At 38.5% G+C, this 115,343-nt stretch carries 103 protein-coding genes, 2 tRNA genes, 2 other RNA genes, 7 pseudogenes and 1 other annotated feature (2 of these 115 running past the window's edge); of the genes and pseudogenes, 46 read left to right on the top strand and 68 right to left on the bottom strand.

Annotated features, from left to right (window positions below; all coding sequences use genetic code 11):
- The 3 genes and pseudogenes from tauC to tauA form a co-directional block, all read right to left on the bottom strand.
- On the bottom strand, window positions 1–402 hold the beginning of the coding sequence (gene tauC / locus Q9Q86_RS01975; protein WP_112986392.1) for a taurine ABC transporter permease TauC. Its footprint begins 480 nt before the window's first position; 402 of the gene's 882 nt are visible here — the first part of the coding sequence; the start codon lies at window positions 400–402; its stop codon lies off the left edge, out of view.
- Window positions 399–1,190 (bottom strand): annotated as a pseudogene (locus tag Q9Q86_RS01970) (taurine ABC transporter ATP-binding protein). The gene tauC and the pseudogene Q9Q86_RS01970 overlap by 4 nt, the downstream one beginning before the upstream one ends.
- A 9-nt stretch (window positions 1,191–1,199) precedes the next feature.
- Window positions 1,200–2,240: a taurine ABC transporter substrate-binding protein gene (gene tauA / locus Q9Q86_RS01965; RefSeq protein ID WP_171293794.1), complete on the bottom strand. Its 1,041-nt coding sequence runs from the start codon at window positions 2,238–2,240 to the stop codon at window positions 1,200–1,202.
- A gap of 259 nt (window positions 2,241–2,499) precedes the next feature.
- Between tauA and chrA the strand changes: the two genes are divergently transcribed.
- Window positions 2,500–3,843 (top strand): chromate efflux transporter, encoded by a 1,344-nt coding sequence (chrA, locus tag Q9Q86_RS01960; RefSeq protein ID WP_112986390.1) that lies wholly within the window; start codon window positions 2,500–2,502, stop codon window positions 3,841–3,843.
- Between the two features lie 51 nt (window positions 3,844–3,894).
- Here chrA and dmeF read toward each other — a convergent pair whose 3' ends face one another.
- Complete coding sequence (gene dmeF / locus Q9Q86_RS01955) at window positions 3,895–4,845, bottom strand: CDF family Co(II)/Ni(II) efflux transporter DmeF (RefSeq protein WP_112986389.1); 951 nt, start codon at window positions 4,843–4,845, stop codon at window positions 3,895–3,897.
- Between the two features lie 56 nt (window positions 4,846–4,901).
- On the opposite strand from dmeF, the gene Q9Q86_RS01950 reads away from it, so the two are divergent.
- On the top strand, window positions 4,902–5,168 hold the full coding sequence (locus tag Q9Q86_RS01950; protein WP_112986388.1) for a metal/formaldehyde-sensitive transcriptional repressor: 267 nt from the start codon (window positions 4,902–4,904) through the stop codon (window positions 5,166–5,168).
- Here the strand turns inward: Q9Q86_RS01950 and Q9Q86_RS01945 are convergent.
- The 3 genes from Q9Q86_RS01945 to modA are packed head-to-tail and all read right to left on the bottom strand — an operon-like array spanning window position 5,163 to window position 7,235.
- Entirely contained in the window at window positions 5,163–5,780 is a 618-nt protein-coding gene (locus tag Q9Q86_RS01945; RefSeq protein WP_112986387.1) for an ATP-binding cassette domain-containing protein, read from the bottom strand. The genes Q9Q86_RS01950 and Q9Q86_RS01945 overlap by 6 nt on opposite strands.
- A 2-nt stretch (window positions 5,781–5,782) precedes the next feature.
- Window positions 5,783–6,469: a molybdate ABC transporter permease subunit gene (gene modB, locus Q9Q86_RS01940; RefSeq protein WP_171293796.1), complete on the bottom strand. Its 687-nt coding sequence runs from the start codon at window positions 6,467–6,469 to the stop codon at window positions 5,783–5,785.
- 7 nt (window positions 6,470–6,476) lie between these two features.
- The gene (modA, locus tag Q9Q86_RS01935; RefSeq protein ID WP_112986386.1) at window positions 6,477–7,235 is read right to left on the bottom strand and encodes a molybdate ABC transporter substrate-binding protein; all 759 of its coding nucleotides are present in this window, start codon (window positions 7,233–7,235) and stop codon (window positions 6,477–6,479) included.
- 431 nt (window positions 7,236–7,666) lie between these two features.
- On the opposite strand from modA, the gene Q9Q86_RS01930 reads away from it, so the two are divergent.
- Together Q9Q86_RS01930 and Q9Q86_RS17450 are read left to right on the top strand one after the other, a co-directional pair.
- Complete coding sequence (locus Q9Q86_RS01930; RefSeq protein WP_112986385.1) at window positions 7,667–9,196, top strand: cryptochrome/photolyase family protein; 1,530 nt, start codon at window positions 7,667–7,669, stop codon at window positions 9,194–9,196.
- A gap of 2 nt (window positions 9,197–9,198) precedes the next feature.
- A complete protein-coding gene (locus Q9Q86_RS17450) occupies window positions 9,199–9,366 on the top strand; it encodes a DUF2256 domain-containing protein (RefSeq protein WP_005403050.1) in 168 nt (55 codons plus the stop codon).
- A 9-nt stretch (window positions 9,367–9,375) separates the two neighbouring features.
- On the opposite strand, the gene Q9Q86_RS01925 is transcribed toward Q9Q86_RS17450, so the two are convergent.
- From Q9Q86_RS01925 to Q9Q86_RS01890, 8 genes are all read right to left on the bottom strand, one after another.
- A complete protein-coding gene (locus tag Q9Q86_RS01925; RefSeq protein ID WP_004952799.1) occupies window positions 9,376–9,927 on the bottom strand; it encodes a lipocalin family protein in 552 nt (183 codons plus the stop codon).
- 144 nt (window positions 9,928–10,071) lie between these two features.
- A complete protein-coding gene (locus Q9Q86_RS01920) occupies window positions 10,072–11,565 on the bottom strand; it encodes an amino acid permease (RefSeq protein WP_112986384.1) in 1,494 nt (497 codons plus the stop codon).
- A gap of 173 nt (window positions 11,566–11,738) precedes the next feature.
- On the bottom strand, window positions 11,739–12,713 hold the full coding sequence (astE, locus tag Q9Q86_RS01915) for a succinylglutamate desuccinylase (RefSeq protein ID WP_112986383.1): 975 nt from the start codon (window positions 12,711–12,713) through the stop codon (window positions 11,739–11,741).
- A gap of 95 nt (window positions 12,714–12,808) precedes the next feature.
- Window positions 12,809–14,149, bottom strand: coding sequence for an N-succinylarginine dihydrolase (astB, locus tag Q9Q86_RS01910; protein ID WP_112986382.1), 1,341 nt, complete (start codon window positions 14,147–14,149; stop codon window positions 12,809–12,811).
- A gap of 33 nt (window positions 14,150–14,182) precedes the next feature.
- A complete protein-coding gene (gene astD, locus Q9Q86_RS01905) occupies window positions 14,183–15,652 on the bottom strand; it encodes a succinylglutamate-semialdehyde dehydrogenase (RefSeq protein ID WP_112986381.1) in 1,470 nt (489 codons plus the stop codon).
- The gene (gene astA / locus Q9Q86_RS01900) at window positions 15,652–16,695 is read right to left on the bottom strand and encodes an arginine N-succinyltransferase (protein ID WP_112986380.1); all 1,044 of its coding nucleotides are present in this window, start codon (window positions 16,693–16,695) and stop codon (window positions 15,652–15,654) included. Before astA ends, astD begins: the two co-directional genes overlap by 1 nt.
- Before the next feature lie 21 nt (window positions 16,696–16,716).
- The gene (locus Q9Q86_RS01895) at window positions 16,717–17,922 is read right to left on the bottom strand and encodes an aspartate aminotransferase family protein (RefSeq protein WP_112986379.1); all 1,206 of its coding nucleotides are present in this window, start codon (window positions 17,920–17,922) and stop codon (window positions 16,717–16,719) included.
- Window positions 17,923–18,004: 82 nt separating this feature from the next.
- Entirely contained in the window at window positions 18,005–19,279 is a 1,275-nt protein-coding gene (locus tag Q9Q86_RS01890) for a Glu/Leu/Phe/Val dehydrogenase (RefSeq protein ID WP_099948256.1), read from the bottom strand.
- 230 nt (window positions 19,280–19,509) lie between these two features.
- On the opposite strand from Q9Q86_RS01890, the gene Q9Q86_RS01885 reads away from it, so the two are divergent.
- A complete protein-coding gene (locus Q9Q86_RS01885; protein ID WP_004913839.1) occupies window positions 19,510–19,932 on the top strand; it encodes an Lrp/AsnC family transcriptional regulator in 423 nt (140 codons plus the stop codon).
- A gap of 170 nt (window positions 19,933–20,102) precedes the next feature.
- On the opposite strand, the gene Q9Q86_RS01880 is transcribed toward Q9Q86_RS01885, so the two are convergent.
- The 4 genes from Q9Q86_RS01880 to Q9Q86_RS01865 all read right to left on the bottom strand — a co-directional run bounded on the left by Q9Q86_RS01880 (window position 20,103) and on the right by Q9Q86_RS01865 (window position 23,545).
- The gene (locus Q9Q86_RS01880) at window positions 20,103–20,489 is read right to left on the bottom strand and encodes a roadblock/LC7 domain-containing protein (RefSeq protein ID WP_004913841.1); all 387 of its coding nucleotides are present in this window, start codon (window positions 20,487–20,489) and stop codon (window positions 20,103–20,105) included.
- A 76-nt stretch (window positions 20,490–20,565) separates the two neighbouring features.
- Entirely contained in the window at window positions 20,566–21,669 is a 1,104-nt protein-coding gene (locus tag Q9Q86_RS01875; protein ID WP_112986378.1) for a 2Fe-2S iron-sulfur cluster-binding protein, read from the bottom strand.
- Between the two features lie 88 nt (window positions 21,670–21,757).
- Window positions 21,758–22,165: a hypothetical protein gene (locus Q9Q86_RS01870; RefSeq protein WP_004913846.1), complete on the bottom strand. Its 408-nt coding sequence runs from the start codon at window positions 22,163–22,165 to the stop codon at window positions 21,758–21,760.
- Between the two features lie 24 nt (window positions 22,166–22,189).
- Complete coding sequence (locus tag Q9Q86_RS01865) at window positions 22,190–23,545, bottom strand: ATP-binding cassette domain-containing protein (RefSeq protein ID WP_235655793.1); 1,356 nt, start codon at window positions 23,543–23,545, stop codon at window positions 22,190–22,192.
- 476 nt (window positions 23,546–24,021) lie between these two features.
- Between Q9Q86_RS01865 and ssrA the strand changes: the two genes are divergently transcribed.
- The 8 genes from ssrA to cueR all read left to right on the top strand — a co-directional run bounded on the left by ssrA (window position 24,022) and on the right by cueR (window position 33,198).
- Window positions 24,022–24,381, top strand: a transfer-messenger RNA (tmRNA) gene (ssrA, locus tag Q9Q86_RS01860).
- Between the two features lie 178 nt (window positions 24,382–24,559).
- The gene (locus Q9Q86_RS01855; protein ID WP_112986376.1) at window positions 24,560–25,804 is read left to right on the top strand and encodes a tyrosine-type recombinase/integrase; all 1,245 of its coding nucleotides are present in this window, start codon (window positions 24,560–24,562) and stop codon (window positions 25,802–25,804) included.
- Window positions 25,805–26,225: 421 nt separating this feature from the next.
- The gene (locus tag Q9Q86_RS01850) at window positions 26,226–27,188 is read left to right on the top strand and encodes a phage/plasmid replication protein, II/X family (RefSeq protein WP_227540277.1); all 963 of its coding nucleotides are present in this window, start codon (window positions 26,226–26,228) and stop codon (window positions 27,186–27,188) included.
- 54 nt (window positions 27,189–27,242) lie between these two features.
- On the top strand, window positions 27,243–27,443 hold the full coding sequence (locus Q9Q86_RS01845; RefSeq protein ID WP_018676911.1) for an AlpA family transcriptional regulator: 201 nt from the start codon (window positions 27,243–27,245) through the stop codon (window positions 27,441–27,443).
- 86 nt (window positions 27,444–27,529) lie between these two features.
- Window positions 27,530–28,006 (top strand): hypothetical protein, encoded by a 477-nt coding sequence (locus Q9Q86_RS01840; RefSeq protein ID WP_112986375.1) that lies wholly within the window; start codon window positions 27,530–27,532, stop codon window positions 28,004–28,006.
- Window positions 27,996–29,867 (top strand): ATP-dependent helicase, encoded by a 1,872-nt coding sequence (locus tag Q9Q86_RS01835; protein WP_112986374.1) that lies wholly within the window; start codon window positions 27,996–27,998, stop codon window positions 29,865–29,867. The genes Q9Q86_RS01840 and Q9Q86_RS01835 overlap by 11 nt, the downstream gene beginning before the upstream one ends.
- Before the next feature lie 390 nt (window positions 29,868–30,257).
- Entirely contained in the window at window positions 30,258–32,729 is a 2,472-nt protein-coding gene (locus Q9Q86_RS01830) for a heavy metal translocating P-type ATPase (protein ID WP_112986373.1), read from the top strand.
- A 10-nt stretch (window positions 32,730–32,739) separates the two neighbouring features.
- Window positions 32,740–33,198 (top strand): Cu(I)-responsive transcriptional regulator, encoded by a 459-nt coding sequence (gene cueR / locus Q9Q86_RS01825; RefSeq protein WP_087539991.1) that lies wholly within the window; start codon window positions 32,740–32,742, stop codon window positions 33,196–33,198.
- A 52-nt stretch (window positions 33,199–33,250) separates the two neighbouring features.
- Here cueR and Q9Q86_RS01820 read toward each other — a convergent pair whose 3' ends face one another.
- The 4 genes and pseudogenes from Q9Q86_RS01820 to Q9Q86_RS01805 form a co-directional block, all read right to left on the bottom strand.
- A complete protein-coding gene (locus Q9Q86_RS01820) occupies window positions 33,251–33,439 on the bottom strand; it encodes a heavy-metal-associated domain-containing protein (protein ID WP_004913856.1) in 189 nt (62 codons plus the stop codon).
- A 172-nt stretch (window positions 33,440–33,611) separates the two neighbouring features.
- Window positions 33,612–35,138, bottom strand: a complete 1,527-nt coding sequence (locus Q9Q86_RS01815) for a DHA2 family efflux MFS transporter permease subunit (protein WP_112986372.1) — start codon at window positions 35,136–35,138, stop codon at window positions 33,612–33,614.
- A 6-nt stretch (window positions 35,139–35,144) separates the two neighbouring features.
- Window positions 35,145–36,280 (bottom strand): annotated as a pseudogene (locus Q9Q86_RS01810) (HlyD family efflux transporter periplasmic adaptor subunit).
- Window positions 36,281–36,546: 266 nt separating this feature from the next.
- The gene (locus Q9Q86_RS01805) at window positions 36,547–37,044 is read right to left on the bottom strand and encodes a thioesterase family protein (RefSeq protein WP_112986371.1); all 498 of its coding nucleotides are present in this window, start codon (window positions 37,042–37,044) and stop codon (window positions 36,547–36,549) included.
- A 257-nt stretch (window positions 37,045–37,301) separates the two neighbouring features.
- On the opposite strand from Q9Q86_RS01805, the gene hemB reads away from it, so the two are divergent.
- Both hemB and Q9Q86_RS01795 read left to right on the top strand, forming a co-directional pair.
- On the top strand, window positions 37,302–38,315 hold the full coding sequence (gene hemB, locus Q9Q86_RS01800; protein WP_112986370.1) for a porphobilinogen synthase: 1,014 nt from the start codon (window positions 37,302–37,304) through the stop codon (window positions 38,313–38,315).
- 72 nt (window positions 38,316–38,387) lie between these two features.
- Entirely contained in the window at window positions 38,388–39,509 is a 1,122-nt protein-coding gene (locus tag Q9Q86_RS01795; protein WP_112986369.1) for an FAD-binding oxidoreductase, read from the top strand.
- On the opposite strand, the gene Q9Q86_RS01790 is transcribed toward Q9Q86_RS01795, so the two are convergent.
- Entirely contained in the window at window positions 39,495–40,403 is a 909-nt protein-coding gene (locus Q9Q86_RS01790) for a TIGR01777 family oxidoreductase (protein ID WP_112986368.1), read from the bottom strand. The genes Q9Q86_RS01795 and Q9Q86_RS01790 overlap by 15 nt on opposite strands.
- Before the next feature lie 76 nt (window positions 40,404–40,479).
- Window positions 40,480–40,926, bottom strand: a complete 447-nt coding sequence (locus Q9Q86_RS01785) for an ABZJ_00895 family protein (RefSeq protein WP_004952749.1) — start codon at window positions 40,924–40,926, stop codon at window positions 40,480–40,482.
- 307 nt (window positions 40,927–41,233) lie between these two features.
- Between Q9Q86_RS01785 and Q9Q86_RS01780 the strand changes: the two genes are divergently transcribed.
- From Q9Q86_RS01780 to Q9Q86_RS01770, 3 genes are read left to right on the top strand one after another with little or no spacing between them, the layout of a single operon-like run.
- Window positions 41,234–41,611 carry a VOC family protein gene (locus tag Q9Q86_RS01780; protein WP_042891303.1) on the top strand — a complete coding sequence of 126 codons (378 nt, stop codon included), beginning with the start codon at window positions 41,234–41,236 and terminating at the stop codon, window positions 41,609–41,611.
- Window positions 41,612–41,661: 50 nt separating this feature from the next.
- The gene (locus Q9Q86_RS01775) at window positions 41,662–42,318 is read left to right on the top strand and encodes a hypothetical protein (protein ID WP_112986367.1); all 657 of its coding nucleotides are present in this window, start codon (window positions 41,662–41,664) and stop codon (window positions 42,316–42,318) included.
- A 3-nt stretch (window positions 42,319–42,321) separates the two neighbouring features.
- Window positions 42,322–42,717, top strand: coding sequence for an SMI1/KNR4 family protein (locus Q9Q86_RS01770; RefSeq protein ID WP_112986366.1), 396 nt, complete (start codon window positions 42,322–42,324; stop codon window positions 42,715–42,717).
- A gap of 67 nt (window positions 42,718–42,784) precedes the next feature.
- On the opposite strand, the gene Q9Q86_RS01765 is transcribed toward Q9Q86_RS01770, so the two are convergent.
- Entirely contained in the window at window positions 42,785–43,567 is a 783-nt protein-coding gene (locus Q9Q86_RS01765; RefSeq protein ID WP_112986365.1) for a crotonase/enoyl-CoA hydratase family protein, read from the bottom strand.
- A gap of 158 nt (window positions 43,568–43,725) precedes the next feature.
- Here Q9Q86_RS01765 and Q9Q86_RS01760 point away from each other — a divergent pair, with 158 nt between their 5' ends.
- Window positions 43,726–44,976 (top strand): exonuclease SbcCD subunit D, encoded by a 1,251-nt coding sequence (locus tag Q9Q86_RS01760; RefSeq protein ID WP_112986364.1) that lies wholly within the window; start codon window positions 43,726–43,728, stop codon window positions 44,974–44,976.
- A 9-nt stretch (window positions 44,977–44,985) separates the two neighbouring features.
- The gene (locus Q9Q86_RS01755; RefSeq protein WP_112986363.1) at window positions 44,986–48,582 is read left to right on the top strand and encodes an AAA family ATPase; all 3,597 of its coding nucleotides are present in this window, start codon (window positions 44,986–44,988) and stop codon (window positions 48,580–48,582) included.
- On the opposite strand, the gene Q9Q86_RS01750 is transcribed toward Q9Q86_RS01755, so the two are convergent.
- On the bottom strand, window positions 48,579–49,265 hold the full coding sequence (locus Q9Q86_RS01750; RefSeq protein ID WP_112986362.1) for a YggS family pyridoxal phosphate-dependent enzyme: 687 nt from the start codon (window positions 49,263–49,265) through the stop codon (window positions 48,579–48,581). The two genes, Q9Q86_RS01755 and Q9Q86_RS01750, sit on opposite strands and share 4 nt — an antisense overlap.
- 127 nt (window positions 49,266–49,392) lie before the next feature.
- On the opposite strand from Q9Q86_RS01750, the gene Q9Q86_RS01745 reads away from it, so the two are divergent.
- Together Q9Q86_RS01745 and Q9Q86_RS01740 are read left to right on the top strand one after the other, a co-directional pair.
- Window positions 49,393–50,430 carry a type IV pilus twitching motility protein PilT gene (locus Q9Q86_RS01745; RefSeq protein WP_004960020.1) on the top strand — a complete coding sequence of 346 codons (1,038 nt, stop codon included), beginning with the start codon at window positions 49,393–49,395 and terminating at the stop codon, window positions 50,428–50,430.
- A gap of 25 nt (window positions 50,431–50,455) precedes the next feature.
- Window positions 50,456–51,574, top strand: coding sequence for a PilT/PilU family type 4a pilus ATPase (locus Q9Q86_RS01740; protein ID WP_004913902.1), 1,119 nt, complete (start codon window positions 50,456–50,458; stop codon window positions 51,572–51,574).
- 96 nt (window positions 51,575–51,670) lie between these two features.
- Here Q9Q86_RS01740 and fur read toward each other — a convergent pair whose 3' ends face one another.
- On the bottom strand, window positions 51,671–52,108 hold the full coding sequence (gene fur / locus Q9Q86_RS01735) for a ferric iron uptake transcriptional regulator (RefSeq protein ID WP_004952725.1): 438 nt from the start codon (window positions 52,106–52,108) through the stop codon (window positions 51,671–51,673).
- Window positions 52,109–52,219: 111 nt separating this feature from the next.
- Between fur and Q9Q86_RS01730 the strand changes: the two genes are divergently transcribed.
- On the top strand, window positions 52,220–52,618 hold the full coding sequence (locus Q9Q86_RS01730; RefSeq protein ID WP_112986361.1) for an outer membrane protein assembly factor BamE: 399 nt from the start codon (window positions 52,220–52,222) through the stop codon (window positions 52,616–52,618).
- Between the two features lie 55 nt (window positions 52,619–52,673).
- On the opposite strand, the gene Q9Q86_RS01725 is transcribed toward Q9Q86_RS01730, so the two are convergent.
- From Q9Q86_RS01725 to Q9Q86_RS01680, 10 genes are all read right to left on the bottom strand, one after another.
- Window positions 52,674–52,997, bottom strand: a complete 324-nt coding sequence (locus Q9Q86_RS01725) for an RnfH family protein (RefSeq protein WP_112986360.1) — start codon at window positions 52,995–52,997, stop codon at window positions 52,674–52,676.
- The gene (locus tag Q9Q86_RS01720) at window positions 52,997–54,076 is read right to left on the bottom strand and encodes a hypothetical protein (RefSeq protein WP_112986359.1); all 1,080 of its coding nucleotides are present in this window, start codon (window positions 54,074–54,076) and stop codon (window positions 52,997–52,999) included. Before Q9Q86_RS01720 ends, Q9Q86_RS01725 begins: the two co-directional genes overlap by 1 nt.
- 238 nt (window positions 54,077–54,314) lie before the next feature.
- Window positions 54,315–54,770, bottom strand: a complete 456-nt coding sequence (locus Q9Q86_RS01715; protein ID WP_004913914.1) for a bacteriohemerythrin — start codon at window positions 54,768–54,770, stop codon at window positions 54,315–54,317.
- Between the two features lie 282 nt (window positions 54,771–55,052).
- Entirely contained in the window at window positions 55,053–55,901 is an 849-nt protein-coding gene (locus Q9Q86_RS01710; RefSeq protein ID WP_112986358.1) for a class II glutamine amidotransferase, read from the bottom strand.
- A 101-nt stretch (window positions 55,902–56,002) separates the two neighbouring features.
- On the bottom strand, window positions 56,003–56,779 hold the full coding sequence (locus tag Q9Q86_RS01705; protein ID WP_112986357.1) for a GNAT family N-acetyltransferase: 777 nt from the start codon (window positions 56,777–56,779) through the stop codon (window positions 56,003–56,005).
- A 203-nt stretch (window positions 56,780–56,982) separates the two neighbouring features.
- Complete coding sequence (gene argB / locus Q9Q86_RS01700) at window positions 56,983–57,882, bottom strand: acetylglutamate kinase (protein ID WP_004913920.1); 900 nt, start codon at window positions 57,880–57,882, stop codon at window positions 56,983–56,985.
- A 12-nt stretch (window positions 57,883–57,894) separates the two neighbouring features.
- Window positions 57,895–59,316, bottom strand: coding sequence for a phosphomannomutase/phosphoglucomutase (locus tag Q9Q86_RS01695; RefSeq protein ID WP_112986356.1), 1,422 nt, complete (start codon window positions 59,314–59,316; stop codon window positions 57,895–57,897).
- Window positions 59,317–59,508: 192 nt separating this feature from the next.
- Window positions 59,509–59,961: a dUTP diphosphatase gene (dut, locus tag Q9Q86_RS01690; protein WP_112986355.1), complete on the bottom strand. Its 453-nt coding sequence runs from the start codon at window positions 59,959–59,961 to the stop codon at window positions 59,509–59,511.
- A gap of 22 nt (window positions 59,962–59,983) precedes the next feature.
- On the bottom strand, window positions 59,984–62,023 hold the full coding sequence (gene rep / locus Q9Q86_RS01685) for a DNA helicase Rep (RefSeq protein WP_004960037.1): 2,040 nt from the start codon (window positions 62,021–62,023) through the stop codon (window positions 59,984–59,986).
- A 184-nt stretch (window positions 62,024–62,207) separates the two neighbouring features.
- Entirely contained in the window at window positions 62,208–62,870 is a 663-nt protein-coding gene (locus Q9Q86_RS01680) for an OmpA family protein (RefSeq protein WP_112986354.1), read from the bottom strand.
- Window positions 62,871–63,257: 387 nt separating this feature from the next.
- On the opposite strand from Q9Q86_RS01680, the gene Q9Q86_RS01675 reads away from it, so the two are divergent.
- The 6 genes from Q9Q86_RS01675 to Q9Q86_RS01650 all read left to right on the top strand — a co-directional run bounded on the left by Q9Q86_RS01675 (window position 63,258) and on the right by Q9Q86_RS01650 (window position 67,717).
- Entirely contained in the window at window positions 63,258–64,175 is a 918-nt protein-coding gene (locus Q9Q86_RS01675; RefSeq protein ID WP_112986353.1) for an acyltransferase, read from the top strand.
- Window positions 64,176–64,199: 24 nt separating this feature from the next.
- Window positions 64,200–65,258: a preprotein translocase subunit SecA gene (locus tag Q9Q86_RS01670; RefSeq protein ID WP_112986352.1), complete on the top strand. Its 1,059-nt coding sequence runs from the start codon at window positions 64,200–64,202 to the stop codon at window positions 65,256–65,258.
- Between the two features lie 117 nt (window positions 65,259–65,375).
- Entirely contained in the window at window positions 65,376–66,095 is a 720-nt protein-coding gene (gene minC / locus Q9Q86_RS01665; protein WP_112986351.1) for a septum site-determining protein MinC, read from the top strand.
- Between the two features lie 65 nt (window positions 66,096–66,160).
- Entirely contained in the window at window positions 66,161–66,973 is an 813-nt protein-coding gene (minD, locus tag Q9Q86_RS01660) for a septum site-determining protein MinD (RefSeq protein WP_004913932.1), read from the top strand.
- A 2-nt stretch (window positions 66,974–66,975) separates the two neighbouring features.
- On the top strand, window positions 66,976–67,248 hold the full coding sequence (gene minE, locus Q9Q86_RS01655) for a cell division topological specificity factor MinE (RefSeq protein WP_004663449.1): 273 nt from the start codon (window positions 66,976–66,978) through the stop codon (window positions 67,246–67,248).
- A gap of 181 nt (window positions 67,249–67,429) precedes the next feature.
- Window positions 67,430–67,717: a PA4642 family protein gene (locus tag Q9Q86_RS01650; RefSeq protein WP_004952694.1), complete on the top strand. Its 288-nt coding sequence runs from the start codon at window positions 67,430–67,432 to the stop codon at window positions 67,715–67,717.
- Window positions 67,718–67,754: 37 nt separating this feature from the next.
- Here Q9Q86_RS01650 and Q9Q86_RS01645 read toward each other — a convergent pair.
- The 6 genes and pseudogenes from Q9Q86_RS01645 to Q9Q86_RS01620 form a co-directional block, all read right to left on the bottom strand.
- A pseudogene (locus Q9Q86_RS01645) lies at window positions 67,755–67,940 on the bottom strand (LysE family transporter); the annotation flags it as partial.
- A 35-nt stretch (window positions 67,941–67,975) separates the two neighbouring features.
- Window positions 67,976–69,601, bottom strand: a complete 1,626-nt coding sequence (locus tag Q9Q86_RS01640) for an IS66 family transposase (RefSeq protein WP_157938044.1) — start codon at window positions 69,599–69,601, stop codon at window positions 67,976–67,978.
- A 74-nt stretch (window positions 69,602–69,675) separates the two neighbouring features.
- A complete protein-coding gene (gene tnpB, locus Q9Q86_RS01635; protein WP_157938043.1) occupies window positions 69,676–70,011 on the bottom strand; it encodes an IS66 family insertion sequence element accessory protein TnpB in 336 nt (111 codons plus the stop codon).
- The gene (locus Q9Q86_RS01630) at window positions 70,008–70,391 is read right to left on the bottom strand and encodes a transposase (RefSeq protein WP_004762545.1); all 384 of its coding nucleotides are present in this window, start codon (window positions 70,389–70,391) and stop codon (window positions 70,008–70,010) included. The genes tnpB and Q9Q86_RS01630 overlap by 4 nt, the downstream gene beginning before the upstream one ends.
- An 84-nt stretch (window positions 70,392–70,475) precedes the next feature.
- Window positions 70,476–70,913: pseudogene (locus Q9Q86_RS01625) on the bottom strand (LysE family transporter); the annotation flags it as partial.
- A gap of 128 nt (window positions 70,914–71,041) precedes the next feature.
- Complete coding sequence (locus tag Q9Q86_RS01620) at window positions 71,042–74,128, bottom strand: DNA translocase FtsK 4TM domain-containing protein (RefSeq protein WP_112987438.1); 3,087 nt, start codon at window positions 74,126–74,128, stop codon at window positions 71,042–71,044.
- Window positions 74,129–74,383: 255 nt separating this feature from the next.
- Here Q9Q86_RS01620 and trxB point away from each other — a divergent pair, with 255 nt between their 5' ends.
- The 4 genes from trxB (at window position 74,384) to Q9Q86_RS01600 (ending at window position 78,668) form a co-directional block, all read left to right on the top strand.
- Window positions 74,384–75,334, top strand: coding sequence for a thioredoxin-disulfide reductase (trxB, locus tag Q9Q86_RS01615; protein ID WP_004952686.1), 951 nt, complete (start codon window positions 74,384–74,386; stop codon window positions 75,332–75,334).
- 111 nt (window positions 75,335–75,445) lie between these two features.
- A complete protein-coding gene (locus tag Q9Q86_RS01610; RefSeq protein WP_112987439.1) occupies window positions 75,446–77,002 on the top strand; it encodes a class I SAM-dependent methyltransferase in 1,557 nt (518 codons plus the stop codon).
- A 90-nt stretch (window positions 77,003–77,092) separates the two neighbouring features.
- Window positions 77,093–77,824 carry a leucyl/phenylalanyl-tRNA--protein transferase gene (gene aat, locus Q9Q86_RS01605; RefSeq protein WP_112987440.1) on the top strand — a complete coding sequence of 244 codons (732 nt, stop codon included), beginning with the start codon at window positions 77,093–77,095 and terminating at the stop codon, window positions 77,822–77,824.
- A gap of 28 nt (window positions 77,825–77,852) precedes the next feature.
- Window positions 77,853–78,668: an arginyltransferase gene (locus Q9Q86_RS01600; RefSeq protein WP_004913944.1), complete on the top strand. Its 816-nt coding sequence runs from the start codon at window positions 77,853–77,855 to the stop codon at window positions 78,666–78,668.
- Window position 78,669: 1 nt separating this feature from the next.
- Here Q9Q86_RS01600 and rimI read toward each other — a convergent pair whose 3' ends face one another.
- The 8 genes from rimI to Q9Q86_RS01560 form a co-directional block, all read right to left on the bottom strand.
- A complete protein-coding gene (gene rimI / locus Q9Q86_RS01595; protein WP_004913946.1) occupies window positions 78,670–79,131 on the bottom strand; it encodes a ribosomal protein S18-alanine N-acetyltransferase in 462 nt (153 codons plus the stop codon).
- A 97-nt stretch (window positions 79,132–79,228) separates the two neighbouring features.
- Window positions 79,229–80,113, bottom strand: a complete 885-nt coding sequence (locus Q9Q86_RS01590; protein ID WP_039048152.1) for a metal-dependent hydrolase — start codon at window positions 80,111–80,113, stop codon at window positions 79,229–79,231.
- Between the two features lie 204 nt (window positions 80,114–80,317).
- Complete coding sequence (locus Q9Q86_RS01585) at window positions 80,318–81,199, bottom strand: metal-dependent hydrolase (RefSeq protein WP_004952673.1); 882 nt, start codon at window positions 81,197–81,199, stop codon at window positions 80,318–80,320.
- A 203-nt stretch (window positions 81,200–81,402) separates the two neighbouring features.
- A complete protein-coding gene (gene tuf, locus Q9Q86_RS01580) occupies window positions 81,403–82,593 on the bottom strand; it encodes an elongation factor Tu (RefSeq protein WP_004913952.1) in 1,191 nt (396 codons plus the stop codon).
- Window positions 82,594–82,685: 92 nt separating this feature from the next.
- A complete protein-coding gene (gene fusA, locus Q9Q86_RS01575) occupies window positions 82,686–84,824 on the bottom strand; it encodes an elongation factor G (RefSeq protein ID WP_004913954.1) in 2,139 nt (712 codons plus the stop codon).
- A 178-nt stretch (window positions 84,825–85,002) separates the two neighbouring features.
- A complete protein-coding gene (rpsG, locus tag Q9Q86_RS01570; protein WP_004638185.1) occupies window positions 85,003–85,473 on the bottom strand; it encodes a 30S ribosomal protein S7 in 471 nt (156 codons plus the stop codon).
- A gap of 160 nt (window positions 85,474–85,633) precedes the next feature.
- On the bottom strand, window positions 85,634–86,008 hold the full coding sequence (rpsL, locus tag Q9Q86_RS01565; protein WP_004638184.1) for a 30S ribosomal protein S12: 375 nt from the start codon (window positions 86,006–86,008) through the stop codon (window positions 85,634–85,636).
- 169 nt (window positions 86,009–86,177) lie between these two features.
- Window positions 86,178–87,530 carry an EcsC family protein gene (locus Q9Q86_RS01560; protein WP_112987592.1) on the bottom strand — a complete coding sequence of 451 codons (1,353 nt, stop codon included), beginning with the start codon at window positions 87,528–87,530 and terminating at the stop codon, window positions 86,178–86,180.
- Window positions 87,531–87,819: 289 nt separating this feature from the next.
- On the opposite strand from Q9Q86_RS01560, the gene Q9Q86_RS01555 reads away from it, so the two are divergent.
- From Q9Q86_RS01555 to Q9Q86_RS01545, 3 genes and pseudogenes are all read left to right on the top strand, one after another.
- Window positions 87,820–89,049, top strand: coding sequence for a beta-ketoacyl synthase N-terminal-like domain-containing protein (locus Q9Q86_RS01555; RefSeq protein ID WP_087540700.1), 1,230 nt, complete (start codon window positions 87,820–87,822; stop codon window positions 89,047–89,049).
- Window positions 89,050–89,067: 18 nt separating this feature from the next.
- On the top strand, window positions 89,068–89,520 hold the full coding sequence (locus tag Q9Q86_RS01550) for a CopD family protein (protein ID WP_004952667.1): 453 nt from the start codon (window positions 89,068–89,070) through the stop codon (window positions 89,518–89,520).
- Between the two features lie 61 nt (window positions 89,521–89,581).
- Window positions 89,582–90,106 (top strand): annotated as a pseudogene (locus Q9Q86_RS01545) (hypothetical protein).
- A 56-nt stretch (window positions 90,107–90,162) separates the two neighbouring features.
- Here the strand turns inward: Q9Q86_RS01545 and Q9Q86_RS01540 are convergent.
- Window positions 90,163–90,327 (bottom strand): hypothetical protein, encoded by a 165-nt coding sequence (locus Q9Q86_RS01540; RefSeq protein WP_171293778.1) that lies wholly within the window; start codon window positions 90,325–90,327, stop codon window positions 90,163–90,165.
- Window positions 90,328–91,162: 835 nt separating this feature from the next.
- On the opposite strand from Q9Q86_RS01540, the gene Q9Q86_RS01535 reads away from it, so the two are divergent.
- Window positions 91,163–92,788: an NAD+ synthase gene (locus Q9Q86_RS01535; protein ID WP_112987590.1), complete on the top strand. Its 1,626-nt coding sequence runs from the start codon at window positions 91,163–91,165 to the stop codon at window positions 92,786–92,788.
- Complete coding sequence (locus Q9Q86_RS01530) at window positions 92,781–93,812, top strand: hypothetical protein (protein ID WP_112987589.1); 1,032 nt, start codon at window positions 92,781–92,783, stop codon at window positions 93,810–93,812. Before Q9Q86_RS01535 ends, Q9Q86_RS01530 begins: the two co-directional genes overlap by 8 nt.
- Before the next feature lie 75 nt (window positions 93,813–93,887).
- On the opposite strand, the gene Q9Q86_RS01525 is transcribed toward Q9Q86_RS01530, so the two are convergent.
- From Q9Q86_RS01525 to coaD, 5 genes are all read right to left on the bottom strand, one after another.
- Window positions 93,888–93,964: transfer RNA gene (locus Q9Q86_RS01525), tRNA-Met, on the bottom strand.
- 236 nt (window positions 93,965–94,200) lie between these two features.
- Window positions 94,201–94,277, bottom strand: a tRNA-Met gene (locus Q9Q86_RS01520).
- A 62-nt stretch (window positions 94,278–94,339) separates the two neighbouring features.
- Window positions 94,340–94,695: RNase P RNA component class A (rnpB, locus tag Q9Q86_RS01515), an RNA gene on the bottom strand.
- A gap of 26 nt (window positions 94,696–94,721) precedes the next feature.
- Window positions 94,722–94,985: a YfhL family 4Fe-4S dicluster ferredoxin gene (locus Q9Q86_RS01510; RefSeq protein ID WP_112987588.1), complete on the bottom strand. Its 264-nt coding sequence runs from the start codon at window positions 94,983–94,985 to the stop codon at window positions 94,722–94,724.
- Window position 94,986: 1 nt separating this feature from the next.
- Window positions 94,987–95,478, bottom strand: coding sequence for a pantetheine-phosphate adenylyltransferase (coaD, locus tag Q9Q86_RS01505; RefSeq protein ID WP_004913971.1), 492 nt, complete (start codon window positions 95,476–95,478; stop codon window positions 94,987–94,989).
- A 317-nt stretch (window positions 95,479–95,795) separates the two neighbouring features.
- Between coaD and Q9Q86_RS01500 the strand changes: the two genes are divergently transcribed.
- Window positions 95,796–97,043, top strand: a complete 1,248-nt coding sequence (locus Q9Q86_RS01500) for an integrase arm-type DNA-binding domain-containing protein (RefSeq protein WP_112987587.1) — start codon at window positions 95,796–95,798, stop codon at window positions 97,041–97,043.
- A gap of 74 nt (window positions 97,044–97,117) precedes the next feature.
- A pseudogene (locus tag Q9Q86_RS01495) lies at window positions 97,118–97,408 on the top strand (integrase); the annotation flags it as partial.
- Between the two features lie 112 nt (window positions 97,409–97,520).
- Here the strand turns inward: Q9Q86_RS01495 and Q9Q86_RS01490 are convergent.
- From Q9Q86_RS01490 to Q9Q86_RS01455, 8 genes are all read right to left on the bottom strand, one after another.
- Entirely contained in the window at window positions 97,521–97,886 is a 366-nt protein-coding gene (locus tag Q9Q86_RS01490; RefSeq protein ID WP_112987586.1) for a copper-binding protein, read from the bottom strand.
- A gap of 33 nt (window positions 97,887–97,919) precedes the next feature.
- Window positions 97,920–101,066, bottom strand: coding sequence for an efflux RND transporter permease subunit (locus Q9Q86_RS01485; protein WP_112987585.1), 3,147 nt, complete (start codon window positions 101,064–101,066; stop codon window positions 97,920–97,922).
- Between the two features lie 14 nt (window positions 101,067–101,080).
- On the bottom strand, window positions 101,081–102,580 hold the full coding sequence (locus Q9Q86_RS01480) for an efflux RND transporter periplasmic adaptor subunit (protein ID WP_004880415.1): 1,500 nt from the start codon (window positions 102,578–102,580) through the stop codon (window positions 101,081–101,083).
- Window positions 102,580–103,884 carry a TolC family protein gene (locus tag Q9Q86_RS01475; protein ID WP_039908975.1) on the bottom strand — a complete coding sequence of 435 codons (1,305 nt, stop codon included), beginning with the start codon at window positions 103,882–103,884 and terminating at the stop codon, window positions 102,580–102,582. The genes Q9Q86_RS01480 and Q9Q86_RS01475 overlap by 1 nt, the downstream gene beginning before the upstream one ends.
- 79 nt (window positions 103,885–103,963) lie before the next feature.
- On the bottom strand, window positions 103,964–104,359 hold the full coding sequence (locus tag Q9Q86_RS01470) for a hypothetical protein (RefSeq protein WP_039908973.1): 396 nt from the start codon (window positions 104,357–104,359) through the stop codon (window positions 103,964–103,966).
- Window positions 104,360–104,471: 112 nt separating this feature from the next.
- Window positions 104,472–105,302 carry a copper resistance protein B gene (locus tag Q9Q86_RS01465; protein ID WP_005403764.1) on the bottom strand — a complete coding sequence of 277 codons (831 nt, stop codon included), beginning with the start codon at window positions 105,300–105,302 and terminating at the stop codon, window positions 104,472–104,474.
- On the bottom strand, window positions 105,289–107,226 hold the full coding sequence (locus Q9Q86_RS01460) for a multicopper oxidase domain-containing protein (protein ID WP_151708171.1): 1,938 nt from the start codon (window positions 107,224–107,226) through the stop codon (window positions 105,289–105,291). The genes Q9Q86_RS01465 and Q9Q86_RS01460 overlap by 14 nt, the downstream gene beginning before the upstream one ends.
- Window positions 107,227–107,343: 117 nt before the next feature.
- Window positions 107,344–107,658 (bottom strand): hypothetical protein, encoded by a 315-nt coding sequence (locus Q9Q86_RS01455; RefSeq protein ID WP_305156068.1) that lies wholly within the window; start codon window positions 107,656–107,658, stop codon window positions 107,344–107,346.
- Window positions 107,659–107,808: 150 nt separating this feature from the next.
- On the opposite strand from Q9Q86_RS01455, the gene Q9Q86_RS01450 reads away from it, so the two are divergent.
- Together Q9Q86_RS01450 and Q9Q86_RS01445 are read left to right on the top strand one after the other, a co-directional pair.
- Window positions 107,809–108,492: a heavy metal response regulator transcription factor gene (locus Q9Q86_RS01450; protein WP_002058525.1), complete on the top strand. Its 684-nt coding sequence runs from the start codon at window positions 107,809–107,811 to the stop codon at window positions 108,490–108,492.
- Complete coding sequence (locus Q9Q86_RS01445; protein WP_005159416.1) at window positions 108,482–109,858, top strand: heavy metal sensor histidine kinase; 1,377 nt, start codon at window positions 108,482–108,484, stop codon at window positions 109,856–109,858. Before Q9Q86_RS01450 ends, Q9Q86_RS01445 begins: the two co-directional genes overlap by 11 nt.
- 73 nt (window positions 109,859–109,931) lie before the next feature.
- On the opposite strand, the pseudogene Q9Q86_RS01440 reads toward Q9Q86_RS01445, so the two are convergent.
- Window positions 109,932–111,221, bottom strand: a pseudogene (locus Q9Q86_RS01440) (heavy metal translocating P-type ATPase); the annotation flags it as partial.
- Between the two features lie 49 nt (window positions 111,222–111,270).
- On the opposite strand from Q9Q86_RS01440, the gene Q9Q86_RS01435 reads away from it, so the two are divergent.
- A protein-coding gene (locus Q9Q86_RS01435; RefSeq protein WP_100833221.1) for an IS3 family transposase occupies window positions 111,271–112,490 on the top strand; the annotation gives its coding sequence in 2 pieces (ribosomal slippage) (window positions 111,271–111,547 and window positions 111,547–112,490; 1,221 coding nt in all).
- Window positions 111,546–111,662 (top strand) — a sequence feature (AL1L pseudoknot). Its footprint overlaps the gene before it by 117 nt.
- Window position 112,491: 1 nt before the next feature.
- Here Q9Q86_RS01435 and Q9Q86_RS01430 read toward each other — a convergent pair.
- Entirely contained in the window at window positions 112,492–113,607 is a 1,116-nt protein-coding gene (locus Q9Q86_RS01430) for an HAD-IC family P-type ATPase (RefSeq protein ID WP_374050026.1), read from the bottom strand.
- Between the two features lie 281 nt (window positions 113,608–113,888).
- On the opposite strand from Q9Q86_RS01430, the gene Q9Q86_RS01425 reads away from it, so the two are divergent.
- From Q9Q86_RS01425 to Q9Q86_RS01415, 3 genes are all read left to right on the top strand, one after another.
- Complete coding sequence (locus Q9Q86_RS01425; RefSeq protein ID WP_112986851.1) at window positions 113,889–114,269, top strand: copper resistance protein CopC; 381 nt, start codon at window positions 113,889–113,891, stop codon at window positions 114,267–114,269.
- A gap of 68 nt (window positions 114,270–114,337) precedes the next feature.
- Window positions 114,338–115,219, top strand: coding sequence for a copper resistance D family protein (locus tag Q9Q86_RS01420; protein ID WP_112986852.1), 882 nt, complete (start codon window positions 114,338–114,340; stop codon window positions 115,217–115,219).
- Window positions 115,220–115,233: 14 nt separating this feature from the next.
- Window positions 115,234–115,343 carry the 5' end (the start) of a hypothetical protein gene (locus tag Q9Q86_RS01415; RefSeq protein ID WP_004880446.1) on the top strand. The gene runs 163 nt beyond the window's last position, so only the first 110 of its 273 coding nucleotides appear in the window; the start codon lies at window positions 115,234–115,236; the stop codon falls past the right edge of the window.

Raw genomic sequence — 115,343 nt, 5'->3', positions numbered from 1 at the left:
ATCAAGTACCGCACGCACCCATTTGTTCAAACCCATCCATAAACCTAAAGGCACACCAATCGCAATTGCAGCAACTAAAGCCAATAAGACACGCGAAATACTGGCGGCTAAATGTTGCCATAAAGTCGCTTTCATAAAGCCTTGTTGACTGACTTCAAGAAACTTCTGCCATACCGCTTGTGGGCTTGGCAAAAACAAACTTGGAACAATTTTTAAAGCAGTGATCAAATACCAGATCACCAGCACACTGATAACGCTCGATAAACTCAGCACCAAACTACGATGACGAGCGAGAAAATCACCTACAGCATTTCGTCTTGAAGCTGATTTTTTCGGGTCAATTTGTGCAAACTCTGCTGTGTTACTTAGCTCAAAGGCTGTATTTTTTGCTTGTCCCGTCATACAGTCACCTCATACCCTGCTTGTTTCTGTACACGCAAACGCTCAAACAATTGCTCACGTAATTGAATAAATTTTGGATCGGATTTAATTGTTCGAATCGATTCGCCTTGCTTATAGCGCTCTGCAAAGTCTAGTTTTAAAGTTTCAACAATCTTACCTGGACGAGCTGTCATCAATACCAGTTGATTGCTTAGCAATAACGCTTCTTCAATGTCATGGGTAATGAGGAAAAAAGATTTATTTTGTTGAATCCATAAATCCAACACCAACTGCTGCATGGTTTCACGGGTAAATGCATCCAGCGCAGCAAAAGGTTCATCTAATAAAATAAAGGCTGCATGGCTGATCAGGGCACGTGCAATACCAACGCGCTGTTTCATACCACCTGACAGTTCCCAAATATTGGCTTGTGCAACATGGCTCAAACCTACTATCTTCAGGATGGATTCTACTTGCTGATGAATATGTTGTTCTTTTAAACCTTTAAGTTGTAAAGCAAAACCGATATTTTCAGAGACATTTAACCAAGGTAATAGCGCATGATCTTGGAACACCACTGCACGGCGAGCATCAGGTGTCGTTAATACTTCAGCATCAAGTTTGATCTGTCCTGAACTTGGTTTTTGAAAACCAGCTAAAATATTCAGTAATGTGGTTTTTCCACAACCGGACTCACCCAAAATTACCGTCAAAGTGCTCTCTTCAATTTAGAGATTAATATCTTGCAATACAGGCACGGTCTGGTTTGGAAAAGTTAAATGAAGATGCTCAGCAGCTAATACGCTCATTTCGATCTCCTATGGTTGTAAGAATTGAGTGGTGACATTGGCTTGATAGTCAGGTTTTACTTGATCCACCTTGCCTTGGCTTTTTAAGAAAGTAGCTGTATCGAAAATGTTCTCTGCAAATTCACCCGATAAAGTGGCTTGTTGCTGCTGACGATCAAGGTATATATTTCCTGAAAGAAGCAATGGAATATCTTTGGCATCTGAACCAGTCAGTTGGGCAATTTTCTGGATGTTGTCTGCATTTTGCTCAAATGCTTTAGGATCTTGGTTATAGCTTTCAATCTGCTTTAAGCTGGTTCTCACGAAGGCTTTTAAGAACTCAGGATTTTTTTCAGCAAAATCTTTACGAACCACCCATAAATCATAGGTTGGTGCGCCCCACTCACCGACTTGTTTCGAGTCTGTTAAGACATAACCAGTCGCTTTAACTTTGCTTAAGGCAGGTTCCCAAACATAGGTCGCATCAATATCACCACGCTCCCAAGCGGCTGTGATTTCTGGTGGACGTAAGTTAATAATCTTGACTTGGTTATCCGCAATATTCCAATGCTTGAGTGCTGACAATAAGCTGTAATGCGTGGTTGAAACGAATGGCACAGCAATGGTTTTACCAATCAAATCTTGCGGGTTGTTAATGCCTGATTTGTTGCTGACCACTAGTGCCTCAGAACCGCCTAATTTTGCTGTCACCAAAAATACTTCTATCGGTAAATCACGACTTGCAGCAGCAGCCAAAGGACTAGAACCAATGTTGCCGATCACTACATCACCCGAAGCCAATGCATTAACTACATCTGAACCAGCATCAAATTTACGCCATTGAATTGCTTGATTAGTATCACGTTCATATTCTCCATTTGCCTGTGCAACCTTGGTCGGATCAACACCTGTTTGATAAGCTATCACAACAGCTTTGTTGTTTTTATACTGAACAGGTGAAGCATCTTTTTGATTTTGATAGACAATAAAAGCAACAATCGCCACAAGGACGATCGCTGTTACAATCAATGGCTTGGTGTTCTTGATGCCCATAATTAGATGATCTTTCAATAATATAGGCTTATGGTATGCGTCACACTTTATGATTAAAAATAAGAAAAAATGCGTTGTTTATGCAATTTAAAGATATATAAGCTAGATTCTTTGATCTTTAGACGTGAAATAAATTTAGGAAAAGTCATCAATTTGAATTATCAAATCAATAAAATATATAAAGAATTAAATTGGATTCATCTAGAATCATCACCTTCATATGATGTGCCATAAACTCGCGATATTCAAAAAATAAACGCTCTATTTGAGAATGATTATGCAGCAATCTGATGCAACAACAGCACCTGACCACGTTCCTTTTTGGCAAGCCTTTTTATTTTGGCTAAAACTTGGATTTATTAGTTTTGGTGGACCCGCAGGTCAAATTGCAGTGATGCATCAGGAGCTAGTTGAACAAAAGCGCTGGATCTCTGAAAAACGATTTTTACATGCACTTAATTATTGTATGTTGTTGCCTGGACCTGAAGCTCAGCAACTTGCCATCTACATCGGCTGGTTAATGCACCGTACTTTAGGTGGTTTAGTGGCAGGCATTCTATTTGTGCTGCCTTCGTTGTTTATCCTGATTGCCTTGTCATGGATTTATGTACAGTTTGGAGATGTCCCAATTATTGCAGGTTTATTTTATGGAATTAAACCAGCAGTCACGGCAATTGTCTTTCATGCAACTTATCGTATAGGTAGTCGTTCACTGAAGAATAAATTCTTATGGCTCATTGCAGCTGCTGCATTTATCGCAATATTTTTCTTTAATATCCCATTTCCATTGATTGTATTCAGTGCCGCAATACTTGGATATTTACTCAGTAAAAAGCAGCCACATTTATTTAGTCAGCAAGCATCTCATCAAAGTAATCAAAAAAATTATGGTGCAGCACTGATTGATGACAATACACCACCACCTGCCCATGCTATTTTTCGCTGGGCGAATCTCGCTAAAATTGTTCTTATCGCAGCATTTTTATGGTGTATTCCGATCTTACTGTTGACCTTCAGCCTAGGCTGGCAACACGCTTATACTCAGATGGCATGGTTCTTTACTAAAGCAGCCTTGCTTACCTTTGGCGGAGCATATGCTGTGTTGCCTTATGTCTACCAAGGTGCAGTGAATTACTACGGATGGTTAAACCCCACTCAAATGATTGATGGATTGGCTCTCGGAGAAAGTACACCTGGCCCATTAATTATGGTTGTCGCATTTGTAGGATTCTTGGGTGGTTTTAATCATGCTTTACTCGGAACTGAACATCTGTTTCTTGCAGGTGCCGTGGGTGCAGTAATTGTTACTTGGTTTACCTTTCTCTTTTCCTTCGTTTTTATTTTCGCTGGCGCACCACTAATTGAATCTACACATAACGAACTTAGGTTTACCGCACCACTCACTGCGATCAGCGCTGCTGTTGTAGGTGTCATTCTTAATCTTGCTCTATTCTTTAGCTATCACGTGCTATGGCCAAATGGTTTTGATCATGCATTTAATTACGAAGCGGCAATCATTACCGTTGCAGCGATGATCGCACTCTTTAAATTTCAGATTAATGTTCTTTACGTGATCTTTGCTTCAGCACTTTGTGGTTTGATCCTATATCTCTTTGTTTAAACTGTTAAGCTAGAGTTGAGTTATTCGACTCTAGCTTCAGCCTCAGAAATATTAAATATGATGAATTTCAACTGAGGCATGCACAATTTCTTCATGTATGGATAGCTCATGTTTGACTTGATCAGGAGTCAAATCAGCTATCGATGTTTCCAATCCTAAAATACAAGAGAATTTGCCTTTCCCAACTTTCCATACATGTAGGTCTGTGATTTCTACCTGTGGAAGTTGGGCAATTACATCCTTTATTTCTTGTACCACGGGGTGTCCCATTTCAGCATCTAATAAGGTTTTACCTGTTTCTTGAATTAATCCCCAAGACCATTTGGCAACCAGTAATGCACCAATAATTCCAAGCAAGGCATCTAGAAAATTCCAGCTAAAATATTTTGCAGCAAATAAAGCAATAATTGCGAGCACTGAAGTCACTGCATCTGCCACTACATGCAAAAATGCGGCTTTTTGATTTAAATCATGGTGATGATGGTGATCGTGTGTATGCTGATGATCATCGTGATGGTGATCATGTGAATGATGATGGTGATGCTCATGTCCACCATCATGTAACAACCATGCACAGACCAAGTTTATAACTAAACCTACAACCGCGATTGGAATCGCTTCATTGAAATGAATCGTAACGGGATTAAATAATCGTTCAATCGACTGAATCCCCATCAGTAGCGCAACGACCATCAATAAAATAGCACTGCTATAGCCTGCTAAAATTTCTATTTTCCATGTTCCAAAACTAAATCGGGAGTCACTTGCATACTGTCGAGCCATTCTATAAGCAAAGTAAGCCAAACCTAGTGCTAGCATGTGGGAACTCATATGCCAACCATCAGCCAGTAATGCCATCGAATTAAAAATCCATCCACCTAAGATTTCTAAGATCATCATTACAGCGGTTAAAATTGTGGCGATCAAAATCTTTTTCTGGGCTAAAGGATTTCCCTGATCAAATTGATGAGAATGGCGTCTTTCTAGGTTAGTATGCTGCATTTGCTTTAACTTTAAAATATACTCCCCCTCAGTATATATTTTTTCAGGAAAAATGTATGTCTCATCTACACCATGACAAAAAAATTCTAAATCGAGTGAAGCGCATTCAAGGACAAATTACCGCGGTTGAAAAATCATTAACCGATCAAGAGAGTTCATGTATCGAAGTTTTACAGCAAGTCGCCGCGGTTAAAGGTGCTGTAAATGGTTTAATGAATCAATTAATTGAACAACACTTAAAAGAACACGTACTAAAAGATGCTGAACATATTAATGAAGAAGAAATACAAAAGTTTCTTGCTTTATTACAACGTTATTTATAGATACCAAATCTCGTGAGTGAGTTGTTCGATTTCAGACTTATCATGACTCACATACAGCATCGGAATTTTTATCTCTGCTTTGATTTTTTGAAAGAAAGGAATAATCTCTTTTTTGTGCGCGGAATCAAGAGCAGAAAGTGGTTCATCTAATAATAATAATTGTGGTGAGTACAGCAAGGCACGCCCAAGTGCAACACGTTGTTTTTCCCCTCCTGAGAGCTTAATCGGCATCCTTTCAGTTAAATGCTCCAATTTAAGCAATTCAACAATATAGTCGAGTTCAAATTGTCGCTGCTCGGGGCGAATATGTTTGAAGCCAAACAGTAGATTCTGCATTACATTTTTATGAGGAAATAACTGTGCATCCTGAAATACCAAACCAATCCGACGCTGTTGTGTACTCAGGTTAATGTTCTGTGCCCGATCAAACCATGTTTGATTCTGTATTTTAATCCAACCTGATTGGGGTTTAATCAACCCAGCAATACTATGCAAAATCGTAGTTTTTCCTGAACCTGAAGCCCCAAATAAACCAATCACAGACTGATCAGATTGAAAGCGTTGATCTAGAGAAAATTGTCCCTGGATAAGTTGGATATGACAATCAATCATGCTTAACGACCACGTTTATTTTTCTGATAACGATTGAACCATTGCGCAAACCATAGTGCAAAGAAAGCTACGGATAAGGATAAGATTATTAAACGCCAAACTGCTGCTTCAGTATCAGGTTGCTGCATCAAACTATACATGGCTAAAGGCAAAGTACGAGTTTCACTGGCAATATTCCCCACGAAAGTAATCGTTGCGCCAAACTCCCCTAAACTTCGGCAAAAACATAAAATACTTCCCACCAAAATTCCGCTGCTTGCAAGTGGCAAAGTTACCTGCATAAACGTGCCGAACGCAGAAGCGCCTAAAGTTTTTGCAGCCATTTCTAAACGCTGATCCACCAGTTCAATCGCCAATCGAATTGATTGTACGAGTAAAGGAAAGCCCATTACCGCAGATGCCAATACTGCTCCTTTCCAATTAAACGCAAACTCCAATCCTAGTGGTGCTAGGTATTGCCCTAAGATGCCTCGATTGCCAAAAATTTGAAGTAACAAATAACCAGGTACAACTGGTGGTAACACTAAAGGTAAGAAAACCAGTGTTTCAAATAGTGATTTACCCCAGAACTCTTTCCTAGCTAGAATCAAAGCAATCAAAATTGCTGGAATTAAACTCACAATCAGACATGTTGCTGCCACTTTAGATGACAGTAGCAACACCTCAAGTTCTTCAGGAGTCAGAATCATAATTTAATTACTTAAGTACGCTAAAACCATATTTTTTAAATACTTTTGTTGCCTGACTGCTTTGTAAAAACTTATAGAAATTCATTGACTCTATATTCTTCTTTACTAAACCTATTGGATAAATAATAGCTTGGTGTGTTTTTTCTGGAAATGTTCCAACGATGATGACATTTTTGCTGATCGCTGCATCAGTAGCGTAAACAATCCCTAACTGACATTCACCATGTGCCACAAAGTTTAAGGCTGCACGTACATCTTCTGTTTCCACTAGACGAGTTGAAACCTTATCCCACCAGCCGATCGACGTCAAAGCCTGCTTTGCATATTTCCCAACAGGTACACTCTTAGTATCACCTGTACACCATTTACCTTGAACAACCCTAGTGAAATCAAAACTTTTATCCATTTTTAATTTGATTGGACGAGCTTTGGGAGCAATCACTACCAAACGATTACCCAATAAATTCACGCGATCATTTGCCGATACCAACTGTTTTTTTTGCAAATAATCCATCCATTGAACATCTGCTGATATAAAAATATCAGCTGGCGCACCTGCTTCAATTTGTTTGGCTAAAGTTGATGAACCGGCATAAGATGTTTGGATTTGAACTTTATTTTTCTGCTCATAGATCACATCTAATTCATTGATCGCATTGGTTAAACTTGCAGCTGCATATACTGTAACTTTATCCACCGCAAATGCTTGTGTGTGGCTAAATAAGCCAACGCATATGGCCAAAGCATATCGGTATTTTTGTATCATCACCAATGGAACGACCTCATCCTTAGAATTCGATATATTCTTGCGAACATATCGCTTAATAAAGATACACTAAAAAAGAAAGATTGAGTAATCCCTAATTTTCTAATAGTTATATAAATTAAATACAAAATTGAATTGATTTATAAGGATTAGATTTCCATATAAAGTTAAGTAGCCGAAAAAAAACCACATCGTGAGATGTGGCCAAAGGTGTAGCCATGCTTGAACTGTCATGCTGCATTTTTAGAATAAGCGAGAAAACTTAATTTAATATTAAGTCAAAAAATAATTTATTTAGCTTTATTCCGAATGTTGAAAATTCGATTGTTTGAATGAATCATTTTTAAACAACAAGTCATTCAAGGATCTTATATTCACAAGGATTTTACAGTACTGCACCTATATTAAAATTTTGTACTGGTGACAAGCTTATGCGGTACGGCTTAATCTTAGGAGATCAGCTTTCAGAGCAAATTGCCACACTCAAAATGCTTGATAAAGATCAAGATCTCATTTTGATGGCAGAGTTGGTTGAAGAAGCTACCTATGTACAGCACCACCCTCAAAAAATCGCATTTATTTTCAGTGCAATGCGCCATTTTGCAAAATCATTAAAAGCACAAGGTTGGAAGATTCGTTATCAAACATTTGACCGTACACAAGCTGCTCAAGGATTTATTGATTTTATCCAAGCACAATTAGAAAAAAATCCAGCTGATGCATTGATCATCACAGAAAGTGGTGAATTTCGATTACAACAAGCGATTGCAACCACATGGTCTAAGCAACTTCGAATTCCAATACAAATCCTTAATGACGATCGTTTTTTTTCCTCTCCCCAAGCTTTTCGCAACTGGGCTTCAAATACCAAAACCTTACGCATGGAATTTTTCTATCGAAAGCTAAGACAACAAACCGGTTACTTAATGAATGGTAATGAGCCAATCGGTGGGAGATGGAATTATGATACCGAAAATAGACAAGCTTGGAATAAGAATGATCCAATCCCCTCAGCTCTACAATTTGATCGAGACCAAATTGACTTAGATGTCATTGAATTAGTTAAAACAGAATTTAAAGAACATATCGGTCAGATTAATCATTTCAACTGGGCAACGACTCGACAACAAGCCCTAGAAGCACTCCAATATTTTATTGATTATCAATTAATTCATTTTGGCCAATATCAAGATGCAATGGTTAGTGGAAAGGATTATCTCTTTCACAGTCTGCTTTCTCCTTATCTAAATTGTGGCTTACTTTCTCCAAAAGAAGTCTGTGATGCTGCGCAACAAGCATACTTTGATCATCATGTTCCGCTAAACGCTGCTGAAGGTTTCATCCGTCAAATCTTAGGTTGGCGTGAATTTATTCGAGGAATATATTGGTTAAAAATGCCAACTTATCCTGATTTAAATGAGTTACAGGCAGATCGTAACCTTCCTGATTATTTCTGGACAGCTGAAACTAAAATGCTATGTTTGCGTGAAGCTTTAAGAAATTCTTTGGAAAATGCTTATGCCCATCACATACAACGATTAATGGTGATTGGGAACTTTACTTTATTAAATGGTATTTCACCTAAACAAGTGAATGATTGGTATCTCAGTGTTTATGCAGATGCTTTTGAATGGGTGCAGCTACCTAATACTCACGGTATGGTTTTGTTTGCAGATGGTGGTCTCGTGGCTAGTAAACCTTATGCAGCTTCAGGGAACTATATTCATCGTATGTCTAACTACTGTCAGAACTGCCACTACAATGTCAAAACCAAAACTGAACAAGATAGCTGTCCTTTCAATAGCTTATACTGGAATTTCTTAGCCAAACACCGTGTTTTCTTTAGCTCCAATCACAGAATGTCAATGATGTATAAACAATGGGATAAGCTTAGCCAAGATGATCAAAATACAATTTTGACTCATGCGGATGGTCTACAAAAACGTATCGAAGAACTCTAATCATGCATAAGAAACTTCATTTACCTGAAAAAATTTGTGCTTATTGCTTACGCCCTTTCACATGGCGAAAAAAATGGGAAAGAAGCTGGGGTGATGTGAACTTCTGTTCCCAAAAATGTAAACAGCTTGCTAAGCGAAAAGCGAAGTCAGATGTGAACAATCACACCTGACTGAATCGATTATGGTGAAGTATGAGTTGTTTTAATTAAATTACTTAAATCATAACCTTGCTGTTTGGCGGTTTGTAAATAGGATTGATAAGTAGCTTCATCGATTGTTGGAGTTTTTGAAAGTATCCATAAATATTTTGTTGATGGTCCGCCAACTAAAGCAACTTTATAATCTGGATCAACTCTCAATACCCAGTAATCGCCTTTGGTAAATGGTAACCAACGTAATCCTTTTGGCAAAAAGCTCACTTTCAACTGACTTTTTCCCTGATTTTGTGGATAGGCTACGCCCTCTGAACTTTTCATTTCTCCAGAGGCAGTACGACAACTATTAAGTACCGATATTGTATTGTCAGCTTTGATTGCATATTTAGCGCTAGTATCACTTACACATTGACGTTGAAAATACATCGGTAAATGTGCAATTTCATACCATTTACCTACATATTGATTTATATCAATTTTATCAACTGCTTTTGGTGTGTTTGCAAAGGTGGGAAAGCTTAAAGTGCTTAATGAAATAGACAATACAGATAGACTTAATAGCGTTTTTACTTTCATTTTATCCTCTTCATCGAAAACTATACTTTTCAACTATAAGTAGCTCAGCGTGAATAAAATGTGAGTCATCTCTAAAAGTAAGTTTTATTCTTTTTTATATAAAAAGAAAGTTGGAGATGTCACTCCAACTTTCCGATTAAGAAATTAATTTACCTGTTTATCTTTATAGAAAATCGCATAACTTGCATAACAAGCGATGATAAACAAAACACAACATACAAATCCAACTTGCATCGATGGATCAGTCACCATACTAATACATGTAATGACGCAGAATACCCCACCTAAAATAGGAGTTAATGGGAATAACGGCGCAGCAAATTTGAGATCTTTAACGGTGTTACCAGATTTAATCCATTGTCTACGGAAGTTAAATTGAGAGACACAGATCGAAATCCACACTACAACCATAGTGAATGCAGCAACACCTAATAAATTTTTGAAAATTGTTTCAGGTGCAAAGTGCTCAGACAATAAACCAGGTATTGCACCAAACATCGTCACGATAATTGCAATAATCGGTGTACCTGAACGTGTCAATTTTGCGAAAACTTTAGGTAACTGATTTTTAGTCGATAGTGACCACATCATACGTGAAGCAGCAAATAATCCAGAATTCGCAGCAGATAACAATGAAGTGATAATCACAAAACGAATAATATCTTCAGCATATGGAATACCGATGTAATTGAATACAGTTACAAAAGGACTATTACTTACCGAATTTGCATTTAAACCCGCCATGTCATATGGCAATAAGGCACAGATCACGATAATCGTACCAACAAAGAAAATCAGGAGTCGCCAAATCGCGGCATTGATTGCTTTAGGAACCGTTTTAGCAGGTTCTTCTGCTTCACCCGCAGCAACACCAATCAACTCAGTACCTGAGAATGCAAAATTCACAATTAACATGGTCGCAAAAATAGGAAATATTCCATTTGGAAACCAACCGTGCTCTGTTAATTTACTAAATAAAGGCGCTGATTCATGCCCATGATAGGAAATAGCTCCGAAAATAGCGGCTAGCCCCAAACCAATAAAGCAAATGATGGTTAAAACTTTAACCAATGATAACCAAAATTCAGATTCTGCAAATAAACGCGTTGAACTGACATTGAGTGAAAAAATTAATCCTGCAAATAACAGCGTCCATGTCCACATGGAAATGGATGGAAACCACTCCTGCATCAATAATGCTGCCGCAGTAAACTCCGTCCCCAATGTTGCGGTCCAAGTTAACCAATACAACCACGTAATCATGTAACCTGTACCAGGTCCAATATAAGTTCTGGCATATTCACCGAACGAACCTGATACGGGCATATGCACGGCTAACTCGCCTAAGCACAGCATGACCATGTAAGCAATTACGCCCCCAAGGAGATAAGATAAAATTGCTCCAATTGGGCCAGCTTGAGAAATAACATCTCCTGAACCAAGAAACAGTCCTGTTCCAATCGCACCACCTAAAGAAATCATGACCAAATGACGTTTTGTCATTGCACGTTTCAAAGGTTTAGTGACATCTACTTCTGACAACGAAGTATTTAAATGGCTTGATGTGTCTTGTTGCGGCACATATTGCTCACTCAGGAGTTCACCTGAAGGAAATGTTTTTTCATTATTGTTACTCATACACGATCACTCCAACGATATTCTTATGACAACCTGTCCTTGCTGTTTCACTTTCATAACAATCAATATCCAACGGATATCTTTTTTCTGTGTATTTTTCTACTGAACATCCATATTCAAACTCCATATACATCATTTCCTTGAACCGCTTAAAATCTTTCGAATGGCGTTATCTACATTATTTCTTTGAGAATTAGCCCTGCTCTTAATCCTACTTTGACGTTCGGATTTGGAAATAAAATCCAAACTTGCTGATCGCTTGCAATATAATTTCCCGTCTCTTGAGTAGCGATCACATCGCCTTTTTCAAAGGTCGAAAAATTAGGTGCATTCGCATCTAATCGCAGTTGAAAATCCTCACTTTGTTTAACAATTGAATCTACAACCTTGAATTGACGAAGCGATTCTTTTTGTCTTCGAGGTAAAGCTTCACCTGTAATTACGGCACGAAGTACTTGATCAATTGCAGAAAATTCAGCTAAATCATTTTGACCAAATGGCTTTGCTTTACCTAACTCCAAAGTGCTGCTGGCTGCCTGAAAATACTCTGTTGTAAAATGAGTAAAAGTTTTACCAACAGCGTTGTGATACACCAAAGCATCAAGATCAGCAGCGTTGAGGCTATCTATGAGAAAATCATCGTAGGATTGCTTCTGATAAGGGAATAAGGCAAATACAGCTAATAGTGATGTGCGTATAGCCGTATGCAAATCATAATGATAACGTTGAGCATCACTAGGGCTTTGCTGGAAGAACTCTGCGGTAATTTGCTCTAAAAGCTTGGCACGTTTTGTTTCTTCATCAGAATTTAATTGTTGATAAACTCCACAAAACATGCGGTTCATATCATTTTCTAGATAACGTACACCTTTGCGAATAGCTTGAGGATTACCGAAAACAAAAAGGACTCGCTCCGTCAAACGTAAACGAGACGCGAACAGGTCTTGAACCATCTTTGCGAGTAATTCAATCGGTGCCGTTTCATTTCCATGGATACCCGCAGAAAATATGATGGCCTTGTTATAGCTTGTTTTAGGCGTGCATACCAATAACCCTTCACCTAGCCATTGCCAAGTAAATTCAGTTGTTTCACCTTGAGTTTGATTAGGTGCTTGCTGTGTAAGAGTTAATTCGAGTAGATCAACCATATGCCATCATTCCCTTGTTTAACCACCTCAAATCCGATGCCATTGTGAGCATTCGGATTTGAGGAAAATCCATATCAATCTTTTAACTACGATGATTAGCGTTGAAAGTGATAAACAGAACCTAAACCTAAAATTTTGGTTAATTCATCTAGCGCTGTACGACTCTCAATCAACAAACTTGGATCAGCTAAATCATCCTGAGTTAATTCATCACGATAGTGTTGATCAACCCATTGGTTGAGGGTCTTAAACAAACCGTCATTCATAAATAAATTTGGATTAACTGCTGCTAACTCTTTTTCATTGACCGCGACACGTAAGCGCAAACATGCTGGTCCACCGCCATTACGCATACTTTCACGCAGATCAAACACCTTAATCTCATCAATTGGAGTGCCCATCTGAATCATGTCATTCAAATAGCTCCAAACCGCTTTATTTTGACGAGACTCTTCAGGTACAACGATACTCATCCCACCATCTGCTCGTGTCAAAATTTGGCTATTGAATAAATATGTCGCAACAGCATCTTCAACACTCACACGGTTTTCAGGCACTTCGATTGAAATAAATTCTTGCTCAATCCCTGCCATTTTCTGACGAATTTCATTCAAGGCTTGTGTTTGATTCAAAAACGCATGTTGATGATGAAAAAGTACCTGTTGGTTACTTACCGCAATTACATCGTTATGAAATACACCTTGATCAATCACGTCAGGATTCTGTTGAATAAATACCGTCCGTTTTGCATCTAAACGATGTAAACGTGCAATCGCCTCACTCGCTTCACGGGTTTGACGTGCAGGGAATTTCTTCGGCGCAACCGTACCACCGAGCTGTTGCTGTCCGTAAACAAAAACTTGTACGCCAGCTTGCTCGTATCCACCGCCTAGACGGTTATGATTGGCTGCACCCTCATCACCAAATAGTGCTGCGTCAGGTAAGGCTTCATGATGCGCGAAATATACATCATTATCGAACATCGCTTTAAGGATTCGCGTTGTCGTATGATGCTCAATTGAGCGATGGAACTTATTATTTAGATTTGCGGCTGTAAAATGTACACGTCCATCCGCACTATCAGCCGATGGTGACACGGTGCATGAGTTTGCAGTCCACATTGAAGATGCTGAACTGAGTGAAGATAACAAGGCAGGTGCAGTTCGCATTGCCTGTGCAATGACATCAATATCACTACCTGTAAAACCTAAACGGCGTAAGGTCGGAAGATGTGGACGCTCTTGTGGAGCAAACACCCCTTGTTTAAGCCCTAAATCCGCAAGGGCTTTCATCTTCATTAAGCCCTGTTTGGCTGCTAATTTAGGATTGGACGCATTATTACGGTTTTTTGTTGAAGCAACATTACCAAAAGAAAGACCTGCATAATGGTGAGTTGGTCCAACCAAGCCATCAAAATTGATTTCATAACCTGACATTTTTTTCTCCATATCGTCACGGCACGATTTAACTTAGAGCACAATGCCCGGTGATAATTTTGACGGCAGTGTAACGCTATCACTTTCCAGTGAAGCCATCGGCCACGCACTATAATCTGCTGCATAAAACGCACTTGCACGATGATTACCCGATGCACCCACACCACCAAATGGAGCAGCACTCGATGCGCCAGTTAATGGTTTATTCCAGTTCACAATGCCAGCTCGTGCTTCGATCAATACTCGATCAAATAATTCACGATCAGGAGAAACCAAACCTACAGCTAAACCAAAACGTGTGTTGTTGACTATTTTGAGCGCTTCATCAAAATCGTGATAACGATAGATCGTCGTCAAAGGACCAAAGTATTCATCATCTGGGATTGCATTCACTTCACTCACATCTAAAATGCCTGCACTGAGTAATGAACTGTCAGCTTGAGGACGAGTCATTGCTAACAATGGTTTTGCGCCTAGTGCGATCAATTTGCTTTGTGCAGCCATCATCTGATCTGCCGCATGAGATGAAATCACCCCGCCCATAAATGGTTGTGGTTCAGCATCCCAAGCACCGATCACTAAGTTCTTCGCGACTTCAACAAAACGTTGAATGAGTGCATCACCATTAACGCCATGTTTTACAATGATACGGCGTGCACATGTACAACGTTGTCCCGCAGACACGAAAGCGGATTGAATAGCTAGATTCACCACTGCATCAATATCAGTTGCTTCATCAATGATTAAAGCGTTGTTACCCCCCATTTCAAGGGCTAGGATTTTTTCAGGTGCGCCTGCCATTTGTTTATGCAGGTGATAGCCAGTGTTGGCACTTCCCGTAAACAGTAAACCGTCAATTTGTTCAGCAGTAGCTAAAGCCTCTCCTGTCGTACGACCACCTTGCACAAGGTTGAGCACACCATTTGGTAACCCTGCCTGTTGCCACAATTTTGCAGTTTCTTCGGCTGTCCAAGGCGTTAATTCGCTTGGCTTGAACACAACCGTATTACCTGCAATTAATGCAGGAACAATGTGTCCATTAGGTAGATGTCCTGGGAAATTATACGGTCCGAAAACTGCAAGTACCCCATGAGGACGATGACGTAAAGATGCGATGCCATCTGGCATTTCAGTTTCACTAAAACCTGTACGTTGGTGATATGCACGGATTGAAATCGCGATTTTTCCAATCATCGATTGTACTTCTGTGAGTGTTTCCCACAGTGGTTTACTGGTTTCTTGACTGATGACTTGTGCAAGTTGATTTTTATTTTGTTCAAGTAAACTTGCAAAGCGTTCAATAATAGCTAAACGTTGCTCTAAACCTAAGCGTGCCCATGCGGGGAAAGCTGTTCTAGCAGCATTACAAGCTGCCTCAACATCAGCAACACTAGCTTCATGACCAGACCAAATCTGTTGATTGCTCACAGGGTTGGTTTTAATAAAGCTTGTACCCTTTCCCTGTACCCAAGCACCATTAATTAATAATTCACCTTGCGACATTAGTGATTCTCCATTTTATCTAATGCTAAAACTCGTACTTCATCCTGTTCGTTAACTTGGAGAGCCTGAGCTTGTGCAGATGTGATCATTAAGGTATCGCCATCACAGACTTTGTTATTGATCAACAGCACGCAGTAATTTTTGTATTGGTCATTTGCGACCAAATAGTATGTATCAGTCGTTTCGATTTGCTCAGTGATTTTGACTTTCACTGTTCGACTTTCTTTGACCGCTCGCAAATCCGCAGTATTCGCTTCTAAAGTAGGTCCAGCATCAAAGATGTCGACATAACCTTGATATTTAAGTCCTTCTGACATCAAAACTTTTGCTGCAGGCAAGGTATGCGGATGTACTTCTGCAATTACTGCTCTAGCCTCAGCTGGTAATAGATTGACGTAGACAGGAAATCTTGGCATTAGTTCAGCGATAAAGACTTTTTGACCGATACCACTTAAATAATCGGCGGTCGCGAAATCCATATTGAAGAAGTGGTATCCCAACGCATCCCAAAATGGTGAATGACCATTTTGATCTGAGAAACCTCGCATTTCTGCGATTAAGCGATCTTCAAAATACGAGCGAAATGCAGCAATAAATAGAAAACGAACCTTAGAAAGAAACTTACCGTTTTGATTTTTTCGATATTCAGGATCAAGGAATAAGGTACATAACTCGCTACAACCCGTATGATCATTACTCAAAAACAAGGTGTCTAAAGCATTGTAAACATTGAGTGCTTTAGAAGCATGTACCTGTTTCGCCACACGAAAGTTATAGAATGGCTCTTTCAATCCAACCGAAACCTCGATGGCACTTACACCAACGATTGTCTGAGATAAGGTGTCTTCTAGAACAAACAAATAGCTTGCATCACACTGCTCAGTCGTACCTTCTAAAGTTCCTATCGTGCGTGCAATTCGCGCTGCCAAGATTTCTTTATTTTGCGGCAAGGAAGTCAGGCCGATACCTGACTCACCTGCTCGTTGCGCTAAACGATAAATGTCATCTAAGTCCCGATGCGCTGCATGTCTAACAATCATCATGGTTAGATGCTCACTGCAGATTTAGAGACGTGCTAATGCACGAGAAAAACGATTTAAACCTTCATCAATATCTTCTATTGGAATAATCAGTGAAGGCGTAAAGCGCACGACATCTGCACCCGCAACTAGAGCTAATAAACCCTCTTCACCCGCAAGTGTGACGATATTTTTAGCTTTACCTGCATGTTCATCTTTCAGTACACAACCAATCAACAAACCTTGACCACGAATTTCTTTGAATAATCCATACTGCGCATTGATTTTATTTAATGCATCTACGAAATATTGATGGCGTTGTTTCACACCCTCTAAAACTTCAGGCGTATTAATAAACTCAAAAACTGCACCCGCTACTGCGCATGCCAGTGGATTACCACCATAAGTCGTACCGTGATCGCCTACGGCATACATGTTGGCATAATAGTCTGTCGTAATCATCGCACCAATTGGGAAACCACCACCTAATGCTTTAGCAGTCGTTAAGATGTCTGGAGTAATACCTGTATTCATATAGGCATACAAAGAGCCTGTACGACCAACACCTGTTTGTACTTCATCAAAAATTAATACCGCACCATTGGCATCACATAAGGCACGTAGACCTTTTAAAAACTCAAGATCCGCTGGAACTACACCACCCTCACCTTGAATCGGCTCGACAATTACGGCACATGTATTTTCATTAATTACAGCTTTCGCTGCTTCTAAATCATTAAATGCCGTATGTTCAATGCCTTCAGGTAATGGTGCAAAGTCTTGAGAATACTTTGGTTGGCCGCCAGCAGTAACGGTAAATAAGGTACGACCATGGAAGGCATTTTTAAATGCAACGATATGATTTTTGTTTGGATTACCACTGAGCAAACCAATTTTTCGAGCTAATTTCAAAGCAGCTTCATTCGCTTCTGCACCTGAGTTACAGAAAAATACTTTGTCTGCAAATGTGCTATCCACTAATTGTTTGGCAAGGCGTAAAACTGGTTCATTGGTATAACCATTGCCAATATGCCAAAGCTTCTGTGCTTGTTCAGTTAAAGCATTGACTGCAACAGGATGCGCATGACCCAAAGCATTCACCGCAATTCCACCCGCAAAATCAATATATTCTTTATCGTTCTGATCCCAAAGACGAGAACCCTCGCCACGGACTAAAATAAAGTTTGCTGGGGCAAAGACGGGAACCATCCAGTCATTAAAATGACTACGTGTAATAGCGACATCATTCATTTTATATACTCACTTCCTGTTTAATCTTTGGGCTTGTGTCAATACCACAAGCCCGAGGCCGAAGCCTGTTCTATACCCTTTATTAACCAGGGAAAATACCGCGTTCTTTACGTGCTTTTAAGATACGTTCACATGCCAAGATATAAGCAGCAGTCCGCAAACTGCATCCTTTAAGCTCAGCCGTATTCCAAACATCAGCAATTGCCTGAATCATTAACTTATCAAGGCGCTCATTGATTTCATCTTCGCTCCAGAAGTAGCTCGCCATATCTTGAACCCATTCAAAATAACTGACGGTTACACCACCTGCGTTGCAGATAACATCTGGAACAACGGTAATATTGCGTTGAACAAATACATCGTCTGCTTCTGGATATGTCGGACCATTGGCACCTTCAAGCACAATTTTTGCTTTTAGATTTTGTGCACGCTCGACTGTAATTTGTCCTTCCAATGCTGCTGGGATGAGAATGTCCATCTCAACATTCCAGAACTCCTCATCAGCAATCACCGTTGCATCTGCAAAGCCCATTACTCCACCGTGTTCAGTGACATGTTTTTGTAATGCTTTAACATTCATGCCTTCAGCATTAAAAATCGTGCCTGTATGGTCTTGTACACAGACAACTTTTGCACCAGCGTGGCTAAACAAGTAAGCGGCTTCATTACCAACATTACCGAAACCTTGTACAGCAACTTTACTGCCTTCAACCGCTAAACCAATACGTTTCGCGACTTCCAAACCAGTCACGTATACACCACGACCTGTCGCACGTACACGACCCAATGAACCACCTAAATGCACAGGTTTACCAGTGACTACACCCGTAACTGTATGACCTTTGATACTTGAGTACGTGTCCATCATCCAACCCATAATGTTGGCATTGGTACCCACATCTGGTGCTGGAATATCAATTTGAGGACCGATAATTGGACTGATTTCACTGGTAAAGCGACGAGTTAAACGCTCTAACTCACGCGGAGATAACTCTTTTGGATTAACACGGATACCACCTTTCGCACCACCAAATGGGAGATTAAGTACTGCAGTTTTAATGGTCATCCATGCAGATAGCGCCATGACTTCATTTAATTCAACGTCTTGGTGGTAACGAATACCGCCTTTACCTGGACCACGTGATAAATTGTGTTGTACACGGTAACCTTCAAAATGACGGATAGAACCATCATCCATCACGATTGGAACATCAACGATTAATGTACGCTTTGGCGTTTTAAGGGTATTAATAAAATTACTTAAATCAGCATCAAGATAAGGTGCCACTCGATCAATTTGAGTGAGATAAGTTTGCCAAGCACCGCCATGTTGACCCGTATATGATAAAGACATCATCTATTCCTTAATTAATCAGTTTTCCCTGTTATCTATAGATTCCCTTTGATTCAAAAGAGAATCCTTTCACTCCATCGTTCCATGACTACATTAGTGACTTGCGCTGACAACGTTAAAAATGTTTGGAGCTTCTATTAGCACTATTATTAATAATCAAAATGATTCACAAAATTCTTTAAAATAATTAAAATGAGATAATTTTTATCAATTTGCTAATAGAAAACATCAAAATGAATAATGTTGATCATATTATCTTAGGATTGCTTAAAGATAATGCACGGATGTCGATCACGGACTTAGCTGCGAAAGCACGCGTTTCACGTGCCACAGTTCAAAAGAGAATTGAGTACATGGAAAGCACAGGCATCATTACAGGCTATACGGTTCGTTATCGCCCAAATGTTGAAAAAAATATCATTCGTGCATGGATGAATGTCATGGTCGAAGGCACTAAGGCACAAGCAGTGATACGAGAACTCCGCTTAGAATCGGCAGTTGAACGTGTACATACCACCAATGGTAAATGGGATATTTTGGTCGAATTACAGTCCGATAGCTTAGAAAATTTCGACAAAGCATTGGAAAGAATTCGTAATATTTCAGGAATTTACAATAGTGAAACCAGTATTTTATTATCGACTTATAAAACTTAAACTTGATCTAGCTTTGTTTGGTTTTGACTAATCAGTTGAAGTAACCTTTAGAGCAAATCTAATCCAAAATCGTGCTTGTTCCCTCCTTTAAAAAGCGGGAACAAACAAGGACTATTTACTCATTCAAAATGATCATGAACAGTTAAATCTTCTAGCATGCTAAAGTTTGTTTAACCCATTATGCTTAAAGCGTTATCCAATTTTTTTGATGTTTCTAAACTAAATTTAAGCACTGCATTAAAATTATTTTTTTCAGTGGATGTCACAAAGAAAATACTGCCATTTTTAAGCAAGTGCAAAGCCAACAATTTATTTGCAGTCCATAGCAACATCATACGTGGCTCGGACTCTCCGATATAACTTAAAGCAGTTTCTGACTCTACAAACAAACTAGATGCACATGCTGCGGCTTCATCACCCGAGATTTGTCCATGCATCGCCAGAACCAAACCATCAGGGCTAGACAGAGCAGCTCCCGAAAAACCTATACATTGTTCACATTCACGTAAGGTTTTTTCAATAAACACCATTGCTGTTCTTGAAAATTGACCAATCATTTTTTTTCTCTCCTATTCGACCATTCATCAAGTAAATTTTTACTGGATAATTGCTAAAGCTTTATCCATCGCCACATTATTTTGAACATGCTTTACAAGCCAATTTTCCAAGACGCATATGAAATCTCACCACGGTGCCTTGCTCAATTTCCGCCTCACAATAATCACAAACTGTTGCTTCATCTAACTGACATTCTTCATATTTTTCAGTGTCTACTAATAAATCACCGACTTGTTTTAACCAAGCTTGGGATTTGACAATATCGTTTTTAAATTGCAGCTCATAACGTTCAAATTGTTCAATCAAATCAGCCGATAGTTTGTGTTCTAATAAAGTTTGATGCATCAGCAACATACGGTGCTCAAATAACTCATCTGAGATCACCATCCAATGATGTGAGTTTCTTGGTTGCTCACCAAAGAAAGTCGCCTCACCTGTAATTAACTGTTTTAAAAATGCAAATTGTTTTCCAATAATTCGATCTATAGTTACTCTTTCAAAAAATGGAGCAAGTTGCTGATCGGCATATACTTTCTTATAGAATTCGGTCAAAATTTTTCTGACTGTATGATCCCCGCCCAACGCTTCCCATAAGGCTGGATTGATCGCTACATCGTTTTCGATTATGACTTGAGGTGCGCTAATTGGGCCTTTCAGGTAGAACTCATTTCCTAACTGATCCAAGCCTTGCTCTTTAACCCACTCCATATCCTTTTTAGCAATTTCAATGCTCAGTGATGTTTCTTGCTCAGGATCACTCACTAATTTTGCTAAAATTGAATGCTGTTTTGAGATGTCAGTTAGATAAACATGCTGACCTTTTTGATAAGTCAGTTCTCTATAAGACTCTGCTTGAATCAGACTATGATCTGCTTGTGAAATTGATGACAAAACCATACATTGCGTTATGCTGTCTTCGTCTGACTTCGCAACTAATTTCATATCCGTTGTTGGAACACACTGACACGCGAGTAAATAGTTTTGCCCTTGATGCGTGGTGGGTAGCCTACGACTTGCCTGTTCAGGAATGTCACCAGAAATACATTTCAACATGCAACGATGGCATACACCGCTTTTACATGAAAAATCGATTTCTATACCTGAACGCTGAAAGCATGCTAAAACCGTTTCGTCAGCTTTACTTTCAATCGTATATCCTGCAAATTCAAGATGCGGCATCACGCTCACCTTTTTGAAAATTCATCATGAAGTTCATCGTTGTTTTAAGCAAAGTTAGACTTTGCTTAAAACATACGCATCGACTGAATTATGCGTGGAACGCGCGTTCAATCGTTGGTAAAGCAATACGAGCCTTAGTCAACACCATGCCTAAGTTCGCACCTTTACGGCAAACAAAACATACGATCTCGTTTTGATCTTTGGTACGAATAAATACGTGGATCAAATTTTCACTATTCACGATAATTTCTTGGAAGTAGTGATAATTATCTTCATCCATCAAACCACGTGATTTTTTAAAGATTTTCTCAATTGCGACAACATTCGGCCCCTGAAAAAGATCAGCTGTAGCGGCAGCTAAAAAATCAAACACTTCCGAAGGATGTGAATCAACCGTTTTAATACTTAAAATCATTCCTGAATTTAAATCTACAAAACCAGCTGCGAGACAGTCTGGTACGCTGGTCATTGCACGTTGTAAAGCATCATCTAACATCTTATTTTCCCCTTGTATGGCGAGTTACACCTTGCTAACCAACACATTAGAATCAATGTGTTTTTCTAAAAAAATTGAAAAATCATACAAAAAATCAATCTGTTGCTCAGATTGAATCATCAAGTAATTCAGAGAACGTATATATTCGATTGCCTCAAGTGCGGTCTTTTGAAGCCTTGCTTTCCATAAAAAGTAAACAGCCAACATGGTTCCTGTTCGCCCCAAACCCGCTTTACAGTGCAACGCAATGGATTTGCGATGAGATATTTTTTGGTCAATACATAGACAAAACTGATAAGCATCCTGCAAAGATGGAACAGACATATCGTCAATCGGGAAATGTGAAACTGTTATGCCAAATTCAGCGGCTAGATCAGGGTTAAAACTTTCCTCGGTTAGTGATACCAAATCAGTAATTCCAACATCCTGTAAATACTTCAAATCAAGTGCCGTCTCTCGAACTACTCCAGGACACGGACAACCAGCAAGCCGTCCGCGAATTAGCCAAACAAACCCCAAAGGGCCTCTAGCTTGGTTTTTTGCATCCGCTTCGTGTTCTAAAAAATCAACGTGTTGCAGATTGGTGTCTGTATCTTCACGACTTTGGATTTTCTGCGAGCAGTCTAAAATTGGTTCATTTGATATTTGATCAACGTCTACTAAAGGTTTAGCTAAACTCAAATGTTTTGAAGTCGCTACTTGGAGATTCATCAACGATTGCTCTTGTCGATCTAACTCTTCAGCAGAAAGCTCCGCACAGGACCCGGTTCTCAGAAATTGTTTCGTCATCTCGTGTTGAGGATGTTCAAAAAAAGCTTCTGCTGAGCTAATTTCTTGTATGCAACCATTTGCTAATAAACCAACGTAATTGGCTAATTTTTTAGATCGCTGAATATGGTGAGATACAATCAGAATCGGGATTTTTTTGGCAATTTTTCGGATTAAATCATGCACAAAAATCGCATCGGAATCAGATAACCCCACCGTTGGTTCATCAATCATCAACAGTGCTGGCTCTGACAACAAGGTATATAAAATTGCTAAATTCTTTGCTTCATGGCGTTCTAAAGTTGCCGTCGATTGGTGAAGCTTTGCCAGAATCCAAGTTTGATCATACTGATCGCATAACTGCTGGATTAGACTGAGTTGTTGTTGTAAATCTAGGCTCGAACGATTAGGTAAATGTGAAAGAATATTTTCTTTAACAGTCTGTGTAATATGAATTAATTTTTGCTGAACTAAGGCAGGTTTTTTATCAGACTCAAATAATGAATAGCCATTAAAAGTGATCTCACCACTGAACTTGAGTTGAGGATTTCCTTGATTCAGACCCGCAAGTGTACGCAGTAAAGTCGATTTACCTGTTCCGGAAGGTCCCATTAAAATAGTAATCCCTTGGCTTAAAACCTTTAAATTTAAAGATCTTAAAATTTTCTTCCCTGAGATTTCTAAATTAAAATTTTTTATCGAAAGTGTTGAATCCTCATCCACTTATCAACCCCAATAACCATCAAAAAGCAAATGCAAAAAATAAAAACAATTAAGATACAATTTATAACATAAATAACATAATTTATCACGGTAATAATTAGTCTAATTTTCAAAACATTTTTTCTCAATTTTATTCTTTGATTCGACCCCGCTCTTCATAGTAAATTTTTTCTCCCAAATAACAATATGATGTATTTTCAATCAAATTCTTTGTTTTATTTCAATTTAAGTAAATGACTTGATTGCTGTAGCGAGTTTATTGTCCGTTGGATTAATTGAAATGCAAGAATCTATTAATCGATCAAATTACATAGAAATTAACGTTCAAATCCATAATATTTGTGCTATGATGCTCGTTCATATATGGGGGTGTTATTGGCTTCGACGCTGGTGATGAAGCTCATAGATGCATGCCGAGAGCGCATTTTCTCTCGTAAATAAAATTTGCATTTAAATAGTCGCAAACGACGAAACTTACGCTCTAGCTGCCTAAGGGCAGCTTGTCCGCTTCCTAGAATACTTGTGGTTTAGGAACCCGACCGAAGCGCACGCACACAAGTCCGTATAGAGCCAAGCCTCGGGGCTTTATACCAAACTTAGAGGATCGCACCTTGTACCCTGTTCGTCGGGTCACATGGTGTTAAAACAATAGACGATATCTAAGCATGTAGTATTCTCGAGTGTAGTGCTGGCGGACGCGGGTTCAACTCCCGCCACCTCCACCAAATTCTTAAATTTGTATGTCGTAACATTACGGTATATGAGTAAATAAAGCTTAAATCTTAATGGTTTAGGCTTTTTTTATGCCTATTTATGCCGTTATATGAACTTTCTTATAGCTTGCTGCTGTGTATGGTAGCGTGTATATTATGAGTTAGAAAAAAGCCACCATACAAGAAACTCATGAAAAAAGCTGATGTAAAGAAGTTCCCTATGAAAGACACTACACTCAGTGCATTAGAGCCTGAGTCGAAAGAGTATCGAATCAATGATGGTGAAAATTTACATTTTGTGGTTACTGCTAAGGGCAATAAGCGTTGGGAATTAAGATATAAAAAACCAAGTACAGGTAAATGGTCATGGCTAGGGCTTGGCACTTATCCCGAGGTTGGTGGAAAATGGGCAAGACAGAAAGCGAACGAAGCAAGAAAGCTACTTTCTCAAGGTATAGACCCAGTATTACAAAAAGCAGAAGAGAGACAAGCTGAAATAGAGCAAACGTCATGCACTCTACAACAGCTTGCAGAGGATTACTACACAACGAAAACATGGACAGCTGCAACCAAAACAAGAAACATTGGCGCACTGAATAACCATGTATTCCCCATCATGGGCAAGCGTGATTATCGAAAAATCACCAAACAGGAATGGCATTCATTATTTCAAGATATTCAGAACAAGCTCAATCCTCGTACAGGCGAACCTATTATTGAGATGGGGCAACGTGTTAGAGCATTGATTAGAGAAATATATGACTATGCGGAAGTGATGGGTAAAATAGAATCTAATCCTATTGCAAACCTACATAAATACTTAAAGAAGCATGAAAGCAATAGCATGAAGCATGTTGATGAAGATGCTTTACCATCGTTATTAAGAGCAATTAACCTCTATCCAACCACTGACACATGCATTGCGCTTAAATTACTAACAATGTTATTTTGTAGACCAACTGAGCTACGTGAAGCTAGATGGGAAGAGTTTGACTTAGATAAAGGTACATGGTTAATTCCTGCAACGAGAATGAAGACTAAAAAAGAACATAAAGTCCCTTTGCCAAAACAGGCGATTGAGTTATTGAAAGAATTACAACAATTAAACGCTCATTCATCTTTTCTGATGCCTAGTCGAAGCAATAAAAATAAAACAAAATCAAATACAGTTTTTATTATGGCACTCAGAAGAATAGGCTATGGTGAAATACAAAATCCTCATGGGTTTCGTCACATTGCGAGTACAATTCTCAATAACCAATTCAGCGACAAGTCACAAGTTGTGGAAGCGTGTTTAGCACACAGTAAAAAAGGCGTGAAAGCTGCTTATGATAAAGCTACTCACTATGAAGAGCGCAAAATTATGATGCAATGGTATGCTGATCATTTAGAGCGATTGGCAGATAATACAGTGCTACAATTTAAAAGCGCATAGGATATTTTAATATTATAAAACTTGAACAAACAGGGAGTGTCTAGCTTGTTAAGCACTCCATCTAACAATACTGCAAAGTTAAACAAACTCCCCTCCCACCCCAAGAAACTATGAAATAGTATTTTTGTGGATACTTTTCTCATTTGATAAGGTTTTAACAATAGAATTAAATGATCAAAAAACAATCAAATAGCAATAAAAATTATTGCATTCTGAGTTAAATGTATCGTATTATAGAAAATTAATGTGTTATGTTAATACAACATAGCGGAACGATTGTATAAGTTATACAAGCAAAACCGAAACCTAACCTATTAAGGTAAATGAAAACTTAAAGTCTTGACTCTCTACATCTAGTTTAAAAATGGACTATCGATGTTTGAGGGTTTTTTGCGTTCTAAATTTTATGTGAGGAAAATATATGGTATTGAATAATGTTTTAAATCAACAAATTAACAATGAAGAGGTGCTGGAAGCTAAACATATATTTGCTATTGATTACTTAAAAGTAAAAGTAGAAATAACAAATAATCCACTAGAATTATCTCAAAATATGGTTATCCCCCTAACCAAGTTTGATGGTGAATTTCAGCCATTACAAGAATCTTATAGCAAGCAATGGGTATGTGGTTCTTATAACGATCATATTCAAATTAAAGCAATTAACAAAAATGAGATATTAATTCACGGTAATTTGTTTAAGTGGTTGAATGGTCAAAATGTTACAGGTACAACTGACTTGATTCAGTTAGTCCTCGATACTGTGAATAGACTCAGTCAAATATTCAATACAATCACTCCAGATACAATCACTCCAACTGATACCGAGATTGAGAATATTAAATTAGGTTTATTCCGCATCTATCGAATTGACGTGAATAAAGCATTATTGTTTGATGATAAGCAAAAAGCTCAACAATATTTAAGTTCAATCAAAGAGCATGGAACTTATCCACGGCGTGATAGAGAAGTCGAAAAGAATGGTATCTACTTTGGTAAAGGTAGTAAGCGGACTACATTGCTTTACTATTTTAAAGGTCAAGAAATTCGCTCTCATAACAAGCAACAGACAACGCTTACAACTGAGTTGAGAGAATATGCTGATCGTATGATTAGATGTGAAGTACGTTTATTTAATCAGCAGTTAAGAGATAGCGAGCTACATTATGGTTATTGTTGGAATGAAGAGTTAGTTAAGCATTTAGTTGAGGATGCCCATAGCAAACTGAATCTACCCGAACCTGTGTCAGAAATAGAGTTACCTGCTAAGTATATTCGATTCTTAGCGACACAGAAGCAAGGTGCATTACATATAGGTTATACAGCATCTACTACAGCTCGTTATAAGCGTGATTTAGCTAGAGATTATGGTTTGATGGTATGACTTGTTATGGGGTTAATACAGCGATTTAATGTGAATTGAGGGGGGAATAAAAAGATGCAGAAGTTACGCTTAACAATGAATGAAGTTTGTCACTTTTTATCAGTACAACGTGATAAATTAAATAAGATGGTTAAGGATGATCCTACTTTTCCAAGACCAATCAAAGAAGGTTCGACTAGACAATCCGCCGTGTATTTTGATCATAATGAGTTGATTGAATGGTGGGAAGTCAAAAAGCAGACTCGTTATAGTTAGTCACTACATTCTAAAGAGGGTAATCAATATAATTACCCTCTATTTATGTTCAGTGCAAAAATATTTACTAGATAGGATTGAGATGTATGGAGATTGAGCAGCAAATAAGAAATACGATTATACAGGGGGTTTTAACTTATGATGAGAATATATTTGTAGTTGAAGACTTAGATGGTAATTTACAACCTGATTTAGATTGTTATGTAAGAGTTGATGTAAGTTTGTCTGAGGCAACGGGGAGTTATGCGAATAGTGTTCTGGATCAAGGACAGTTTACTATAGGTGATAAAGGTGTATATGCACGTATAAAGATTGATAAAGTTTTTATAAATAAAAATGATGATGCTGAGACTTCAAATAAACTTTTTTGGATCGCTATTAGATTTAAAACAAAGATAAGATTAGAATTATTAAATTTATTGAATAAGATAAAAGAAAATATAGAGCAACAGTATAATATTAATTATTATGGAGTTTCATTACAACCAAAGACTACACAAAATAAAAAGTTTTGTGATTTATTTTTAGCTCTCTCTCTGAAGGAAATGCAAGATGGACTTTAATAACATACGATTAAATGATGAGCAAAAAATGGCTACCGAGTCCACAAGTATGAATACCATTGTAATTGCAGGAGCAGGTACAGGGAAAACCTCTACAATCATTGGTAGGGTTAATTATCTATTAGAGCATGATGTAAATCCTGAAAGTATTCTAATTCTATCATTTACAAAAAAATCTGCAAAAGAAATACAAGGGCGAATTGGTAATAAAAAAATTCATGCTACAACTTTCCATGGTTGGAGTCTTTCGCTGTTAAAGTCATTTGATCATTCTAAAATATCGATATTAGATAGAGATGATCAATTAGATTTAATGGCAATTGCTAGAGGGAAAAGGGATAAGCAGTTTCCGAAAAAAGATATTTTAGTAAAAATTTATTCATATTGTCGTAATACGAATATGAAGCTTCAAGATTATTTAAATGAATTTTATTTAAAGCTTTCTCCATTGTTTGATGAAATTTTAGTTGTTTTTAAAAGTTATGAAGCTTTGAAAAAAGAAAGAAGATATTTAGATTATGATGATTTATTAAACGTTGCAGCCAAAATTATGTCTTTTCCAAAGTATAGGGAGATAGTTTTGGATAAAATAAAATATATTCTGATAGATGAGATGCAAGATACTAATTTTACTCAATGGGAAATAATTAAACCTTTATTGAATAAAGTAAATCTTTATTGTGTTGGTGATGATGCTCAGTCTATTTATGCATTTAGAGGTTCAAATTATAAGTTTGTTAATGAATTTGTAGATATTGTTCCAAATTCTAAATCATATTTTTTGACTCAAAATTATAGATCAACAGATCAAATTTTGGATGTTTCTAATTGGATTTTACAAGAAAGTAATATTAATTATAATAAAAAATTAAAGTCGGGAAGAAATGGTAATTTACCAGAACTACATATAGTTGAATCCGAATCACAGGAAGCAGAATTTATTGTTGATAAGATAATAGAGTCAAAAGAAAATGGTGAGTCTTATCGTGATAATATGATTTTGACTAGGTCTGCTTATGCCTCTAGACATATTGAAGCTATGCTAATACAAAAGAAAATTCCATATAATTTGTATGGTGGGTATAGTTTTACAAATGCATCACACATAAAAGATATATTGTCATTGTTAAAAATATTATCAAACGATAGAGATACTATAGCATGGTTAAGATATTTAACACTATTTCCTAATATAGGAGAGAGGGGGGCAATTACCTTTATTGAAAATTTCATTATGAAAGAAGAGAATCTTTCTAATTTAGATGTGGATGAAAAATTTAAAGAACCCATAAAAATTTATAATAAATTAATGAATCATGATTTAGAATTCATTATTGAAAATGCAAAAAAATTATTAAGCCCATTTTTAAGTACTAAATGGAAAAATGAGTGGGAAGCAAGATCAAAAGATATTGAATTATTATCGATTCTTATAACAAAAGATATGACTTTAAATGATTTGTTAGAGTCTGTAATTTTTAACGAAATTGGAGAGGGAACGAAAGGTTTGAGCCCTGATGATTTTGTTATTCTTTCTACTATTCATAGTGCAAAAGGATTAGAAGCAAAAAATTGTTTTATTTTTGGTGCTAATCCAGGAAATTATCCATCAATATATTGCAGAAGCAAAGAGGAAATAGAGGAAGAAAGAAGGGTTTTGTATGTTGCATTAACTCGAGCTAAAGAAAATCTGTATATAACGAAATTGTTGAATAAAATGAATGAATATAGTGGAGAGTATTTTTTTAAAAATATACCGTCGGAGTTATTTGAAATTGTAAATCATGTGAAAGAAGAACCTTTAATAGATACTTCGGAATATTTAAGTGATGATTTAATATTTTTAGGTGGAATTGAGTAATTAGTTATAGTGATTTGTATGGTATTTTGTATGGTATTTTAATATGTTAAAATTAAATTCATAAATTACAGTTATTTAATTAAATAGTTCAATTGACGCCACCCCAAATACCTTTAATAAAAAAGCCACTTACATAAGTGGCTTTTTTATTGACAAGATTTTTATATTTTTTTAAATTCTCAAGAATATCAATAATTTACAAAACAAAAAAGATTCATTATTTGAGTAAATATAGAATAAAACCCTCAAGCAACTGATTTAAATATCAATTTCATCATGTTTATTTTAAAAATAGATTTCACTTCGATATTTACATAGTGAGTACTTGACCTTCCTATAATGGTAAGGTCTATGCTTTAAGCAATCAAAGAATATTTATAGGTAAATCCCATGGGAACCGAAATAAATCAAAGATTAAGCTTACAAATTGAAGGTATGACTTGTGCAAGCTGTGTAAGTCGTGTTGAAAATGCTATTAAAAAAGTTGATGGTGTGCGATCAGCCTCAGTAAATTTAGCCACTGAGCGTGCAGACATTACACTTAATAAGCCTTTAGATCGTCAATTATTAATTCATGCAATTGAACAAGCAGGCTATGATGTTCCCCAAAACAGAATTGAATTATCAATAAAAGGTATGACCTGTGCCTCATGTGTTGGTCGTGTCGAGAAAGCACTCAAAGCCATCTCTGGTGTAACTGAAGCAAATGTCAATCTTGCAACTGAACGAGCAACAGTAAGTGGTTCGGCAAGTGTAGAGGCATTGATCGCAGCAATAGATAAAGCTGGATATGATGCTGTAGAAATTCAAGCTTCAATTGCCGATCCATCTGAGCAGCTTCAGAAAAAAGATCAAGAACGCGCTGAACTTAAACGTGATTTAATTCTTGCCACGCTTTTTGCTATGCCTGTGTTTATTCTTGAAATGGGCTCTCATCTAATTCCAAGCTTTCATCATCTGATTGCTCAAACCATTGGGATGCAAAATAGTTGGTACATACAATTCGTACTGACTACCCTTGTATTAACGATTCCAGGTAGAAGATTTTATTTAAAAGGCATCCCCGCTTTATTTCGTCTCGCACCAGATATGAATTCTTTGGTAGCCGTTGGAACATTAGCTGCATATCTATTTTCTATAGTGGCTACCTTCATTCCAGACACACTCCCTTCGGGAACAGTCAATGTTTATTATGAAGCTGCTGCGGTTATTGTTGCTTTAATCTTACTTGGTCGTTTTCTTGAAGCAAAAGCAAAAGGACGTACTTCAGAAGCGATTCAACGTTTAGTCAGTTTACAAGCTAAAACAGCTCATGTTCACCGTGATGGACAAATGCTTGAGATTGCAATTGATCAAGTTATTGCTGGTGACACGGTGATTGTAAAACCTGGCGAAAGAATACCTGTTGATGGAAAAGTGACTGATGGAAATAGTTTTGTCGATGAATCCATGATTACAGGTGAACCGATACCTGTTGAGAAAGTGGTTGGTAGCGATGTGGTAGGAGGTACGATTAATCAAAATGGAACTCTCACTTTTACAGCATTAGCTGTTGGTGGTGAAACCATGCTGGCGCAAATAATTCGCTTAGTTGAGCAAGCACAAGGCTCTAAAATGCCGATTCAAGCGGTAGTCGATAAAATTACCTTATGGTTCGTACCAGCAGTAATGTTTTCAGCAGTGCTGACATTCTTAGTTTGGTTAATTTTCGGCCCATCTCCTGCCCTAACTTTTGCCTTAGTAAATGCAGTCGCAGTACTGATTATCGCTTGTCCATGTGCTATGGGTTTGGCAACACCTACATCGATCATGGTGGGTACAGGTCGTGGTGCAGAATTAGGCGTGTTGTTCCGTAAAGGCGAAGCTTTACAGCTATTAAAAGATGCAAAAATTGTAGCTGTTGATAAAACAGGTACTTTAACTGAGGGACATCCAGAATTAACTGATTTTGAAGTCACATCTCAGTTTGAACGAGATCAAGTTTTGGCTGCTGTAGCTGCTGTTGAATCCCGATCAGAACATCCTATCGCAAAAGCGATTGTTGATCAGGCCAAGCTAGAGAACTTGGTTCTTCCTAAAGTTAATCACTTTAATTCGGTTACGGGTATGGGTGTATCTGCAGTGATCAATGATGATATTCAAATTAATATCGGTGCTGATCGTTATATGCAGCAGCTCGGTATTGAAGTACAACCCTTCGCAACAACTGCTTTACGTTTAGGTGATGAAGGTAAATCACCACTTTATGTTGCGATGAATGGTCAACTAGCAGGAATTATAGCGGTTGCAGATCCAATTAAATCCACGACTCCCGCAGCGATTCAAGCTTTACACCAATTAGGGCTGAAAGTCGCAATGATCACTGGAGATAATGCACGTACTGCTCAGGCAATTGCAAAACAATTAGGAATTGATGAGGTAATCGCTGAAGTCTTACCTGAAGGAAAAGTTAATGCAGTCAAAGAGCTAAAATCCCAATATGGTCATATTGTCTTTGTTGGTGATGGCATTAATGATGCCCCTGCATTAGCTGAAGCCGATGTAGGTGTAGCGATAGGTACAGGTACAGATGTTGCAATTGAATCGGCAGATGTCGTGCTCATGTCTGGTAATATGCAAGGTGTAACAAATGCAATCGCCTTATCCAAAGCCACAATCGGCAACATTCATCAAAACCTGTTTTGGGCTTTTGCTTATAACACCATGCTAATTCCTGTTGCCGCTGGAATATTATATCCAAACTATGGAATTTTAATGTCACCCATCTTTGCTGCAGGAGCTATGGCATTATCTAGCGTCTTTGTATTAGGAAATGCATTACGTCTACGTCGTTTTCAACCACCCTCAGTACATCTAGGTTGAGGAGAATAAGATGAATATTGGTAAAGTCTCTCAAGCTTCAGGGGTCTCAACCAAAATGATTCGATACTATGAACAGATTGGTTTGATCCCGACTGCGGGGCGTAATAATGCAGGTTATCGCTCCTACTCATCGACTGATGTTGAACGTTTAAAGTTTATCAAGCGAAGTCGAGAATTGGGATTTTCAGTTGTGGAAATCTCAGATTTGCTTGATCTGTGGAATGATCGCAATCGACAAAGTGCTGATGTAAAACGCTTAGCACTCGGACATATTGAGAAATTAGAACAACGCATAAACGACTTACAGCAAATGGCGAATACGCTGAAAGATTTAATCAATTGCTGCGCAGGTGATGATCGACCTGAATGTCCGATTCTTGAGGGTCTCAAAGAACCGAGCAATGAAAATAAGGAACAGCATCACCATAATGATCTGCTATCAATTTCACCATTAGCGAAGAAAAAATAAGGTATTAAAAAGGGCTACGAAAATGTAGCCCTTAAACTTTGTCTAAATGATTTTAGCGCGGTGGGAAACCTGCTTCAGTCAATGCTTCAGCAACCTGCTCTTGTGTTGCTGTTGTTTCAACTGTCACTTTACGACTTGGTGGATCAGCAATCACTTTAGCATTTGCATCCAAAGCTTGAATTGCTCGAGTAACACCGCGAGCACAACCACCACACGTCATATTCTCTACATGAAATTCCATGATATCTCTCCAATAAAATAGATGGTTAATAGAATATATTCCTTCCCATCATTGTAAGGTCAAGCGATTTTTTACTTGATCTTCTTTAGAGTTAGGTTACACCTTAGCTACTAGAAAAAACTCGGAGAACAACTCCAAGTTTAATTCAATGATTTCCACCTAAATCATGCGGTTAATGTGGTGCAGGGCCACCTACTATCGGCTTAGGTTTAGGACTTAACCAAATTAATAGACTCGCAAACACAAACACCAAAGCCAAAATCATAAAGACATGATTTGCTGAAATCGTAATTGCTTCTTTATCGACAAGATTGGCGATCGTTGCCAAAGTAGCATCAGAAGAAAACCCATTTTGCAGCAATGTATTTTGAACCTCTTGTGGATGCAATGAATTAACCATTTCACTACGCGCCACTTTGGTGTGATCATCCCAAATCGTAACTGCAATCGAAGCACCGATTGCCCCTGCCATGGTTCTTAGAAAATTCATCAAACCTGCAGCAGATGCCATTTCTTGGGGAAGAACCGAGCCCATTGCAATATTAGACAACGGAATAAAGAAAAATGGGACAGCAAAACCCTGCAATATCTGAGGCCAAGCCAATGCCATAAAATCTGCATCAGTTACCCAAAATGCACGCATTAAGGTTACAACACCCAGCAAAGCCAAACCAAAACTCGCTAAAGCACGTGGATCATATTTGGTTGATAATTTGGCTACAATTGGAGACATAGTCAAACTACCAAAGCCCATAGTTGCCGTTAGATAACCAGCCCATGTTGCGGTATATCCTAGATTGATTTGCAACCACTGTGGGATCAATACAATACTGCCAAAAAATGCCCCAAACCCAAATGCTAAGGCAGTGACAGAAACTGCAAAACCTCGATGCCTAAAAACATATAAATTTACAACAGGGTGTTTTTCGGTTAACTCCCAAATCATAAAAACAATAAAACCAATCACGGCAATTAAAGCTAAAACGATAATACTACAACTGTTGAACCAGTCTTTTTCATGCCCAAGATCAAGCATGAGTTGTAACGCACCAATCCAAAGTACAAGCAATCCCAGCCCAATCGCATCTATGCGTAATTTTTCTGTTTTGGTTTCAGCTACCGACAACAAACGCATCGCAGCGAGAACACAAAATATTCCGACAGGTATATTGATAAAAAATATCCAATGCCATGATAAATTATCGCTAATCAAACCGCCTAAAATAGGACCTAGAATAGGTCCAATCACCGTTGTCATTGCCCATAGCCCCATCGCTTGAGCATGTTTTTCAGGTGGAAAAATACGCATCAATAATGTTTGACTCAGTGGCATTAACGGTCCACCACAAAGCCCTTGTCCGATACGAAAAAAGACCAACATTTCTAATGAAGTCGCTAGACCGCATAAAAAAGAAAAGACCGTAAAGCCAATCAAACCAAAGACAAAGACACGAACCGTACCAAATCGCCCTGCCAACCATCCAGTTAAAGGAACACAGATGGCTTCAGCCACTGCATAAGACGTAATCACCCAAGTTCCTTGAGAACTTGAAACGGCGAGGTTACCAGTGATATGAGGAACAGAAACGTTAGCAATCGTCGTGTCTAACACCACCATAAAGTTAGAAAGTGCAATTACAAAAGCTGCAAGCAATAATCGCCCACCACTGAGTTCTGCAAAAGGATTCTGAGTCTTCATGATGAATTACTTCGATGCGAGATCAATATCTACTTGCATTGAAAGACCTACTCGCAGAGGATGCTCAGCCAACTCTTTAGGATCTAAGGTAATGCGCACAGGTAAGCGCTGAACCACTTTAATCCAATTTCCAGTCGCATTTTGTGCAGGAATCAATGCAAAAGCAGCACCTGTTCCACCTGAGAAACCTTGAACTTTGCCGTGATAAACGACTTCATCCCCATATAAATCAGATGTTAATGTCACAGTTTGACCTGCTTTCACTTTTGCCAATTGGCTTTCTTTGAAGTTGGCATCTACATACAACGCTGAAACTGGTACGACAGACATCATGACTGTTCCAGGTGCAACACGCTGTCCAATTTGAATATTCTTACGTGTTACAACACCATCTACAGGGGCACGTATAACCGTTCTTTCCAAATCTAATAATGCTTGATCAACATGTGCTTTTGCCACTAAAACATCTGGGGTTGAAGCCTCATTGAAACCTTGAATCAAAGCATCGTTTGCTGCCAAAGTACTTACCGCAGCATTACGACTCGACATAGCTTGAGAAAGTCCCGCTGAGCAAGCTCTAAACTGGCTTTTGCAGTCGAAACAGCACTTTGTGATTTACTTAATTCTTCTTTAGAAATTGCACCTGAAGCAGCTAGTTCGTTACGACGTTTTAACTCTAAACTCACTCGATCGTATTCAGCTTGGGCTTTATTGACTTGAGCTTGAGCACTTGTGATTTCATCTTTAGTTACGATCACCTGTGAATTCAGAGAACTGCTATTTGCTTGGCTTTGTTTGTATTGACGTTGTGCTTTTGCAAGCTCCGCTTGAGCCTGTGCAAGTTAAATTTGTGCATCTCGTTGGTCGATTTTAACTAAGATATCGCCACGTTTAACCTGCTGTGTATCCTTCACTAAAACTTCAGCAACCTGTCCACCGATCATAGACGTCACTTGTGCTGTTTCAGCACCAACATAGGCATTATCAGTGCTTACAGAATGATGAAAAAATAATGCCCAAATCCCATACAAAATTGCAGCTATGATAAGAATCAGGGCAAATAGTCCTAAAAACTTTTTACGCTTTGCTTTCATTGCATCATCAGATAAAGCTTGCTGTTCGTTGGTTTGGGAGTCAGTCATAAATTATTCCTGAAAATTAAATAGATCATTGACTTCTGTTTTAATCAGCCGATCAGTCTATGTATCGAAACTTAACCGAAAGTTAAAAACAAAAGATAAATATGAACAAAAATTTCAGAGCATTCTACCAACAAATAATCATATTACGAGAATAAAGAAAATAACTGATGCGTTCAGTTCTAGTATTTTGATAATAATTAAAACTACTTGTTTTCAGAAATAAAAAAAAAGCGCCGAATGGCGCTTTTTTGAAATTTTTCAAAAAATTAGAAAGCATATGAGGCGATTGCAGTCGCTATTGGCTTATCGTCATCATTGACCATCGTCATGCGCATCGTGCATCCCTTACGCCCTAAGCGCAAAGTTTCTGCACGAGCGATAAAATATTTACCACGACCAGGTGCAAGATAATCTACACGTATATCAACAGTAGCCAAACGAGAAACTTTTTTAATAGTATCGGGTAAATCCTCAGGCGTTGCACGGCGATATAGCTGTTCCATTGCAACCACTCCACCAATACTATCCAACATCGTTGCAGCAACACCACCATGCAAAATCTGGAACGCAACATTACCAATCAACTCTGGTTGCATCTCAATGTAGCCTTCAATTTGATCATCAACTACACGCATGACCATGCCACAGTGCTTAAAAAATGGTGAAGAATTAAATGCTTTACAAAGCTGTTTTAATACCACGCCATGATCGGCTTTAGCACCTAACTGAATATTACCTGTCCAGTTTTTCTTTACATCATTCATACGCTGCCTGAATCCATAGATCGAAGCTGATGAGCGTTGATAAATGCCTGCAAAAGCCCATGACTTATCATGAACACTGCATCACATGATCAAAATTTCAACAGCCCTTTTGAAACATCCCATAATTTTTACAAAACCAAAATTATAGGGCTACAATAGTGAGGACATCGAATTGACCTAAGCCGCTAAGTTCTCCCCTAGCATGACTTAAATGATTCAATTATTCCTATAGTGTAATACTGAACATCGAGATTGTTATGACTTATACGTTCAATCGTCCTGCTTTCCCTGCGACTCGCATGCGCCGTATCCGTAAAAATGACCAATTACGAGCGATGGTAAGCGAAACACAATTGACAGCTAATCACTTGATTTATCCAGTTTTTGTACTACCAGGACAACAAAAAGTTCAAGACATTCCGAGCATGCCAAATATACAGCGTTTATCTGCTGATTTATTGCTCAAAAAAGCAGAACAACTTCTTGAGTTAGGTGTTTCAAAGCTTGCATTATTTCCCGTTACCCCACAAGAAGACAAAAGTTTAACTGCTGAAGCAGCATGGCATGAAGATGGATTAGTACAAACCACTTGCCAATTACTAAAAAAAGAATTACCTGAAATGGTACTCATCACTGATGGTGCACTTGATCCTTATACCACTCATGGTCAAGATGGCATTATCGATGAAACAGGCTATGTGTTGAACGATGAAACTGTTGAATGCTTAATTAAACAAGCATTGAGTCATGCTGCGGCAGGTGCAGATGTTGTTGCCCCAAGTGACATGATGGATGGTCGTATCGGAGCAATCCGTCAAGCACTTGAACAAAACGGTTTTATTTATACCAATATCATGGCGTACTCTGCTAAATATGCATCAAGTTTCTATGGTCCATTCCGTGATGCAGTTGGTTCTGCTAGCAATCTAAAAGGTGGCAATAAATATAATTATCAAATGGATATCGGCAACCGTGCAGAAGCATTACATGAGATTGCTTTAGACATCCAAGAAGGTGCGGATATGGTCATCGTTAAACCAGGAATGCCATATCTAGACGTTGTTCGCGAAGTAAAAGATACTTTTGGCGTACCAACCTTTGTCTATCAAGTTAGCGGTGAATACGCGATGCTTGCAGGAGCTATACAAAATGGCTGGTTATCGGACAGTGTTATCTTAGAATCATTAATGTGCTGTCGTCGTGCAGGTGCAGATGGTATCTGGACTTATTTTGCTGAAGAAGCCGCTCGTAAACTCAAAGAGATGAAATAACTCTCCGAAGCTACAACACTCCTCACCTCTTTAATAAGGAGGGAGGAATCTTTAAATTGGTTTGACGTTAATATGCATATTGCCATCATTGGTGCAGGGATCAGCGGCTTAATGACAGCTCTGGAACTTGCTGAACAAGGCTATTTTGTTGATATTTTTGATCAACAGCAAGCAGGTCAAGCTGCATCTTGGGCTGGTGGTGGTATTTTATCGCCTATGTATCCGTGGCGATATGCACCTGAAGTTAACCAATTAGCTCAGTTTGGAAAACCGCTCTATCAAATGTGGAATGAAAAACTCTACCCAATCACAGGGATTGATTTTCAGATTCACGATACAGGCATGCTAATTTTCGATCAGGATGATTTTGATATTGGGTTGAGCTATGCAGCAAAGTTCAATGAGCCGATGCAACAATCAGAATATTTAAATCAGAATCAACTCAATCAGATTAATCCACGTGTTTCAGCAAAATTCCGAGAAGCCATTTATTTTCCTCATCTATCCAATGTGCGGAATCCTCGCCTACTTCAATCTCTGATTAGTTATTTGAAACAACATCCTTTGGTTCGTTTTTTTGAACATAGTCCAATCGAAAAGTTAATCATTCAAAAACATAAAATTAAGGGCTTCCAAAGCGAAGATGGTCACCAACACTTTGCTGATCATGTAGTTTTAACTTCAGGTGCGTGGACAAAGCATTGGGAAGAACAGTTACAACTGAATATTCCTGTTCGTCCTATCCAAGGTCAAATGTTGTTATTCAAAACACCTGAAAATTGGCTTCCAACGATGTGCATGAATCAAGTGATGTATCTGATTCCACGTCAGGATGGTCATATCGTCTGTGGTTCAAGTATGGCGGACTGCGGTTTTAATACCACTGTAGATGATCAAACTCAGCAAGACATTTTGACAGCGTGCCTAGAAATGGTTCCTGAGCTAGCTCAATTTCCAATCGTAAAACGTTGGGCAGGCTTGCGCCCTAGCTCACCACATGGCATCCCATACATTGGGGCGATTCCAGAGGTTGAAAATTTGTGGGCAAACTTTGGACATTTCCGCAATGGATTATGTATGGGAGCAGGTTCAGCACAACTGCTGCGTCAGCTCATTCTAGAGCAACCGACATGTGTTGAACCAAACGCGTACTCTCCAACCCAACTACAAAAGCAACTCTTAGTCGTCGAGTAAAATTTCACCTAATGCCATATCTAAAGTTGGATATTTAAACTCAAAACCAAGAGCTTGTAAGGCTTTTGGCTGTACATATTGACCATTTAAAATCAATTGTGATTGTTCGCCTAGAGCAAGCTCAAATACAAACTTTGGCAATGAGATAAAGGGTTTCCGCTTTAAGATTTTGCTAGCAATCTTAACGAATTGCTGTTGATTTGTTTGCTCAGGTGCAACGAGATTGTAAACCTTCTGCGCACTATTGGAGTCAAGTAAGAACACTATTGCACTTAACACATCTTGGATATGTATCCACACTACTGGTTGTTGCCCTGAACCAATCTTACCCGCGGCATTTAATCGAATCGGCAACAACATTTGCGGCAAAATTCCACCACCTTGACCAAATACAATCCCCAAACGAATAATCTTCGTATTCTGTTGGGAAAACTTTAAAGCCGTTTGCTCCCAAGCTTGGCAAAGCTCAGACATAAAAATTGCCTGCGCTGGGGTGTTTTCATCACAACTGGTATTCCATTGCTCTTGTGGATCAATACCATAGTAGCCAATCGCTGAGCCAGAAATAATGCATTTAGGAAAAATCTGTTGCTGTTGCAACCACTCATAAAGTCGTTGGGTGGTATTGACACGACTATTAATTAATTGCTGTTTACGCTCACTACTCCAGCGTTTCTGACCAATATTTTCGCCCGCAAGATTGATGACATAATCAATTTGTTGGGTTTGAATCTGCTCAAATGAAGCCACCCATTTCAAGTCAGGATGTTGTGAAGATTTATTCGTTTGTCGTGTTAGCGCAATGACCTTGTACTGTCTTTTCAACAAAAAAGGTAAAAGATGAGAACCAATAAATCCACTCGCCCCTGTTACCAATACAGTCAATTTTTGCATCGCACTACCTATCAAAAATCATGTGTATAGATAGTCTTAACAGAACAAGGGTGAATTACAAGTGAACTTTATTAACCTAGTTAAACATCTTGTTCGCCATTCGTTGTGCTTGTGCGCCATAGAACCACAATGTGATCAAATATAGAGGTATTGCAAGCATCAACCACATTACTACAACGATCATGAGAAAATTTGGCTGCTGTAAATACGCAATAAAGTTCTGCCAAACTTCAGGATCATTGCGACTAAAAATGAATAAACCGAGTAATAATCCAAATAAGTTGTACCCCCAAAAAATTAAACTAAACATGAAAGTGAGTTTATTTTTTTCAGTTGCAGTTGGGGCACGGCGTTGCTGTTTTAAAAATTTGAATAAAACAAAAATAATAGCAATCAAATACGGAATTGCTGTGAGTACACCTGCAATATTATTTGGTAAAATAGCAGCCAGCACGCCTGCTACCAAAGTTGAAACCAAACAAATAATAAAAAACCATAAATAATATAAACGAAGTGAAATCATGTAGTTAAACCCAATTTGAGTGGTTTCATTAATTAATTATAAATTTTTTTCACTTTTTTTTCATTTTTATGTCAACCGATCAACATTCTTTAGCGTTATATAGGGTACAAGGTCGCAGCAACCGAATCTAAATTGCACGGCATCCGCAACGATTTTCGGTGACCTTTCATTATGACTCTCCATCTTTAGCATTTGTTTTGTTAGCAGCCAAAACTTTTGATAAAGATTTTGACCGACGATTTATCATCACTCGAATCGTCGGTTTTTATTTTTCTAATGATACAAAAATAAAAATATAGGATTAGCCATGAACTCGATTATCTATTTTGAAATTCAATCCTCCAATCCCAAACGCGATACTCAATTTTATCAAGGTGTCTTTGGTTGGCATTTCAAGCATGTTGATGGCTTACCCATCGAATATTATCGTATCGAAACGGAAGGGATTCATGGTGGATTACTTCAACGTCCAGTCGCAATCCCCTCAACTGAATGCGGTACCAATGCTTTTACCTGTACGATTGAAGTAGACAATTTTGATGAAACCGCAGCCAAAATTTTAAGCTTGGGCGGTCTTATAGCGATGGATAAATTTGCGATTCCTCATCGTTGTTGGCAAGGCTATTTTCTCGACCTAGACAATAATGTCTTTGGTATATGCGAAATAGATGAGAATGCAAAATGACAGTGTTATACTAAATTTTCATAAAATTAAGATAGTTAATTCAAATAAAAATGAAATGTCCAAACTGTCAAAACGAAGTTGTGAATGAGAATATCAATATCCAAACGGATACGGGGAAATGTCAAAACTGCAATCATCTATTCAGAGTGTCTGAAAATTTTGATTCATCGCCCCAATTCGCTTTTGATATTAATCAACCACCCAAAGGTGCTTGGTATAAAAATGACATGCAAGAAATTAAACTTGGTGCAACCTTAAGAAGTCCAATCGCCTTTTTCTTGGTTCCATTTATGCTGATATGGTCAGGTGGTTCATTGGGTGGGATTTATGGTACCCAAATAGCAAACCAAGAATTTAGTCTTTTACAAAGTTTATTTGGTATCCCATTTATCATCGGTACATTAATCTTTGGTTTTTTTACTTTACTCGTCCTGTTTGGAAAAGTTGAACTCACCATAAATCGTCAAGGTGGAAAGGTTTTTACAGGCATTGGGAAACTAGGTAAATCCAAATCTTTTTTGTGGAATGAAGTGAGTCGAATCAGAGAAAATCATATTCAAAATGCTTCCAACAAACAACAAGGACAAATCTTTATAGATGCCGCGCAACCCATTCGCTTTGGTTTGGGCTTATCTCCAGAACGTCAACATTATATATTTCATGCATTAAAACGAATACAAATGCAGTATAAACCTGAAAGAAGATAATTCATGGCTTTTCCAATTGAGCAACAATATATTTTAGACGCTGAGAAAGAACTCAACCTTGTATTTCCATCATCTTTTAAAAATAAAATGATGATCGAAAATGGTGGCAATATTTTTGTTGAAGATGATGATTGGCAAATTTTCCCATTTTTCGATCAATCCAATCAAAAAAGAAAAATACGTACATGCAACCATATCTTGCATGAAACAAAAATTGCGAAACAATGGACTGGCTTTCCATTACATGCCATTGCGATCGCCCGTAATGGATGCGGAGATTATTTAATTTTTCTTCCGCAGAAACACGACCCACATACGCTTTCAGATCTAGTCCATATTTGGTTTCATGGCACCAATGAAATTCAACTCGTTGATTTAGATTTTAAAACGTTGGTATAGAGCCTATCTTAAAACGCTAAATCAACTTATCGCATCAGTGTTTGATGATTAAAATAAAAATTTGGAATTATTTACCCTGAAACTGTGGCAAACGTCTTTCCAGCATGGCTCGAACACCCTCTTGAGCATCCTCAGATTCAAATAGTGGTTTAAGGTAGTTATCCATTTTATCAAACGCAACTGTATGCCCTAAAGTCACTCCATCGGTTGCAGAAGCTAATAGAGCCTGCACAGCAAGTGGCGCAGCAATACAAATCTCTTTAGCAACTTCGATTGCACGCTCAAGTTGCTTACCTTTTTCTACAACCTCAGAAACAAGATTCAACTCATTCGCTTTTTGAGTATCAAAGGTTTTACCTGTAAGCAAATAAGGCATGGCTTTTTGCCAACCTGCCGCCTGTACAAAACGAACCGTTGCACCGCCAAAAGGCATAATTCCCCGTAGTACTTCGAGTTGCCCAAACACAGTATCTTCACTGGCTATTACCACATCTGCATTGAGCATGAGTTCCACTCCAGCGGTATAACAAATACCCTGCACTGCAACCACAACAGGTTTAGTTCTATGTCTTCCTCCAACGCCCCAAGGATTAATTTGAGCATCGGCAAAATTAAAAATCCCATGCGGAATTTTCGGTTGTAATTCCACTAGGTCTAGACCAGCGGTAAAATGATCTCCATGCGCAAAAATGACAGCACAACGTAATTCAGGATTATTTTCATATTCTGTTAATGCTAAAGATAAATCATCAATCATATGGCTATCAAAGGCATTGCGTTTTGCCACACGATCTAAACCGATCAACATAATATGATCAATCATTTCACGGCTTACTTTTCCTAAGCTCATTTTCTATTTCCTATTATTTAGTTTTTCGATACCAAACTAGTTGATCGTTTTAAAATGATCAAGCGATATCTTGTAGCTACTTTCTGCTTGGCTAAGCTCTACTTTTTTCTTGAATACGTGCTACCTTATTCGCATTCATTTCATTATTAGATTCACTTATGACCGTGCGTTTTTTTCATACTTCTGACTGGCATCTGGGACAGTTTTTCTACAACCATTCCCGCCACTATGAACATGAACAATTTCTTGCATGGTTACTTGAGCAAATCAAAATTAAACAGCCGCATGCTTTACTCATTGCAGGTGATATTTTTGATGTGATCAATCCGAGCTCACAGGCACAAAAACAGCTTTATCAATTCCTTGCCGATGCGCATGATCTTGCACCACAGATGCAAACATTGATGATTGCGGGAAATCATGATTCAGGCTATCGGATTGAACAAGTTGAACCCTTACTTGAAAAATATAATGCCAAAACAGTCGGAGTAATTCGCTGGAATGAAGATAAAAGCTTAGATTTAGATCGTTTAATTTTGCCGATTTATGATGAGCAAAAACAGATTGTCGCATGGTGTATTGCCCTGCCTTTCTTACGTTCAGCCGAAATCACAGGTTTCAATGAAAACACCACAAACAGTCAAAATGCGATTGCCTATCTGCATCAACATTTAATCGCTGAAGCAAAACGCCGTAAAACCGATGATCAAGCTTTAATTCTGATGTCACATGCACATATGCAAGGTGGTGAAACTTCAGATTCTGAACGTCCAATTATTATTGGTAAGGAAGAAGCACTTTCAACTACGCTGTTTGATGATGAGATTAACTATGTGGCTTTAGGGCATCTGCATAAACCACAAAAAGTCGGACATGATCACATTCGTTATAGTGGCTCTCCGATCCCTTTATCATTTAGTGAAATTAACTATAAACACCAAGTGGTTGAAGTCACGATCGATCCCAATGCAACTGACAATCAAGTTGAGTTTGAAGCAATTGCCATTCCACGAGCGATTCAATTACACAAAATTAAAGGTGAACTCAATGACGTCATACAGCGACTCAAAAATCTGCCACAGGGTGTTATTGAATGTATAGATCATCGTGAATATGTTGATATTGAATATCACACAGCCACGCCTCCTCAACCGAATCTCAGACAACAATTTGAAGATGCCCTGCCTAAAGATCGTTACCGTTTAGTGCGGATTTCACGACAATATTTATCCAATCAAACCAATGCAGAAATTGAATCAAAAATTAATTTAGAGCCACCAACACCCGAAAAACTGTTTCAACAAATTTGGGAGAAAAAAGGCTATAGCGCTGATGATGAAGTCACCAAAGACTTTTTAAGCTTAGTTGCTGAAGCACAGAAAAAACTTGAAGATGATCAAACAGTTTAAGGATTTGCCATGAAAATTTTATCCATTCGACTAAAAAATCTGGCATCTCTTGCAGGTGAGCATTTTATTGATTTTGAAAGTGAACCTTTAGCACATGCTGGATTGATTGCGATTATAGGAAAAACAGGTGCAGGTAAATCCACGATTTTAGATGCGATGTGCCTTGCCCTATTTAATCAAATCCCACGACTAAAAGGCAGTGATGGCAAACTAATCGATGTAGATGGATCAGAATTGCTGACAAACTCTCCTCTCACTGTATTACGTCGTGGTACTGGACATGGTTTTGCCGAGCTGTGTTTTGTCGCACAGGATCAAAAACATTATTTAGCGCGTTGGGAAATTAAACGTGCCCGTGAAAATGCCAATGGTAAATTACAAAGTGTACAACGCTCATTGAAATGCCTCACCGATGGCGTAGTTGTCGCAGATAAAACCAAAGCCGTCGAAACGCATATTCAACAAATTACACAGCTCAGTTTTGAACAATTCACTCGTGCGGTGCTTTTGGCACAATCCGAAGTCACCGCCTTTTTAAAAGCACGGGATAATGAACGTGGTGAATTATTGGAATATCTGACCAACTCCAGTATTTTTGCCAAGATTGGACAGTTGGCTTTTGAAAAAACCAAAGAAGTTCGCTTACAACGAGAAAAATTAGAAAGTGTTTTAGGACACATTGAAATTCGTTCTGATGAAGAAATCGCTGAGTTACAACAGCGATTCAAACAGCTACAGCAACACGTGCAACAACTTGAAAATGAAAAAAATCAATTCAGACAACAACAACAGTGGTTTGAACAACGCGATAAAATTAATAAAGACATAGCGTTAAAAAAACAAGACTATGATCTGCAACTTAAAACCCAAGAAAACATTGCCAAAGATCGGTATTTACTGAGTCAATTAGAGACATTCGCTGAGATACGCCCAATCGTATTTCAACAACAACAATTGCAAAAAACATTGCAACAACTCGCGCCACAAATTCAACAAAAACATAATGAATTTAGCACTTTAACCACTCAATTTGAGCAGCAAAAAACGCTTTATACACAAGTAGAAACAACACTCAATCAATTTCAAGATTACGAGCAAAAGCATCAAACTGAACTGACACAAGTACGCAAGTTTGTGCAAGAACGTGATTATATTGCTGAAGAATATAAGAAAACCAAAATTCGACTGACTCAACTGGAAAATCAGCAGCAACCACTCATCGAGCAACAACAACAGCTTCAACAAAGCATCCAAAACTTGAGTGCGCAACATACGGCTTGCTTAGAACAGTTAAAACACAGTGCCCAATACGCTCCTTTGGATAAAGGCTTACATGCCCATATTCAACAACTTAAGCAATTTATTCAGCAATATCAAAAAGTAGAAAACACACTAGGCTCTATTCAACAAGCACAGACCCAACTTAAACAAGATCAAAACACATTCAACAGTTTAATCACGCAATTTGGCACGACCCAACAAATTGAACAGCGTATTGAGCAACAGTCGAAACTAAAAGAAACCCAACAAATTCGCCTCAATCAATTGGATTCAATTCAACAAAAACTTCAGCATTATTTTGAATTAAAAAATGAAGTCCTTACGCAGCAAAAAAAATTTGAAGATGTACAAAAGCAAGCTCAACAGCTAGAACAACACAGCAAAAAAGCTGAGCAAGATTATCAAGCTGCTAAAACTGAACGTGAGAAACTACAACAGGTTTTGCAACAACAACGCCTGTTGCATGCTGAAAATATTGAACATCTAAGAGCTGGACTCAAGCACGGCGAAGCTTGTTTGGTTTGTGGCAGTAGCGAGCATCCTTATCGTGATGACGAGAGCCAAATCTCTAAAGCTCTATATGCCTTGCAACAACAACAAGAATTACAAGCGATTCAACAGGAACAACAACTTTTCCAACTTTGGCAAAAAGCTCAACAACAATTCACTCAAAGCTATACTGAACAAAATCAATTGCAACAGCAATTGCAACAATTGAATGAAAAAGTAAAAACACATGATCAGGTGTTACAACAGCATGTATCACAGACGAATATTCAACTTGATTTCAGTCTCACTGAGCATGACATCACGACTAAGATGCAATCATTGGTTTTACAAGCGTCACAAACTCAACAGCAGCTTGAAAAGGAATTGTTACAACTTAATCAAGCCAATAAAGATCAGCATGTGCTCAATCAAAACATTCAGAATATTCTTCATCAACTTCAGACCGTAGAGAATTTACATCAACAGATTCAACATATCGTGGATTGTCTCAATGCAGACGATAAAATGGCTTGGTCTAAACATGACATGTCAATCTCACAACACATATTGCAAGCATTGCAGCAACGTAGCCAACAACTAGAGCATGCAGAATCGCTCATCAAACAGAAAGAACAAATTAATCAGCAGTTGAATGTTTTAAAGACCAATTTGACGGGACTCACTACGCAACAAACTGAATGCGCACAACAATTAAAAGACATCGAAATTAAAGGTAAACAGAATACGGATACTGCTAATCAACTGATTATCACCATGACAGGTTCAACTGAAATCAAAGCCAATGAATGGTTGCAACATCATGATCAACAACGCCAGCAATTGCAGAGTAAATATCAGCAAGTGAAGCAAAGTTTTGAACAAGCTCGTCAACATTTTGAGCAGCAGAAAAATGTGCTCGAACAACTCAAAGCACAGCAGCAACAAAATCATGATTCTCTTGAACTATGTAAAACTGAAATCACTAATTGGTTAGCCCAGCATCAAAATTTTGCAGAAGATCAACTCAGTGAATTACTTGCGTTTTCATCAACTCAGGAACAGCAGATTCGAAATGCAATACAACAAGCGGACCGTGCTTTGAGTGAAGCAAATTCTGCATTGAAAACTATGCAAGAACAGTTGAATGTACATCTTCAATCTGAACCCAACATTCAGGTTGAACAACTGACTGAATTGATAAATGCCAATCAAGAAATTTTGCAACAGACAACAGATCAACGAGATCAACTTAAACTGCAATTGGAAGTGCATCAGCAAAATTTAGCCAAACAAAAGAAATTTGCTGATCAGATTCAACAGATCCAGCAACAAGAGCACCGCTGGAATAAGATTTCTAGTTTAATTGGTGATTCAAAAGGTAAAGAATTCCGTGATTTAGCCCAACAGTACAATCTCGATATTTTACTTGAATATGCTAATCAACAATTGGCGATGCTGTCTCAGCGCTATACCCTAAAACGTTTGGATAATTCACTCAGTCTTGCGATTATTGATCATGATATGGATGGCGAAACCCGTTCAGTTGCTTCACTGTCTGGTGGGGAATCATTCCTCACTGCCCTTGCCATTTCATTGGCGATTGCCAATATGGCATCAGGTTCGATGAAAATCGAATCGCTGTTTATTGATGAGGGCTTTGGCACCTTGGATGCATCTTCTCTGCATATGGTGATGAATGCGCTGGATCAGTTACAGAGCCAAGGGCGTAAAGTCATTTTAATTTCACACATTCAGGAAATGCATGAACGCATTCCTGTTCAGATTCAGGTACAACCGATGGGTTCAGGATCAAGTCGGATTGAAGTGGTGGGTTAAAGTGAATAATCCCTTGCCCCAAACAATGCTGTCCCGACTCTAACCATGGTTGAACCCGCAGCAATTGCTGCATCCAAATCAGCAGACATACCCATACTCAAAGTATCCCAATCTTGAGGCTGTGCATGTAATGATTTCACTTGATCAAATAAATTTTTAGCATCAGCAAACGCAGCAACATTATTAGGCGCTGGAATCACCATCAAACCACGTAAACGTAAATTAGGTAGTCGGCTGATTTGCTCTACTAATTCTGCGACCTCATTGGGTTCACAACCATCTTTAGAGTCTTGTCCGTCAATATTGACTTGTAAACATATATTTAATGGCTTTTGAGTTTCTAAACGTTGGCTAGATAGGCGCTCTGCGATAATTAAGCGATCAACACCATGTACCCAATCAAACTTTTCAGCTAAATGTTTGGTTTTATTACGTTGTACATGACCAATAAAATGCCATTCAATATCTAAATCTTGTAACTCTTCAATTTTTGCCAACGCTTCTTGTAAATAGTTTTCACCAAAACTCCGTTGACCAACCGCATACATTTCGCGCAAGCTTAAACTAGGATGTGTCTTCGATACAGCCAACAATTGCACAGTATTAGGATCGCGTTGTACACGCAGACACGCCTGCTCAATTTGACTTAATACTTGTAAGCGTGATTGTTCTGATTGATTCATTGACACAGTTCTCATTTACGAAATGTTTTTTTGCTTTCACATTCTATAATGTGTTGGTAACACAGAGTGAAAGCCGTATATTATTCTACAAAATAATGAGACATTTTTTGATTGTTTCGGGGAAATTATGGATATTACAGAATTACTCGCGTTTTCAGTAAAAAACGGTGCTTCGGACTTACACCTTTCAGCGGGTATGCCACCAATGATTCGCGTGGATGGTGAAGTTCGCCGTATCAATTTACCAGCATTAGAACATAAAGATGTACACCGTTTAGTGTACGACATTATGAATGACAAACAACGTCGTGATTACGAAGAAGATCTAGAAACGGACTTTTCATTTGAAGTACCAAACATTGCCCGTTTCCGTGTAAACGCATTTAACCAAAACCGTGGTGCGGGTGCTGTATTCCGTACCATTCCATCTAAAGTCTTAACCATGGAAGACTTGGGTTTAGGAACAATTTTCAAAGATATTTGTGACTACCCGCGTGGTATTGTTCTGGTCACTGGTCCAACGGGTTCAGGTAAATCAACGACATTGGCTGCAATGATTGATTATATTAATGAGCATCGTTATGACCATATTTTAACGGTTGAAGACCCAATCGAATTTGTACATCAATCAAAGAAATGTTTGATTAACCAGCGTGAAGTGCATCGTGATACACATGGCTTTAACGAAGCACTTCGTTCAGCCCTTCGTGAAGACCCTGATATTATCCTAGTCGGTGAGATGCGTGACCTAGAGACAATTCGTCTTGCTCTAACCGCAGCAGAAACAGGTCACTTAGTATTTGGTACTCTGCATACCACCTCAGCAGCAAAAACCATTGACCGTGTGATCGACGTATTCCCTGCCGAAGAAAAGGATATGGTTCGTGCGATGTTATCCGAATCATTACAAGCAGTAATTTCACAAACATTGTTGAAAAAGAATGGTGGTGGTCGTGTTGCAGCGCATGAGATCATGATCGGTATTCCTGCGATTCGTAACCTTGTTCGTGAAAACAAAGTTGCACAGATGTACTCTGCGATTCAGACAGGAGCTAACTACGGCATGACCACACTCGATCAAAGTCTTAAAAACTTAGTTTCGAGAGGCATCATTAGCCCTCAAACAGCTCGTACTGTTGCTAAACAACCTGAATCATTCCTATAAAAACTAAAATTAATGGGGAAAGTATATGGATTTTAATGATTTACTCAATCTAATGATTGAACAAAGTGCTTCGGATTTATTTGTTACCGCTGATGTTGAACCTTCAATGAAAATCAACGGTCAGATTGTTCCTGTGGCTAAAGCAAAACTTTCAGGCGAAATTGTAGGTCAGTTATTACACTCAATCATGAGTGATAAACAACGTAAAGAATTTGAAGATACTCGCGAGTGTAACTTCGCAATTATGAACCGTGAGAAAACAGCACGTTTTCGTGTGAGTGCATTCCAACAACGTGATATGCCAGGTATGGTATTACGTCGTATCGAAACGGTTATTCCAACAATGGATGAATTAAAACTACCTGCAATCCTCAAAGATTTAGCGATGACCAAACGTGGCATCATTATCTTTGTTGGTGCAACAGGTACAGGTAAATCAACCTCGCTCGCGTCAATGATCGGATATCGTAATCAAAACTCTAAAGGTCATATCATCACCATTGAAGACCCGATCGAGTTTGTACACCAACACGCGGGTTGTATTGTGACTCAACGCGAAGTCGGTATTGATACAGACTCTTTTGAAGTAGCTTTGAAAAATACACTTCGTCAAGCACCCGATGTGATCTTGATTGGTGAGATTCGCTCTCGTGAAACAATGGACTATGCGATTGCTTTCGCAGAAACAGGTCACTTAGTACTTGCTACACTTCACGCGAATAACGCTAACCAAGCATTAGACCGTATTATTCACTTCTTTGAAGCTGACCGTCATGCTCAACTACATATGGATTTATCGCTCAATCTAAGAGCAATGGTCGCTCAACAGTTAATTCCAACACCTGATGGAAATTCACGCCGAGCAGCTATCGAAATTCTAATTAATACACCGTTACTATCAGATTATATCCGTAAAGGTGAAATTCATGAGATTAAAGACCTCATGAAACGCTCGCGCGAATTAGGCATGCAAACATTTGACCAAGCGCTTTATGATTTATATAAAGCTGGTGAAATCACGTATAAAGATGCGCTTAAACATGCAGACTCACCAAACGATTTACGTCTCACCATTAAACTTTCTGAAGAAGGTGCAGATCAATTGTTAAGTGCAAGTCGCAACATTACATTTGATGGTCAATAAGCTCTCTTAAATCATTAAAAAAAGGAAGGTTTTTGTAACCTTCCTTTTTTATTTGTTTTATTTCAGTGAAAATTTCTATCTTTACTGAAACAACACTTATTTCTTACGATAAGCATCTTTGCATTCTTGATTACTACAATACCCATATAAATTTAATGAGTGTCCTGTCAAAGTAAAACCATGCTGATCAGCTACAGAATGTTGTTCTTTTTCAATAACATCATTAGTAAATTCAATAACTTTGTTACAGTTTAAACATACTAAGTGATCATGATGATCTTCTTGCATGATTTCAAAAACTGAATGATTATTTTCAAAATGATGACGTTGGATAATTCCTGCAGCTTCGAATTGTGTTAATACACGGTAAACTGTCGCTAAACCAACATCTTCACCTTGTTCAAGCAAAGTTTTATAAATATCTTCTGCACTTAAATGATGTTGTTTCGAATTTTCTAATAATTCCAAAATCTTAATACGAGGAAGGGTAACTTTAAGTCCAGCTTTGCGTAAGTCTTGGTTGGAAATAGGCATGAAAAAAGGTCTCTCAACAAATCTTAAGTTGGAATAGGCAATAGAGTTTAGATGCAGTATGATCTATCCTTGAATCAAATGCATCATCATTTATCAGGATAGTGTAGCAAAATGCAAAAAATCATGCTGGCGTTATTCGTCACTTCAGTACTTAGCGGTTGTTCAGTCTTTGGTATTTATAAAGTTGATATTCCACAAGGAACACCGTTAACCAAAGCACAAGCATCTCAAGTACAAGTAGGCATGAGCTTTCAGCAAGTTCGCTTCTTGTTGGGTAGTCCAACGGTTACTGATCCACTGAATCCATTACGTTGGGACTATATTTACAACTATATCCCTGGTACATATGCCAAAAAAGCAAAAATACCTGCAGCACATGGACAACATTTAAAAATTTACTTTGATGCAAATGGTAATGTTGAACGCATTGAAGGTTTAGATACAATTCCAGAGTCACAACCTGGTTTACCAGCATCTAAAGAAGCGATCTTAACAGCGCCGCCACTATAACGGCTTTAGGTTATAAAAATAAATCCCTCATGGATTGATCCTTGAGGGGTTTTATTTATGAACTTGATGGTCTAAATCGATTACCTTTCGCAAAACGCCCAACTGGATTCTTTGCAGCACGTTTGCGACGGATGTCTTTAGGATTAATTGTTAAAGAACGATAGATTTCAACCCGATCTCCGATCTGAAGCTGAGTGTCTGGCTGTATTTTGATACCAAACACGCCCAAATGAAGTTTCTCAGGTAAAGTCACCTGCTCGGCTAATCCGCTAGCAATAATCGCTTGTTCAGCCGTCATTCCTTCTAGGAAATCAACTTCTAAATGAAATTGTTGCTCAGGTGTCGCATAAGCGACCCATACACATGCAGTAGATTTCATTAGATCCATTGTCCAATTACAGCAACAATAGCAATTACAATCGACAGTGGTAGAACTAAACGAACGGCGATACGCCATAAGTTATAGAATAGCTCATTACTGAATCCCATAGATTTACGCAAATGGCTGATTTTCATAATCCAACCAGCAAAAATTGCATAAACCAAACAAACAATTAATCCCCAAACAATCAATAGAATATTGAAAATTGAACTTAGCTGAGGTGCAGCCCAAACTGCAATTGCAGCAACGATGATCACCCATTGAATTGCTGGAGCCAGTTGACGTTGAGCCAGTTGTTCTTTTGCAAGTTGAATTAATAAAGCAGCAGATACCAATGCAGCAAATAACCATGCAAAAGCGGGGATTTCAACTTGAAGAGAAAAGAATCCAAACGCTACAACTGCAAGTAATTGAGCTAACCAGATCGGTAATACAACTGAAGTCGCGGCTTCTTGTTGACGAACTGTGGCAAGGCTGTTTTGCCAATACAATCCTAACCCTAATCCACTCGCCACAAGCGCAAGAACAGTTGCATTGCCCCACTCTTTAAATTCAATACCAGTCCAATGCCACGCTTGTAATTGAGTTCCAAATACATTTGCCAACACTAGAGATGCAATTACACCCAAAGTCGTTAAAGCAATTAGGAATTGACGTGGAATAAAAGATAACCCGAGTGCAATCACGGCAAGCACAGCGAAAATGATCTGATTAGATACGCCAAATTGTTTTTGGACTAAAATATCAGATGCTGAAAATAAAATACTACCAGCAAAAAATGGCACTAATACTACAGCCAACCAACCAACTACACGCCATTTTGGAGATGCATCAGCCTCACGTGTTAGATTTGATAAAGCCTGCAAAGCGGTAACTTTAGAACGTTTTGCTAAAGCAATTTCAAGATAACCAATCGGTAGTGCCAATAAAATCATCGTTCCCAACCAAAGCAACCAAAAATCAAATTGGCGCTCAATTTGAATACCTAGAGTTGGTGCTAGTGTTGTGATCATGACAAAAGATAAGCAAAACGCCATCACTGGTGCAAACCAGCGTGACAGAGTTGTGTCCTGCATAATGCATTCCTTGAAAAATCTTTGAACTCATTGCGTTTTATGGAGTTTGCAATGAAATATTCAATCTATTTTGCCTTTCTCCTGTCTGAAAATCAAAACAAAAGATGTCGAAATAAAAAGGCAAATCACCATCTCAGATGATTTGCCGCGCACGAGTTGTTATTGTTTTTATAAGACTCTCTATTTTCACTCATATTTGCCTTATTGTTTTTATCATATAGAGAGTCGTTTTTTATTATTATGAGAAAAATCTAGAAAACCAGTTTTTTCCCTTTTTCTTTTCATTTTCCTTAATAATTCCCATCATATTTTCTTTGACAGCACCTACATAATCCGCATCATCATGACGAATATGATTAATTAACCATTTTGACAAAGCCTCATGTAATTCTTTATCAATTTCATGCCCTAATTCAAAACGTTCACGATAAGTTTCTATTTTTTTGATAAATAAATCATGAACTCGTTTATGCGGAACACGATATTTGTAGTTTGCTTCTTCTTGTAAACTTTCTTCAAAAGTAAAATGAGATTGCGTATAGTCAATAATATTGTCCAAAACTTCTTTCATTTTCACTCGATCATGAGAGTGTTTTAAATCAGCGATTTCATTAATATAATCTAGAATACGGCGATGCTGATCATCAATAACATCTATTCCTGTATTATATTCGACAGACCATTTCAAACCCATATCGAACCCCAAACTCAAGCATATTTATTGAATAAGAACATAATATCGGTAAAAAAAATAAATAAAAACACAGCATTTTTGTCAGATTTTTATTTTTTTCAAATAAATAATTTAACTCATTGTTTTACATTTAATTTAATATTTTCACCCATTAAAACACTCAAGTATTTTTTAACCAAAGTATATAAATTAGCTAAAAACCTGATTAAAATTATCGACTTTAAAAGCCTTAAATATTATATAAATAAATTAAATACAACTATTTATTATAAGCATATTATTCTAATATTGATCTGCCTTGGTTATTCTTTTTAAGCTCGGATCATTCGCTTCACGGATTAGACGATCTACGCGAGTCAAAGCATGTTTAATTGGCTTACCTTCTTTAAATAAAACCATTTCCCCTGCTTGATACGCCGTCCATGTTTCATTATGTGTTAATGGTTCAGTAGTAATTACCGCAACACGATCTTCTAGTGTAGTGACTTGACTAAAATCAACTTCTACATCCAAATCAATCAGATGAGCATGTTGGAAAGGATATTCTCGAACTAACCAATGTAACTTTGTCGTGGCATAAGTATATAACGCCTGTCCATTAGACAAACAAAAGTTAAATGTACCGTGTTCAGCGATCTGAGGAGATAAGCGTTCTAATAATGCAAACAAATCATCAAGTGAAGGTTCAACATATCCAAATGTCTCTACCATTTGATCGAGCAAATAACAAAAAGCTCTTTCACTATCCGTATTTCCAACAGGTTCAAAGCGTCCACTTAATCTAGGGGAAAAATCATGCAAATCACCATTGTGGGCAAAAATCCAATGTCTGCCCCACAGCTCTCTTAAAAAAGGATGAGAGTTCTCTAACGTAATTTTACCTTGGGTGGCTTTGCGAATGTGCGCAATCACATTTCGAGATTTGATTGGATAATTACGAACAAGATCTGCGATAGGTGACTCAACTGCCGACTGATTATCGACGAATAAACGACAAGCTTTATCTTCAAAAAAAGCAATACCAAAACCATCACAATGGTCTGATGTCACACCTGCTCGTTGGGAAAAACCACGAAAAGAGAAAGTGATATCAGTGGGTGTAGCGCAATTCATTCCTAATAGCTGGCACATATCTTTGAACTATTTAACATCTATGCCTATTGTGCATGAGGTACGGATGTATTGTAAATCTCAATATGTGCTCACTATTCGAAGATGAATGCTAAATCTAGTTAGCGCTGAACCATTTTATTCATGACAAATGAGGTTGCGATCTTATTTACTTCAAGAAAAACAAAGTAATCTAAGCACTTAAATTCCTCATCAAAAAATGCTTCTTTTGACAACTTTGATTGCATCCCTAAATAAGTCTGAAATAATTTCGGCATGCGTTCATCTTGCGGAAAACTATAATCAGGACGCTCAGGTTCAAACGCTCGCTTTGAGCGAATGTCGATAGTTTGATGATCCGCAAGCTGTTGAATCTGACGGTGCGTGTAATAAGTACGGGCCAAGTTATCTTCGAGATGAATACTTACGCAACCCATCAAATATTTTGCACGCATCGACCAAAGAATTTTGGGTGCCATATTTAACCAAAGCATCGACAGAGCTTTACCAGAGCGGAATTGTGGATGCACGCAAGTACGTCCGATTTCAACAATACTCGGTAAGTGTGATAAATGAGGAACGATCTTGAACTCTTGAGCACTATAACTCTGTCCAATCTCATGTCCTTGAAATAATTTAAGTCGTGTATAGGCAACAATTTCACCCGACCATTTATCTTTCAATACTGCATGTTCGCAACCAAAATCATAAAGATCCTGATCAAGATCATCTTCAAAAGTTAAGCCAAATTGATGTGAAAATTGTTTTGCTCTGAAACGTTGTACATCTTGTAATTCTTTTAAAGTGTCAACCCATTCAAAGCGATACTGATTTTGTGATTGTTTTTGACGTAAAGGTGACGTTAATGTCTGACGATAATGATTTAATTTTTCTAGCATAATGAAAGCTCCTTATGACTAGAATCACCTTAAATCCTATTAATGACATTTTAGTGAATGAAAAATGAAGAGATGATGACGGTCATTTACGCTGACCTTTTTAAAAGAGTTTTTGAGATGCAGTACAAAATTTGAATTGAAGAACTATAAATAAAATCCTCCCTTCTATACGACTAAAAGGGAGGATAAGAAAGATTTAAAACTTAATGCTTCGCACGATTGGTAATTAAGGTACCTACCCCATGATCAGTAAAAATTTCTAACAAAGTTGCATGCGGTACACGACCATCAACAATATGTGCACTAACCACACCACCTTTTACTGCATCTAGTGCACAACCTACTTTCGGAATCATACCGCCATAGATCACACCTGTTTCAATGAGACGATCAACTTCTTGAGTGGTCAAACCTGTCAATAAGTTTTTATTTTCGTCTAAAACACCAGTGATGTTTGTTAATAAAATTAGCTTCTCCGCACCTAAAGCTTCAGCAACCTTACCTGCGACCAAATCGGCATTAATGTTATAAGTATTACCTTCTTCATCGACACCTAATGGTGCAATCACAGGAATAAAATCACCTTGCGTAAACATTTCTAGAACATCTGTTTTAACGCCAGTGACTTCACCCACCATACCTAAATCAATTTGTGAAACCGAACCATCAGCTTCTTGTTTTTCCATGAGCAGTTTACGCGCACGAAGTAAATTACCATCTTTACCGGTTAAACCAATTGCACGTCCGCCATGTTGATTGATCAAATTCACGATTGATTTGTTTACACTACCGCCTAAAACCATTTCAACAACTTCCATCGTTGCTTGGTCAGTTACACGCATGCCATCAATACGATCAGATTCTTGCCCAAGACGTTTAAGCAAAGAGTCAACTTGTGGACCACCTCCATGTACAACAATTGGATTAAGTCCTACAGTTTTTAATAACACGATGTCACGAGCAAATGAGCTTTCCAACTCAGGATCTGTCATTGCATTACCACCATATTTAACAACCAACGTTTTACCTGCAAAACGTTGGATATACGGCAAAGCTTCAATTAAAATTTTAGCTTTATCAATGCCGATATGCTCATGTGGCATATGCCTCTCCTTTTAAGCCTGTGCTAGTTTTTGTGCAATTTGTGGATATCGAGTTTGCAACATAGAAACAAATTTATCGCGAATTTCAACTAACCGATCTAGATGATCTGCATCAAAACGAACAGTAAAATACTCGCCTGTATTGGATGCTCGAATAATGCCAAAACCATCATTAAAATCAAGTCTTACACCATCAATTTTACTTAACTGTGCGCCTAAATCCTGACTTAAAGTTTCAATTTCATTTAAAACACTTAATGGATTAATATCATGGGTACTAATATAAGTATCTTCGGTACAGCAACGCTCAGGATATTGTTTTAGCAATGCAGATAAATTTGCTGAACTTGAATGGGTGAGATATTCCATAACACGTAGTGCAGCATATAGACCATCATCATAACCAAAACCACGACCATCATTGAAAACATAATGCCCAGCATATTCACCACCAAATACAGCAGCACCATTTGATTGCGTTAAATAAGTTCGTAAAAAACTACTTCCCGTGCGAATCATTTTGGCTTGCCCACCTAATTGTTGCACTGTATTGGCAACCATTTGTGAGCATTTGACATCAAATACAATTTCTTTTTGGGGATGATTTTCTAAGCACATTTGTGCAAATAAAGAAAGCAAACGATCGGGACTAATAATCGTGGCATTTTCATCTAGCAAAACGACTCGATCGCCATCACCATCTAACGCAATTCCAATATCTGCTTGATGTTCAATAATCAATTGTTGTAGACGTCTCAAGTGTTCAGCATGCGATGGGTCAGGTGCATGATCAGGAAAATGACCATTTGCGTCACAACGTAATGCAATCACGTCGCAACCAAGCTTTTCCAGTACAACTTTAGCACATCGCCCAGCTGAGCCATGTAAGCCATCCAAAACAACCTTTAATGGTCTCGTGAGTTGAATATCGTCGAGCAAAGATTGTTGATATTGTAAACAATAATGAGGAATTACTTGATGAGTAATTGTCTCATCTCGAATTTGATAATCTACTTGAATAGGTATATTTTGAGCAAACAGCCCAACTTCTTGAATCACTTCTGGACTAGGTGGCTCACCTTTTAAAATCCATTTAATTCCATTATCAGACTTAGGATTGTGACTAGCCGTCACCATAATGCCATTACCACCAAAATCACGAGCAATGTAATACATCATTGGTGATGAGCAGCACCCGATATTAATAACTTCAAAACCTTGTTTTTCCAATATATGCTGTAGAATATCAGCATAAGTCGGACTAGTTAATCTTGCATCATATCCAATAACAATTTGATGTTGATCATATTTTTTATATTGAAATGCTAATGCATGCGCAATTGAACGAATTATCGTAGGCGTTAGATTAGAAAGCTTTCCACGAATGTCATAGGCACGAAAAATATTCAGAGGAAACGTATGTTTTATATTCACAGCAAGCCCCTATTCTTATAATCATTCGATTATTAAAAAAAACTTAAACTATTAAGAAATTAATTAACCCTTGTTCAGAAAAATTAAAATAATTAATCAGCTGCTTTTTAATATAAATTCAAATAACAATCAATATGAAAAATGCAATGTTTTTCAGTTAAACATTGCATTTAAAATAATAAGGCTTGGGAATTACTGTTGACCAGTATGTCCAAAACCACCTGCTCCGCGCTCTGTAGCAACAAATTCATTCACCTGTTCGAACTCTGCTTGAACGACAGGAACGAGTACATATTGCGCCAAACGCTCGCCTGGCTCTAAGCGGAATGTATTTTTCCCACGGTTCCAAACTGAAACCATCAGTTCGCCTTGGTAGTCTGAATCAATCAAACCGACTAAATTACCCAATACAATACCATGTTTATGCCCAAGACCCGAACGTGGTAAAATTAATCCCGCAAAGTTTGGATCTTCGATGTAAATTGCCAAGCCTGTTTTGACTAAAACCGTTTCACCCGCAGCAATTTCAATTGCTTCATCTATACATGCACGCAAATCTAAGCCAGCTGAACCTGTTGTTGCGTACGATGGCAATGCCCATTCTTGACCTAAACGTGCATCTAATACTTTAACTTGAACTTTCATTACAACTTCCTACAAATAATCTTTAACGTTTCAATAATGCTTTTAAATTGGCAAGATACTGTTGAGCCTGTTCTTTAGGGTCAACATTTGGTGCTAGTTTCTTTTTACGACCGTGCCACTCTAAATCATCTTGTGGTAATTCATCTAAAAAACGACTCGGAGTCATTTGTCGCATTTGACCGCCATTCTTACGTTGCTCTGCAAGCGTTAATGTTAGACCTTGACGCGCACGGGTAATCCCTACGTACATCAAACGGCGTTCTTCTTCAATGGTTTCAGACGCAATCGAGTTCTTATGTGGCAATAACTCTTCTTCTAAACCAATCATGTAGACGTATGGAAATTCCAAACCTTTCGCAGCATGCAATGTCAACAAATTGACTTTATCTGTATCTTCTTCTTCCTGTTGCTGCTCCAACATGTCTAGAAGAACCAATTTACGAATGACACTTTCAATATTTTTTTCATCGACATCGTCTGTACGATTAATTAAGTTTTGGATACTTGTGTACAGACTTTCAATATTATCGATCTTCGTTTTTTCTTGAGCTGGCGTTGCAGCTTGCTCACGAACATAATCAATGTAGCCTGCTTCGTTGATCATTTGACGTACTTTGGGTACTGGTTCGTCATCATCTAACAGTTCACGTGTAAAAGTCGCAATAAAGTCTGCAAACTCATGTAATTGAGTCGCCGCTTTTTTTGGTAAAACCATTGCAAGACGTTGATCAGAAGAAGCCGTCAATAAAGATAGGGTATTTTCTTGAGCAAATAGACCTAACTTTTCTAAAGTGACAGGACCAATTGCACGTTTCGGCGTATTGATAATACGTAAAAAAGCACTGTCATCTTCGGGATTGATAATGAGACGTAAGTAACTCATTACGTCTTTAATCTCAGCGCGGGCGAAGAATGATTGACCACCTGACAATTTATATGGAATTTGCATCTGACGCAGTTGTGTTTCAAGAACACGTGCTTGGAAATTACCACGATACAGAATCGCGTAATCTTTCCAATTTTTTCCATTCATCAATTTATGCGTGATTAAATCTTTAACTACACGTTCAGCTTCATCATCATCATTTAAACACGTGATTACACGGATGGTTTCACCGTGCCCTTTATCACTCCATAACTTTTTATCAAAGATATGAGGATTATTTTCAATGACAGCATTCGCCGCTTTTAAAATTCGACTGGTAGAACGATAGTTTTGCTCAAGCTTAATTACTTTAAGATTATGGAAATCATCTTTTAATAAAGCCATGTTTTCAGGCTTTGCACCACGCCAAGCGTAAATCGACTGATCGTCGTCACCTACCGCAGTAAACTGCCCCATCACCCCAACAAGCAATTTCACTAAGGTATATTGTGCTGTATTGGTATCTTGATATTCATCGACGAGTAAGTAACGAACACGATTTTGCCATTTATCACGAACCTCAGCATTTTCCTGAAGCAATCGTGTCGGCATTACGATCAAGTCATCAAAATCTACAGCGTTATAAGCTCTCAAATTACGTTCATAAAGTTGATACAAATGAGCAAGCTGAACGTCTTCAGGTGTTTCACATGTTGAATGAGCTTGCTCAGGTATGACCAGATCATTTTTCCAATCCGAAATTTTCTTCATGGCTTTCGCGATCAGTTCTTTACTTTCTGCTCCAGATAGGTTGTCACGCTGCATTAGATCCATCAGGATTCTTTTGCAATCATCTGCATCCAAAATCGAAAAATTCGCTTTTAAAGGTAAATGTTTTAACTCTATTCGAAGCAAATTCAAACCAAATGTGTGGAATGTAGAGACTGAAAGCCCTTTAGCTTCTTCACGTGAAAGCAACTTACCGACACGCTCTTTCATTTCACGTGCAGCTTTATTGGTAAAAGTCATCGCAGTAATACGATGCGCAGGAATACCACATTGTTGAACCAGAAAAGCGATCTTTCGAGTGATTACAGAAGTCTTACCCGAGCCTGCACCTGCAAGCACCAACAATGGCCCCTGAACATATTTCATGGCTTCAAGTTGCTTGTCATTGAGTTGACTGGCAGATGACATCGTTGTAATACCTCTCACGTTTTCGAGCATGATTATAGACATCTATTTTTTAGAATCCCAATAATAAATCTGAGGATATGTATAAATTATGATGTCTTACTCCAAGATGGCGTCACTATTTGTCGTACTAAAAACTTGGCAATAAAAAAACCACCCGAAGGTGGTCTTTTTACAGCAATATTAATTACTGTTTAGCATAAATGCTGATTTCAACACGGCGGTTTTGTTCTTTACCAGCCGCAGTTGCGTTTGAAGCGATAGGATTAGAAGAACCTAAACCTTGTGCATCAATACGGTTGCTTGAAACACCTTGACCTGCTAAATAGTTTTTAACTGATTGAGCGCGTGCTTGAGACAATGGGATATTGATTGAATCATTACCAGTATTGTCTGTGTAGCCAGTAACTAAGATCGCGCTCTTATTATCTTCAGCTAAAGTTTGCGCCACTTTGTTTAAAGTGCCGTAGAAGTTTGGTTTGATGTTTGATTTATTTGTATCAAACGTGATGCTACCAGGCATAATCAACTGGACAGAACCATCTGGGTTACGGCCAACTTCTACACCAGTACCTGCCATTTGAGCACGTAATTTTTTCTCTTTATTATCGAGATATAAACCACTCGCACCACCAAGGATTGCACCAATCGCAGCTGCGCGGTTGTTTTGTGAAGAAGAGTTAGCATTACCTTTTGAGATACCATAACCTGCAGCTGCACCAATTAATGTACCTAAAGCAGCTTTGTCGTATGAAACACCGCCGATATCATTACCTTGTCCGCTCATTGTTTGGCAACCAGAAAGTACCAATCCAGCCCCTACGAGTGTTGAAATAACTAATGCACGCATCGCGTAGCTCCTGTCTATGTATTTTGTTGTCTGAACAGATAATGAATGAGAAAATTCAGCTAGACCATTGATATTTTGTTAATAATAAACAGTTTATTTGTATTTTTGTAATATTTTGATGCACTTTACATTTCAACTTAATCATAGTTTCTTCATGTTTATCCAATTGTGAAGAAATCAAGGAAATTTATAAGTTAGAATAAGCTTCGCAAACAAACTAAAATTTGTACATATGCGACATATTCACGTTTTCTGCACAGAAAAATTAATTCAAATGGTTTAAATATATAAAAAAATGTCAATATCAATAAATATACAGTTGTATTTAAATCACTGTTGTTTATAGTTAATCCATCTTTTCAAAACATCTGCCTCAAGGTTCGATTTATGTCTACCGCGAATAAGAAAACATCATTATTGCGAAAGGTCAGTAAAGGTCTTACTGTTAGTTCTGTGATCACAGGAAGTACATTTCTACATGGACCTCCTGTTCTGGCTTTAGGTCTCACTAAATTATTCAAAAAATCTGCCAAAGTAGACGAAACCAATATTCAACTAGCCAATAGCTGGATTGGGGTAAACAACCAACTGATTGAGAAAGTTTTACCAAATCTAAAATGGGACATCACCATTGATGAAAAATTAGATCTCAATCTACAAGGTCGCTATATGATGATTTGTAATCATCAAAGCTGGGTGGATACAACGGTTAATCAATATTTTGGTCTGAATAGAATGCCTCTTACTCGCTTTTTTACGAAGTGGGAGCTGATCTTTATTCCTTTTGTAGGTCAGGCTTTTAAAATCTTGGGTTTCCCAATGATGAAACGCCATACCAAAGAACAAATTGCTAAAAATCCTGAACTCAAACATCGTGATTTGCTAGAAGCACGTAAGGCATGTGAACAACTATTAAGTCAGCCATTCACCCTTCTCAATTATTTAGAAGGTACTCGATTTACGCCTGAAAAACATGCACAACAACAATCACCTTATAAGAATCTACTTAAACCCAAAGCAGGTGGCTTAGCCTTAGCATTAAACATACTTGGTGACAAAATTGATGCATTAGTAGATATGACGATTGTCTATCCTGAAGGTGCACCAGGTTATGGGGACTTTTGGTTAGGTGACGTTTCAAGCATTGCTGTTGATTTACGCAAAATTGAAATTCCTGATTGGGTTTTGGGTGGAAATTACGAAGATGATGCAGTTTATCGTGAACGCTTTCAGAAATGGGTAGATCAAATCTGGACTGAAAAAGATCAACTTATTAGTCAACTCAAATCGATATATAATTCATAATCTCTTCAAGGATTGAGCAGAAAGATGACCCAGCAGGACACTGATAAAAACTCTAAATATAACTATGTTAATCCGAACAGTAAGTTCTTCAAGCTGTTTCTTATTTATGACATTTTCATGGTTTTTATTATTGTTTTCAATTTGTTCTGTCTAGGAATGAACTTCTTCCTGATGAGTAATATTGGTGAATGGTTTTTTAACACCATTCACCTCTATAGCGTTTTAGAGTTTTATCGTAGCTATCTACATCCATGGGTTATCACGACTGAAGCTTGGTTTATTATCTTCCTGATCGTGGAGCTTGCGATTCGTTGGCTACTATCAATCATACAAAAGCATCACGCACGTTGGTGGTTCTTTCCATTTATTCACTGGTATGAAATTGTTGCAATTATCCCCCACTTTCGCTTTCTGCGTTTATTCCGTGCGGGGATTATCGCGTATCGTTTACATGAGCTTGGATATAAAGTTGTACCCGATAGCATCCGCTTAAAAGCAATTTTTTATTATCGTGTTGTCATGGAAGAACTTTCTGATCGGGTTGTGATCACAGTAATCGATGGCATTAAACACGAACTGGACACTAGCTCAAGTCATAAAAAAATTATTCATGATCTAGTCGATCATCATCGTCAATTATTTACTGTGACACTATCGTCAATGTTGCAAGAATCGCTCGCAAAAGCTTTACAACAGCAACAACCAATCATTACTCAAAAAGTAGGTCATATTGTTAACCAAGCAATCGAAGATACACCTGAACTGACTCAACTATTACGTCTGATTCCTATTGTTGGCAGTCGTATAGAACAACAAATTCAAAGTATCGGACAACGTTTGGGTGAAAACATTACCGCGGGTTTGATTGAACCGTTCACAGTTGGCTCATTTGAACGTCCAAATGAAAACTATTTACTGATCGCAGAAAAAGTCAGTCAATTAAATATTGATAACCAATACTTAGAAGAACTCGTAGAATCAGTAGTCTATGAAAGCCTCGAAGCGATTCGAAAACAAGTCAAAGTTAAACAATGGCAACAAACATTAAATGAATATGATCAATTGGATAAAAAAACAGTGTGATTACAAGAAAATTTACTAATCAAGCTAGAGAATTCGTGTAATTTGTTCTAGCATTTGCTTTTATTTACAACATGCTTAAACACAATAGAGTGCTTAAAAAGCCCTGAAGGATAAATTATGGCTGACATACGGATTACGGGCAGAATGGTGAATTTTAGTCGACTCACGTTCGACACAAATGACCACAATGCAATCCGACAGCAACTTACTAGCACACTAAACGAAGGTTCCTATTTAGGAACTTTAGTCATTCTAGACAGTACCGTTGAACAAGAATTGATTGCTCTTATACAGCTACTGATTGATATTGGTTTACAACCTATGGCTGTAATCGATGGAATCTTAGGTGATGAAGCACGTGCAATCCAATTCCCTGTATTGCCCGCAGATCAACCTTTACAGCGGATCAAAGCATCTAAAGAACAAGTCATCGAACATGTTGTCGAAAAACCAGCAGATCAGGCTGCAAAAGAAATACCACAAAAAGCTACATCAAGTCCGCATATCACCTCATATCATGATGAAATTTTGCGAACTGGACAATGTCTAGTGCAAGATCAGGGTGATATTATCTTGAATGCTGGCATGAATAGTGGTTCTGAAGTAATTGCATCTGGAAATATTCACATCTACGGGAATGCTCGTGGTAGAGTCATTGCTGGTGTTGGTGGACATATGTCCGCACGAATTTTTTGCAATTCGCTTGAAGCAGAATTAATTTCTATTGCGGGTACTTATTGTGTAGCAGATGATATTCCTAAAGATATGATCAAAAAGCCTGTACATATTTATTTAAATAACAAGCAAGAGCTTGAATTTGAAGCCTTGCAGTTTTAAGTTATCACATTAAACACCAAAAAAGCCCTTTTAGGGGCGTATGACCATAAATAGGAGTGGATTCGGTGGCCAAAATTGTTGTCGTAACGTCAGGCAAAGGTGGTGTAGGTAAAACTACAACAAGTGCATCTTTTGCAACAGGTTTAGCCCTACGTGGTCATAAAACTGTTGTGATTGATTTCGATGTGGGTTTGCGTAATCTTGACTTGATTATGGGTTGTGAACGTCGTGTAGTCTATGACTTTGTCAATGTCATCAATAATGAAGCTCGCTTACAGCAAGCACTGATCCGTGATAAAGATATTGAAAACTTATATATTCTTCCTGCATCACAAACACGTGATAAAGATGCTTTGAGTGATGAAGGTGTTGCACGAGTTATTGATGAACTTTCTCAAGAGTTTGACTACATCATTTGTGATTCTCCAGCAGGTATTGAGCGTGGCGCTATCCTTGCCATGTATCATGCTGATGAAGCAATCATCGTAACAAACCCTGAAATTTCATCTGTTCGTGACTCCGACCGTATCATCGGAATGTTAGACAGCAAAACTAAAAAAGTTGAGCAAAACGAAGGACGTATTCGTAAGCATCTTTGTATTACTCGCTTCAATCCTGAACGAGCGGATAAACAAGAAATGCTCACGATTGACGATATTTCAAAAGACATTTTACGTGTACCAACACTAGGTGTTGTACCTGAATGTCCAAGCGTACTTCAAGCATCAAACGAAGGTAAACCTGTTATTTTGTACTCTGAAGCAAAAGCAGGACAAGCCTATGATGATTTAGTTGCTCGTTTCCTTGGTGAGGATCGTCCATATCGACACATCACAGTACAGCCAAAAGGTTGGTTAGCTAGACTATTTGGAGCGTAATTATGGCAGGATTCTGGAGTAAACTTTTTAGCAGTGATGAAAAACCATCAAGTGCACAAACTGCCAAAGATCGCTTAAAAGTTATTGTTGCGTCTGAACAAGGTCTTGGTCGTCGTTTAAGCCAAGACAAAATTGATCAAATGAAAAAAGAGATCATGCAAGTGGTAAGTCGTTATGTTCGTGGTGTAGACGAACAGCACATCCAAATGCAAGTTCGTTCAGAAGCTAACATCGAAATGCTGGAAATGAATATCAATTTACCTGAAGATCGATAGAAGTTTTTCAATTAGCGATTTTTTGTAAATAAAGGCAAAATACACAACAGAATTTGAAAAGTTTGAGTTTTATTTTCACAATTGTTTTGAAATACTTTTTTCGAATAAATTGAGAGAATTAACGCTTTTCTGATCCTGCATCGTATTTTGCCTTTATTATTTTTAAATTCAGGAGATTGTCATGGCATTATCACAGCCAGCAACTTTCAATGAAGAATGGTCAGATGAGCGTGTTTTTGCCTACCTCAACCAACTTCCTCCAGCAGGCGTAAATGCTGACTTTCACGTTCTATATCATGCGTTTAAACATATGCGCCCAAATGATTACGAACGATTAATTACTAAATTCTTAGCAGATGGTCGTGACTTAAATGCAACCAACCCTGAAGGGCAACGCATTCATGATGTAATTGCACAATTTCCTCGTCAAAAAGATGGATTCTTAGAAGTCCTAGCGAAATTTGCATAATAAAAAAGCCTGCTTCAAGCAGGCTTTGATTTCTCTGTTATCGGCTACCAATCAAATAAACACCGAGCAAAGTAAAGAGCCCTCCAGAAATACCATCAATCCATTTAGCAAAGTTCTGGTAAGCATTTCTGAATGTAGGTAGCGAAAATACAAAAGCCACAAGTAAAAACCATACCAATGTTTCAACAGCTATTATGATAAACAATAAGAAATGATGTTGATCAAAAGTAAGCGTCCGCTGAACCCCATGCCTATTTTTTAATTTGAGTTGGATTTCCAGCGATGTGGCAGTAATTCTTCTATTTGGGTCGCTTTATGCGTCGGCAGCCTTTTCAGCACATCACTGAGATAGGCATACGGATCCAACCCATTCAGCTTTGCTGACTGGATTAAAGTCATGATATTTGCCGCTCGCTGTCCACTGCGCAGCGAACCTGCAAACAACCAGTTCTTACGGCCCAATGCCCAGGGGCGCATTGAGTTCTCTGCCCAGTTATTGTCAATGGGTAGATTGCCATCATCCAGATAGCGGCTTAAGGCTGGCCAACGCTTCAGACTGTAATTGATGGCCTTGGCGGTTGGAGAACTCGATGGCACCGTCAGATAATGTTGGTTGAGCCATTCATACAGTTGTTGCATCACCGGTTGGCTGTGCTGTTGTCGGTATTCGCGGCGGTGTTCTGCTGTACTATCGGTCTTTTTCCTGAGTTCGGCTTCTATCGCATACAGTTTCTGAATCATCAGTAATGCCTGTTCAGCGATCTGACTTTTCCCAGTCACATGTAGCTCATGGAATTTACGACGTGCATGCGCCATGCAGCCCACCTCAATGACATCGCCTGATTTAAAGCGTGCTTTATAACCACTGTAATCATCACAGACCAGATAACCCTGCCAGCCATTCAAGAACTCTGCAGCATGCTGACCTGAACGGCTATCCTGAAAGTCATAGATCACCGCTTGAACTGGATTGTACTGTGTAGTGGCATAGGCCCAGACATAACCTTTCTTCGGTTTTTTCTCATCATCACCCATCCGCATAATGGTGACTGGTGTTTCATCTGCATGGATCACCCGCTGTTGCAGCACCACCTGTTTTAAGGCATTGGCCAGAGGTTCCAGTTCCACACCGCAGCGACCTATCCAGTCAGATAAAGTAGATCTGGACAGATCAATGCCCGCCCGCTGATAGATCAGGCGCTGACGGTACAGCGGCAAATGATCGGCATACTTCGATACCAGCACATGGCTGAGCAGTTCAGGTGAAGCAATGCCTTTATCAATCACATAGGCGGGCATCGCTTGCTGAGTCAGGGTGTCACACTGATCACAGACCCATTTGCCACGCACATGCTGTTCCTTATAGAACTGTGCCGGTCTGAAATGCAGTTTTTCACTGATATCTTCGCCGATACGACGTAACTGGCAGCCACAACTGCATTGGGTTGATGCTGGTTCATGCTCAATACGAATGGTGTGTAGATGATCGGGCAGCAGTCGACGTTTAGGTTTATTGGTTTTGGCTTTCTGTGTCGCTGCATCGGTTTTATCTGCATTCAGCCGTTCCAGTTCCAGATCAACAGCAGCAATATCTTCTTCAACCGCTTCATCCCAGAGATGGATTTGTTTTGCAGTGAGATGTTCGTTTTTACTGCCGAATTTGTGCTGTTTAAATAGTGCGAGTTCATGCTCGTATTTTTGATTGAGAATAGAAAGATGTTGAACTTTAGAATCTAATTGCTGATTGGTGACTTCAAGATGTTGAACTCTGGCATCTAATTGCTGGTTTGATTGTGCTAGAGACTGATGCTGCAGCGCCAACTGTCTGGTAAATTCCAGCAGTTGTTCATGGGTCAGTTGGCTTAAGTCAGGCAGCGTATTCATGACCGCAGTATGCCTGAGGTCATGAGAAGAATGAAATAGAACGTTTGGAGAATAGCGGAATGGAACAGCCTGGTTTAAAGCATCGTCACCACCTGCTGTCGTCCAATGCGCTGCCAGGGCAAACCCTGGATCAGTGCCTGTAACTGTTCCGGGCTGAGGGCCACGGTTTCACCTTGGTGAAGCTTAGCCCAGTGAAATTTGCCCTGTTCCAGCCGCCGGGCACACAGCCAGATGCCCAGTCCATCATGCACCAGTACTTTCATACGATGACCACGTTTATTACAGAACAGGTAAGCACAGTGCGGCTTGATCGAGCCAAAGGTTCTCACCACCTGAGCAATGACAGTATCCATCCCTGCTCGCATATCCAGAGGTTGGGTAGAAAGCCAGATTTCATCAATGCGGATCATGTTGCAAGTGCCTTGAGTAATTCTGCTAAAGCAGATATTTCTGATACTTGCCATTTCAAGCCAATTTCTGCTTTTGAGTGGGGTAAAGTAATTTGAACCGTTAACATGTCAGTAGGAGTAGGATCTAATGGTGCAGAGCAAGATAAGGCAATAAATGCAGGTTTATTCGGTAGTGGTGAGCGATCATTCCCTGGCTTACCATCAATTAAGCGAATCCATTTGGATACAAGATTTGTATTCAATCCATGTTGCAAAGCGACCGAAGCAATTGAAACGTCCGGTGCTTTACAAGCCTGAACGATCTGCTGTTTAAATTCAGCACTGTATGTTCTTCGTTTTTTCGCAAGAGATGCGATGGATGTCTGGTGATTTGTAGTCATAAATTTTAGTCCCCACTTGTTTTTAAGTGGGGACTAAATTAAGGCTTATAGGATGAATTCATAAGGTGTGTTCAGCGGACGCTTACGATCAAAAAGTGGATTAGCAAGAAAGAGCGAGAACACACTACCAAAATAAATGACTGCTTTAGGATTGGATAAATTAGTGAGCAAACCTTTTATAAAAAACAACCATGCTGATTGAGGTAAGGTAATTTGTTTGATTTCCTGCTTTTGTTTAGAAAATGCTGAACGCAGCATCTGATAACCGAGCCAACACAGATATAAACCACCAGCAATCAAAAGTCCTTGTTTAAGCCAAGCCATTTTCTCAAAAATGATATTCAGTCCCATTAATGCCAACAAAGACCACAGCATCGCGCCCATGCATATTCCAACTGCAACTAATACAGCATCTTTACGTGAACGACTTACTGCTGTTTGCGACACAAGGAAAAAATCTGGACCAGGTGTAATCAATGCACAAAAATGAATGAAAATGAGCGTACTTAAAGCGATGAACATAACTGATCTCGATGCTGAGACGATGATCTATCAGCTTAATTAAAAAACGTGATTTTTACCATATTTAATCTATAAAAATGAAAATAAAAAAGCCTCGAAATTGAGGCTCTTTTAAATGATCATTTAGTTTAAATCAAAATATCTCGTTTTCCGTTTGCTCCCATTGAGCTCACAATTCCATTCTCTTCCATCTGATCGATAATTCGTGCAGCTCGGTTATAACCTAAACTAAATTTACGTTGAAGTGATGAAGTTGAAGCTTTTCGGGTTTCTAAAACAAAAGAAACACATTGGTCATATAGAGCATCCCGACTAGGATCACCATCGCCATCTTCAAAACCACGTGATGTAGGTTCTTCATCGAACGGCGTCAAGATTTCATCTACATAATTTGGCTCACCACGTTCACGCCAAGCATCACATATACGGTTCACTTCATCATCACTGATAAATGCACCGTGAACACGCTCAGGCTCGATTTTACCTGGTCCAAGGAATAACATATCACCATGTCCAAGTAAGTCCTCTGCACCACCAGCATCAAGGATAGTACGTGAATCGATCTTACTGTTCACACGTAAAGCCACACGCGTTGGAATGTTGGCTTTAATGAGACCTGTAATAACATCGACAGATGGACGTTGTGTTGCAAGTAAAAGATGAATCCCAGCGGCACGTGATTTCTGCGCTAAACGCGTAATCATTTCTTCAGCTTTTTTACCCACCTGCATGATCATGTCTGCAAATTCATCGGCAACAATAACAATCGAAGGTAATGGTGTTAATCGAGGTGCTCTTTCTTGAGTCGCTGAATCACTAGGTTTCCACGTCGGATCAATTAAATCCTCACCATTTGCAATCGCTTCTTCAACTTTACGGTTATAGTCACTTAATTTACGAATCTTCAAGAATGACATCAACTTATAACGACGCTCCATCTCATTTACACACCAATTTAAAGCACTAACAGCATCCTTCATGTCTGTTACTACAGGTGTCAATAAGTGAGGAATATCACTATAGTTTGCCAACTCAAGTTGTTTTGGATCGATCAAAATTAAGCGCAATTGATCAGGGGTATACTTTAATAACATCGATAAAATCATCGAGTTTACTGCAACCGATTTACCTGAGCCTGTTGTTCCCGCTACGAGCATATGTGGTGCTTTCGCTAAATCAGTCAGTACGGGATTGCCTGAAATATCTTTACCCATCGCCATACTGATCAAGTTATTTGGATCACGATAAGTTGGGGTTTCCAATAATTCGATCAAGCGCACCATTTCACGAGAACTATTAGGTACTTCAATCCCGATATATGGTTTACCAGGAATAACCTCAACAACACGTACGGAAGCCATCGACATTGAACGCGCTAGATCGCGTGAAATATTAGTAACTTTTGATGCTTTAACACCTGGTGCAAGATCAAGTTCAAAACGTGTCACTACTGGTCCAGGCTGTGCTTCCACCACTTGTGCTTTGACATTAAATTCTTGCAGTTTGATCTCAAGCAATTCAGATAATCTAGCCAATTGATCGGCTGTAAAATTCACTTTCTTATTTGGATCAACACGGTCTAACAACTCCAAACCAGGCAAGGTAGGTAAGTCGCGTCGCTTTTGGGCAACTTGCATTGCTCGTGACATTGGTCGTCCGAAAGCATCAGTTAAAGGAGCATCTAGATCAAAATCATCATCCAAATCGATTTCTAATTCTGGTTCTGCTTTACCAGCTGTTTCCTGCCATGCCTCGATGAATGCTTCCTTAGATAATTTTTCTTTTGGTACTTCAACTTCAATTGGTGCTTTTACGAAAGCAGATGACTGGGCATAACTTGTGCTTGTCGAAGGTGTCTTAAACTCATCTTCGTCTATCAATAAATCATCGAAGTCATCAAATTCAGATTTCTGAGTTTGTTTCACCTCATCATGAGCACTTATCGGGGAATGAATATTTTCTTCAACGACTACAGTATTCTCTGGCTTTACAGCGAATTCAAATTCATCAATATCTTCATCCACCTCAAACTGTTGTTTTTGTTGCAATGAAGAAGTCTGCAACTCTTGATTGAATGGTGTATGAACATCTGTCGCTGTTTTGCTATTTGGAACAGCAGCGAGTAATTCATCAAAAATTTCATCATCATTCCAATCTAAATCACGATGATTAGTTTTCTGAACAACATTAGAATGTGATGATGTATTTAACATCTGATGATCATCAAGCTCGTTACGATCATCTGCAGCTTTCAGTAAAGCATCTATTTCTTGTTTATGGCTTTGTTCATCATGTTGCAGTGCACGCCAAACCTCACCAGTTTGTATGAGTCTTTGACTTTCAGCCTCGAATTGGTGCGCACGTTTTAATGTTTGCTCGAAATCGTCCTCTGGTTTTGATTCTTGGGCATTCATGCGTTGTTGTTCTTTTGCGGCCACATCGGCAAATAATCGCTCAGCCAATACCTGATGATGAGAATCATCAAATTTAGTTTGAGTCTCTTGGTTTATAATATCGTGAGTAGAATGATTGGCTAGTACTGGTTCTGCACCTACAGTAGCAGAAGTCTGAGCATTGGTTTTTAACGGTGTTTCAGTCATCGTAATTTGTTCAGTACGATCATACGCTGACTCTTGTTGAGGTACATTCTTATAAAATAAATCCTGCAAATATGCGGGTGTTTTCTTTAGAGTAATCCATGTTTTATCCCACTGGATTCCAAAGGCTAAAGTTAATAATAAAATACTGAATGCAAGTAAAAATAACGTTGCACCATATATTGTCAGCAAGCCAGTCAGACTTTGTCCCAACTCATAACCAATAATTCCACCAGCTGCATTATCTAGAGTGTCCGCAGGAGTATTCCAGTGCAGATAGAACAAACTCGCCACAGATAACACGAGAAAGAATTGTGCCGCATAACGAAACGGACGGTTAAGGAAACTTCTTGGCCACCATACTTGGATTGCTTCAATAAACAAAAAAATCGGGAGCAGCAAACTCGCCCATCCTAAGAATCCAAATAACAAATCTGCGATCCAAGCACCTGCAACACCGCTCGCATTGGAAACCTGTTGGGTATCACTAGATATATGCATCCAACCTGGGTCAAATGGAGTATAGGTTACTGTGGCAAGAAATAGATAAATGCCAAAAGAAATCAAAAATAATGTCATTAAAAAGCGTTGTGCATAAACACTTGACACCGCAGTCATATACAGTCCTGTAACCCAATTTCGTTATTTGTTTGTCTATTATTTAAGGTCTAAACAACCCTAATCAATAAGTCTAATATTATGCACGTGTTCTTACAAAAAAGATGCACGATTGTTTACTGTTGTTGTTAACATCCTGATCGGATATAGCGCAATTCGATTGAGTTAATCAATATTATCATCATCGATTTAGCCCACTCCCCTACGGATTCACGTATAATTTTAGCATTTTCAATATAAAAAGGATGTTCTTTAATGAGCGCTCGTCACTCACGGTTAATTATTTTGGGTTCTGGTCCTGCGGGTTATAGTGCAGCAGTTTATGCAGCGCGTGCAAACCTTAAACCAACACTCATTGCTGGCTTACAACTCGGTGGTCAATTAACAACGACGACTGAAGTTGATAACTGGCCTGGTGACCCTGAAGGATTAACTGGTCCTGTACTTATGGAGCGTATGCAAGCCCATGCTGAACGTTTCGGTACAGAAATCGTATATGACCATATCAATGAAGTTGATTTAAAAACACGCCCGTTTGTTTTAAAAGGCGATATGGAAGAATACACATGTGATGCTCTCATTATTGCAACTGGTGCGACTGCTCAGTATTTAGGTCTTGAATCAGAAGCAGCATTCATGGGACAAGGTGTAAGCGCTTGTGCTACATGTGATGGTTTCTTCTATAAGAACCAAAATGTCATGGTTGTGGGTGGTGGTAACACTGCAGTTGAAGAAGCACTTTATCTTTCAAATATCGCAGCTCATGTCACATTAGTTCACCGTCGTGACAGCTTGCGCTCTGAAAAGATTCTGCAAGATCATCTTTTTGCGAAAGAAAAAGAAGGTAAGATCAGTATTATTTGGAACCACCAAGTCGATGAAGTATTGGGTGACAATACTGGTGTAACATCTGTACGTATCAAATCAACCCAAGACTCAAGTACACAAGATGTTCAAGTACAAGGTCTATTTGTTGCGATTGGACACAAACCAAATACAGATATGTTTGAAGGTCAATTGAACTTACGTGATGGTTATATTCAAGTTCAAAGTGGCACTTCGGGTAATGCAACAGCAGCATCAATTGAAGGCGTTTTTGCTGCTGGTGACGTAGCTGATAGTATCTATCGTCAAGCGATTACCTCAGCAGGTTCAGGCTGTATGGCAGCATTAGATGCTGAGAAGTATCTTGATAATTTAAACTAATTTACATTAAGTTCAAAAAGCCACCATCTTTATGGTGGCTTTTTTTGTTAAATGATATATACAATCAAAAACATGGCTTTATTTAACAACAATTATATTTTGGATGAATACATGACAACAACATGGACCAATGGCTACCAAACTGAAGTCAATTACACCTATGGATACTATCGTGATCTTAGCCCTAACTTCCAAAAATTCTGCTTACTTTTAAATGGGATTGATAGTCCAGATATTCAAATAAATCAAACACATTGTGAACTTGGCTTTGGGCAAGGTGTCAGCATCAACATACATGCAGCAAGTACTGATGCCAATTTTTACGGTACTGACTTTAACCCTGCACATGCAGCTCATGCCAACCAATTAGCACAACATAGCCAAACTAAGCCGTATTTTTTTGATGATAGCTTTGAAGAATTATTAAATCGAAATGATTTACCCATGTTTGATTCAATTAGCCTACATGGAATATGGAGCTGGATAAGCTATGAAAACCAACACATCACTTTGAAATTCATTCGTAAATATTTAAAACCCAATGGTATTGTCTATATCAGTTATAACTGCGTGACAGGTTGGGCTGCCAATATGCCTATACGCGAGTTATTTCATAGCCATTTTAAATTTAATAGCAAAAGTACAAACCCACTGCAAAAAGTAAATGAAGCATTAAATTTTAGTGAAGAACTACTTAAACAAAATCCAATCTTTGCTCAAAGAAATCCCAATGCTTTGCAAAAAGTAATCGATCTCAAACAACAAAATCCAAATTACTTAATTCATGAATATTTGAATCAAGATTGGCAATGCTTTTCATTTCAGCAAGTAGTCAGAATCCTAGATGAAATTAAATTATCTTATGCTGGGTCTACAGACTTAGGAACGCATCTAGATAACATTAATTTTTCAGAAGAACATCAGCAATTTCTAAATGCGATTGAACACCCGATTTTCAAAGAACAGTGCCGAGATTATTTTGCCAACACACAATTTAGACGGGATTTATTTATTCGAGGCAAGAATAATTTAACCCCATTACAAGTCCAAGCAAAACTCCGAAAAACAGCATTTGTGCTTCTAACAGCCAAAGAGCAATTACCGAGTAGCATTACAGGACTATTGGGGACATTCAATTTGATAGAGGAAATTTATCAACCAATTGGCAATCGATTTGCTGAAGTTAACTATCAACCGCTCACTATTGCAGATTTAGAAGCTAGTTTTCCCGAGCTTCACTATGCAAAAATCTTAAATGCGCTCGTTATCCTGTGCCATCTTGGACTAGCTCAACCATGTCAAAATAATGAACCATCTCAAAAAATGTTCGAGCATTGCCACAATCTAAATCATTACATTTTAAAACAAGCGAGTTTTCATCAAAACTATGGCGTTTTAATTAGTCCAATCACAGGCATTGGTATACCGACTGAACATTTTCATCAATTATTTTATCGCGCACATTTTATAGAAGGTTTAACGACTGCAACAGATTTTGCTTACTATGTGCAAGATGTCATCCAACAGCTTGGGTGGTTAGTTTTAGATAAAGATGGTCAAACGGTTTCAGATCAGGTTAAAAGCATTGAAATTATTCAATCTAAAGCCCAAATATTTTTAGAAAGTAAGAAGTTGGAGATCGCGAAACAATTACGTTTATTTAATTAAATACTGATGATCGAATGGCGAAGTACTAGATTTGTCATTCGACCTTTCTTAGATTAGTTTAATCTGAATCCTTTCTATATTCATTTTATTATGCATCAACTTCCACCCTCTCAATATATTTTTCCTGATCCTATTGAAGCAGATCCTGAGGGACATGGTTTCATCTGTATTGGTGCAGATCTTTCACCGTCTACATTATTTGAAGCCTATACACATGGATTATTTCCATGGTTCAACGAAGATGAACCTATCTGTTGGTGGAGTCCTGAACCACGTTGCATTATCGAACCACAGGCATATAAACCCAGCAAATCCTTACTACGAAATATGAAAAAACATGATTATCGAATTACCATTAATCATGCATTTGAACAAGTCATTCGTGCCTGTTCGTTACCACGAAGTTATGCAAATGAGACATGGATTAGTGAAGATATAATTGAAGGATATTCAGCTCTATTTAAAGCAGGATATGCCTATAGTGTCGAAGTCTGGAATAGTGAACATCTTGTAGGCGGTTTGTATGGTGTCACTATTGGTAAAGGATGTTTTGGTGAGTCGATGTTTAGCACCGAAACAGATGTCTCTAAAATGGCATTCTATACACTGATGTTAATTGGACAGGAAAATCAACTGCCTTGGATCGATTGCCAATTGGTCAACGATCACCTTTTAAGTCTTGGAGCACGTACACTTTCTCGCCAAGCCTATTTAAAATCATTACAAGATGTAATTATTACCCCCTCTATCAATTGGAAAAGTTATCAAGAACGTGTATTTTCAAGTAAAACAATAGCTCTTTTTTCAAAATTAGACGGTTAACGGATTAACACCTTGGAGGGACAGATTAATGAAATCATACCAACCCAAGTCCCTTTTAAATGACTTACAGTATTACATTACTCCACCACATGATTGTAGTTACCTCGATAACAAATCAGCTCGAATGGTGTTCTTAGATCCAATTCATCGCATTGATGTGGTGACATTATCTGAACTGTCACGAGTTGGTTTTCGTCGCAGTGGTGACTTTGTTTATCGCCCAGAATGTCATTTATGTCGTCAATGTTTGTCGTGTAGAGTCCCTATTCAAGAATTTCAAATGAATAGCAGCCAAAAAAAGGCATGGAAACGCAATCAAGATTTAAGCATGAATATCTTGCCTACCACGCAAGCGACAGAACAACATTATCAGCTTTATGAGAGATATATAAACGAGCGACATTCAGATGGTGATATGTATCCAGCCAACTATGATCAGTTTGAGAAGTTTCTCGTACACAGTTGCACTGAAAGTTTTTTTATCGAATTATGGAAAGACCAAAAACTAATTGCGGTCTCTACTTGTGATTTGATGGATGATGGTTTATCTGCGGTTTACACATTCTTTGACCCAGATGAACAACGTCGCTCCTTGGGCGTTTATGCCATTCTTAAACAAATTGAATATGTAAAAACTCTAAATCTTGATTATTTGTATCTTGGTTATTGGGTGCCACACTCAGCGAAAATGAACTACAAGTCACAATACACACCACTTGAACTATTACTAGATGGTCAATGGCGTAGACTCAATCGCCCATTATCTGAGAAAGAAATTCATCAACTCGGAAACTCACTCATGAGTACACTACCTTCAGAGTGGGATGATCTAATCATTAAATAATTTAGGATTTAAATAAAGACGCGAAATCATCAGTGCATGTTTTGACCATAATCACAGCATGCTCTTTTGTACCATCCAAATTGGGATAATAATTTTTGCGTAAATCTATTTGATGAAAATCCATTTTTTCATACAAACGAATTGCAGCATGATTGCTTTGACGTACTTCTAAAAAAATTTGGATAGGATTATTTTTTAAAAGTTGAATTGAATAATCTAACAACTCGTATCCAAGACCTTTGCCCTGCTGGCTTGGATGGATCGCCATCAGTAACAAATTAGCTTCATCTAACACAGGCTGTAAAATACAGAATCCTACTATTTGATTTTTAGTTTCATAGACTGTGCATTGGTAAGAAAGCAAAGACTCCTGAAATTGTTTTTTAGACCACGGATGTGTTTGAACTAAACATTCAATCTCAGCAACTTTATCCAAATCCTTTTCTTGCATCAATCGAATCACGTGAACACCTTGTCAAAAACCTAATTGGCAGATTATCGACAATTTAAAACCAAATTTAAATAAAAAAATGGGCAATCTGATTGATTGCCCATTTTATTTAGTGGGGATTAAAACCTAACTCGGCACGCCATTTATTTAATAATTCAGTGGTGTCGTAGTCATTTGGATGGAATTTAGGTCTTAAGAACGCCAGTAAAGTTGGTATTTGACGGGTCATAAAACCTTTATAACCATACATAAACTTCAGCATATATTTCGTGTCACGCCATGTTAGTTTTCCATCAGTTTTGAGTAGTTTTGCAGTGAAATAGGATTGGGTAATAAAAATCAGACCCATTGCAATCACAAGTGCTAGTGATCTCATAAAATAAGCTTTAGCACCTTGACCATACATTGCCTCGTACACATCAAAGGCAACAGCTTTATGTTCATTTTCTTCAACAGCATGCCACATCCACAAATGATACATTGTCTCATCCATGAACATCGATTGGATATCTGGATTACTTAATAATTCCTCAGCAATTGTAGAGGTAAAATGCTCTAAAGCACATGTTCCAGTTAATCCAATCATTTCTTTGTTAAAACCAAAAGGTTTAAGTAATGTAGTAATTACATTAACACCATAATTGATCACTTTGCCCGTTTGCTCTTCCATCTTACGAACATCATAACCATAGGCTTGAGCAGATGCATTGAACGCTAAATGCTCTTTAGAATGCATCGCCTCTTGACCAATAAAAGCACTAATTTCTTTCTGCAAACGAGGGTCAGCTAATTTAGGATCATTTCTAACTGCACGAGTACTGTTTACAAAAAATTGTTCACCTTCAGGAAATAGCGCTGATAAAGCAGTCATAAAATGCGTGAGTGCAGCATCACCATTTGCCCAATATCGAGGCACATCACCAAACTCAAAATCCATTCGACGTACAGGGAAACTAGCGCCAGCACGATTTGAAATATTGACTTTAGCATTCATACCTTATTCTCCTTAATGATGAATCTATTCTTTGTTTTTATCCATTCTTATTTTATACGCTGTTTATCATGCTTTAATTAAGTGCAGATAAGGTCATAAAAGCATCATCTTAGGACATGTCTTCAAGTTTTTTGAAAATATTAAAAATAGAAAAAGGGCAAATTCATGCCCTTTAAAAACAAACAGTATTGAAGAAAATAAGGCTTACAAACCTAATTTCGCTTTCCAATCTTTTAATAATTGAACTGTATCTAAATCATTCGGATGGAAACGTGGTTTAAAGTACGCCAGCATTTCTCCTGCCATTCCTGCGATAATCCCTTTTGATGGACTATAACCATACTTATAAATCATTCCCAACTCTTTAAGATTTAGCTTTTTATCTTGCTTAAGCAAACGTAAAGTGAAGTATGACTGAAGAATAAAAATTAAAGTCATGGCAAATACGAGCGCTGTTGTACGTAAGCCGTATGCTTTAATTCCTGTGCCAAAAACAGACTCATATACATCATATGCAACTGCTTTATGCTCATTCTCCTCAACCGCATGCCAGAACCACATATAAGACATTGTGTCATCTGTCATCAAATCTTGGATATGCTTATTACGCAATAATTCAGATGCAATCGTCGCTGTAAAATGCTCTAGGGCAGTCGTAGCGGTGAGATCAACCATCTCACGTGTCATACCAAAAGGTTTTACGATTTTCGAAAAATTATTTAAGGCAAATTGAATGTAACGACCTGTAATTTGTTCTAAGGCTCTTACATCATGACCGTATTTTTGAGCAGAAGCATTGAAATTAACATGCTCTTGAGTATGCATTGCTTCTTGACCAATAAACGCACTAATCTCTTTTTGCAGCTCTTCATTCTCTTTAATCGCTGGGTGATAACGCACAGCACGAACTGAATCAATAAATAATTTCTCACCATCTGGAAATAAAGCAGATAATGCAGTCATAAAATGTGTAAGACCTGCTGAGCCACTCATCCAGTATTCAGGTACTTGATCAAAATCAAAATTCATACGACGTACTGGGAAACTTGCACCTGCACGATTTGAAATATTTACTTTAGCATTCATGCCGCCTACTCCTTTTCAGTGAACTTTTTTCACTGAGCACTTTTGTTCGTTTTCTTGAGTTTTATATTACGTTTTTATATGGATCAATTAAGTGCAGTTTGGGACAGCAAAGTATCAGTTTGGGACACTATTCAATAAAATTGTCAAACAATTGATATAAAAAAACACCCCATAAGGGGTGTTTTTTTGATCACTCTAGGCGATTATGCAGTTACTTTAGCAACAACACCAGCACCTACAGTACGACCACCTTCACGGATCGCAAAACGTAGACCTGGGTCCATTGCGATCGGGTGGATTAACTCTACTGACATTTCTACGTTGTCACCAGGCATTACCATTTCTACGCCATCTTGTAATTTGATCGCGCCAGTTACGTCAGTTGTACGGAAGTAGAACTGTGGACGGTAACCGTTAAGGAATGGAGTATGACGACCACCTTCTTCTTTAGAAAGTACGTATACTTCTGCATCGAATTTAGTGTGCGGCTTGATTGTACCTGGTTTAGCAAGTACTTGACCACGTTGTACGTCTTCACGCTTAGTACCACGAAGTAAGATACCACAGTTCTCACCCGCACGACCTTCGTCAAGAAGTTTACGGAACATTTCAACGCCAGTAACTGTAGTCGTTTGAGTATCACGGATACCAACGATTTCAACAGACTCACCAACTTTGATGATACCAGCTTCTACACGACCAGTTACTACTGTACCACGACCAGAGATAGAGAATACGTCTTCGATTGGCATCAAGAATGCTTTATCGATTGCACGCTCTGGTTCTGGGATGTAAGAGTCAAGCGCTTCTACAAGTGCAAGAACAGAAGCTTCGCCGTAAGGACCGTCGTTACCGTTTAATGCTTGAAGAGCTGAACCACGGATGATTGGAGTGTCATCACCTGGGAAGTCATAAGTAGAAAGAAGTTCACGAACTTCCATTTCTACTAATTCAAGTAATTCTTCATCATCAACAAGGTCACACTTGTTTAAGAATACGATGATGTAAGGTACACCTACCTGACGAGAAAGAAGGATGTGTTCACGAGTTTGTGGCATTGGACCATCAGTCGCAGCACATACAAGGATCGCGCCGTCCATCTGAGCAGCACCAGTAATCATGTTTTTAACATAATCGGCGTGGCCCGGGCAGTCTACGTGAGCGTAGTGACGGATTGGAGAATCGTATTCTACGTGTGATGTATTAATTGTAATACCACGTGCTTTTTCTTCAGGAGCAGAGTCGATTTGTGAGTAATCTTTCGCTTCACCGCCGTAAGTTTTTGCACAAATTGTTGCAATCGCAGCAGTTAAAGTTGTTTTACCATGGTCAACGTGACCAATTGTACCCACGTTTACGTGTGGTTTATTACGTTCAAACTTGGCTTTAGCCATGATGATCTTCCTTTATAAACTGCTCATGAGGGTCGCTCATGAGCGCTTGGTTTTTAACTAAATTTTAGTTGGGTAATATAGTAATCGAAAGATTACTCGTCGTCACCTTTTTTACCGCCAGCTTGGAACTTAGCGATGATGCCTTCAGCCACGTTACGTGGAGTTTCAGCGTACTTAGCGAATTCCATAGAATAAGTAGCACGACCTTGAGACATAGAACGCATTTGAGTAGCGTAACCAAACATCTCAGCTAATGGAACTTCTGCTTTAATTGCTTTTGTTCCACCAGGAAGATCGTCCATACCTTGAACCATACCACGACGACGGTTTAAGTCACCCATGATATCGCCCATGTAGTCTTCTGGAGTTTCTACTTCAACTTTCATGATAGGTTCAAGAAGAATTGGATCTGCTTTCATGAAACCATCACGGAACGCATAAGAACCAGCCATTTTGAACGACAATTCATCAGAGTCGACATCGTGGTAAGAACCGTCAAAAAGAACAGCTTTAACGCCTACAACTGGGTAACCAGCCAAGACACCATTCTTCATACGCTCTTGAATACCTTTATCAACTGCACCGAAGAATTCTTTTGGTACTACACCACCAACAACTTCTTCAGCGAATTCGTATTCTTTACCAGCAGCTTCAACATCAAGTGGCTCTAAACGAACATATACATGACCGAATTTACCTTTACCACCTGTTTGACGTACGAATTTACCTTCTTGCTCAACAGTTTTCTTAATCGTTTCACGATAAGCAACCATTGGTTTACCGATATTCGCTTCAACACCGAACTCACGTTTCATACGGTCAACGATGATGTCAAGGTGAAGCTCACCCATACCAGCAATAATTGTTTGACCAGATTCTTCGTCAGTACGTACACGGAATGATGGATCTTCTTTCGCCAAACGACCTAAAGCAATTGACATTTTTTCTTGGTCAGCTTTAGTTTTTGGTTCAACAGCCAATGAAATTACTGGCTCAGGGAATTCCATACGCTCAAGTGTAATGATGTTTTTCTCATCACATAATGTATCACCAGTTGTAACGTCTTTAAGACCTACACACGCTGCGATATCACCTGCACGGATTTCATCAAGATCTTGACGCTCATTCGCATGCATTTGCACGATACGACCGATACGTTCACGCTTAGACTTAACTGGGTTATATACTGGGTCACCTTGTTTAAGAACACCAGAATAAACACGTACGAAAGTTAAGTTACCAACGAATTTGTCGTTCATGATTTTGAACGCAAGCGCAGAGAACGGAGCTTCGTCAGATGCTTCACGAGATGCTTTAGTTTCAGCTTTATCGTCAAGGATACCTTCGATCGCTTTAACTTCTGTTGGCGATGGTAAGAATTCAATCACAGCATCCAACATACGTTGAACACCTTTGTTTTTGAACGCTGAACCACAAAGCATCACTTGGATTTCAGATGCTAATGTACGAGCACGTAAACCTGCAACGATGTCTTCTTTAGAAAGATCACCCTCTTCAAGGTACTTGTCCATTAACTCTTCAGAAGCTTCAGCAGCCGCTTCAACCATGTTAGTACGCCATTCGTTAGCAGTATCAACTAGGTCAGCAGGAATCTCACCATATTCAAACTTCATACCTTGAGATGGTTCATCCCAGATAATCGCTTTCATTTCGATAAGATCTACAACACCTGCAAATGTATCTTCTGCACCGATTGGTACAACGATAGGTACAGGGTTACCGCCTAAACGAGTTTTAACTTGCTCTACAGCACGGAAGAAGTTTGCACCAGTACGGTCCATCTTGTTCACGAATGCTAAACGAGGCACTTTATATTTGTTAGCTTGACGCCATACAGTTTCAGACTGAGGTTGAACACCACCAACAGCACAGTAAACCATGCACGCACCGTCAAGAACACGCATAGAACGCTCAACTTCAATTGTGAAGTCAACGTGTCCCGGTGTATCAATTACGTTGATACGGTGTTGTTCGAATTGGTTGCCCATACCAGACCAGAAACAAGTCGTAGCAGCAGAAGTAATGGTAATACCACGCTCTTGCTCTTGTTCCATCCAGTCCATTGTTGCTGCACCGTCGTGTACTTCACCAATTTTGTGAGATACACCTGTGTAGAACAAGATACGTTCAGTTGTAGTTGTTTTACCTGCGTCAATGTGCGCAGAAATACCAATGTTACGGTAACGAGTAATCGGGGTTTGGCGAGCCATGATGTCTTACATTCCTAAATGTTATCTTTAAAACAGGACGCATCAATTAAATTGATGCGCACGAATATCCAAGCAGGCAACTTAAATACCCGCAAAGCTCCCACTTTGATAAAGAGCGATGTTGAATCGAGCTGCTGTACGCATGAATATTCTCCTGATTAGGGACTGTTTTATCCGTTTAGAAACGGTAGTGAGAGAAGGCTTTGTTGGCTTCAGCCATACGATGCACGTCTTCACGTTTTTTGATCGCTGCACCTTTACCTTCAGCTGCATCAAGCAACTCACCAGCAAGACGTAAAGCCATCGTTTTTTCAGAACGCTTAGCAGCAGCATCTACTAACCAACGCATTGCTAAGGCAGTACGACGGGATGGGCGTACTTCCATAGGTACTTGATAAGTAGCACCACCAACACGGCGTGCTTTTACTTCGACCATAGGACGAACTTTTTCAAGAGTAGTCTCGAAAAATTCAACTGGGTCTACTTTGTTTTTTTCTTGAACACGCTCTAAAGCACCGTAAACGATACCTTCAGCTACAGATTTTTTACCATCTTGCATTACGTGGTTCATGAATTTAGCGATTGTTTGGCTGCTAAATTTTGGATCTGGAAGGATCTCACGAGCAGCGACTACGCGACGTCTTGGCATTTTAATACACCTAATATTATGACACTTCAGGATGATCCAGCAGTTTGTACAAGTGCCATGTACGCTACGCTGGCCTTACTATACGTCGCTTGAATTACAAATCTATGAAGAATTCAAACAAGCGAAACGCTAAAGGGTTGTTTGGGCTTGTTGCCTAGAATTACTTCTTAGGACGTTTAGCACCGTATTTAGAACGTGACTGGTTACGATCTTTCACGCCAGCACAGTCTAAAGAACCACGAACGGTATGGTAACGTACACCTGGTAAGTCTTTAACACGACCACCACGGATTAGAACAACACTGTGCTCTTGTAAGTTATGACCTTCACCACCGATATAGCTTGATACTTCAAAACCAGAAGTTAAGCGAACACGGCAAACCTTACGCATTGCTGAGTTAGGTTTTTTAGGAGTAGTCGTATATACACGTGTACATACACCACGACGTTGTGGACAAGCCTTCAACGCAGGAACTTTTGATTTTTCAATCAAAGTTGTACGACCCTTACGGATCAACTGATTTGTTGTTGCCATTTGGCAATTCTCCCGTTATTAAACAACCTTAAAAAGAAAAGCACCTCTTTTTAAGGGCACACAATTGTAAGTCAAGAAGTAAAAATGGTCAACATTGCAGGCTAAAGCAAGTGTTGACCATTTCTAGATTTTTGTTAACTTTTAGATGCTTTTATACATCACATATATATTAGCTATGCTTTGTTGATGCAGGCTCAATATCTATTGTCTTTTGTTCGGATAATTGTTCAGTCTCATCAGCCAAGGTGTCATCACTATCAGTCGCTTTAATCGCTGGTTTTTGTTGGGAATATTCATGTTCTGTTACATGTTGCTCAGCAAGTTTCAGAATACCCTCTTCAACCTTTTCATCTTTTGTTGAATTTTCTATGAGCTCATCTTTTGTCTGAACAGCCACATGAGTAATGACATCATTTTTTAGATTTTCGGCTGGAGCTATTTTACTTGCGACATCAAGTTCTGTTGCTTGTAAAAGTTTTGGACTTGCTTTTCTTAATAATGCTTCAGCTTTGTAATATGCCTCTAATGGAGAAATCTTTTCATCAGGATGCTCATTTATATAGAATCGCGCCGCACCAAATACTGATTGTGATTTATGCCCCACATCTTCTAGAAGTTTCCAGCTATAAAAACCACCGACAACTGCACCCGCGATCGGTGTTAGTTTCCCAATCACTGAAGCTTGTGGAATATGATTTAACCACCCCCACTTAAATTGTCCATCAGCATCAACCAACCACTTCTTCAACAATTCAACATCATTATTAGAGCCTAATAACTGTTGAAAATGTTGCAAATCATGCGTGTCTAACATTGATTGTAAAGCTTTTAAAGCAAGTAATAATGTTTGTTTTTCTGCGACAAGACCTAAATCAATTTCTTTAAAAATAAAGGCCACGATATCTTGATCAAGCTCTTCAGATAAATCGAAACCATGAGAGCGACCAGTTTGGTAAATCGTGCGTAATGCCAAAACGATCGAAGCAGGTATATCGATTGCAGCACCCCAAACTCCAGTAGCACCAGTAATTAATCCCTGAGCAGCTGCAAGTAATTTATTTTGCTCAATGAGTGCCTGACTTAAACGTTGCGAGCGCCCAGTATCCTGTGTCAACTCAGCAAGATCTTTAACTCCTGCTTCTTCGAGAATCTTTTCAGTCAAAGAACTATTTGAACTAAATTCATTCAACCATTGAAATAAATAATCTGAAACTTTTTCACCTAAATCAGGTGAAACAAAAGTCGCCACATTATTTACCTTCGTATAATGCTTACCTAGCAATTGATGTGACAATTTAGGAAGTTGTTGACGCAGCATCTGTTGAGGGCTTTCATATTTCTCAACTTCAAATGGACTTTTGAAACGCGCATTTCCTTCAACAATATTAGATGAATTGGAAAGTTTCGCACCAGATGTTATCGGGGCTACTTGAAGTTTTTGCAATTCAGAGCTGAGCTTTTTAGCCACTCCAAATGCTTGGGCAAATAAACCTGAAGTTTGCTTATTTTTAGAATTTGTCATCAAGTACCTCTATTCTTTAATCTGTGCATTTCTAGGTAAATACTAGGTTGAATACAGATTTATCTCAACTTGAATCTGTATAATTTCATTAGCTTTCACCTTAAGTCGTTCTAAACTTACTAATCTTTACATAACTGAAAATAGACATAATATTTGCCATAAGAAATAAAAAACCTTTCTGCTATCATGGTGTCATTCACTCATGAGCCGATTTGATCGTTATTTTCTCCTGATTTTAACTATAGCGATGTTGTACAAGGCTTAGTATTACCATAAAAGGGAACTGTAAATGAAACGTGTTGTAATCACTGGTATGGGCATCAACTCATGTATCGGTAACTCTTTGGAAGAGGTTACTCATTCTCTAAAAAATGGAATCTCTGGGACACGTTTTAACCCAACTTATGCTGAACTTAATTTCAAAAGTCATGTGAGCGCAGCAGCTGTTCAAGATTTTGATGGCATTGATCGTAAATTGAAACGCTTCATGGGCGTGTGTGCGATGTATGCTTACAATGCCGCTATTGCAGCCGTTGAACATGCAGGTCTCAAACAAGAAGACCTAGCTAACAACCCAAGATACGGTATTGCAGGTGGTAGTGGTGGTAACTCAACTGCTTCTGTTGCAGAGATGGTTAAATTACTGGAAGAAAAAGGTGCACGTAAAATTGGACCTTTCTTTGTTCCACGCAACATGAGTAATACGATTACTGCAAACGTTGGTGTTGCATTAAAACTACAAGGTATTGCTCACTCTATTACTAGTGCATGTGCAACTTCTGCTGATGCAATTGGTTATGCTTACAACCTGATTCAATTAGGTAAACAAGATTTAATGCTTGCTGGTGGTGGTGAAGAAGATCACTGGTCTCAAAGCTTACTTTTTGATGCTATGGGTGCATTGTGTTCTAAATATAACGATACACCAGAAACAGCATCTCGTCCTTATTCAGCTGACCGTGACGGTTTCGTGATCGCGGGTGGTGGTGGCTTTGTGGTTCTTGAATCACTTGAGCATGCTCAAGCTCGTGGTGCGAACATTTTGGCAGAAGTAGTCGCTTATGCTGCCAACAGTGACGGTGCAGACATGGTTGCTCCATCTGGTGAAGGTGCTACGCGCTGTATCCTCATGGCACTTGATGAAGCAAAACAACACGGCATTGAACAAATCGACTATGTCAATACTCACGGGACTTCAACACCTGCGGGTGACGTAACCGAATTAAAAGCAATGGAACGTGCTTTTGGTGAAGGTAATGTACCTGCACTAAGCTCAACCAAATCAATGACTGGCCACAGTTTGGGTGCAGCAGGTGTACAGGAAGCAATCTACTCTGTACTAATGATGCAAAATGACTTTATCGCACCGAACATCAACGTTACAGAACTGGATGAAGGCGCGAAAGGTTTCGATATTGTACTTGAAAAACGTGATGCAAAACTGAATACTGTGATGAGTAACAGTTTTGGCTTTGGCGGTGTTAACGCTTGCCTTATTTTCAAGAAGTGGGATACATAATCCCACGTAGGATTATCGATGGATGCACCTTCTGATGCTTTCTTGTGGGTAAAAGCATTACATATTATTGCTGTGGTGTGTTGGTTCGCTGCGTTGTTCTATCTACCACGGCTTTATGTTTATCATGCGATGAGTGAGGATGCTGTAAGTCATCAACGCTTTGAAGTAATGGAACGTAAGTTATATCGTGGCATCATGTGGCCATCAATGATTGCCACGCTTGTGACTGCCCATTTCCTTGTGGATTGGGGTGATGCCACTCGCCATTATCATGAAGCCTTATGGTTTTATCTTAAAGTGGCTTTAGTCGGACTCCTAGTCATTTACCATCTTGTATGTGGCTATTACCGAAAGAAACTCATCGGGAATGCACATTATAAATCTCATAAGTTTTGGCGCTTCTTTAATGAAATGCCAACAGTGATTTTATTTGCAGTTGTCATTCTCGTTGTTGTAAAGCCTCAGTTTTAACTGGGGCTTTTTTTTTTGAATTGAGGTCATATTTTTAATCAAATACAATTATAGAACTCAAATGAACAAACTTCTAAAGCATCGTATTGAATGGTTAAGATCTCGACTGATCTCTGAACTGATTTCCTTTCTCAACATACAAGAATTTGAGTATCGTGGCTTAACTCATGGTGAAATTGCGATTGCTCAATCTGTATTTGGTGAACTTATTCATTATTCAGAAGTAAAAATTTTCAATATCCCCTATCTACCTTGGCAACCTGAAAACATATTTATAGCGCCAAATGGCAACCTGTACGTTCATCAAAAATATTTTAGTAAAGATTAATCAAAATGTTCAATCGGATTGCAAAGTCTCTTCATTCATGAACTTGCACATATTCTGCAGTTTCAGCAAAACACAAATGTGATTGTAAAAGGCGCAATATTGCAACTTGGTTATTATCTAAGTTTTAAACAATACAACCCTTACCGGTATCAATTTATAGTTGGAAAGAAATTCAATGAATATAACATTGAACAGCAAGGTGACATCGCACGTGATATTTTTCTAAAAAAAGTTCCAAATATTATTCTTCAGAAATAAAAAAAGTCCTGTCGTTTATTTACAGGGCTTTTCAGCTTGAAACATCATTAGCAATTCTATGCTGCTGTGTTTTTACTGCTCTCTGAGCTAAGTTCATGACTATCATCCATTTCAGTCGTAAAATCTACACACATCGCATCTTTAACAATTGTACCGATACGTCCCACACTAATTGCCAATCCAAAAGCAATTACTGGATATAAGATTGTTGGAATCACCATAACTTATTACCTCTCATCAAAAGTTTAATTAATCAAACTTACTCTGACTCTTGTACTTGCTCTTGGAACATTAAAGTACCAATACGACCAACTACAACAGCTAAACCAAACGCAATTACTGGAAAAAATACAACTGACATAATCATTACCTCTCTTAACAGACCATTATTTATAAAACTATTTATTTATCATCTTGGTTTAACAAGATAGTTCCCACACGACCTACTGCGATAGCAGAACAAGACGCAACAACTAAAACTAAAAGTACTGACATTTCTATTTCCTCTTTTTATATGCGAAATGCATATTTTTACTGTTACATCTAGTGTACAGATGTTCACATTAATTAGGATAATAGCAGTGCACAATTGTACACTCAAGTGTAGCAAAAGGATTCCCGACGAACGGACAAAAAAGACTCATTTCAATAAAATTATGTTTTTGATAGATTTAAATTTTAAGAAAACTCTAATTTTTTGTATTTTTTTATCCCCTTACCGAAATAATCAAAAAAAGAGTGTTTCTATTCATGTCATTGAACTGTCATTTCGGTATGCGAAAGTGACACGAAAAAAAAGAATAAATGACAATGCTAAGTTTATTCATAGTCATGCACCATCACTACGCAACCATTTAAAAATGTTGCTCTTTAAAACAGAAAAACTTGTTATTTTTACGCAGAAAAATGTGCAATTAGTATATATTAGACACCTTGTCATTTTTCTTTAAGATATAGAATGTTTGGCGCTATGATATACAACGTTCTTTAAAATTATACTTACACAAATCAAGAACTTGTATATCAACACATGTTAAGACTCAGGATTAAGTTTGAATGAAAAATTTTAAAATTGCCCTTGCCCAGTTCTCTCCGCATATTGGCAATATTGACGCAAATACTCAAAAGATGGTTGAGCAAGCAAATTTAGCAAAACAGCAGCAAGCCGATTTAATCATCTTTCCAGAATTATCAACAATCGGATATCCAGCTGAAGATTTATTGATTCGACCTAATTTAAGCAAACGCACTCAGAAAGCATTTGCACAATTAAGTGAAGTCAAAGATATCGTCATGGTATTTGGTTTTGTTCATCAAACCGAAGATGGCTACCGCTATAACTCAGCAGCCGTGATGAAAGATGGACAAGTTTTAGGGATTTATAATAAGCATAACTTGCCAAATTATGGTGTTTTTGATGAAAAACGCTACTTCCAAGAAGGTCATCAGCATCTAATTTTTGAATATTTAGGTCATAAATTTGGTGTACTTATTTGTGAAGATGTTTGGTCACTGAATACTGTTAAGCAATTAAGCCAGCTCAATGTAGAAACAGCATTGGTTCTTAATGCTTCACCTTACGAAGTAGGTAAACCGCAACATCGCATCCAAACTTTAAATGAATTAGCTAAACAGTTAAATCTCAATCTGGTTTATGTTAACCAAGTAGGTGGTCAAGATGATCTAATTTTTGATGGTTCAAGTTTTGTAACCAACAAAAATGGAGACATCGCACTACAAGCTCCAAGTTTCCAAGAATCAATTTATTTTGTTGAATATGATGCAGAGCAAAAAGAATTCAAAAAAACTGAATCAGCTCCTGCACTTGAAACCTTTGCTGAAATTTATCAAGCACTCGTAATGGCAACTCGTGATTACGTTCAACGTTCAGGCTTCCCAGGTGTCATTTTAGGTTTATCTGGTGGTATTGATTCTGCATTAACACTTGCAATCGCAGTGGATGCGATCGGTGCAGATAAAGTTCAAGCAGTGATGATGCCATATACATACACGTCACAAATGAGTGTGGAAGATGCGACCGAGCAAGCTCGTCGTATGGGCGTAACTTTTGGTATTGCTGAGATCCACCCTATTGTAAATAGCTTTATGCAAACGCTTTATCCATTCTTTGGAAACACACCAGCTGATGCAACTGAAGAAAACTTACAAGCACGTACTCGCGGTACGCTATTGATGGGCTTATCTAATAAGTTTGGTAATCTCGTATTATCGACTGGTAACAAATCTGAAATATCAGTTGGTTACTGCACCCTTTATGGCGATATGGTTGGTGGTTTTTCTGTATTGAAAGATGTCTACAAAACTATCGTATTTGAATTAGCAAAATATCGTAATACCTTAAGTGAAACCCCAGTAATTCCAGAGCGCGTAATCAGCCGACCTCCTTCTGCCGAGTTACGCCCTGATCAAACCGACCAAGACTCTTTACCAGCTTACGATGTGCTTGATGCGATACTTTATGCATACATCGAAGAAGATCAAAGCCAAGCAGATATTATTGCAAGAGGATTTGAAGCAGAAGTGGTAGAAAAAGTGATTCGATTGGTTGATCGCAACGAATACAAACGTCGTCAAGGTGCAATCGGACCACGCATCAGCTCACGTGCTTTTAGCCGTGAACGACGCTACCCTATCGTCAACGGATGGACAACGAATGACTGAAAAAATTGTTTCTGAAAAGTCACAATTACTTGCTCAAGCACTTATGCTTGAGCAAGTGGCATTTTATAAAAACCAACTCACTACTCAACTCTCACCCGAGTTTTTCCAACAGTTTATTCAGCTTTTTTTACAACATGCTCCGAATATAAAACTGAAAGAAGTTGTAGAGCTTGATCAAATTCAAGCTGTAGTTAAACGCTATGCTTTTGAAATGCAATTAGGTGCTGGACTATTAGAATTCATTGGAGAAATTGCCCAGCGTCTTCATGTTTTTTCCTTGCAATCCTCAGCACAACTCCAAGATGTATTCTCAGATCATCAATTTGAAATGTGGCTATCTAAAATCTTAGAATTAGATAATATTCGACAATATTTGAATAAATTTCTAAAAGAAAGCCCATCCATTGAGCAACTCTGCTTATATATAGCAACCTCTACACTACAGAATAAATTACCCAAACTATTTGCTACAGCTGATGAAGAAAAAGCTCAAGATAGTAAATATGAATGGCAGCAGAAATTAAAAACTTTTTCCTATCGCCAACAACAACGTATTGAGCAAAAAATAGAAGAAAGTATTGCACGCTTTATTCAAGAACAACTTGTTGATTTGAGTCTATTATCAAATGATGATCTAGAAAGTTTGGCACGCAATATATGGGACGATAATAAATCTAAACCACTCTCTGAATACACTAAGCAAGTCACTCCTCTAGATGTAGAAGAGTTCTTTGTGATGATCTATGAGTATTGGAAAGAATTACGCCAGTCTTCATTTTTGCAAGATCTGATTCTCTATGGCGTTAAAGTTTTCTATGATTTTTATAAAGATGAAAGCCTACAAGATGTTTTCATAGCTATTGGCTTGGAAGAAAGCGATCTACGCAATGAGGCAGTTCGTTTTTATCCAAAAGTTGTTAAAGCCTTAGATGAACATAATGTGTTAGAACCTATTATTCACATGGTTTTAAAACCTTTCTACGACAACCCTCAGACCCTACAAGTTATTGAAAAACATCTCTAATCTAACTCAAGTCAGCGCTGAGTAGAAAAAAACTATTAGATAAAAAGAAACCACGCAGGAGCGTGGTTTTTAAAATGGTGGCTATGACGAGACTTGAACTTGTGACCCCCGCATTATGAGTGCGGTGCTCTAACCAACTGAGCTACATAGCCGTAAACTGTGTGCGCATTATCTAGTGTTCCGCTTAAACGGTCAAGCCTATGACGTTGAAAATATGGAACATATGAACAGTTTTTATTCTTTTAAATCACATTTGATCATTTTTCGGCAATTTCATAAAAATTTAAACACTTAACTAAACTGTAAAATTAGTTTGTTAAAAAGGTATTTAAAAAAATTATAAAAACAATAGACAAAAAGAGACCACGCAGGAGCGTGGTCTATAAAATGGTGGCTATGACGAGACTTGAACTTGTGACCCCCGCATTATGAGTGCGGTGCTCTAACCAACTGAGCTACATAGCCGAAAACTGTGGGCGCATTATCTTAACTTTCGCTACACACGTCAAGCACAATTTTCAAAAAAACTTAGAAGTGGGCCTATAAGCCGGGTTCTGTCGAGGACGATCATTCCTCTAGGCGTACAATCACTCATACGCTCAAGCGACCTACCCGAATCCAGTACGGGCCGTACCTCAGGATTCCTATTTGGTCTTGCTTCTGGTGGGGTTTACCTTGCCGTGAACTGTTACCAGACACGCGGTGCGCTCTTACCGCACCCTTTCACCCTTACCTCACGAATGAGGCGGTCTACTCTCTGCTGCACTTGCCGTCGGCTTTCGCCGCCCAGGCGTTACCTGGCACCCTGCCCTATGAAGCCCGGACTTTCCTCCCCTGCTTCAGTCACGGAGACCTCCACAGCAGCGACCGTCCAGCCCACTTCGAGGCGCATATTATCAAAGTTCAAAGTTAATTGCTTGTATTTTTTTGCGCTGTCAATTTTTTATATTTTTCCATCAGTTGGTCTTGTGACTCAACATGATTGGGATCAAGAGGAATACAATCAACTGGACAAAATAGTTGGCACTGCGGTTTGTCATGATGACCCACGCACTCTGTACAAAGCGCAGGATCAATCTCATAGATTGATTCCCCCATAAAAATTGCTTCATTGGGACATACAGGCTCACAGACATCACAATTGATGCATTCATCTGTTATATATAAAGACACGCTACCAACCTTGTTGATGTTTACGCTCAAATGCCTGAACGACGACAGCAGGCACGAACTTGGTTACATCACCCTTTAAACGAGCGATTTCACGAACTAATGTCGATGAAATAAATGAGTATTGCTCTGAAGGCGTTAGAAATACAGACTCAAAATGAGGATCAAGCTGGCGATTCATATTGGCTAATTGGAATTCATATTCAAAGTCAGAAATCGCTCTTAGACCACGAAGTACAGCTGTAGCACGTTGTTCACGGAAAAAGTTAACCAACAAGCCATCAAATCCTACAAACTCAACATTGGTTAAATGACTTAATGATGCTTTGGCTAACTCAACACGCTCTTCTAAACTAAACACAGGATTTTTATGATGACCAATCGCAATTGCAACAACAACTTCATCAAACATTTTTGATGCTCTTGCAACTAAATCAACATGTCCATTGGTAATCGGATCAAAGGTCCCTGGATAAATCACACGTGTTTTAGACATGCGTTGTACTCTAAGTGAATGAGATAAGGCGTGTATTTTAACAAAAGTTCGCAATAAACGCGAAATTCCTAAACAATGGAAAAAGGTTACGTTTTACGGCACAATAGATGCAATTGTGGAAGTTTGAATTATGGCGCAAGCAACAGTTGTAAAAAATAATAATGGTTAATGTTTTTTATAATTCCTTACAGTTCTTTTAATGATCATAAGTATTTGAAATAAAATAAATAATATTCTTATTAGTTCTTTTTAGTATCTTTTAATTCCTTATAAAAACGGGTAATAATACGGGTAACATTTCATTCAAAATACTCTCAATGGCTACTACAAAACTTTCTGATGTCAAAATTAAGAGTCTAAAACCAAAAGATAAATTATATAGACTACTAGACTCTGATCGACTATATATAGAGATTAGACCGACTGGTGCTAAGGTATGGCGATTTAAATTTGTTTTTCAGGGTAAAGAATCATCAATGAGCTTGGGGGAATACCCTGCTATTAGTTTAGCCGAGGCTCGTTCTTTAAAAGACCAAATGAGAGCAAAGCTAGCAAAAGGCATACATCCTGTTGAAGATCGAAAAAATATTAGAGCTCAGGCATTAGCTGAAACAACTAATACCTTTGATTCAATTGCTGCTGAATTTAAACTGAAACGAATGTGTTCAAAGTCTGAAACATATCAAGGGAAGTTTGATATTGCTTTAGAAAAAGATATTTCACCTGTTATTGGGAAGAAGAATATAAACGAGGTAACATCAGCAGATGTGCTTAAAATACTTGATAACACTGTAGAACGTGTTGTAAAAGAATCAAATGGAAGATTTACTGGTGCTTCTGCGGCACTTGAGAACAGAAGATTTGTTGGGGGGGTTATTCGATATGCTATAGCGACGCTTCGTGCTGAGAATGATCCTACTTATGCAGTACGTGATGTAATTAAACGTCCTCGTGTCAATCATGCAAGAGCATTAACGAAAGAAGAACGATATAAAGCTAGAACAAGCCTACCTAAATACAATGGCACACAAACTGTAAAGAATGCAGGCTTTATCCTCTTATACACAATGCTACGTGCTGTAGAAATCAGGAAGATGCAATGGTCATGGGTAGACTTTGAATCAAGATTAATTACATTTCCAATAGAAGTGATGAAGAAAGCTAGAATCCATGTATTGCCAATTTCAGATCAGGCATATAAGGTTTTGCGGCAGCAGTATGAAATATCAGGTGATAGCATTTTGGTGTTCCCTGCTATTTTTAGCAAAAAGAGTAGCGGGATGCTTTCACCATCAACTTTAAATAGCATGTTGGAGTATATCGGTCTTAAAGATGTAACTACTCATGATTTTAGAGCCACAGCATCAACCTTACTATATGAAAAAGATTATGAAGAAGCGTGGATAGAGAAACAATTAGCACATGCTGAATCTAATAAAACTAAAGCCTCTTATAATCATTCTAAGTATCTAAAACAAAGACGGAAAATGATGCAAGATTGGGCTGACATTGTTGACAGTTGGAAGACTGAAGAGAATATAAATGAAAAAAATAAATGCGTATGAAGTTAGGATATTGGCTGACTGGAGATTTTAAATAATTTGTATTAGCTCAAACCTAAGCTGACAGTTACCGATATTTGCTTTCGGATATGTCTGTGACTACATTTATAAAATACATGTATAAACAAAATGGCTTAGGCTAGATAGATCCAAAATAAAACAGAGTGATCACGACACATGGTTTCCACTCTACATTCCGTGATTGGTCAGCCGATAAAACGGATTATTCACGGGAAGTTTGTGAGCATGTACTTGCCCATAAACTTCCCGATGAAGTTGAAGCTTCTTACTTACGTGGAGGGTACCTTGAAAAACGTAAAGGTTTAATGGCTGATTGGACTGAATTCTGTTGTACACACTTTAACTAGACATCATAAAACGAATGCTTCAGCCTTAGATGGCTGAAGCATTCGTTTTAAAGGGAATTACACAGATTTTTTTACAGGCTCTGTACTCTTGATATTAGTTATACTTTTGACATTACTTGTTTTCTGGTTTAACACTTACGATTGTGTAAATTTCACCATCTGCTTTTAATTCAAAGTCAACTTTGTCTCCTACGGTTAAACCATTTAATAAGGATGGGTCAGCAACTTTAAAGCCCATCTTCATTGCTGGCCAATTAATCGCAGGAATTGCTTCATGGTCGAGTGTTAAAATATTTTCTTTCGTATCAATAGCAGTAATCACGCCAACGGCTTGAGCCGTTGTAGCGGTAGAAGACTCCTTATTCATCTGCTCCATAGGTGCGTCTGCTTTCTTCTGCTCTGATGCTTCATTTTTACTACATGCGCTTAATGCAGCAATAGTGGTAACAAGAGCAATAATTTTCATGAATTTCAACATAATAAAACCTCTTTAGACGAAATAATAAAACGATCAATGTGTTGATAGTTTTCTTTTGATTAAAAGCTGATATACAGCCGGGATAACAAACATTGACAGTAGAGGAGCTGAAATCATGCCCCCAACCATAGGTAAAGCAATACGGCTCATCAATTCAGAACCTGTCCCAGTCCCTAAAAGTATAGGAATTAAGCCTGCCAAAATGACGGCAACCGTCATGGCTTTAGGACGAACGCGTAGTACAGCTCCTGTTCGGATTGCATCATTGAGTTGTTGCTCCGTTAAGGATGTCGTTGAAGAAGATAGGTTTTGCTGTGCATGTTCAACTGCTTGCTTCAAATAGAACAACATGACTACACCAAACTCAGCAGCAACACCTGCAAGTGCGATAAAACCAACTGCAATCGCAACTGAAAAGTGAAAACCGCTCAAATACATGGCCCATATACCACCAATCAAAGCAAAAGGTAGCGTTGCCATAATCAGAACTGCATCTTGTACTTGTCTAAAAATCAAATAGAGCAGTAGAAAAATAATCATCAATGTAATTGGAATGATGACTTTTAAACGCGCATTAGCACGTTCCATAAACTCAAATTGCCCTGAATAGCTAATGCTCATGGCAGAGGAGCGTTTTACTTTTTGATCAATAGACTGCTTCAAATCTTGCACAACCGAAGCTAAGTCACGTCCTTGTACGTCTACATAAACCCAACCACTAGGGCGGGAATTTTCGCTCTTCAGCATTGGAGGGCCATCTGTAATTTGAATATTGGCAACACTACTTAATACAATTTGTTGTCCAGATTCAGTTACAATCGGTAAATTTCTCAAAGCTTCCAATGAGTCTCGAATCTCTCGTGGATAACGTACATTAATAGGATATCTTGCTAATCCCTCAACAGTTTCACCAATATTTTCCCCGCCAATCGCAGATGATACAATTTGCTGCACATCGTTGATATTGAGGCCATATCGTGCAGCCTGCATACGGTTAATATCGACATCAACATATCGACCACCTGTGAGTCGTTCAGCCAAAGCCGAGCTAACTCCGGGCACCTGTTTAGCCACTTGTTCAATTTGCTGTGCTACCCGATCAATATCTTGCAGATCATTTGCTGAAATCTTAATCCCGATTGGACTTTTCACCCCAGTTGCCAACATATCAATCCGGTTACGAATAGGTGGCACCCAAATATTCGTTAAACCCGGTACTTGAACTGCTTTATCCAGTTCTTTTACTAATTTGTCAGGTGTCATACCTGAGCGCCATTCAGACCGTGGTTTGAACTGAATCGTGGTTTCAAACATTTCTAAAGGCGCAGGGTCTGTTGCTGACTCAGCTCTCCCTGCTTTACCAAATACTGTCGCAACTTCTGGAACCGTTTTAATCATTCGATCTGTTTGCTGTAGCAGTTCAGAAGCTTTGGCTGCGGACAATCCCGGTAAAGCCGACGGCATATATAGTAAATCGCCTTCATCCATGTTAGGTAAAAATTCTCCACCTAAACGGGTCAGAGGGTAAAGGCTCACTAGAAAAATAAGCAATGCAACCAGTAATGTCGTCTTTGGATAAGCTAAAACTTTATCCAACATAGGACGGTATATTTTGATGAGAAAACGATTTAGTGGATTACGTTGTTCAGACGGTAATTTCCCGCGGATCCAATAACCCATCAAAACAGGAATCAGGGTAATGGATAAACCTGCTGCCGCTGCCATGGCATAGGTTTTGGTAAACGCCAATGGCGAGAACAAGCGTCCTTCTTGTGCCTGTAAAGTAAAAATAGGAATAAAAGATAAGGTAATGATAAGTAAGCAGAAAAATAAAGCAGGACCAACCTCACTGGCTGACCGAGCAATAATATCCCAACGTTCTTGTGGTGCTAAGATTTGATCAGGATGCTCATGCTGCCAAGCTTCTATATGTTTGTGTGCATTTTCAACCATCACAACCGCAGCATCGACCATGGCCCCAATCGCAATGGCAATACCACCCAGAGACATAATATTGGCATTTAACCCCTGATAATACATGACCAGGAAAGCCGATAAAATCCCAAGTGGTAGAGAAACAATAGCCACCATTGCTGAACGTAAATGCCATAGAAACAGTCCGCAGACTAAAGCCACCACAATGAACTCTTCAATCAATTTATGGCTGAGATTCTCTATAGCCCGATCGATCAATTGACTACGATCATATACGGGAACCACCTGCACACCTTTAGGTAAACTTTGTTGCAATTCAGCCAGTTTTGCTTTCACAGCAGTAATCGTTTCACGTGCATTCTTACCGGCCCGTAAAATCACAACACCGCCAACAGTTTCACCTTGTCCATTCAGCTCAGTGATACCACGACGCATTTCCGGTCCGAGTTGAATAGTTGCAACATCACCTAAAGAAACAGGAACACCCAAACTATTTGTTCGTAGTGGAATCTGGCGAAAATCATCTAATGTCTTTAAATAACCAGAAGCTCGTACCATATATTCAGTTTCAGCCATTTCAAGGACTGAACCACCAGTTTCCTGATTAGCCTTTTGAATCGCTTCAATGACATTGTTTTGAGTAATTCCTAAGGCGGCCATTTTACTTGGATCTAAAACAACCTGATATTGCTTCACCATTCCCCCAATCGTGGCAACTTCAGCCACATTGGGTAATGTCTTTAGTTCATACTTTAAAAACCAGTCTTGTATGCTTCTCAGTTGTGAAAGGTCATGTTGTCCTGTTGGATCAACTAACGCATATTCATAAACCCAGCCAACGCCTGTGGCATCTGGCCCTAATGAAGATTTCGCATTTGCAGGAATTCTTCCCTGAATCTGATTTAGATATTCCAATACACGCGAACGGGCCCAATAAAGATCGGTATGTTCATCAAAAATGACATATACAAATGAATCACCAAAAAAAGAATAACCACGAACAGTTTTAACACCAGGTACTGATAACATCGTTGTTGTTAAAGGGTACGTCACCTGATTTTCAACAATTTGTGGTGCCTGACCTGGGTAATTAGTTCTGACAATCACTTGCACATCAGATAAATCTGGTAAAGCATCAACCGGAGTATTTTTTACAGCCCAAACACCCCAAGCTGCCAGAATTAAAGCTGCCAATAAGACAAATACACGATTCAAAATTGAAAAACGAATAATACGAGCGATCATAATGGTTCTCCCGTTTAGTTCTTCATAGATGTCATGGACATCTTGGAAATGTCAGAAATAACGTAAGCATCTCCAGTATGTGTAAACCCAAAACGGACCTGATCGCCTTGCTGAATTTGGGTAAATGGTTGAACTGGTTGTTTAAAGCTCATAGTCATAGCACCCCAGCCCAACTCAGGAATAGCTTGGTGTGAAATGGTAATATCTTGATTTGTGACTTTTTCAACTTTACCAAGACCTTGATATGTTGACCTCTTAATCGTTTGAGATGATGCAATTGGTTGCCCAGTGTTGAGCTTATCCAATACGCCTTGCAAATTTGCTTCAGAATCAATCAGAAATTGTCCTGAAATCACTACTTTCTGACCAGCTTTCAACCCTTGCAGGACTGCAATTTTATTGCCATCACTTTGACCTAACTGTACAACAACAGGTTCAAAACGTCCTTGCTCATGCCCTACAATGACAACATTCCGAGTACCTGTCCGTATAACAGCTTGCTCTGGTATAACCAAACTGCTTTGGGGATTATTTATTATATTGACAGAAGCAAACATCCCTGGCTTAAGTTGACCACTAGGATTTGGTAATTCAATCCGAACTTTAATAGTTCTTGATGTTGTATCTAAGGTAGGCAAAATGTCGATAACTTTGCCAGTTACTTTTTGAGAAAAAGCAGCAAAATTGGCTTCTACACTCATACCTCGTTTGATTCCAGCAATTTGTTTTTCAGGAACGGCTGCCTCTAGCCAAATCGGGTTGATACCTTTAATTGTGGCCAAGGTTTGTCCCATAGCCAAAGCCATACCATTGCGGACTTCTAGTGAATCAATAAATCCACTAATGGGAGCTTGCAAAGTTATATTAGATTGCACTCGACGAGTTCGCTCAACTTGATGAATCACATTTTGTGGTATTCCTAAAAGCTGCAAACGTTGACGGCTTGCTTGAATAAGGGAACGATCTCCAGTACGGAGCACAGCTAAAAATTCAGTTTGCTCTCCAGTCCATTCGGGTATTGAAATATCAGCTATAGGGCTTCCTTCGGTCACCATATCTCCAACAGCATGCCCATACACTCGCTGAACAAAGCCACTTGCTCTAGTTTGTAAAATAGCTGTTTGCCGTTCATTTGCTTGTAATATGCCATTAGTAAACATGGCATTTCCAATTACAGCCTGTTCAACAGTGCCGTAACGGATGGCTAAATTTTGTTGAAGAGATGGATCTATTTTGACTGTAGGACGACTTTCATCCGTCATCGCAGTATTTTCGTCTGCATATTTAGGTACCAGTTGCATGTCCATAAAAGGAGACTTGCCTGGCTTATCAAAATGATGTTCTGGTTTCATTGGATCGTACCAATAAAGCACTTTAGCATCCTGCTTCTGGCTTACCAATGCCGATTGAGAACCCTCTTCCTGATGAGCAAACCAATATCCGGCACCGCCACCTACGACAAGACTAATTGTGGCAACTCCCATGACAGTCATTGCCAATTTATTTCTTAACATTATGGCTGCTCCTCAGCATGGTTTAAGGTCGGCTCTTCAAAGGCAAAATAAAGTTGTGCTGTTGTAATTGCTTGTTGTTGTTGAAGATCAATGAGACGCAAACGTTGTTCTAAAAGAGATTGTCGGGCAGTAATAACATCAGACAAATTGCTTTTACCAGCTTGGTAGCTTGCCAACTGTAAACCCACTTTTTGTTTAGCGAGTGGAATACTTATTTGCATTGCACGTCTAATTTGCTGATCAAGCGCATCAAGATCAGATAACCCATCATCCAGCATGGTGAGATGTTCACGGTATTGAACTTCTTGATCGGCAATGATCCGGTTTTGTTCGGCTAAAGCTGCCTGAACGAGCGGCCCACTACGTCTTTTTGAAAATACTGGAAGCTCTGTTGTGAGTTGAACCCCGATCATATCGCCAAATTCGCGTGCTCGATGCTGATAAGCAAGCTCAATCCCCCAATCTGGTTTCTGTAAAGCCTGAGCTTGCTTCAGTTTTGCTTCAGCAGTTTTCTTTTCTGCCTGAAATGCTTTTAATTCAGGATGTTGATGCAAATGATGATATAACTTTGATGAATCAAGATGGATGGATGGAGCTTGGTCAGGTAAGGTTTCAATTTGAGTAAGGTTTTCGGTAGGCTCTGCACTGATCAAGCGATGCAACTCTAGCTTGGCTTTATTTAAATCACGAAGCAAATCATCCTTCTGGTCAAGCAATACCGTGGCTTCTTGTTTTGGATCAAGTGCATCAGCAACCATTGTCCGACCAGAGGTGACCTGTGTTTGGGTCATCTGAGAAAGTAATCGATTCTCTGAAAACAGTTCATCGTATAGCGCCAATTTACGCTCAAGATAAAAACGTTTAAACCAAGCAGATGCAACTTTTTGACGTAACTCAATACGTAGAATCTCAGTTTGAGCAGTGACTGAACCCAATTCAGCTTTTGCTAACTCGACCTCGGCTTGTCTTTTGGCGCGGTTTGGAAAATCTTGCATAACGCCAATTTTCTGCATGGTCATGCCATCTTGTGTGACTGACCATGACGCATCACCGGATACAGGGTAATTCTCTAAACCTACAAATAGTTTAGGGTTGGGTAAAATCCCTGAAGCTGAAACCATATCCTTAGCCCCTTCAATCCGGGCACTATTTACTCTTAAGGTAGGCGCATATTGCTCAGCAAGCTTCAAAGCTGTATCCAGAGTCATTGGCTGAGCATAGACTTGGCCATAGACCAGAGAAAAACAGATCACACCTATCGGCCATCTCACCCTGCGAGATAGCTTTTCTTTATAAAATTTCATATTTTTAGCTCTAAAATGATATACACGCGCACGCGCAGAACATCCATAAAAATGCTATGAATGACGATGAATCATTAAATTAGATAGAGCGTGGGGGTTTCCAAAGAACAGAAGGAAAAGGAGCAGGAAGGTTTTGATCCAGAGAATAAAAAGCCGATCGCTCTATAGGAGGGAACACCTTTGCGTACAGAAATTCTTGCGTAGAAGGGGTATACGCAATCTTGGCAAAAGACATAATGCACTCCTGCTCAGACATACAGGATGGATCATGTAAAGATTTTTTGGCCTTTGCTTCAACTTTCATACAGTCGGTATGCATCATATCCTGGTTTTGAGATGCTTCCATTTGCATGGATTTCATCTGTTCAGATGGCATTAAACACCGCTTATGTACAGACGAAGCAGCAGCAGCCGATCCTACTAAAAGGATAGCAAACGATAAAAACAGCGATAGGCATGTTTTTAACCACTGCATAGAGATAAGACCAAAATTTAAGCTTTTTTAGTTTTACAGATTCGAAAGGAAATGACAACAATTTCATGAATAGTAGCCGAAGCTACCATTCATGATTCCAAGTCATACTATTTTAAAAAACTAATTCGATGCCTGCACCATATTTCCATCCCTTTTCAGACTCTGTTGCCTCTTGCATAGAAGTGGCTTTCTGTCCTTTTTCATATTGGTAAGCAACATCAATGAAAGGTCTAATTCGCTTGGTAATCTCATATCGGGTTTGGATACCAGTTTTTAGTTCTGATAAACCTGATTTTGCAGCATAGTTAGAATCATCACTAAATACTACATCTGCTTCGATATAAGGTTGAGTAATAAGTTTCTGAGTTAAAAGCAAATCACGTTCTAATTCAAAACTTGCTCCCCAAAAATTATTCTCACCGCCATAAAGATATGCTTGTGTTTCAAAGAAATAAGGAGCAAGACCTAATAATCCAATAACGCCATCAATGCGATTACTATTACGGTTATTTTTGTCCTCACTATACCTTACCCCAGCTTGAACATCCCAAAATGGGGCTACATTACGACTATAGAGTGCAGATATATCATAATTAATATCACTGCTTTCTGGCTTTTCCGAATTGACTTCAATAAATAGACGATTTTCATCTGTCCCAATTAAAGTATCAAACCTTGTTCCTAGGTTGCCCTTACCGTCTTCATCAACTAACCATGCATTTTCAAGTCTTGTTAATTGATAAATTTGTCCGCCATGTTCTTTAAGATGATCATCATTAGATGGGGCTGATCTCTTACTTGCGGTCAGAATAATATTATCTCCCCCATTTGTAATATTACTTTCTTGTTGCGAAGTACTGTTATCAGCAAAAGTTAAGTTTGATATACTTACTAATGCAATTGATAAGACTGTTTTTGAGAAGAAATTCTTAGTGATTTGCATGTGGATTTACTCCCTTCTCATTTACTTGGGACTGAGGAACAGTCTTTGTAGAATTACCATCTTCCACTTGAGCTACAATGAGTTTATTCATCATTCCTGCACTCATATGGTAAAGCAGGTGACAATGAATAGCCCATTCACCTAATTCATCGGCCGTGAATAGCGTGGTTATCGTTTTCCCAGGTGGAACAATTACCGTATGTTTGTTTGGCATATTGCTAGGATCTTGACCATTCTCAAGCTGCATAAACATCCCATGGAAGTGCATTGGGTGAGCCATCATACTGTCATTGACAAATTTCAAGCGAATACGTTCGCCATATTTCACTTTAAACGGCTCTGCTTCATTGAACTTCTTACCGTTAATAGTCCAAATATAACGCTCCATGTTTCCACCAAGACGGACCTCTATTTCACGTTCAGCTGCACGAGTGTCTTTTTGAGGATCTAACGATTTCAAATCACTATATTGCAATGCTTTATTACCTTCAGGTGTTGAAGCATTTGCCCATCCAAATACGGTATTATCATTCTTGTCTGAAGCCGCCTTAACAGTAGCGCTATTCATCGGCATATCATGATTCATACCTTTCATAGAAGACATATCGTGATCCATACCTTTCATAGAAGACATATCGTGATTCATGCCTTTCATAGAAGACATATCATGATTCATATCTTTCATTGAAGACATATCGTGATTCATGCCTTTCATAGAAGACATATCATGATTCATATCTTTCATAGAAGACATATCATGATCCATACCTTTCATAGAAGACATATCGTGATTCATGCCTTTCATAGAAGACATATCATGGTTCATACCAGATGAAGAGCCATGATCCATCCCCATATCCTCCATAGTCAATAAAGCACGAGGACGAGGCTTAGGCATCTCAATTTGTTTGACTGCTGGTCTGCTTTCTTCATGTAAGGTTCCAACCGAAAATCCAGTACGATCAATAGATTCAGCTTCAATTTGGTAATGGGCTTGTTTCGGTTCAACAATGACATCATAAGTTTCAGCAGTACCAATACGGAACTCATCTACAGGAACGGGCTTTACAGGTTGACCATCGGCACTTACCACTGTCATTTTTAGGTTTGGAATGCGTACATCAAAGAATGACATAGCGGAAGCATTAATAAAACGAAGGCGAACTTTTTCACCAGCTTTGAAGTTGCCCGTCCAATTTTGCTGAGGTGTCTTGCCATTCATTAAAAATGTATAACCTGTGACATCGGACATATCTGTTTTCAGCATTCGCATCTGATTCCACATAGAACGGTCCTGCCAAGTCGCTTTTAGCCCATCACGTTTAACTTGTTTTAATACATCGAATACTGTTTCGCGGCGGTTCTGATAGTAGTCTGCTTCTTTTTTAATATTTTTCATAATTTGATCACTTGTTGAATTATGAAAATCAGAAAGCAAAACAACGTAATCTTTATCGGTTTTTTCAGCAGCTGTTAGTGGAGTTTTATCTTTAGGATAAATAACAAAAGCACCATATAAACCGTCTTGTTCTTGTCCTTTACTATGTGAATGATACCAATAAGTACCATTTTGGCGGACTTTAAACTTATATTCATAAGTTGTATTAGGGGCAATGCCATGAAATTTGTTAAATCCAGGTACACCATCCATAATTCCAGGTAATAATAAGCCATGCCAATGGATTGAAGAGTCCTGATTTTTTAACTTATTGTGAACACGGATAACGGCCTCATCACCTTCTTCAAATTCAAGAAGTGGTGCAACGAATTTACCATTTACAGTAATTCTCTCAACTGGTTTTCCTGTGATATTTACAGTTTGTTCAGCGATTGTTAAATCATATTCTTTAACTGCCGCCATTACCCAAGTTGATGAAAATAAACCAACTCCAATTAAGAGTATATGACTTAACTTTTTTGACATTCTATCTCACCTTTAGATTTTTTGACATTCTATCTCACCTTTAGAAAGGTCAAGATTGAAGTAATAAAGCAAATATTTAGTATAAACTTTAATACTTCTTTCTCGCTATTTATAAAATTATTTATTGCTACCAGGCATATTCATCTTTGAATGATCCATTTTAGAATGGTCCATATTCATCATCTTAGAGTGATCCATCTGAGACATATCAGCCATATTGCCATGCTCATGCTGACTATGATCCTGTTGGGTTTTCTCATCATTCTTCATATTACAAGGTTTTTGGCATTTCTCTGACATTTTTGAGTCCGCTTTAGTTTCAGTGACTACAGTGGTTCCCTGTTTAGCATCGGCTGCCCAAGACTGAGTTCCTGCAATTAAAGTTCCAATACACATAAGTGTAGTTAAGCTACGACGGAATAGAGTTTTCATGTTTTGCTCCAAAAATTAACTTTATACAAATACCTTAAAGGCTACCACCAAACATCTATATGACATGAAAATGACATTTTTGTAATCTACAAAGAATCACGTATTTATAACGTTATTATATTCTTAATGAGTGATATTGGATTTTTATCAATGAGAATCTTACTAGTTGAAGATGAACAAAAAACTGGTGACTACCTTAAACAAGGTCTATCTGAAGCTGGGTATATTACGGATTGGGTCACAGATGGATTATCAGGTAAACATCAAGCACTTTCCGAAGAATATGACCTCATCATTTTGGACGTTATGTTACCAAAATTAGATGGCTGGAATATCATTTATGATATTCGCAAAAGCGGAAAGACAATGCCTATTCTATTTCTTTCAGCGCGTGATCAAATTGAAGATCGAGTTAAGGGATTAGATTTGGGAGCTGATGACTACCTCGTAAAACCTTTTGCTTTTGCTGAGTTATTAGCACGCATTAAAAGCTTACTCCGACGGGGACAACAAAAAGAAGATAGTAACCTTATTACAATTGCTGATCTTGAACTTGATCTTCGTAAACGCCGCGTCACTCGCGCTGGGCAACGTATTGACTTAACAGCTAAAGAATTCGCGCTGATGGAATTATTTATGCGTAGACGTGGTGAAATTTTACCTCGCGCACTCATAGCTTCTCAAATTTGGGATATGAATTTTGATAGTGATACCAACGTCGTAGAAGTCGCTATTAAACGTTTGAGAAGTAAAATTGACAGTAACTTTAGCCCTAAGCTAATCCAGAACATACGGGGAATGGGTTATGTTCTAGAGGTTGAAGATGACTCGTAAATTGTTTAATGCAATCAGCTTTCGTATAGCTATTATTTTTTCTCTATCTACCGTAATCATTCTAATGATTATGGGACTAGTTATTCATCAACTCGTAATGCATCATTTCGAAGCTCAAGACCGAACTCAATTAGAAGGTAAAATTCAACTTATAGAGAATCTATTAGAACAGAATCCTTCTAATTCTCAAGAATTGAATTTATATTTAAAAGACGCCTTAGTTGGTCATCATGATCTAATTGTTCAAATTGAACGACCAACAGGTCAAATTATTTTTAGTTCAGCCCCTGCACTTATTAAAGCGCAGACATTAATTAAATCTAAACATACTCCTTGGTTAGAGTGGAAAATACAAAATAAAACTTATCGTGGATTAGCTTATAAAAAGTCTTTTAATAGAAATAGTAGCATTCCAACAGCTCAAATTATTGTTGGAATCGATACATCCGAGCATTTGCATTTCTTAAATGATTTTAGGCGCCAGTTATTATACATTGGCATTGTCGGTACTATCTGCTTAATGTTTTTAGGCTGGTTTGCTGCATGGCGAGGATTACGCCCAGTTCAAAAAATGGCAAAAGTGGCAGAAGGTATATCTGCTCAACATCTTTCTGAACGCTTAGAAGTCGAAAACACGCCAACAGAGCTTAGATCCTTAGCCATAGCTTTTAACGATATGTTAGATAGACTGGAATCTGCTGTAGAGAAATTATCAGACTTCTCATCTGATCTTGCTCATGAAATTCGCACACCTATTAATAATTTGATGACTCAAACCCAAGTATGTTTATCCCGTAGTAGAGATATCAATACTTATCAGGAAGTTCTCTTTTCTAACTTAGAAGAGTTTGAACGTTTAGCTCGGATGGTTTCAGATATGTTATTCCTTGCCAAAGCCGAACACGGTTTGCATTTACCAAACTTACAAAGAATTGATTTGGTCAAAGAAATTTCAGCTTTATTTGACTTTTATGATGCTATTGCTTCTGAAAAGAAAATGACTTTAGAACAAACTGGTCTAGGTTATGTAAATGGCGATCCTTCAATGTTACGTCGAGCACTCAGTAATCTATTATCAAATGCGATCAAATATGGAAAAACAGATTCAGTGATCAAAATCAATTGCCAACAAAGCTTTGATAAAACTGTTTTTACAATTGAGAATGAAAGCTCACCTTTATCATCAGACCAGCTAAATCGATTATTTGACCGTTTTTATAGAACAGATGCTTCCAGACAGCGAGTTGAGGAAGGTACTGGCTTAGGGCTAGCAATTACCAAATCCATTCTTGATGTACATGGCGCAACAATTAGAGCAGACTATCATAATGGCCGCATAACTTTTAAAATTATTTTTAAAAATTAATCACTTATATAAAAATAAACAACTACTGACTACTCATCTTTAATAGTTAAAAATAATGAGTAGTCAGAAAAACTTAGTTTTGGCTACGTAGTCGTAAAGCATTACCAATTACCGATGCTGAGCTTAGGCTCATTGCTAATGCTGCGATCATAGGCGAGAGTAACCAGCCAGTAAATGGATACAGTACACCAGCAGCCAAAGGGATACCTAATCCATTATAGAGGAAAGCAAACATCAAGTTTTGTTTCATATTTTTAACAGTTGCCTCTGATAAAGAACGAGCAATTTCAATACCACGTAAGTCACCTTTTACCAAAGTAACTTGGGCACTATTCATTGCTACATCTGTTCCTGTACCCATTGCAATTCCGATATCAGCCTGAGCTAAAGCTGGGGCATCATTGATCCCATCACCAGCCATCGCAACCACTCTTCCTTCTTTTTGCAATTTCTTAACCAATTCTAATTTATCTGCGGGTTTAACCTCACCATAAACCTCATCAATACCTAATCTAGCGCCAACAGACTTAGCTGTTGTTAATCCATCACCAGTAGCCATTACGATTCTTAGACCGGAATCTTTTAATGAAAGAACAGCCTCAGGTGTACTTGCTTTGATTGGATCTGAAACAGCTATTAACCCTATCAGTTTTCCATCCACAGCTAAATGCATGACACTTGCACCTTCGGCTCTTAACTTTTCAGCTTCGGGAACAAATGCTTTAACTGATATTCCCAGCTGTTCCATTAATGCTGTATTACCAAGAGATAATTGTTGTCCATTTAACTCTCCTTTAACACCAATCCCAGAGCCAGATTCAAAAGATGTTGGTCTAGACAGTACAAGATCTCTTTCACGGGCAGCACGTACGATTGCATCAGCTAAAGGGTGTTCACTCCCCTGATCCAGACTAGCTGCTAACCGAAGTACCTCATTTTCTTCATAGCCCGAAAGAGCGATAACCTTATCGAATGAGGGTTGGCCTTCAGTTAAAGTACCTGTCTTATCAATAATTAAAGTATCAATCTTACGTAAATTTTCTATTGCAGCTGCATCACGAAAAAGTACACCATTCGATGCACCACGACCTGTTGCCACCATAATTGACATAGGTGTCGCTAAGCCTAAAGCACATGGGCAAGCAATAATTAACACTGCGACAGCATTAATTAACCCGTAAACCCAACTAGGCTCTGGGCCAAATACCCCCCAACCAAAAAATGTAAGCACAGAAATAGCAATAACTACCATAACAAACCAACCTGCAACATGATCTGCCATTCTTTGCATCGGCGCTTTAGAACGTTGAGCTTGCGATACCATTTGTACGATCTGAGACAGTACCGTTGAAGATCCAACCTTGAACCGTACCGGGTTTGTCGGAGACCACTTTTCTTGAGAGAATGTCCCGATGAAAAAAGTAAAATACACCCCTGAAATCAGAGATAGAGCGGTTCAATTATTGATTGAATCTGAAAAAGATTATCCTTCTACTTGGGCTGCAATCACCGCTATTGCTCCCAAGATAGGTTGTACTCCTGAAACTCTACGTGTTTGGTATCAAAAATATTTAGATAAACAAAACCCAATTAAAGTACAGCAACTTTCAGATCAAGAACGTATTAAACAACTCGAACGTGAAAATAAAGAACTGCAACGTGCTAACGAAATTCTACGTAAAGCAGCCGCTTTTTTCGCCCAGGCGGAGCTCGACCGCCCACACAAATAATGGTGGATTTTATCCAGAACAATAAAGATCGATATGGTGTTGAAGCGATTTGTAGAATTTTACCGATTGCAGCTTCGACCTATTATCGGGCTTTAGATCTCGTTGATAACCCAGAACATCGAGCGAAACGTGCTCTGCATGATTTACATCATGCAGAGCAAATCAAACGTATTTGGAAAGAAAGTTTAGGTCGATATGGTGTGCGTAAGGTCTGGCAACAATTGAAACGTGAAGGTTATGTTATCGCACGTTGTACAGTTGCTCGATTGATGCAGAAGCTAGGTATACAAGGTGTTTGGCGTGGTAAGAATAAACAAACCACCCGTAGCCGAGATGATCAAAAACGAGCAGATGACTTAGTAAAACGCAATTTTAATGCAGATCATCCTGACCAGCTGTGGGTCGCTGACTTCACGTATATTCAAACTCATTCAGGCTGGGTCTATACCGCCTTTATTATTGATGTGTTCTCGCGAGCAATTGTTGGATGGAAAGTATCAACACGTATGAATACAGATATGGTGCTCGATGCACTGGAGCAAGCATTGCATGATCGAGGCATGCCAAAGAACGTGATTCATCATAGTGACAGAGGCGTGCAATATCTTTCCATTCGTTATACCAATCGTTTAGAAGCAGCAAATTTACGAGCATCAGTCGGTACGACCGGTGATTCATACGATAATGCTTTGGCTGAAACGGTGAATGGCTTATACAAAACAGAGGTGATTGAATATTTAAAAGCGGATTGGCAAGGTTTAGCGGATGTACAACTTGCGACACTAAACTGGGTAGATTGGTTCAATAAAGAGCGTGTACACAGTGCACTGGGTTATGTATCACCTTTTGAGTTTGAAGCAATGTACTATGATAAGATTAACCCGTTAGGTCAGGTGGCCTAACTTAAATAAAAAAGTCTCCGACAAACCCGGTACGGTTCACCTTTTCTGAACGCATTACTAATGAACCATTCATATTTATTGTTGCACCTATTACTTGATCGCCTTCACGTTTTGTAACGGGAACAGGTTCTCCTGTTAACATTGATTCATCAATAGAACTTGACCCTTCAGTAACAACTCCATCAACAGGGACCTTTTCACCTGGTCGTACTCGGAGCAAATCTCCAACATGTACATGGGAAAGAGGAATATCTTCTTCTTTACCATCGTCATTTATTTTTCTTGCAGTCTTAGGTGCTAGCCCAAGTAAAGATTTAATTGCTGCCGAGGTCTGTGATCGAGCTTTCAACTCAAGAACTTGGCCTAATAAGGTCAGCGAAATAATGGCTGCTGTGGCCTCAAAATACACAGCAACACGCCCCATAGATACAAATGAGTCTGGAAATACTTGAGGTACTATTGTTCCAACAAGGCTGTATATAAAAGCAGCTCCTGTACCAATTCCAATCAAGGTCCACATATTTGGACTCCGATTAAGGATTGACTGCCAACATCTCACAAAAAATGGCATTCCTGCCCACAAAACAATTGGTAAAGTCAGTACCAGTTCAATCCAGCTTTGCACCTGCATTTCGAACCAGTTCAATTGATGACCAAACATTGCTAAGAAAACTACAATAATGGTTAGCGGTAAGGTCCACCAAAATCTATGCTTAAAATTCTTGAGTTCTGGGTTTTTATCAGCGTCATCTAAGTCAGGAAGTAAAGGCTCTAACGACATACCACAGATCGGACAATTTCCCGCATGGTTCTGTCTAATTTCAGGATGCATTGGACAAGTGTATATCGTGAAGGTATTAACATGAGCAGGCTGATTAACTTCATTTGAATCCTCACCATCCCTCTTTTGTGGTTCTTTTAACGTAACTACATTCTCAACTTTAGTAATATAAAAATGAGGATCACTTTTAAACTTTATGTGGCATTTCTCACTACAAAAGTAAAAAGTTCTATTTTTAACTTCTTCATAAAACTTGGATGCTTCTGTAACTGTCATACCACAGACAGGGTCAGTAAGTCTGTTATTGAGTACTTTGTTTTCATGATGATGGTCCATAAAAGCCTCCTTCATATTTAATTTTTTAAATTAATAATTTCATTAAGATGGAAATAGACTCCCTCTTATTAGTTTGTTTAGTGATCATTGTTTTCTTTAAAGCCAGTGTACCACTTGTGGTTTTTTAATTTTTAAAATGACAAAAATGTAATTTTTAAGTCATCGGGATGTTTCTCTCATCCTTTAATAATAAGCATGAGAAAGGTGATGACCAAGCAACCAATTGATGCATTTCATTCGGTCATTACTGAGCCCAAGATTAGTTTAAAGAGGATGAAGAAATGAAAATTTTCAAAAATAAAATGTCAGCTCTACGTAACACTCTCGTAGGTGCAACACTGATTGTTACTGCTTCAAGTGCATTTGCACACGTGAAACTTGAAAGTGCAATTCCTGCGATCAATGCTTCTGTAGCAAGTCAACCAAAAAAAATAACACTCAATTTTGGTGAAGAAGTCATGCTAATGAACGTTAAGTTACTTGATGCCCAACGTAAGGATATCCCTTTGAACTACCAAATAACTCATGATATGAAAAAATCATTTGACGTAGCGGTTCCAAAACTAAAAAAAGGAAAATATACGGTGGTTTGGACCACAATGGGTACCGATGGCCATAACATGAATGGTGAATATAATTTCACTATTAAATCGGTAAAATAACAATAAATGCAAATAGCCAACATGCAAGCAGCTTGCTTACACGTTGGCTATAACTGTGGGAGAAAAATATGATTCCTGAGACTTGGATATACGCAACATGGTTGGTTAAAGTCATTCTATATTTAGGGATTGCATTTATTATAGGTGGTGCTTTCTGCTATTTCTTACTTGGACGTTATGTTGAAATAAAGGGAACTATTCTCAAATACATAACTATTGGTACAGGATTAGGTCTTTTTTCAAGTGTTCTCGGCTTCTTCATTCTTATAGGAAGTTTTGCCAACACTGGCCTTTCAGGTATGTGGGATAGCAACTATATAAATATACTAGTCAATACTCCTACTGGACATGTCTATATCATTCGATCAATCAGTTTTGCACTTTTACTCATATTTATGATAGCCAAACTTAGTAAAGGGACGATTGATATTTCCAAAACTGAAGGAGCAATCTTTACCATACTGCTCACACCAATCGTTTTAAGTTTTTCACAACTCGGACACGTCACGAATTTACCCTTTTTCGCTCAAGCTTTGTTAACAATACATGTACTTGTAATGTCCTTATGGATGGGGTCGCTTTATCCATTATGGAAAACAAGCAAAAAAATTAATGGCTCACCACTTAAAGAACGTATGCATCTATTTGGGCAAATAGCAGCCTTTATTGTAGGAATACTCATCGCTTGTGGTCTTAGTATTGCTTTATTACTCTTTAAAGATTTTAATACTCTAATCAATACACCTTATGGGCATGGATTTATTATTAAAATATTATTTGTCCTAAGTATTTTATTGTTAGCAGCCTTTAACAAATGGTATTTCACACCTCGCTTACAAGACCCGAAATTTGCGAAACAATTGGGCTATGCCATTTTATTTGAGATGTCATTAGGTCTATCAATTCTTTTAGCCACTGGTTATATCACCACTGTAGTCGGTATTGAGTAAAAAAGGATCACGCTATGACTTCATGGATGAAGTACAATTTATTATTTCTCATATTTTTAAATACAATATCTTGGGCTGAACCTAGCACTTCAAAAACGATTCGCTCCTTAGATGATACTGATTT

Source organism: Acinetobacter sp. A22 (assembly GCF_030913345.1).
Classification (GTDB): Bacteria; Pseudomonadota; Gammaproteobacteria; order Pseudomonadales; family Moraxellaceae; genus Acinetobacter; species Acinetobacter junii.
The sequence above is the reverse complement of the archived record's forward strand: the minus strand, read 5'-3'. Positions and strand labels throughout refer to the sequence as shown.

Excerpts from the sequence above, each read along its gene's own strand:
- Q9Q86_RS01760 (WP_112986364.1), top strand. The coding sequence starts at position 43,726 with ATGACCGTGCGTTTTTTTCATACTTCTGACTGGCATCTGGGACAGTTT.
- Q9Q86_RS01560 (WP_112987592.1), bottom strand. The coding sequence starts at position 87,530 with ATGACAAATTCTAAAAATAAGCAAACTTCAGGTTTATTTGCCCAAGCA.
- minE (WP_004663449.1), top strand. The coding sequence starts at position 66,976 with ATGGCAGGATTCTGGAGTAAACTTTTTAGCAGTGATGAAAAACCATCA.
- Q9Q86_RS01710 (WP_112986358.1), bottom strand. The coding sequence starts at position 55,901 with ATGTGCCAGCTATTAGGAATGAATTGCGCTACACCCACTGATATCACT.
- Q9Q86_RS01890 (WP_099948256.1), bottom strand. The coding sequence starts at position 19,279 with ATGATGTCTTTATCATATACGGGTCAACATGGCGGTGCTTGGCAAACT.
- Q9Q86_RS01925 (WP_004952799.1), bottom strand. The coding sequence starts at position 9,927 with ATGAAAGTAAAAACGCTATTAAGTCTATCTGTATTGTCTATTTCATTA.
- Q9Q86_RS01865 (WP_235655793.1), bottom strand. The coding sequence starts at position 23,545 with ATGGGACCTTCCGGAACAGGTAAATCGACTTTACTGCGTACACTTGCG.
- Q9Q86_RS01485 (WP_112987585.1), bottom strand. The coding sequence starts at position 101,066 with ATGATCGCTCGTATTATTCGTTTTTCAATTTTGAATCGTGTATTTGTC.
- Q9Q86_RS01715 (WP_004913914.1), bottom strand. The coding sequence starts at position 54,770 with ATGGGTTTGAAATGGTCTGTCGAATATAATACAGGAATAGATGTTATT.
- Q9Q86_RS01500 (WP_112987587.1), top strand. The coding sequence starts at position 95,796 with ATGGCTACTACAAAACTTTCTGATGTCAAAATTAAGAGTCTAAAACCA.
- Q9Q86_RS01850 (WP_227540277.1), top strand. The coding sequence starts at position 26,226 with ATGGTATTGAATAATGTTTTAAATCAACAAATTAACAATGAAGAGGTG.
- Q9Q86_RS01610 (WP_112987439.1), top strand. The coding sequence starts at position 75,446 with ATGACAACAACATGGACCAATGGCTACCAAACTGAAGTCAATTACACC.
- Q9Q86_RS01750 (WP_112986362.1), bottom strand. The coding sequence starts at position 49,265 with ATGAATCAATCAGAACAATCACGCTTACAAGTATTAAGTCAAATTGAG.
- Q9Q86_RS01555 (WP_087540700.1), top strand. The coding sequence starts at position 87,820 with ATGAAACGTGTTGTAATCACTGGTATGGGCATCAACTCATGTATCGGT.
- Q9Q86_RS01785 (WP_004952749.1), bottom strand. The coding sequence starts at position 40,926 with ATGATTTCACTTCGTTTATATTATTTATGGTTTTTTATTATTTGTTTG.
- Q9Q86_RS01445 (WP_005159416.1), top strand. The coding sequence starts at position 108,482 with ATGACTCGTAAATTGTTTAATGCAATCAGCTTTCGTATAGCTATTATT.
- astD (WP_112986381.1), bottom strand. The coding sequence starts at position 15,652 with ATGTCGCAAGGTGAATTATTAATTAATGGTGCTTGGGTACAGGGAAAG.
- Q9Q86_RS01740 (WP_004913902.1), top strand. The coding sequence starts at position 50,456 with ATGGATTTTAATGATTTACTCAATCTAATGATTGAACAAAGTGCTTCG.
- cueR (WP_087539991.1), top strand. The coding sequence starts at position 32,740 with ATGAATATTGGTAAAGTCTCTCAAGCTTCAGGGGTCTCAACCAAAATG.
- Q9Q86_RS01630 (WP_004762545.1), bottom strand. The coding sequence starts at position 70,391 with ATGACTACAAATCACCAGACATCCATCGCATCTCTTGCGAAAAAACGA.
- aat (WP_112987440.1), top strand. The coding sequence starts at position 77,093 with ATGCATCAACTTCCACCCTCTCAATATATTTTTCCTGATCCTATTGAA.
- Q9Q86_RS01420 (WP_112986852.1), top strand. The coding sequence starts at position 114,338 with ATGATTCCTGAGACTTGGATATACGCAACATGGTTGGTTAAAGTCATT.
- Q9Q86_RS01755 (WP_112986363.1), top strand. The coding sequence starts at position 44,986 with ATGAAAATTTTATCCATTCGACTAAAAAATCTGGCATCTCTTGCAGGT.
- Q9Q86_RS01855 (WP_112986376.1), top strand. The coding sequence starts at position 24,560 with ATGAAAAAAGCTGATGTAAAGAAGTTCCCTATGAAAGACACTACACTC.
- Q9Q86_RS01490 (WP_112987586.1), bottom strand. The coding sequence starts at position 97,886 with ATGTTGAAATTCATGAAAATTATTGCTCTTGTTACCACTATTGCTGCA.
- Q9Q86_RS01950 (WP_112986388.1), top strand. The coding sequence starts at position 4,902 with ATGTCTCATCTACACCATGACAAAAAAATTCTAAATCGAGTGAAGCGC.
- Q9Q86_RS01840 (WP_112986375.1), top strand. The coding sequence starts at position 27,530 with ATGGAGATTGAGCAGCAAATAAGAAATACGATTATACAGGGGGTTTTA.
- Q9Q86_RS01590 (WP_039048152.1), bottom strand. The coding sequence starts at position 80,113 with ATGAATGCTAAAGTCAATATTTCAAATCGTGCTGGCGCTAGTTTCCCT.
- chrA (WP_112986390.1), top strand. The coding sequence starts at position 2,500 with ATGCAGCAATCTGATGCAACAACAGCACCTGACCACGTTCCTTTTTGG.
- Q9Q86_RS01775 (WP_112986367.1), top strand. The coding sequence starts at position 41,662 with ATGAAATGTCCAAACTGTCAAAACGAAGTTGTGAATGAGAATATCAAT.
- Q9Q86_RS01475 (WP_039908975.1), bottom strand. The coding sequence starts at position 103,884 with ATGAAATTTTATAAAGAAAAGCTATCTCGCAGGGTGAGATGGCCGATA.
- astA (WP_112986380.1), bottom strand. The coding sequence starts at position 16,695 with ATGATGATTGTTAGACATGCAGCGCATCGGGACTTAGATGACATTTAT.
- Q9Q86_RS01830 (WP_112986373.1), top strand. The coding sequence starts at position 30,258 with ATGGGAACCGAAATAAATCAAAGATTAAGCTTACAAATTGAAGGTATG.
- rpsL (WP_004638184.1), bottom strand. The coding sequence starts at position 86,008 with ATGGCAACAACAAATCAGTTGATCCGTAAGGGTCGTACAACTTTGATT.
- Q9Q86_RS01425 (WP_112986851.1), top strand. The coding sequence starts at position 113,889 with ATGAAAATTTTCAAAAATAAAATGTCAGCTCTACGTAACACTCTCGTA.
- astE (WP_112986383.1), bottom strand. The coding sequence starts at position 12,713 with ATGGTTGATCTACTCGAATTAACTCTTACACAGCAAGCACCTAATCAA.
- Q9Q86_RS01770 (WP_112986366.1), top strand. The coding sequence starts at position 42,322 with ATGGCTTTTCCAATTGAGCAACAATATATTTTAGACGCTGAGAAAGAA.
- Q9Q86_RS01535 (WP_112987590.1), top strand. The coding sequence starts at position 91,163 with ATGAAAAATTTTAAAATTGCCCTTGCCCAGTTCTCTCCGCATATTGGC.
- argB (WP_004913920.1), bottom strand. The coding sequence starts at position 57,882 with ATGCCACATGAGCATATCGGCATTGATAAAGCTAAAATTTTAATTGAA.
- Q9Q86_RS01430 (WP_374050026.1), bottom strand. The coding sequence starts at position 113,607 with ATGGACCATCATCATGAAAACAAAGTACTCAATAACAGACTTACTGAC.
- Q9Q86_RS01780 (WP_042891303.1), top strand. The coding sequence starts at position 41,234 with ATGAACTCGATTATCTATTTTGAAATTCAATCCTCCAATCCCAAACGC.
- Q9Q86_RS01460 (WP_151708171.1), bottom strand. The coding sequence starts at position 107,226 with ATGTCAAAAAAGTTAAGTCATATACTCTTAATTGGAGTTGGTTTATTT.
- Q9Q86_RS01880 (WP_004913841.1), bottom strand. The coding sequence starts at position 20,489 with ATGATTGGTCAATTTTCAAGAACAGCAATGGTGTTTATTGAAAAAACC.
- rep (WP_004960037.1), bottom strand. The coding sequence starts at position 62,023 with ATGTCATCTGCCAGTCAACTCAATGACAAGCAACTTGAAGCCATGAAA.
- Q9Q86_RS01585 (WP_004952673.1), bottom strand. The coding sequence starts at position 81,199 with ATGAATGCTAAAGTAAATATTTCAAATCGTGCAGGTGCAAGTTTCCCA.
- fur (WP_004952725.1), bottom strand. The coding sequence starts at position 52,108 with ATGCCTATTTCCAACCAAGACTTACGCAAAGCTGGACTTAAAGTTACC.
- Q9Q86_RS01470 (WP_039908973.1), bottom strand. The coding sequence starts at position 104,359 with ATGCAGTGGTTAAAAACATGCCTATCGCTGTTTTTATCGTTTGCTATC.
- Q9Q86_RS01875 (WP_112986378.1), bottom strand. The coding sequence starts at position 21,669 with ATGCCGCATCTTGAATTTGCAGGATATACGATTGAAAGTAAAGCTGAC.
- Q9Q86_RS01650 (WP_004952694.1), top strand. The coding sequence starts at position 67,430 with ATGGCATTATCACAGCCAGCAACTTTCAATGAAGAATGGTCAGATGAG.
- Q9Q86_RS01945 (WP_112986387.1), bottom strand. The coding sequence starts at position 5,780 with ATGATTGATTGTCATATCCAACTTATCCAGGGACAATTTTCTCTAGAT.
- Q9Q86_RS01845 (WP_018676911.1), top strand. The coding sequence starts at position 27,243 with ATGCAGAAGTTACGCTTAACAATGAATGAAGTTTGTCACTTTTTATCA.
- Q9Q86_RS01835 (WP_112986374.1), top strand. The coding sequence starts at position 27,996 with ATGGACTTTAATAACATACGATTAAATGATGAGCAAAAAATGGCTACC.
- Q9Q86_RS01790 (WP_112986368.1), bottom strand. The coding sequence starts at position 40,403 with ATGCAAAAATTGACTGTATTGGTAACAGGGGCGAGTGGATTTATTGGT.
- Q9Q86_RS01765 (WP_112986365.1), bottom strand. The coding sequence starts at position 43,567 with ATGAGCTTAGGAAAAGTAAGCCGTGAAATGATTGATCATATTATGTTG.
- Q9Q86_RS01805 (WP_112986371.1), bottom strand. The coding sequence starts at position 37,044 with ATGAATGATGTAAAGAAAAACTGGACAGGTAATATTCAGTTAGGTGCT.
- dmeF (WP_112986389.1), bottom strand. The coding sequence starts at position 4,845 with ATGCAGCATACTAACCTAGAAAGACGCCATTCTCATCAATTTGATCAG.
- minC (WP_112986351.1), top strand. The coding sequence starts at position 65,376 with ATGGCTGACATACGGATTACGGGCAGAATGGTGAATTTTAGTCGACTC.
- Q9Q86_RS01600 (WP_004913944.1), top strand. The coding sequence starts at position 77,853 with ATGAAATCATACCAACCCAAGTCCCTTTTAAATGACTTACAGTATTAC.
- hemB (WP_112986370.1), top strand. The coding sequence starts at position 37,302 with ATGACTTATACGTTCAATCGTCCTGCTTTCCCTGCGACTCGCATGCGC.
- Q9Q86_RS01795 (WP_112986369.1), top strand. The coding sequence starts at position 38,388 with ATGCATATTGCCATCATTGGTGCAGGGATCAGCGGCTTAATGACAGCT.
- Q9Q86_RS01455 (WP_305156068.1), bottom strand. The coding sequence starts at position 107,658 with ATGAAAACTCTATTCCGTCGTAGCTTAACTACACTTATGTGTATTGGA.
- Q9Q86_RS01885 (WP_004913839.1), top strand. The coding sequence starts at position 19,510 with ATGAATAATGTTGATCATATTATCTTAGGATTGCTTAAAGATAATGCA.
- Q9Q86_RS01705 (WP_112986357.1), bottom strand. The coding sequence starts at position 56,779 with ATGCTAGAAAAATTAAATCATTATCGTCAGACATTAACGTCACCTTTA.
- Q9Q86_RS01680 (WP_112986354.1), bottom strand. The coding sequence starts at position 62,870 with ATGCGTGCATTAGTTATTTCAACACTCGTAGGGGCTGGATTGGTACTT.
- Q9Q86_RS01480 (WP_004880415.1), bottom strand. The coding sequence starts at position 102,580 with ATGTTAAGAAATAAATTGGCAATGACTGTCATGGGAGTTGCCACAATT.
- tuf (WP_004913952.1), bottom strand. The coding sequence starts at position 82,593 with ATGGCTAAAGCCAAGTTTGAACGTAATAAACCACACGTAAACGTGGGT.
- Q9Q86_RS01920 (WP_112986384.1), bottom strand. The coding sequence starts at position 11,565 with ATGAGTAACAATAATGAAAAAACATTTCCTTCAGGTGAACTCCTGAGT.
- Q9Q86_RS01820 (WP_004913856.1), bottom strand. The coding sequence starts at position 33,439 with ATGGAATTTCATGTAGAGAATATGACGTGTGGTGGTTGTGCTCGCGGT.
- Q9Q86_RS01450 (WP_002058525.1), top strand. The coding sequence starts at position 107,809 with ATGAGAATCTTACTAGTTGAAGATGAACAAAAAACTGGTGACTACCTT.
- Q9Q86_RS01675 (WP_112986353.1), top strand. The coding sequence starts at position 63,258 with ATGTCTACCGCGAATAAGAAAACATCATTATTGCGAAAGGTCAGTAAA.
- Q9Q86_RS01725 (WP_112986360.1), bottom strand. The coding sequence starts at position 52,997 with ATGAAATCTACTGCATGTGTATGGGTCGCTTATGCGACACCTGAGCAA.
- Q9Q86_RS01640 (WP_157938044.1), bottom strand. The coding sequence starts at position 69,601 with ATGAATACGCTGCCTGACTTAAGCCAACTGACCCATGAACAACTGCTG.
- rpsG (WP_004638185.1), bottom strand. The coding sequence starts at position 85,473 with ATGCCAAGACGTCGCGTAGTCGCTGCTCGTGAGATCCTTCCAGATCCA.
- astB (WP_112986382.1), bottom strand. The coding sequence starts at position 14,149 with ATGTCAGGTTATGAAATCAATTTTGATGGCTTGGTTGGACCAACTCAC.
- Q9Q86_RS01730 (WP_112986361.1), top strand. The coding sequence starts at position 52,220 with ATGCAAAAAATCATGCTGGCGTTATTCGTCACTTCAGTACTTAGCGGT.
- Q9Q86_RS01465 (WP_005403764.1), bottom strand. The coding sequence starts at position 105,302 with ATGCAAATCACTAAGAATTTCTTCTCAAAAACAGTCTTATCAATTGCA.
- Q9Q86_RS01540 (WP_171293778.1), bottom strand. The coding sequence starts at position 90,327 with ATGGTGATTCCAACAATCTTATATCCAGTAATTGCTTTTGGATTGGCA.
- Q9Q86_RS01620 (WP_112987438.1), bottom strand. The coding sequence starts at position 74,128 with ATGACTGCGGTGTCAAGTGTTTATGCACAACGCTTTTTAATGACATTA.
- fusA (WP_004913954.1), bottom strand. The coding sequence starts at position 84,824 with ATGGCTCGCCAAACCCCGATTACTCGTTACCGTAACATTGGTATTTCT.
- Q9Q86_RS01815 (WP_112986372.1), bottom strand. The coding sequence starts at position 35,138 with ATGAAGACTCAGAATCCTTTTGCAGAACTCAGTGGTGGGCGATTATTG.
- trxB (WP_004952686.1), top strand. The coding sequence starts at position 74,384 with ATGAGCGCTCGTCACTCACGGTTAATTATTTTGGGTTCTGGTCCTGCG.
- Q9Q86_RS01745 (WP_004960020.1), top strand. The coding sequence starts at position 49,393 with ATGGATATTACAGAATTACTCGCGTTTTCAGTAAAAAACGGTGCTTCG.
- Q9Q86_RS01530 (WP_112987589.1), top strand. The coding sequence starts at position 92,781 with ATGACTGAAAAAATTGTTTCTGAAAAGTCACAATTACTTGCTCAAGCA.
- dut (WP_112986355.1), bottom strand. The coding sequence starts at position 59,961 with ATGAAAGTTCAAGTTAAAGTATTAGATGCACGTTTAGGTCAAGAATGG.
- Q9Q86_RS01550 (WP_004952667.1), top strand. The coding sequence starts at position 89,068 with ATGGATGCACCTTCTGATGCTTTCTTGTGGGTAAAAGCATTACATATT.
- coaD (WP_004913971.1), bottom strand. The coding sequence starts at position 95,478 with ATGTCTAAAACACGTGTGATTTATCCAGGGACCTTTGATCCGATTACC.
- Q9Q86_RS01720 (WP_112986359.1), bottom strand. The coding sequence starts at position 54,076 with ATGCAGGACACAACTCTGTCACGCTGGTTTGCACCAGTGATGGCGTTT.
- Q9Q86_RS01870 (WP_004913846.1), bottom strand. The coding sequence starts at position 22,165 with ATGTTAGATGATGCTTTACAACGTGCAATGACCAGCGTACCAGACTGT.
- tnpB (WP_157938043.1), bottom strand. The coding sequence starts at position 70,011 with ATGATCCGCATTGATGAAATCTGGCTTTCTACCCAACCTCTGGATATG.
- modA (WP_112986386.1), bottom strand. The coding sequence starts at position 7,235 with ATGATACAAAAATACCGATATGCTTTGGCCATATGCGTTGGCTTATTT.
- Q9Q86_RS01670 (WP_112986352.1), top strand. The coding sequence starts at position 64,200 with ATGACCCAGCAGGACACTGATAAAAACTCTAAATATAACTATGTTAAT.
- Q9Q86_RS01895 (WP_112986379.1), bottom strand. The coding sequence starts at position 17,922 with ATGAATGATGTCGCTATTACACGTAGTCATTTTAATGACTGGATGGTT.
- Q9Q86_RS17450 (WP_005403050.1), top strand. The coding sequence starts at position 9,199 with ATGCATAAGAAACTTCATTTACCTGAAAAAATTTGTGCTTATTGCTTA.
- modB (WP_171293796.1), bottom strand. The coding sequence starts at position 6,469 with ATGATTCTGACTCCTGAAGAACTTGAGGTGTTGCTACTGTCATCTAAA.
- Q9Q86_RS01930 (WP_112986385.1), top strand. The coding sequence starts at position 7,667 with ATGCGGTACGGCTTAATCTTAGGAGATCAGCTTTCAGAGCAAATTGCC.